Raw genomic sequence first — 89,369 nt, forward strand, 5'->3', positions numbered from 1 at the left:
AAATTTTAACGAAAACTACTTGTGATGAAAGTAACAATGTATGAAAATCATTTATTCTAAGTTTTATGCAACACTAGTGATATTAAATGAATCAATACAAAAAACCACCCAAACTGTTTCAGTTGGATGGTCGAATCTTATTTTTCTCTGAAAAAGGTATAAAAGGTGTCTTGGCGCTTATACGCTCTTTATTTGATTATATTAGAAAACAAGTGAGTTCTCCTGTAGAATAATAGTCGACGAAAACATCACCTAAGGAGGAACTCACTTGCCTACTTCAAATGATATGCAAAAAGTGCTCGATATTCAAGATAGTAATATAATATTTAAAAATAATTGTGTTACCTACGGTACTTTCAAGGGTAGAAAGTGTAAATACATTGATTGCACTCTAAGTTATACACCTGAGAAATGCAGAAAATGCCAAATAGAGAATAAGAATTATATTGTTTATAAAAACGGAACCCAAACGTCCCGTATTACTTTCCCACTGAGTGGGATTATACCGACCTTCTTAAGATTGAAAAAACAATTTTTATGTGCAAAGCTTGTAAAGAATCGTTTACTGCTCAAACCCCTGTAGTTAAAACCAACTGTTTTATTTCGACGTATATCAAAGCCCATATTTTAACTAAATCAGCTGAAGCCTCTTCCATCAAAGACATCGCTAAAGAGACTAACGTCTCTGAAACAACGGTTCAAAGGGTCATTACTAAAGAAGCCAAGCGCTATCGACCGCACAATCATTTCCTACCGAAACACCTATCTTTTGACGAATTTAAATACGCCAGTGGGCGGATGGCCTTTGAATACATCAATGCCCAAACGGGAGATATTCTTGATATTTTGCCAGCTAAAGATAGTCGCTTTGTCAAAAATCATTTCACTTCCAATTATAGTTTGAAACAAAGAAAATCAGTTAAGACGGTCACGGTCGATATGAATGCTAGTTATGTCAGCTTTATTCCAGACATCTTTCCAAAAGCGCATATCATTATTGATCGCTTCCATATCGTCCAATTAGTCAACCGGTCAATGAATAAAACGAGAGTCAAAGTAATGAATCAATTTAATACCTCCAATAAAGAAGACCAGAAAAAATATAGGCGTTTAAAACACTATTGGAAGAAACTACTTAAGAAAGAATCTGAGTTATCCTATACAACTTATAAATCATATAAGTTATTTGGTCAACGGCTAGAGTCAGCTATCGTGTCCGATATGTTAGATTATGACGAAGAGTTACGAGACACTTATAGAGTCTATCAATCGATTATTAAAGCAGTTAAGGACAATGATCATCAGCAACTTACGGTTATTTTGGAGAAGAGCTATCCCTCGACTCTGTCCTCTTATATGAGAACCAGTTTGAACACGTTAAGAAAGCATTTGACGTTTATTAAGAACACCTTTAAGTACCCTTATAACAACGGCAGGATAGAAGGCATTAACAATAAAATAAAGGTCCTCAATCGGGTAGCCTACGGCTATCGCAATTTCCTTAACTATAAAAACCGAATCATTCTCCACGTTAACCTAAAGCCAGCAAAAGCTAGCACAAATCAAAAGAAAAAAGTGAATACCAAGGCAGCATAAGCCCAGTGGTATTCACTCTCATATTTATTGATTATTATTCTTAACCAACGTTATTTGACGTAGAACCGCTTATACTCATAAAGAGCAAATAAGCCAATAAATAATATATAAATCAGTAGTGTGACGACATATGCCAATAGTGTAAATAATCTAAAACCTGTACCGATCATCACAATCTCGACAAGCATACTTAAAAACATAGGAATACTAATCCGTATGGTATCTAGTTTGAACTCATTCATCAAATCTTTGGAGGAACGCTCTTCTTCCTCTTCTTCAGCTACGTCACTACAGAAATAGTCTGAGATGACTTCTCCCAGTTCCCAAGCTCCGTAAGCCAATAGTATAAAAGCGAACAATCCATCATCATTTACCTTTGTAAAGAGAGAAACCACACCGGCTAGGAACAATGCCATTCCTGTCATCAATGTTTTTTTCGTTTCTCTTGTCATAAAAATCCTTCTCCTTTATTTCTTTAACTCTATAAACTATACTAAAGTATAGAGTCACTCTATAGTCAAGGGAGAAGATAACATTGAATAAAAAACCTGCTTATTTAACGACTGGTAAATTCGCAAATTTGGTTGGGGTATCAAAACACACGCTGTTTTTCTACGATCAAAAGGGGATTTTTAGTCCAGCTTTCAAAAAAGACAATGGTTACAGATACTATTCCATTGGGCAGGCTGAAACCTTTGCGGTTATTTCTGCTCTGAGAGAAATCGGCATGCCTCTGGATGAGATTCAGAGCTACCTGTCTTCTCGATCTCCTGAAAAATTTGTCCACTTATTAGAAGAAGAAACGAAACGATTAAAAACAAAAATCGTTAAGTTACAAGGTCTGCATGACATGATGGAAGAAAAAAAGAATAGTACTCGACAAGCGTTAACTGTCGACTTCTCACGCTATCATATTGAAAAGCAGATAGAGAAGAATCTATTAATGACTAAAGTGGAAAATGTGTTGGATAGTCGTCGCTATTATTATGCTTTTCAGAGACATTACGCCAAACTAGATGAATTAGGGAAACGATCCTCTTGGTTGGAAGGCTTGATGGTCCCTGTTTCAGAAGTTGAAACCATGTCGACCAGTTACATGGGTTACCTTTATACCGTTGTACAAAATCCTACTATAAGCAACATCACGATTCCAAAAGCCAACTATCTAGTCGGTTATTTCCAGGGGGATGACCAAGCTATTCAAAGCGGCCACCAGCAATTACTGCGTTACGCATCAGAAAACCAGTATGCGGTGGGTGATTTTGTCTTTGAGGATATCATTTTAGATGAGTTATCGACCGGTTCTTATGATCGTTACGTTTATAAACTCTCTCTGCAAATAAAGATGTAAAAGATTAGCCTATTGATTATAAAAAAACAGTTTGGTCGGTCGATACTCACGAAGTCGCAGACGAGTTCAAATCGGTTAAAGAAACCTGTTTTCCTAACACCCCACTCATTATTGACCGGTTTCATATTATCCAACGCTATTTGACATAAAGTCAAAAAAGGCCCTCGATTCTCTTATGTGTCCAAGAGATCGAAGGCATGTTTTTCTTATTCTTATTGCGTATTCATAAAGCGCTCTAAGAAATCTTTCAATCGTTCAGATTGTGGGTTGTACAGAATGTCAGATGGTGGTCCGTCTTCCACAATTTTTCCTCCGTCAAAGAAGGCAATGCGATCAGCCACTTCTTTTGCAAAATCCATTTCATGAGTAATTAAGAGCATGGATGCTTCACCTTCGTCGGCAATCGATTTAATCACTTCTAATACCTCACCGACTAGTTCAGGGTCCAGTGCCGAAGTGGGTTCATCGAAAATCAAGACTTTAGGCTGCATAACTAAAGCTCTAGCGATAGCAACCCGTTGTTTTTGCCCACCAGACAATTGAGCTGGGTAAGCATCGGCTTTATCCAATAGACCTACTTTATCTAGCATATCTTTGCCTGCTTTAGTCGCTTCTTTTTTATCTCTTCCTTGAACAGTGACTGGCGCTTCAATAATATTTTGAAGCACAGTCATATGAGGAAACAGATGGAAGTGTTGAAAGACCATGCCAATATTTGAACGGACTTTCCGTTGATGCTCACTTGATGCAGGTTTTAAATTACCTTTGTCATCTTTTTCGTGCCAAAGGTACTCACCTTCCACCTCAATTGTGCCATCTGTGATTTCTTCTAACATCATTAGTAAACGGGCAAAGGTTGTTTTACCCGAGCCACTGGGGCCAATTAAGGCAACTTTTTCACCTGGTTGAATTTCAAAATCAATTTCATCCAGTACTTGAAGGTCATCAAAATACTTCGTTACTTTATTATATTTTACAATGGGTTCAGCCATAGTTATTCTCCTCTCTTAATACCGTTCAGCTATTTTCAGTTCTAGACGACGAATCAATAATGATGCCGGGTAACTCAATACAAGGAATAATACACCAACAATCGTTAAGGGTTCCGTATAACGGAAGGTGCTGGCTCCTATATTTTGAGCGGTCTGTAGAATTTCTACTAATGTAATAGCCGACAGTAAAGGTGTCTCTTTAAACATTGTGATGAAATAATTTCCGATAACAGGAATAACCGGAGGAATCGCCTGCGGTAAAATAATTCGTGTCCACGTTTTTCGTTTGGTAAAGTTTAAAGCCGTCGCCACTTCCCATTGACCCGGTCCAACCGATTCAATCCCACTTCTAAAGACTTCTGATAAGTAGGTACTGTAGTGAACTCCTAAACCAATTACACCAGCAGTAAAGGGATCAAGGGCAATACCGATTGACGGAAAGACGTAAAAGATGAAATACAACTGTACTAATAAAGGGGTGTTACGTATAAAACGGACAATGCCATTAGCTACATGGTGGACGATTTTATTTGTTGACCTAATAAGCAGCGTCCAAATGAGGCCCAAAACAAGTGCCAAAATAAAACCGACGACGGTTGCCGATATGGTGACACTTAAGGCAGAGGCGATTTCGGGTAATATATCAAATGCATAACTCCAATCCCATACCATCTCTTACATCCTCCCTTCTGTTAATTTACGCTCCAAAATTTGAATACCCTTGGTTAAAGGCCATGCAATGAGGAAATACAACACCAATAAAGCGGTATAAATCTCTGTTGTTTGCAGTGTTGAGGCATTTAACACGTTCGCTTGATATGTTAAATCAGTCAACGTGATTAACGCCACTAAAGACGTACTTTTAAATAATTCGATTAACTGATTTCCCAAGTTTGGTAACATAATAATAAATGCTTGTGGAATAATAATACGTCGCATGCGCTGAGCAGGGGTGAAGTTCAGTGCAATACTTGCTTCTGTCTGCCCTTTATCTACTGATTGAATCCCACTTCTCACAACTTCTGATGTATAGGCACCGTAGTTTAAGCCAATAGCTAAAACAGCTGCAGTTAATGCCGACATGGTTATCCCAAACATGGGTAGAACAAAATAAATCCAAAACAATTGGACCAATAAAGAGGTCCCTCTAAACACTTCAACATAAATCGCTACAATAAAACGAACGAATCGATTGTTCGACAGCCTCATCAGACCGCCAGCAAAACCAAGTACGAGAGCTAAAATAGCTGCTAATATGGTTGTCACAATGGTGGTGAATAGTCCTTGGCCAAGCATTGAGACAATGATTTCCCAAAATGTCATTCCTTATCCCACTCCTTCTTTTTCTGCCCGCCTATAAAGCATCCTCAACCGTTGCATCTCCTGGCAACTCTTCTTCGGTAAAGCCAAACTCTTCAATAATTTCCAGCAATTCACCAGACTCTTTTAAGTTCTCAAGTTCCTGATTAAAGGCATCAATAAAATCTTGATCGGCTTCCCGAAACACAGTCGCACCGTAATTGATCACTTCTTCGCCGTCTATAACTGGCTGACTAAAGTCCTGAACACGTTCGAGTGACTCATCACCCGCCGTATCCAAAACTGATTGAAGTGATGGAGCTGTAGCTGTTATGACGTCTGCTCGGCCTGCCTGTAGTGCTGCAATGGCTGAAGGCATATCCGGAACAGTGATGATACGGTCTTGTGGTACACCAACTTCCAGTAAGAAGTCATATTCAACCGTTCCTGAGGGGACAGCGACAATCGCTTCATCATTTTCAGCAATGTCTTCGTAAGAATGCAAGTCAAGCGGGTTGCCTGCTTCTACTGCAATAGCCTGCCCTATCGTGTATTCAGGGTTGGCAAACTGGATATGATCCGCCTCTGCTCGACTAGGGGTAATAAACATTCCGGCTGTCACCATATCAAAGCGTTCATCTTGAAGACCTGGAATGAGAGACGCAAAGTCCGTCAATACCCCATCCATCTCTGTAACGCCCAAATTCTCCATAATACGTCTAGCCACTTCGACGGCTGAACCGGTTAATTCCCCATCTACATTTTGATAAGCATAAGGCTGTTCATTAGCAAAGCCTACAGTCACTACTCCTTCTCTTTGGACACGTTCAAGGGTCGTTTCGTCATTGTCAGATCCAAATAGCTGACAACCACTTAATACAACTAAAGCTACAGTGAAAATAGCCAGTAACCCTTTCCTTGATTGTCTGTTCATGTTTACCTTCCTTCCATTTAATTCATAAAGGTATAATCCTCCATATGTGCCATCGTCCTTATTTATCAATTAATAAACAAATAAGTAGCTGCTTTTACACACTTTGATTTTTAATCCTAACAAACCTGTTTTTTTAATGTCAAACAAAGCGCACAAGGGACTTCACTTTTATCCATTGACTTTTTTAAAAATTCTTAGTGAATTCTTAGAATACCGTCATAACAAATGGCGTAACCGGTAACAAATTGATTTTCAGTCTTTAAAATTGCCTAAACATTTTACACCTCCCCTTTATTTTGTTAGGGTAGTAGATGTGCTTAAAAAGCTACCACGATAAGTTTTCACTTATTTTCAAATAAGGAGAACAGAGTAATTAATTGATATAGTAACTGTATTTTAAGGAGGGAATTTATTTTTGACTACTAAAGTAGAAGTACAAAATCTAGTGAAAGTGTTTGGTAAGAAAGAACGCCAAGCAATGGAATTAGTTCGAAAAGGTCATAGCAAAAATGACATTTTGGAAAAAACTGGTGCGACCGTTGGGGTTAACCAAGCCAGCTTTAAAGTAAATCAAGGTGAGATTTTCGTTATTATGGGTCTATCCGGAAGTGGGAAATCAACATTAGTTCGTTTGTTGAATCGTTTAATCGAACCAACTGAAGGACATATTCTAATAGATGGCGAAGACATTTCAGACATGGATAAAGAGGCGTTGCGCCGTGTACGTCGAGAAAAAATATCGATGGTGTTTCAAAACTTCGGTCTGTTTCCACACCGTACTATTTTAGAAAACACTGAGTATGGATTGGAAGTACAAGGCGTCGCTAAAGAAGAGAGACAGAAAAAAGCAGAAATTGCGTTAGAAAACGCTGGCTTGCTTCCTTATAAAGATCAATACCCGAATCAATTGTCGGGCGGGATGCAGCAACGTGTTGGTTTAGCTCGTGCATTGGCAAATGACCCTGAAATTTTGCTGATGGATGAATCATTCTCAGCACTAGACCCACTGATTCGTCGCGATATGCAAGACGAGTTACTTCAAATGCAAGAAACAATGAACAAAACGATTATCTTTATCACTCACGACTTAAACGAGTCTCTTCGTATAGGCGACCGCATTGCTATTATGAAAGATGGAGAAGTCGTTCAAATCGGAACAGGTGAAGATATTTTAACTAATCCGGCAAACGAGTACGTCGAGCGCTTTGTTGAAGACGTTGACCGATCGAAAGTCTTAACTGCGGAAAACATTATGATGCGTCCACAATTCCTAAGAGAAGGTAAAAGTGGCCCACGTGTTGCTTTACAGCGTATGAGAGCAGAAGGCTTATCAAGTATGTTGGTCATTAATGATCAACAAATTTTAAAAGGGTACGTGACTGATAAAGAAATCTTAGAAGCGGTTCAAAACGGGAAAACCGATTTTGAAGGCATCCTTCACACCGATATTCCTAAAGTATCAAAAGGGACATTAGTCAATGAGTTATACGACGTGATTCAAGATTCTCAAACGCCAGTGGCTGTTGTTGACAAAAACGACAAGCTGGAAGGGATTATTATCCGTAGCTTAATTATCGGTGCTTTAGCAAAAGACAGAGAGGAGGAATCGATTGATGTACGCTAGTATTTTAGACAACATTCCCCGCCTTCCTGTTTCCCAATGGATGACTAACTTCATTAACTGGTTAACTCAAAATTTATCTTGGTTATTCGGGTCGATTCGTGAGGGTGGATCTTGGATCATGGATGGGTTGTCAGATTTTCTGGCAATAATCCCTCCTGTGTTATTCATCATTATTCTTGTCGCTTTAGCTTTTTATGCGAGTGGCAAAAAATGGGGACTGCCTACTTTTTCATTAGTTGGTCTGCTATACATTTATAACCAAGGCTTATGGGAGCCGTTAATGTATACCTTGTCCCTAGTGATTGTAGCCAGCTTGTTATCCATTATTATAGGAGTGCCTCTGGGCATATGGATGGCAAAAAGCAAGTTCGCAAACATTGTATTGTCTCCCGCTTTAGACTTTATGCAGACAATGCCTGCTTTCGTCTACCTGATACCAGCCGTTGCCTTCTTTGGAATCGGTATGGTTCCGGGCGTCTTATCGGCAGTTATATTCGCTCTACCACCTACTGTTCGGTTTACTAACTTAGGGATTCGCCAAGTTCCTGAAGAAATGGTTGAAGCGTCTGAGTCATTTGGTAGTACCAGTTCTCAGAAACTATTTAAAGTGGAACTGCCTTTAGCCAAATCAACCATTATGGCAGGCATTAACCAAACTGTACTATTAGCCTTATCTATGGTTGTTATTGCATCAATGATCGGTGCACCTGGTTTAGGTGAGAACGTCATTAGTGCTTTACAACGAGCCGCTATTGGACCTGGTTTCGTATCCGGCTTTGCTCTAGTTATTTTGGCGATTATTTTAGACAGAATTTTGCAAGGATTTAACAAAAATTAATTTAAAAGAGGAGAGATTTATTTTGACAATGAATTGGAAAAAATTAGGACTAACCGCAGCATCTGCTTCAGCATTATTTTTAGCAGCATGTGGAACGGACGACAACGCTGCAGACACGGGTGATACGGACTCTGAACAAATCGCTAGCGGCGAAGTGACTCTGTCATACGTGGCATGGGATTCAGAAATTGCTTCAACATATGTGGTTGCTGCTGTTCTTGAAGACATTGGTTATGACGTAACAACTACTCAACTAGATAATGCGATTATGTGGGAAGCTGTTGCTTCAGGCGAAGCAGACGCTATGGTTTCTGCTTGGTTACCAAATACGCATGACGCTCAGCTAGAGTCTTACGGTGACAGAATGGACCACCTTGGTGTGAACCTTGAAGGAGCCGAAGTTGGCTTAGTTGTTCCAGCATACATGGACGTTGATTCTATTGCCGATTTATCTGATGAAGCTGGACAAGTGGTTACTGGGATTGAACCTGGTGCTGGTGTTGTTGCAGCGACAGAAAATGCACTCGAGACTTACGATAATCTAAGTGACTGGGATATTCAAACATCTTCTTCTGGTGCGATGACGACTCAACTGACTCAAGCTATTCAAAATGAAGATGAGATTGTTATTACAGGTTGGTCTCCTCACTGGAAATTCCAGTCATACGACTTGAAATATTTAGAAGATACTGAAGGCATTTACGGTGAAGCTGAAACAATCAACACATTTGCTCGTAAAGGTCTAGCAGACGATTTACCAGAAGCTTATCATGTTTTAGAAAACTTCTACTGGGAAACAGACCACATGGAAGAAATCATGTTAGCTGTTAATGAAGGTACCGATCCTAAAGAAGCTGCCCGCAATTGGGTTGACGAGAATCAAGACATTGTCTCTGAATGGACAGATGGATTAACTGAATAATTATCATTAAACGAATAAGAGGCCGGGACTTTTTTGTCCTAGCCTCTTTTTTTATTTTCTAATGTGTGGTCCCGCCCGTTTCTTTGAGATCGCCTTTTCCGTCGTATTCAACAATCGCTTCTATACAAGCTTCAAGACCCGTCGTGATATCGTTTAGACTCATGGACGGGTAATTCCCTTTGTCTAAGACTTGTTCTGGAATGAAAGGCACATGAATAAATCCGCCTGTTTTTTCAGGAAAATCATTTTCTATCATATAAAGGAGTTGATACATCAAGTGATTACAGACATAGGTTCCTGCTGTATTGGATATGCTGGAAGGGATACCTTTTTCCTTCATTCGTTTCACCATCGCTTTAATCGGTAGTGAACTGAAATAAGCAGCTGGCCCATCTGGCTGAATAGCTTCATCTATTGGGTTATGACCCTCATTATCTGCTATACGAGCATCGTCAACGTTAATAGCGACGCGTTCGGGTGTGATGCCAAATCGACCACCTGCCTGGCCCACGCATACAATCACATCTGGATTTTCTTTATTTATTAATTCGTTCAACCACTCCGCTGATTTATGAAAAACGGTTGGTACTTCAGCTGTCACAATAGATGCGCCGTCAATCTTATCTCTTAACCCTTTTGTCGCTTCAAAAGCTGGGTTCACATTCTCTCCTCCAAAAGGATCAAAGCCCGTTACAAGTACCTTCATCTTCTGTCTCCTTTCAATCTACTGAATACTTTCTTCATTATAACTGACTAGTGCGACATCGCACTAGTCGCACATGTTCTTTCTGGCTTCTATTATAAGGTGGATTACCCTTTTATTGTTTGACTTCGTTGAATTCGCTCTCTATTGTACGACAAACAGCTCGTTTAATCTCTGTCTTCGTCGAATCAACCCTGAATAAGCTATAAAAAATACGGACCAGTTTGAGATGGCCCGTAAATAAAAACTAGTTAATAGCTTGATCGATTATCTTCCGTGACTCGCTTCCATTTCACGTCTGATTCCATCGTTTCTAATTCAACTACTTGAGTACAGTGATACGTTTTATACCACGATTTAATATTAGGAGTGACACTGTTAATAATCTTCTCGTAGTTAGCTCCTTTTGGCGTATTCCAAGAATCTGGAAATGATAAGTTAATGACTGCTTTTCCTCGTTGATAGACAACGTTGTATTTCCCTATCAACGAACCCGCTTCACCAGACGGTCGAATCTCAAATTCACCATAGAATGGTCTCGCCTCCATCACTTCCTTATGATTCGGGAAAGCTGGGGAGAAAGTAATATCCACTGGATGCTTCTCATGCTCAACAGTGATGCGTTTTAAGTGATGTAAGTCATTTGAATATTCATAAAAATAAGTCATATCGCCCACTTGAGCAATACCTTTCTCATCTATATCAACTTTCATCAATTGTCTTCTGCCTGATGGATTAAAGCTTAATACAACGGATTCGTTCGAGAACTCGACATAGTGACGAGATTTAAAGTCTTTAGGGAAGGCAAATGGATCGACTTGTCTTTCCTCTCCATCTATAGACAGATGAATATCTGTGTTTCTTTTTCGTGCAAAATCAAAATCATATAAGAAAAACAGTGGCAGTGAATGAGGGTGTTCAATCCGGTTCCCAACGGATGGGAGCCACGTCAATGATTTACTATTCTGCTCTATTTTCTCATCCACTTCCAGTACAATGCGTCGGTTTAATTTATCTGTAAAGGTAAATCCGGCTGTTAACCCGCCATCGTCTTGATCGAAATAAACTGTCTCAAATTCAACGGTGTGTCGCTCTTTTAAGCCTTTACCGCCAACAGTTAGCACTTGTTCGTCTTCTGGAAAGTTAAGGGACTGTTGAATGTATGAATCTCTATAACCATCTGTTCTCCATGCTAATACCCGATACCCTTCGCCGTATGGTTCTCCATTGATATAATGAAATTCCAAAGCCTCGTATTCTGTATCCGGGTGTTTATGAAAATGAATCATCGCCATCTTTTTTATAGGGGACAAATTGACATTAAATGGGACGTATGCCGTTCCTTTCTTCATTAGCTCACCTTCTTCTAGTTTAATAAATTGACTACTTTTTTTAATGATACACTATTTTTAAGTATCTGTAAGCTTTTATGTTTGATTCCTTTTAATTTTTGTAACGGTTCTCAAAAATAAACCTTAAAAAACACCCCGCGATGTTTGTATCATCACGGAGTGCAAAAGTAGTTAGTTTGAAAAAGTTTCTACAGTATAACTCGTATCTGCCAATGCATTTTCTACTTGGTCTTGAGTGATAGCTTGATTAGATTGCATAACTGCTTCTTTATCATCTAAGCGAACCTCTACTTGTGTGATGCCTTCCATTTTAGATAAGGCTGCTTTCACTGAATTAGCGCAACCGTTACAGCTCATTCCGTTTACTTTTACTACATATTCCATCCTTTAACACTCCTCATTTTAGTATGCTTGTTCTATTGCAATGTTTTTATCGGCAACATCTTTAGCCGATGATGGAGAAAACCCTTTTAGTCTAAGCGCATTTGCTAATACAGACACAGAGCTGAAACTCATAGCCGCTGCAGCAAAGACAGGACTTAAGAGTGGTCCGCCAAAGATATAAAGTAAGCCCATCGCAATCGGAATACCAACGATATTATAGGCAAAGGCCCAGAACAAGTTTTGTTTTATATTTTTCAGCGTGTCTTCACTTAATTCGATAGCTGTTAATACTTCTTTGACGTCATCTCTCATTAACACCACGTCAGCTGACTCAACAGCGACATCTGTACCGGATCCGATAGCAATCCCAATATCCGCTTGAGCAAGAGCCGGCGCATCATTAATCCCATCACCGACCATCGCTACTTTTTTACCTTCTTCTTGCAATTTTTTTACTTCATTGGCCTTGTCTTCTGGTAAAACGTCACTTAATACACGGTCTATTCCGGCTAATTTTGCAACAGCTTGTGCGGTTCGTTCATTGTCACCAGTAATCATCGCTACTTGAATACCGCGAGCCTGTAAAGCTTGAATCGTTGCCACACTATTGTCTTTTAAAGTATCTGCAACAGCGATAACAGCTTCAGCTTTTCCGTCAATCGCTAAATACATCGGCGTCTTGCCTTCATCCGCCAAGCGGTCTGCTTGCTTGGGTAATTGCCCTGTTGGAATGGCTTGTTCAGACATTAATTGTTTATTTCCAAAATAAACCGTCTGACCGTCTACGACTGCTTTCAATCCACGTCCTGGAATAGCCTCAAAGTCTAGTGCATCAACCGTTTCAATCGATTGGTCTTTCGCCTCTTTAACAATAGCTTCCCCAAGTGGGTGCTCACTTCCTGTTTCAGCAGAAGCCGCTAGCTTAAGAATCATGTCTTCATTATAAGTGGACTCTTCATTCAAAACAATATCTGTAACAACGGGTTTACCTTCAGTTAACGTCCCCGTTTTATCAAATACAATGGTATCTACACTGTGAATTGTCTCCAACGCCCCACCACTTTTAATAAGGACACCGTGTTCGGCACCTTTACCAGTTCCTACCATAATGGCTGTTGGCGTCGCTAGTCCAAGCGCACACGGACAAGCGATAACCAGGATAGAAATAGCGATGGTTAATGAGAAAACAAAGCCTTGTCCGACAAAGAACCAAACTAGCCCTGATAACAAAGCCAAGGCCATGACGACAGGAACAAAGTAGCCTGTAATAATATCAGCTAATTTAGCAATCGGTGCTTTTGATCCTTGAGCCTCTTCAACGAGCTTAATGATTTGAGAGAGCGTCGTGTCTTTACCCACTTTCGTTGCTCGGTAATCAATTGACCCGTTTTTATTCATGCTGGCACCAATAATCGTATCGCCTTCTGCTTTTTCAACTGGCATACTTTCACCTGTCAGCATCGACTCATCGACTGCTGTTCGACCGGTCATAATAACCCCATCGACTGGCATCTTTTCACCCGGACGCACTCTGATAATATCCCCAGGAGAGACTTGCTCGACGTCGACTTCTTCTTCCTCACCATTATGAATGACTCGCGCAGTTTTAGGCGCTAAGTCCATTAATTTCTGAATGGCTTCAGACATTCTTCCCTTAGATCGTTCTTCCAAGTATTTCCCTAAAGTATGAAAAGCGAGGATAACCGCTGATGTTTCGTAATATAGCATCATCGCCAAATCTGCGCCATTAAAAAGAATAGCGTAAGTCGCTGCTAAACTATAAACAAAAGCAGCCCATACACCTAAAGAAATCAATGAGTTCATATTAGGGTGCCCTTTTGATAAGGTTTTAAAGCCTTGCTTGAAGTACTCTCGTCCTGACCAAACAACCGGAATGGTCAAGATTAACTGCAATAAAGCAAACAGAGCGGGATTGTGCATGTGATCAACGATTGCAGGCAATGGTAAGCCGATCATTGGACCCATGGACACATACATCAAAGGAATGGTGAATAAAGCAGAGAGTATTGTTCGTTTTTTTAGGACCTCTTCTTTTGATTCTGTTTCTACTTCATCAGGAGAGGTGACTTCCTCTTGCTCTTCATTTTGAGGTATCGCTTTGTAACCTGATTTATTTACTGCATCGGTGATTTCTCTAACGGATAACTGAACGGGATTATACGAAACAGTCATTTTTTCTGCAGCTAGGTTCACTGAAGCCATTTCCACACCTTCTAGCCTGCCAGTTACTTTTTCCACCGTCGCAGAACAAGATGCACATGTCATCCCTTCTATATAAAAGGTTTTTTTAACGAATTGAGGCATGACGACCGTATACCCACTCGCATCGATTTGTCTTTGCAATACGTCAGGATCAAAGCCCGTTTCCACTTCAAGATTTAATTTTTCCGAAGCCAAGTTGACTGAAGCTTCTAATACACCAGATACTTTTCTGGCTGTTTTTTCAACCGTGGAAGCACACGCCGCACACGTCATGCCTTCAATTGGATAAGTTTTGGTAGTCACATGTATTCCTCCTCATAGACAGGTAATGTCTCTTAAATTATAGTATTTATTTTCCTTGCAATCTCAAGGTCATCGCATTAATCGCAACAATCACTGTGGAAAGAGACATAAGAATTGCACCGACAGCGGGGCTCAAGGTAATGCCAATAGGTGCTAACACGCCTGCAGCAATAGGTATAGCGAGAAAGTTATATCCCGCTCCCCAAGCTAGGTTTTGTTTCATTTTACTGGTTGTTTTATTGGCTAATTCAATAAAGGATTCAATGTCGCCCGGATCAGATTGGGTTAAAATGACATCCGCTGAATCAAGAGCGACTTGAGTGCCTGCACCAATTGCTACACCAACGTCCGCCAAAGCAAGGGATGGTGCATCATTTACACCATCACCAACCATAATAACTGTTTTCCCTTCATTTTTCAGTGATTCAACAAGGTCGTACTTATCTTGCGGTGATTGGTTTGCAACGTATTTAACACCCAATTCTTCTGCGACACTTTGCGCAGCTTTCTCGTTATCTCCCGTTGCCATAATGGGTTCTATTCCATTTGCTTTGAGTACATCCATTAAACCTTTACTTGTTTCTTTCAATTCATCACCTAAAGCAACGGCTCCAATAGCTTCTCCTTCTTCAACAAGAAAACTAACGGTTGCTCCAACTGGACTATCATAATCAACTGGTTTACCGAATGCTTTTTGACTAATTAATTCATAGTGATGCCCATTTGCTTCACCTTTAACCCCAGCACCAGATACGACCTCAATGGAATTGAAACGGACTGGTTTCACACCTTTTTGATCAGCATAACCTATAATCGATTGAGCAATAGGGTGACTTGATCCACCTTCAATGCCAGCCATTAAAGCAAGCACCTCGTTTTTGCTGTACTCACTACTTAAACTGTCTCCGTTTAATACTTTAAACTCCCCTGTAGTCAATGTGCCTGTTTTATCTAAAATCATCACATCTGCTTTTGTTGCTAATTCCAAAGCTTCACGGTCTTTGACTAACAGTCCTCGACTTGCACCTAAGCTGGTACTGCGTGCGACAACAAGAGGAATAGCCAACCCTAATGCATGTGGACAAGCGATAACTAATGTTGTAACTGCAAAAATAACAGCAGTTGGGACATCGACTGAGATTATCCATACAATAAAGGCTAGTAGCGCTGAAATGATTGCAATGTAAAACAAGGCGCTCGCTACTTTGTGTGCAAGATTTTCCGCTCGAGAGGGTTGACCTTGTGCTTGGCTAATCAATGTTTGCACTTGTGAGATAAAGGATGAATCACCGGTTTCTTTTACTTCAATGTATAAGACACCCTCGTTATTTGTTGATCCACCAATGACTTGATCCCCAACGGTCTTCTCAACTGGCTTTGATTCTCCAGTCAAAAGAGATTCGTTTACTCTTGACTGCCCTCTTTGAATCACGCCGTCAGCCGAAATGTTTTCTCCAGCTTGCACGCGTATAATATCGCCGACTTGTAAATCGGAAACCGGACGAGAGTCAATGGTATCATCATCCAAGACAACATCAGCGTCTTTAGGGACTAATTCAGCTAAAGATTTCTGTGCATCTCCCGCTTCGCCGACTGCTTTCATTTCAATCCAGTGACCCAAAAGCATGATTAATATTAGAGAACCGAACTCAAAGAAGAAGTCCATCACGTGTTCACCAGTCGTATACCTTGCAATGACTGCATACACACTATAAAAATAAGAAACAGAGATACCTAGAGTGACTAAGGCCATCATACCTGGGGCCTTTTCTTTAAACTCATTGATAGCTCCCATGTAAAAGGGTTTTCCACCGTATATAAACAAGATACTCGATAAGATAACTACCAAGATATCAGAATACATAAAGGTAAATTGAAAGGGCAAATCGATACCCATCATTGGCGATAGCAATAAAATAATAATCCCTAGCGGTAAGGATTTCAAAAATATCTCTTTGAAGTTTCCATGATGATGGTGATCATGATCCCCATGCCCACCGTGATGATGAGCATGGTCGTGTGTGCCTTCTTCTATTTGTTCGTCATGATAATTATGACCGACATGGTGCTCATGACTGGCTTCTTCCATCTTATGATGGGTGTGATGTCCATTTTCTTGTGGGTGATGGTTATGGGGTGAATGCTTGTCTTTACTCATTTCTTCATTCCTCCTTACTATTCACACGTACACTGACCGATTACACAATCGCAGGCAACAACCTTTGGCGCCGTCTGCTTTTTCTTTTGGATTAATCGCTCAAGGGCTTTGAGATCATCCACACTTACCGTACTGTCTTCAAGCATCATGTAGATGGTTTCGCCAACTTTTTTAGTGCATATTTGATTCAACAAATCATTGGAAGACTCTTTAATAGTTTCTTCTTCTGTGACTGCTGGCGAGTATTCAAACCGTCTACCCACTGCTTCCGTTGTGAGCACACCTTTTTTTACTAGGCGTCCAATTAATGTTTTCGTTGTCGCCATTTTCCACTCCGTTTTATCTTTTAGTACTTCAAAAATATCTTTGCTTGTGATAGGATGCGTCGACCAAACCACACGCATCACCTCTCGCTCGGCCGGAGATATGTGTTTGTCGTTCATAAATTGTAGACCTCCTTGTCGTTTACACCTGTAAACATTACTTCTATTTAAAGTTTACACTTGTAATCATCAAATGTCAAGTCGTATCTTTCTTTTTATCAAAAAAACTGAACATGGTAGCTAATGCTCCTCGTTCAGCTTAAATTTTATTGATAGGTCATACTCAATTCCGTCTTTATCGTTTTGTCAAATAGTCTGCAGCAATTTGCATAGGATCAATGAAAGGAACGGATAGATCTTCGGGTTTGAGAGCTAGTTCGACTTCCGTACAGCCTACGACGATTAACTCACAACCTTGCTCCTCAATTAAAATCCCAGCAACTTCTTTCAACAATTCTTTCGTACGGCCATCAGTATGACCTTGTTTGATGCCATCTTCTCCAAAAATAGCAGCCATGACTTTATTTTCTTGGCTGTCATCATCAGGAAATACGACTCTATTCGTTTTCAATGCCTTTTGAAATAAGCCTGATTCTCTCGTTGCTGTTGTTGACAAGACGCCTACTTTTTTACTATTAGGGTAATAGGTATCAATGTAGTCACGAACGCCTTTTAATACGTGAAAGATGGGAATGCCGATGGATGCTTGAATCTCCTCATAAAAATAATGAGCAGTGATACAAGGCATAACCATAATCGTCGCACCCGCTCGTTCTAAATTTTGTGCTGTCCGGATCATCTCGTCCACCGGAGAGGGGCCACCATACAAAATGGCTTGAGTTCTATCGGGAATTTTTGAATTACTGTCTATAATGGTATGGAAATGGTCTTGGTCCTTACTTGCTTCTGTCGCCGATATAATTTTCAAATACAGCGATGCGGTCGCTTCGGGACCCATTCCGCCTAGAATACCTATAACATGCTCTTTTTCCAAATACATTCCCTCCGTTTGTTCACAGTTAGGTTACCACGTTGCCTGTTTGCCTCTACTCTTTCAATAATTAAGGTGAATAGGGAGTAGTCAGTCGAATTTATCTGACTCCTAGTTATGATTCTACTGACAACACAAGCGGTAAATCGCTTCAGCGTAGATATCCATAGCATTATAAAAATCTGTTAAGGTGATGTGTTCATTTTCCATATGGGCTAGGCTTTTGCTATTGGGGAAATGGGCGCCAAATGCTACCATATTGGGCATCGCTCGAGCATAGGTTGCTCCACCAGTAATTTTGGGTTCTGTTGAGTCTTCTGTTTTATCACGGTACACTTTCCACAAGGTTTGAACAAGTGGGCTTTCAATAGGAACGTGAAGGGCTGGCAAATAGTCAAAAACCTGGCAATCAAAGCCATATACGGCTGCCGCTTCTTTCAATGTGCCCATCAATTCATCTTTATCGTGAGTGACTGGGATACGAATATCCAATACAATTTCTGAAAAACTAGGTTTGATTTCCAGTTTTCCTACGTTTAATGTCAGCTTCCCTGAACGGTCTTCAATGACTTCTCCAAATAAACTTTCTCCATTAGTTTCAAAGCCTATTTTTTCAGCAATAAACGATACCGCTGGATGGGGCTGCAGCCCGACTAAGCCTTTTGCTAAAAGAGCAATAGCATTTTTCCCATCGCCTGCTACACTCGAGTGGGCACTTTTGCCGTGAACGATAATCTTATCTTCCTTTACTGTGTGTGGAATAGATAAGGCTTTAAAGCGTGCTGACAATTCTGTTATGTCTCCAGCTCCACAGTATTCTGCAGTATCAGGAACGACGTTAGGTGATTCTCCACAGTGTGCTTCTACTTTAGTCGCACCAGGGCCTGTCATTTTGATTTGTAGCAAGCCTTTTTCGGCATAAACTAGAGGAAACACTCCATCCGGAACAAAGCCAATATCGGGAAGTTTTTCGTGACTTTTGTACATGTCCATGCAGCGCCACAAGGTTTCTTCGTCTGTTCCAAAAATGAAGCGGATTTTTTTACCAAATGTTTCTCCTGCATCAGCGACCGCTTTAAAGGCATAAAGAGCAGCGATAGTCGGCCCTTTATCATCTTGCGTGCCTCTGCCGTAGACCGCCCCGTCTCGTTCTGTTGCAGTAAAGGGGTCAGATTTCCACTTTTCTCTGTCTCCTTCAGGAACCACATCCAAATGGCATAAGACCCCGACCATTTCATCTCCTTCTCCGTAATCAGCGTAACCATAGTAGCCTTCCGGATCATAAAACGTGTCCATCCCTAGTTTATCACATATACTCAGCATTTCTTTTAATGCAGAATCTATCCCTTTACCAAAAGGTGGGAACGCTCGCTCGTCTTCTTTCGTTGAGTTAATAGAAGGAATGTTGACGATTTTCTTTAACGCTTTAAGACTGTCACTTTTAATTGTGTCTGTTATGTAACGGTTCATTGTGGTCACCTATCTTTCATAATATGCAATTGTGCCTAGTCGCTTTCTTTATTACGTTACTAGAAAGAGCATAAAAGTCAAGCTTTATCTCCTTTATGTTACGCCTCATTCGCCCGTTTATTCTCTTGCATCTTTTAAATACAACTCCCGTCAGATGAATAGGTAGACCGATGCGCTGATCATTATGAACCGCCTGAATTTTTTTTATATAAAATGAGTTTCTTCTATTGTATTTAAATTATTTATGTTTATAATAACTTGGTATCGATTGCTTTCTAATAAAATGTAAGCTCACTATTTAAATGAAACGTCTAAAAAGACACTCTGAACGATTGTCATACTGTACGGGTGTAGGAGGAAGATGACATGAAAAAAGATATGACCCAAGGAAGCCCAATTAAATTAATTCTCGGCTTTACCATTCCCTTATTAATAGGAAACTTGTTTCAACAATTATACCAGATGGCTGACGCTTTTATTGTCAGTCAGACCATCGGCTTGCGTGCGTTCTCAGCCATTGGTTCCACAAACAGTCTTCAATTTTTAATTTTAGGACTCGCTATTGGGATTACGGCTGGTCTGTCCGTTATTACCGCCCAACGGTTTGGTGGGAAAGACGAGGAAGCCTTACGCAAGAGTTTAGCTACCGGCTTAATCATTACGGTTATCGTTGCTTCGTTATTGACTTTTATTACGACAACCTTTACCCATGAAATTTTAACTATCATGCAAACACCTGATGAAACGTATCAATATGCGTATGATTATATTAGCGTCATTTTCAGAGGGATTGGTGCTGTTATATTATTTAACTACTTGGCCAATGTCCTAAGAGCCTTGGGTGACAGTAAAACGCCTCTTTACTTTTTGATCGTGACCTCTATTTTAAATATCACTTTAGATTATGTTTTTATCTTAGGGTTTGATATGGGTATTCAAGGCGCTGCTTACGCAACGATTGCGTCTCAAGTTACGTCTAGTATATTATGTTTGTGGTTTATATGGAAGAAAGTGCCTATGATTCGCATTTATAAAGACGATTGGAAACTGAACGCTGCTGAATTTAAAGAGCATTTGCGTATTGGCTTGCCGTACGGCTTTCAGTATTCCATTATCGCCATCGGATCGGTTGCCATTACTATTACGTTGAACCGATTAGGCGCAACTGCTGTCGCTGCTTACACTGCCTCACAAAAAATTGATTCGATTGCTATGCTTCCTTTACAGTCATTTGGTGTGACGATGTCTACCTATGCTGCTCAAAACTACGGCGCTCGTAAATTAAATCGTGTCTGGTATGGTGTGAATCAAGCCTTGAAAATGAGTGTCGCTTACAGCCTTGTAATTGGAGTCATTTTAATTTTCTTTGGAAGAACCTTTGCAACTTTCTTTGTTGGAGCCGATGCGTCTCCAGAAGTCTTCCAAATGATTCAACATTACTTCTTAACTAATTCGTCCTTGTATGCCATCTTGGCTGTTCTCTTTGTGGTTAGACATACCTTACAAGGTCTTGGAAACAGTTTGGCGCCAACGGTTGCTGGTATTGGTGAATTACTCGCTCGAGTCGGTGCGGCTTTATTCTTGGCTTCACGAATAGGTTTTTTAGGTGCAGTTATCGCTAACCCACTCGCCTGGTTTGCTGCTTTTGTTCCTCTAGTGATCGCTTACCGTTCGACTAAACGTAGCTTGTCCGGAAGAATGCAAGTCACTATCGACGAAGAAGATAATCCATCTACCTTGGAACCTTCTACTATTAAACTAAAATAATTTTTTTGAAGCTCCTGCCTTATTCAGTTAAGGTCAGGGGCTTTTTTTGTCTCATCAGTATGAGACAGGTGTGTTCACTTTTTATTAACAACTATGGCTGTCAAAGGACTTTTTAAAGCAAACCGAGCACTGCAATCGCATTCGTTCTTCCTCCTTCTCGATGTTCAAATATTTGTCATAAAGAATCACAATAAGTCCTTGCATTATATTCTGTGAGGCCTATACTATTCAAAGGCTCAAAAGTTGAAAACCACTGAAAACATATAAAACCAAGACATTTATGAAAATTAAACAGATGAAAGAAATATGGAGGAATATATTTATGAATCAAGATATGACAAAAGGTAGTCCACTAAAACTTATTACACTCTTTACCCTTCCTTTAGTACTAGGAAACTTATTACAGCAATTATATTTGATGGCAGATACGTATATTATCAGTCAGACAATCGGCGTCGATGCTTTTGCAGCAGTCGGCTCAACAAACAGTATCAACGTGTTGATTTTAGGATTAGCCATCGGGTTAACATCCGGCCTAGCCGTAATCACTGCTCAGCGTTTCGGTAAAAAAGATGAACAAGCCATTCGAGAAAACCTAGCAGCCAGTGTGATCATTGCTGGTACTGTCAGTCTTATCTTAACTGTCCTTGCTGTTGCCTTTGCTGGCCACATCTTAAGATTTATGAACACACCTGTTGAATTATATGACTATGCTTACCAATATTTAGTTGTTTCCTTTATGGGTATGAGCGGTGTGGTTTTATTTAACTTAGTATCGAACTTATTAAGAGCAATCGGTAATACCCGTGCTCCCCTTGTTTTCTTAGCTATCGCCTCCGTTTTGAACGTTATTTTGGACTTGGTGTTTATCTTAGTCTTTGATTGGGGTGTAGGCGGAGCAGCTTTTGCAACCATTATTGCACAAGTCATTTCAGGTCTGATTGGTGTGTACTATATTAAGAAAAATGTACCGCTATTTCGTATTCACAAAGAAGATTGGTCAGCTGGCTTCAAACAAATTAAAGAACACTCAGCTATTGCGTTTCCAATGGGCTTCCAGACCTCTCTTATTGCGATTGGTATGATTGCTGTAACCATGGCCTTGAATACTCTTGGACCAGATGCTGTTGCAGCAACGACAGCCGCTCAAAAAATCGATGCATTAGCAACTAAACCATTGATGGCTTTGGGTGTGACTATGGCCACTTATTCAGCACAAAACTTTGGCGCTGGTAAGATGGACCGTGTATGGGAAGGCGTTCAAAAAGTAATGAAAGTCTCTCTTGTTTACAGTATTGTAGTCGGTGCTATTCTTGTCCTCTTTGGACGTCAGTTAACGATGTTGTTCGTTGGTGCAGATAATCCTGAGATTCTAGAAATGGCTCGTTTGTATTTCTTAACTAACTCGACATTTTATATCTTCTTATCTACACTGATTGTCCACCGTTATACGCTTCAAGGACTAGGAAAAAGCACGGCTCCTACAATGGCTGGACTGTTTGAATTAGTCGCTCGTGTTGGCGCAGTTCTTCTGTTATCCCGTTCACTTGGCTTTGTTGGTGTTGGTTTGTCTAACCCACTGGCTTGGGTAGCCGCCCTTATTCCACTCTTAGGTTCTTATTACAGCTTTAAACGTCAATTAGTCACTGGTCAAAAACAAAGAAAAGTCTTTTCTAGAGTTGCTGGTGTATTTAAATAATTCGTTAACTTGATCGTTTTCATGTCTACTTTTACAGTAGCATGAAGACGATTTTTTTATTTTCAAAAAGTGTTGACACTATAGTGTACTAGCTATATAATACAGCTATCAAGTGTATGAAGTAGTTAGTACACATTTTTTTATAGAAGGTGTACTAAGTGTCTGATACAGTTTTGCACTAAAATTTAGAAAGGAATGAATCCTTTGGCCCTTATTTTTAATAAAAGAGACCCTATATACATGCAGGTCATGCATCACTTCAGACGTTTAATTGTTTCAGGAGAATTGAAACCCGGTGAAGAAATGCCTTCGAGAAGACAGTTGGCCAACCAGATGAAAATTAACCCAAATACCGTTCAACGAGCCTATAGTGAAATGGAGGAACAGAGATTGATTTACACAGAAGCAAATACACCCAGTAAAGTAACTGAAGATCCAGATATAGTAAAGCAACTAAAAAAAGAATGGCTTGATCAGGCGCTAACGCACTTTGTTTCCGCCATTGATCCTGTAGATATTTCTTTGGATGAATTAATGACCATGATTGAAGAAAAACTAGCCAATAGAAAGAAGGGTAACTGATGATAGAGGTCAACAATATTTATAAATCCTTCGGGAAGAAGAAAGTGCTGAACGGCGTGTCTTTCACAGCTGTAAAAGGTGAAATCACTTGTTTGGTCGGTGTCAACGGTGTAGGTAAAACCACTATATTGAATGCAATCATGAACTTAACTCCTTTAAAAAAAGGAAGTATATTAATTGACGGTAAGCCTTTATCCGTTGATTCTTATAATCACATTGCTTTTATCCCTGACGCCGCTATTATGCTGCCGAATATGACTGTCCAAGAAGCGATGGATTTCATGAAAGATTACTACAAAACTTGGAATGGCAATCGAGCTAAAGAGATTGTTAAGTTTTTCCGATTAAACCCTTCTGATAGAATTTCTAATTTATCAAAAGGGAATCAAGCTAAAGTCAACTTGCTGATGGGCTTAGCTTTAGATGTCGAATACATTCTGATGGATGAACCTTTTTCTGGGATCGACATTTTCACTCGTGAACAAATTACAGAAGTATTCAGCAGCCGCTTGGTTGAAGACCGCGGTGTATTGATTACCACGCATGAAATTCAAGACATCGAGCATTTGATTGATCGCGTCATTTTACTGGATAACGGTGTGGTTTATAAAGACTTTAATGCAGAAGACATGCGTGAAACGGAAGGAAAATCTGTCGTTGACGTCATGAGGGAGGTATATAACGGATGAGTCATTCAGTTAAATCGTTTATTAAGCTTACATCATTCGAATTAGAACGTATATCTAAAGTATTTTTTGGTTTAATTGGTTTTACTCTTATAAGTAACTTGATTGGCTATATTTTTCCTATATTGAGATTTAATCAAGACATTGAAGAGTACATGATTTCTCAAAACATCTCAGTAGAAATGGCTCACGATGCTTTAGGTCCTTTCTCCTTTGACCGTGTACTCAATTCTGGTTGGATAGCTTTCCCAATCGTTATAGGGGTAACAAGTATAGGTCTATACGCTCTCTTTACTTGGTACAGAGAATGGTTTGGAAAAAACACATTCGCTTATCGTTTGTTTATGCTCCCTGTGCCTAGAACGCAAGTCTTTTTCTCTAAACTAGTGACCATTTATATCGGTATTTACAGTTTAATTGCTGTGCAAATGCTCTCTGTCTTCGGTGGATATCAACTCACAAACTGGTTAATCGCCGATGCTGTCATGGATCCCAATCCATTAATTAGTTTAATTCATTCTAACTTTTTATTTGCTTATCTCTTTCCAGTTGACACCGGCCTCTATTTCACCATTAACTTAATCGGGTTGACCGGAATACTAGTTGTTTTCACTATTATTTTACTTGAGCGTTCTTATGCCTTAAAAGGATTTGGCTTAGGCTTGATGTATGCCGGCTTTGTTATTGTCCTTGGCATTTTGCCTCATTTTATAGGTGAGTTTGCAGGCAACCGTTACCTTCTCTTTTATTCAGAGTTGATGATCATCACTTATATCTTGTTAGCTTTAGCCAGTATAGGATCCATTATCTGGAGCCGTCATTTGATAAATCGTAAGATTACAATATAGAAAGGATGTCTGTTAATGAATAAACAGTATAAACTCATCGGCTTTGTTGCATTTATCTTGATTGTTTTTATTGGATTTAAAGTATATGACGTGTCCGCTTCTCCCGAGCAAATGAACTTGACTGTCTCTACAGAACTAGGCGAAGCCGATCAAATGGAAGATATCCAATTTATTGCGCACACGTTCAATTATACCAACTATCAACAAAGTCCGAATTTTGAATTCAGAGACGGCTCGTTTCAAAATCTCAATAATCAATCTATGTTTGAAGCTATGGATTACCACTTCTCACCTTCAGTCAATAGCTTAATTGATAGGTATCGCTCCTTTGTAAGAGGGAAAAGTCAGTCCCCTAACCATTTTACAGAAACCGATAACCACGTTATTTACACCGCTTTTATGTCAGATGTGGACTGGAATGTGAGAGGCTCTGATAAACTGCTTATCTCTTCATTAAACAAGTCGACTGAAGAAGAAAAAGACTTTGAAGTCAATTTACAGATTCCCGATGGCTCATCTTCCTATTACTATAGCGTGGTTGATACCTATGTTAACTACTCTGAATTGACTATCATTGTTAACACGTATAACTCCACTAATGAAGAAGAACTGACCTTAATTTATGAATTTGATATCGAGAACCCAACAGATACATTGACCCCTGTCGCTCATTTAGAAAGTGAATTAGGTCAAGGTGGAAAAGTTCAAGTGTCAACCAACGTTAATCCTGCTAATCGTTATATTCCGCTCCGTCATCTTTATGACATTGAAGAAACCATGTACGGTGAAATGATTTATTCAAGCGTTGATTTTTATGTGTATGATCGCCAGACACAGGAACTCACTGCCATTCCTTCTTTTGAAGACTCTGCTACTATGGTAGATGGCGACGATTCATCTGATAACTCTCAGTCTGACACGGCTAATGAAAATAATGGTACGTCTGATGACTACTCGCCAGACGAAATGATTGTGTTAACAGAAAACGAAAGTGTTTATGTTGCTCAAAATAAAGGAGAGTCTGTAGAATGGTATACGTTTAATGTTGAGTCTGCTGATTTACAACAGGTCGGTACTCTTGATATGGCAAATGAGTCAATTGGCCGGGAGTTTGTCGATTATTACCAAACAACGTTTAACAACACGATGCATGTAAGTGACGGAAAGCTTTATGCTTCAGGCGTTGACTTTAATCAAGAAATCGGTGCTCCTGTTTTCCAAGTGAGTGATCTCGCTAGTTTAGAGATTCTTTTTTACGGAGCCATTCAAACAGATGACCCTGAACTCAACGAAGTGTTAGAAATCAGTGTTTACGAGTATGAAATTATACCTGATGGCTTGGAATCCAATGACTAACAAACTGGTTTAATTCGTTTCTTCTTATATAAATGATGTGCTTAAATCCAAAAAAACAGCTTGTTCTCCTAGTATCTCAAGAGAACAAGCTGTTTTTAATCGAGTATTTTGACATAGACGGTTTCTCCATCAACGACGCCTTCTTTTTTGAAATCTAGCGATTCATATAGGCTGATAGCTACATCATTATCTGGTTCAACACCGATGCGGATGTCCTTTACTTCAGTGGATTGTTTAAATTCTTCTAAGAATAACAGCAATGCTTGTCTGCCTATGCCTTTTCCTTGCCAGACTTTATCAATCATTAACCGTTCGACCCACCAAGAGTCAACGGGATACGCTTCGTCGGCTGGGTAGTAGCTGCATAGGATAAACCCAACGACTTCACTATCATTATAGATAGCAAAAGGGTTTTTGTCTTCTTCGTAAATGGCTTCCAGTAAGGACTGCCAGTTAGGAGAAACGAAATTTTCTTGATGGGGATGAAGCTTTAAATTCACGACGTTCAAATAATTGGATGCATCGACTGGTTTAAATGTAATCATCTTCGTTCCTTCTTTCGACAATTAATTAGAAATAATTGATTCCCATTGCATCTTTCACTTCTTTAAGAGTTTGAGCAGCAACGGCTTCTGCTTTTTCACTGCCTTCTTTCAGCATCTCTAAAATAGCCCCGCGGTCCTGTTCTAGCTCTTCTCTTCGTTCACGAATCGGCAGTAACGTGGCTTGCAAAACCTCGTTTAAGTAACGCTTAATTTTCACGTCACCTAAACCTCCGCGTTGATAGTGCTCTTTTAATTCTTGAACTTTCTCTTTATCCTCGTCGAACACGTCTAAATAGGTAAAGACAACGTTGCCTTCAACTTGACCTGGATCGTCCACGCGAATATGGTTAGGGTCAGTGTACATGCTCATGACTTTTTTCTGAATCATATCGGCACTGTCTGACAAATAAATACCGTTATTCAAAGATTTACTCATCTTCCCTTTGCCATCGATACCAACCAATCGGCCTTGACCTTTAGGAGGCAGAATGATATCCGGCTCTACCAATACATCTGAACGATACGTTCGGTTGAAATCGCGAACGACTTCACGGGTCTGTTCAAGCATCGGTTTTTGATCTTCTCCTACCGGTACATGCGTCGCCTTAAAAGCTGTAATGTCGGCCGCTTGGCTCACTGGGTAAACGAGAAAACCTGCGGGAATACTTTCATTGAAGCCTTTTTCTTGAATTTCAGATTTCACTGTTGGGTTTCGATTTAATCTCGCTACCGATACCAAGTTTAAATAATACATCGTTAGTTCTGGCAATTGAGGAATTTGAGATTGAACAAAAATCGTTGACTTCAACGGATTTATGCCAACTGCCAAATAATCCAATGCCACTTCGACTAGACTTTGCTGAACTTTTTCAGGATTATCTGCATTATCCGTCAAGGCTTGCTGGTCTGCTATCATAATGTAGACTTTTGTGTTGTCTTCTTCTTGCAACTGGACACGACTCTTTAAAGATCCGACATAGTGTCCCAGATGCAACTTCCCTGTTGGGCGGTCACCCGTCAATATTACACGTTCCATTTTATTATCTCCTTATTTATCACTTGATTCATCTACTTAATTGTAACTTACTTCTTACTCAAACAAAAGTTAAACTGATACCGCTTTGGTGTTCTTTTTGTTTGAAAAACGGTTGGTCATCCACCAGACATTTATCCCAACTAACAGTACAGCTATGATCCATTCAGATGTCGGGAATACATTTTGCAAAAGAACCATTACAACAGAGACGATAAAAACTGGGAAAAAGAAGAAAAGACTTGCCATACAGCCTTGGTTTGCTTCTGATGCCGCAAACTTCCTTGTAAAAGGCAGGGTTTTATTAGCTCGTTTACTTTCAATATATAAAATAGTCGACATCAATAGGAGCCCATTAATTAGTTGCAAGGCGTAACTCATTCCAACCATATATAGAACCAATACACTGATGATACCGTAAATTGGGATAATGTATTTGACTAATAAGACCTTGGTTACGGCTTTTACAAAAGGTCCTCTTGACTGATTCGGTGCCATTTCAAAGACCCAGCGACCTTTATAGTCATTCGAGAATTGTACGGAAACGGCCATCATTGGGATAGACAAAATCAAAAAGTAAGGAAGTATTAAATAAATATAAGGCGTCTGCATCCCTTCCATTGAATCAGCCGTTAGATTTTGAAAAAACAAGACAGCTGGGAAAACAATGGCTCCCGCAAGTGACGGATACAACCGTGTTTTAAATTCTCTTTCTTGTTTTGTCAATTGCCAAGAAAAGTGGAAATAGGCTTTCTCAAGGGAACCGAAACAAAGGAGCTTGGCGCTCAGTCGCTCAATTGCAGAGCGTGTATTCGGTTTAGGATCTGAGCTGTTTATTTTCTGCAAATGTGTTTCGATTCGGTCACTGTTATTCATATAGAGATAAGCAATGACAAGCGTCCCAGCAATCAGCAAGCCGGTATAAATAGCATATACAAGGGTAAAGCCTTCTTGAAGCATGCCAAATGGAGCGACAAACCACATAGGAAACAATAGAATATGGCCTAACTGAAGATTCATTTCGACCAAAAGGGTTTCCGGATTAACAATTTGGAAAATTTGGCCCATCATATAGTAGCCGACGACCATAATAACAGAAACAGCAATTTGACTATAGGCAATGATGTTTCTTAAGCGTTCTCCATCAAAACGTTTTAAGACAGTTCCATACATAATCATCGTTAAACTAAGGCACCAAAAAGCAGCTAATAAGGTAAGCAGAGCAACTAGAATGCCTGCCGCTATCCCATTAAAGTAAAAGGTCGATAAGGTAACGGGTGCACCAATCGCAACGGAGAAAGACAAGAGATAGATAGCAATGTGCGTCGCTTTGGCCGCACCCAATGTTTTCTTAGAGACAGGTTTCGTTCCGATGACGGTCGAATCTGCCGTATCCAAGAGAATACCAGAGAAATTGGCCAGCATAGTAGAAAAAATCATGATAAAGATAAAGCTGAAGTAGGTGGTGTATTGAAAAACCCAATTATCATAAGCAAACAAAATAAGTAAAAAACTGCTGAGCAGCGTATACACCCATAAGCTTGAAAAGAATTGGTTTTTTTCCTCACCCTCTATTCTCTTTTTAGTCGACTGGGCCCCTTGAATCAGATTTTCTCTCCGGCTGTCTATGACCATCTTTGTTTGCAAAATGGTACGCATTTGAGAGTAATCAACACCTTGGCGGGTATACAAGCCAGCCAGTTTGTCGACGACAGTTAAATAAAAGGGGGTCTTCTCTTTCTTGCCTGATCCGAATATATTATTCATCATAAGGCATATCTCCCTCCATGCTACGAACCAACTGCTCAGCTAAAGCAGCGTGCTGATCGAAGCCTGTTAAGGTGTTAAACAATTGTTCTAGTGTCCCTTCTGCTTCTTCTTTTAATTCGTCAAACGGACCGTCAGCGACAACTAATCCATCGTGTAAAATAATAATGCGGTCACTTAACTTTTCAACCGTATCCATTACATGCGAGGAATAGAAAATCGTTTTTCCAGCTTTTTTCAAATGAAGCAAGACTTCTTTGATAATCTGCACACTATTAGCATCCAAACCACTTAAAGGCTCATCCCAAAATAAGATATCCGGGTTATGTAGTAAGCTGGAAATAATAAGAACTTTTTGTCTCATTCCTTTTGAGAAGGACGATAATCTACCATTAAATGCATCCTTAATTCCCAATGCATCCATCATCTCAATACTTTTTCGAATAATGTCTTCTTCTTTTAAACCGTATAATTCCCCAACAAATAACAAATACTCCTTAGCCGTCAAGGTTTCGTAAAGCTCTGCATTTTCAGGTACATAACCGATTCGTGACTTGTAAGAGATATCTCCATTAGTTAACGGTTCATTGAATAGACGAATCTCCCCTTCGTCTTTATCAAGCATCCCTAAAAGAATTTTAACCGTCGTACTCTTACCAGCACCATTGGGTCCAATATAGCCAATGATTTCACCAGGCATGACCGAAAACGTCACACCTTTTAACACTTCTTTTTCATCAAACCGTTTTTTCAGATCAATGAGTTCCAATATAGGTTCCATCTGTTTGCCACTTCTTTCTTCATTCTTTAAGAGTAGTGTATCATAAAAAGCCCATTTAAATAGATGAAAGTTCTAGTCTTTTACATGTAACTATGCTAGTCTTTAAAGAAATACATAAGGAAAGAAGTGATGATATGTACGATGAAACTTTTAAAGATGCCTCTATTTGGGCTGTATTTTGGCGATCCATTCTGGCTGTCATTGGTATTCTTTTTTTAACTGCCATGCTCTCAGTTATTTTTCAATTTAACCATCTTACCTTTCTTGGCATTATCAGTGATGGGCTGCTTTACTTTGCTTTTTATAAAATTACGCTATCGCAAATGAGAAAACAATCTTTAAGCATCGAGGCGTTGTCCCAGCCTAGACCTAAAGGGTTCCGCACACTTTTACAACTGAGTGGCGTGACTGTTCTCGTTGCAATAGCTGCCACATTGTTCATTTATTTTGCCTTGACCGTCTTAACATTTATACCGGCATTATTTGATACTATTGTTAATTACCTCATCTCTATTTCAATAGGAGAACCACTCTCCCCTATTTACATTCTTTTGACAGCAGTGGTCTTCGCGCCTATTGTGGAAGAAATAGTCTTTAGAGGGTATATCTTAAATAAGTGGGTAGATAAATATGGCATCTCAAAAGGGATTTGGTTCAGCTCTTTAGCCTTTATGATTTTACATATCCAATCGTTTTTTGTACCGCAACTGCTTTTAGGCTTGTTTTGTGGAATTATTTACACCAAATATAAAAATCTGTTCTACCCTATTTTTATTCATGCTCTTTATAACTTTATTGTGATTGCGCCCAGTCTCTTTGTTCAGACAGATCCAATGGATGAGTATGCATTCATTACAGAGATCACCTCACTTAAACATGTGTTGCCAACAGAGTATGTTGTGTATTCAGTTATCTTTGTGGTGTTAATTGGTGTTCTGACTGTTATTTTCAAAAAAGTAACTCAGTCCATTCCTCATACCCGTAGTCCTTACGCTGAAAACTTAAATGATCTACAAGCTTAAAGAAGGGGGCTGGGAAAAAAGTCACCTTTTAGTAATAATTTATAAATCTGAGTAATTAAAAACACCTTCAAATCAAGGATCATTTTTCCTAGATTTGAAGGTGTCTTCTAATTCAGCTAGTTATTTCCCAGCCCCCTTTTTTATTCACTCCACTCGGTGAAGAAGTGGGTAAGGAAATCTTCCATAAAACGGTGTCGGTCTTCCGCCATCTCTTTAGCCGCATCAGTATTCATTAAGTCTTTTAGTTTTAATAATTTCTCGTAAAAATGGTGAATCGCGCTTGATTTACCCTCACGGTATTCTTTTTCCGATAGGTCTTCACGCACAGATAAAGTGGGATCAAACAATAATTGTCCCTTACTTCCACTATAAGCAAAACAACGGGCAATCCCAATAGCTCCAATCGCATCCAGCCGGTCAGCATCTTGAACAATCTGTCCTTCCAGAGTTAAGTGGTGTGACTGGCTGCCTCCTTTAAAAGAAATGGATTGAATAATCTCCATGATGCGCTCACTCTCTTTTTGAGCTACGCCTGCTCCTTCAAGCCAGTACTCCACCTCACTGGTTGCGTGATCCGTATCTTGGACTAATTTATCGTCAATCAAATCATGAAGCAGGGCCGCCATCTCGACAATAAATCGGTTGGCTTTCTCTCGTTCGGCTAATTTCAGTGCCGTCTTCCAGACTCGTTCAATATGATACCAATCATGTCCACTGCCATCTGACTTCATCTTTTCTTTCACCATTTCAGCTGTATCGCTGACTATGTGCTCTCTGTTCATCTAAACGTTCCTCCGCTCTTTTTCAAACTGTACCACAATTTAAAGGTATTCGAAACCTACCTGTATATAAAATAAAGAGCCGCTCCAACTAACCTGGGCGGCTCCTTTAACCTGTTAAACTTTAAATTAATTGACTACTTCACCTGATTGAGCATCAATTTTTTGGTCGTCTCCACCTTCGACATCAACATCATAGATGGTCACGCCGTCTTCAAGTTCCAATTCCCATTCTTCTACATAGCCTGATCCAGAAGCGGAAAGAGCTGCATCCATAGCTTCTTGAGGTGTGATAATATTATCCAATTGCAAGGCATCTTCGTCTGTATCTGTATCCTCATCTTGTTCTTGCTGAACGATTTCGCCCGTTTCTGCATCGATATCTAATTCGTAATCGTACTGATCATCCCAACCTTCAAATTCATATATGAAGCGGTCGTCATCACGATCTAAATGGATACTTTCGATAGAAATGTCTTCACTTCCAAAGGTCTCGTGAAACGTATTGATGGCATCATCCAAGCTCACTTGAAAATCCATGCTTTCTAACCCTTGACCACCGTCTGTTGTCGTATCGTCGGTCGTGGTGTCATCAGTTGTGTCCGTTCCCTCATCCATGGTGCTACCATCTGTATCTGTGTCTGTATCAGTATTAGTATCAGTGTCCGTTGTTGCGTCATCAGTCGTTGTATCATCAGCTGGGGTAGTTTCTTCTACAGGGCTCGTGTTCATTGTGTCGTCAGTATCACAAGCTGCCAAGAAAAGGCCGGCGGATAGTGACAATACACCCAACTTGATTCCTTTCGATTTATACATCATTATCCTCTCCTACTCTAATTTGATTCATTTTACTACTAAAACATCATATCAAGTATCACTGTTTTTTTCATTTAAAACGCCTTAATAAAAAAAATGACTAGGTTGCTTCTCCGTTAATTAGTGATACTCTTTTCCAATTATTTTCACTTTTTTGGTATACAATAGAATCAAAGACTCTTTAAAGAAAGGATTGAATGCATTTGAAACGATTAAATAAAGCTAAACAGTGGAGCTTGGTTGGGGCGTTAAGTCTGTCTGCGAGCGCTTTGGCATATGCGGGGACTTACTTTTATTCCAAAGCAGTTGCCATTAACAAAAAAGACTTCACGGAAGATGAATACAATATGCAAGACGTCTACCCCGATGATCCTTGGACGGCTGAAAAAGAGTGGTATCAAGCCGTGAAGCATGACGTGATGACGATTGAATCGGATGATGGATTGACTCTTTCCAGTTTATTTATTCCAGCGGCCAAAGAAACCAATCGCGTCGCTATTATTGCACATGGCTACAGCGGGAGTAACAAAAACATGGCACCTTGGTCAAAACTGTTTCATGACTTAGGCTTCAACTTACTTATACCCGACGCTAGAGGACACGGTGAAAGCGATGGGGACTATATTGGTTTCGGTTGGCACGAGCGTGTGGATTACTTGCGGTGGATTGATAACATGATTGAGCGCTTTGGATCAGAATCTGAATTAATTTTATACGGCTTAAGTATGGGTGGCGCAACCGTCATGAATGTCAGCGGTGAGACTCTCCCTTCAAATGTTAAAGCGATTATTGAAGACTGCGGCTACAGTTCAGTGACGAAAGAGTTGGCCCACCAGATGAAGAGAATGTATAAGTTGCCACAGTTCCCCTTCATCCCTTTAGCAAGCTTTGTTACTAAAATGAAAGCTGGTTACTGGTTTGGGGAAGCGAATCCTGAAAAGCAGGTCAAAAACAGTCAAACCCCTCTATTCTTTATTCACGGGGAAGAAGACCATTTTGTGCCAACTCATATGGTTTATGATGTCTATCATGCGGCTAATTGCCCCAAAGATTTATATGTTGTTCCAGGTGCAGCCCACGCTTACGGTTATGTTACCGATAAAGAAGAATACCGATTCCGTATCAAACGTTTTTTAGATAAATATTTGGATGAAGAGACGCAATCGATATAAGATAATTAAGCTGTTTACTGTCTACTGTCTTCAAACCTAAAAAAAAGCTGACAAGAACCTCCTACGGTTTTGTCAGCTTTTTTTCTAAGATTTAATTGATCCCGTCATGCCAGCTACAAAGTGACGTTGCATAAATAAGAATAAAAGCAGCGTCGGAATCGTTCCGATAACAATAGCCACCATCTGGATGCCGTAATCTGCCACATAAGATGAGGTGGTCAAACTGGAAATGAGTAAAGTGATGGTGTATTGGTTTTCCGTTTGCAGGGCAATCAATGGAAGAATAAAGCTATTCCAAGAATTCATAAAGGAATAAATCGCAGCTGCCGCAAAGGTTGACTTCATCATTGGGAAAACGATTTTAAAGAAAATCGTATAGTTTCCAGCCCCTTCCATTCTAGCTGAATCTAGCACAGCATCAGGAAAGGATTTAAAGTTTTGCCGGAATGAAAAAAGACGGTAGCCGCCATTAAAGGACACTGCCGTCTTTTATCGTCCATTTATTGTTCTCCTACTTGTCTCAAGTAGTAATCTTCAGCTTCAGCAATCATCTCATCCAGTGTCATGTTACCGTCCAAATACCCTTGCATCACAGCTCGGAAAGCTTCAACCGCTGTGGTAGTATGAACACCATAATTCACACTCGGAATATTATTTCCCACTCAGCAAAATCACTATAGATGGGTTCATTGTTAAAGAATGGATCCTCATACTCATAAGCATCCCCTTCTTGAGCAGGGATATACGTTCCAACTGCCCCATTTTCAACAAGGATCTCTTGATAAAACTCTTCATTACCGGCAAATTGAGTGTTCAATAACTCAATTGCTGCTTCTTTATTTGGTGAGTCTTCTAATACATACCAACTTGCTCCGCCAAGGTTCGAATACGGCGTCGCGTTCTCTACTGTTTCGAGCTGAGGTAAATTAGCATACGCCCACAAGCCTTCTTGATCTTCAGCTGAACGAATCGTTGCTGAATACCAAATCGCTGAGTTAACCGCCGCTACTTCTCCACCCGTCACAACACCGACTGCTTCAGCTGAGAAATAATCCACAGGCATCGCTAAGTCATGTTCTTCGATTTCTTTTAATATTTCTGCCATTTCACGAATAGCTGGGTTGTCAAAGTTCGGATCCCCATTTTCATCAAAGTACCACAAGCCCGCTGATTGCATCGCTAATTGCATATAATGGGTCCCAAGTCCAGGAATGAATACTAAAAACCATTGGCCGGTTGCCTCTTTGACATCTTTTCCAATCTCCACAAATTCTGACCACGTGATATCCTGCATGTCTTCCTCTGAATAGCCTGCTTCTTCTAGATAATCTATTCGGTAATAAAGTCCGGCTGATCCTGAGTCAAAAGGCACCGCACAAACGCCATCGTTATAAGACACAATATCCACTTTGTAATCAGCAAACTGACTCATGTCAATATCCCCAGATAATTCCGCAAACATGCCATCATAACTCATCAGCATATTTTGTGCGTCATAATCGTCCATTAACACAATATCAGGTAAACCTTCCGAAACACCTGATGTAAAGCCAGATATCAAACGCTGCATCACATCGTCATTAGACATTTCAGTGACTTCAACGGTAGCGGATTCATTCACATCTGACGTGTAATAGTCTCCCGCTCGTTCCATAATAGGAATATTGAAGTTTGCATCCCAAGCCCAGACATTTACAGTGGCTTAATCCCCACTACCTGCTCCTTCAGACTCTCCTTCTGGCTGAGTCCCATCAGTGCCACATGCTGCCAGCGTGGCCGTAAGCCCCAAACTCATCAGCCATAATAATTTTCTTTTATTCATGCCAACGTCTCCCCCTTATTTCCCCTGACATTTTGTGCTTTCATCATATCATGGGACCGATAATTTAAAGGAGTAGAAGCACTCCATACTAGTTAGGCCACTCTTGCTCTTCACTGATTACCACACCTAACAATTGTCTCCTTCTTTTGCTAATGCTTTTCAGCTTTTCTTTAAACTCATCTTCTGACACAATGGGTACATCTAACTCTTTTAAATGGGTTATATTTGGTATAGGAGGAAGTTCTTCTGATTCATAACCATATTCATCTGTGACCGTATCTAAATAGGTTCCTATACTGGATTGGGCTGCTGCCATAATGGTCGTATTTATTAACCGTTTATCTTTTAATCCGAAATCTATCAGTGTTAATGCCTCATCCAGTACAGCTATCGTTACGGCAGATGATTTTTCTGGCATATCCGTATAATAATAATTCAGTAGAGGAAAAGCATGGTTTTGTTGATTCAATTGAGTGATAGTCGATGACATATCATTTAGCATGATATCCAACTGATGGAAATCTTCACCGTTCCAAACGCATTGGAGGAAATCTGAACTGGTTTTACCTATACCTGAAATGGTTCGGCTTAACGCTCTTTTTTGAACAATAGCGCTAATGATAGAGATAACGTATGAGGCACTTAAGGTTAAATGGAGCATCCCGACGCCTGATACAAAAGCCGTCATCACTTGCCAAAAGCCTGCTTGTGGCGAATAATCGCCTAATCCTAAGGTGAAAATAGTATAGCCTGAAAAATAGAGGAATTCATACCACACAGCGGGGCCTTCAGATGATTGGTGGCTAATTGAGTACGGGTTTCCACTGAAAAATAGAGCGACACCTATCCATAATAAAAACACCCAGCTCATTAAAGTGAGCATCAAGGTAATCGGTCCTACTATGCCAAATATTTTCTTGTGTACTCTACTTAGCTTCCTAGTCGTTACCCACGACAACTTTGCTACCGTTGAAGATACAGGGCCTGCGCCTCCATCAATCCATAAAGTCGTCCATAAGATATCGATTAAGACAAGCAAAGTGAGTAGTGCGCCTAAAGAATAATTAATCATGTGCCTGATCTCCTTTTTACACCTCGTCAAGATTACATACACATTTATCATAAATCACAGCAGTCTTTTAAAGCAACTAAAGAGAATTTAACGTGTTGTTTGAATAAATATAAAGAACTGGAGAAGTAACGATTATTAGAATCTCTCTACCTTCACAATGACGGTCGTATGATTCAATTATTTTTAATAATCACTTATATTTTATAAAAAAGACACTTATGGCCTTTACTTTTGCTAAATTGTGCCGATAATAATGAAGAGAGCTATCTTTGCTTATATTTCCAATTCGAAGTAGTACTGGATAGAGACTTTTATTAAATTGTATCAAGGAGACTGAAAATGGAGAGTCGTTTAAAAAATAGATTTTGGCTCATCGGTATTATCATTTATATTACTTGCTATTATGCTTGGTTGGCTTTTATCCCAGCTGATTCTGCCTTGCTATATTTGGGCGGTAGCTTCTTCTCTTTTGTCGGTACAGTTGTAGCCGGCATATGGTTATTGCAAGCTTCTACGAGAAGTAAACAGTCAGATAAAACCTATTGGCGCTTGTTGGCTTTTGCTGCTTTTAGTTATTCAATAGCTGAAATTGTTTGGTTTGTATTTGAAAGCCCTTTAGGATTAAATGCCCTCTATGCAGGGTATTCAGATCCTTTTTATATTTTGAATAAGGTATTTTATTTTTTAGCTTTCGGTTACATATTATTTATCAATAAACGTAAGTTGATACTCGTTCGATTCTTTTTTGATGTTTTAATTGTCATGACCGTCTTTACTACGTTTATAGGGTATTATATCATTAGTCCTATTATCCTAACGACTATGGGTACATCATGGGAAGTCTTTCTCGCTACCCTTTCTCCCCTTATGGACTTGGCTCTTTTATTGTGCGTCGTTACTCTTTCTTTTGCAGGGCAACGTCTCTTTTCACCAAAAATGTTAGCATTCATTTTTATGGGTTTAATCACTCAAATTGCTGCAGATACCTTTTATGCCTTCCAAGTGACCAATTCAACGTATCAATCAGGTAGTTGGATTGATCCCTTATTCATTTTGGCTGTTCTTTTACTTGGTTACACAGGTCTCTTGCAAAAAGAAGAAACTGAGACCAACACTCGAACGAGCCGTGCTGAAAAGCCTTTGTTATTCTTTCAATTTCTCTTTCCTTATATTGCTGTGACGGCCCTCATTCTTTTAAATCTATTCAGTCTTCCTGAACTAAATATTATTCTTTTAGGCATTGGAGCGACTATTTTTCTCATTATGATCCGACAATCTATTACGATGTACGATAATCACCGTCTAATTGAGCAATTTTACAGTAATGCAAATCAATTGAACTTAAGTGAACAACGCTACCGTTCCCTTTTTGAAAATCACCCTGAACCTACTTTGTCAATGGATATGGAGGGGAATGTAAAGGGAATGAATCTATCGGCAGAGCATATTCTTGGATTGAAAGCTGAACAGGTTATTGAAAATCCTTTGTTAGAATTTATTCAGCTGGAGTTTCTGGAAGCAGCCGAAGCTATATACTCTTCGGTCACTGCGGGCAACTACCATGATCACGACTTTCCTTTTTACAATCACAAGGGACAGTTTTACCATATGAGTGTGACACCCATTCCAATTATAGTGAACAATGACTTAACTGGCATGTATATCATCGGACGGGATATGACTGAACTCAAGAAACAACAGGATAAGATTAGCTATTTGGCCTATCATGATTCCATGACTGATTTGAGTAACCGTATCTACTTCGAGGGTCTCTTAAACAAACAAATCGCACAAGCAAAAGAAGACAACAGTATTTTCGCCATTTTATTTATGGATTTGAACAACTTCAAGTATATCAACGATACGTACGGTCATGCTTTTGGAGATGATTTGCTGGCAGCAATAGCAAAACGCTTAAAACGATTTGTCTCTCAATCAGACTATGTCGCTCGTTTAGGCGGCGATGAATTCACTCTATTGATTGATTCTGTTTCATCGTATGAAGATGCAGTCAAACAAGTGAACCAGCTGCGAGCTAAATTAAGCGCTCCTTACGTCATTCAACAGGAGGAAGTTAACTGCTGGCCAAGTCTAGGCATCGCCTGTTTCCCGGAGGATGGCACTACCTCTCAAGAACTTTTAAACAAAGCAGATAGAGAAATGTACGCAAATAAACGCCTTATTAAAGAACTGAGTTGAAAAACAGCACCGATCCTTTTTTAAATAGAGGATCGGTGCTGTTTTACATTACTTTGAAGTGCTTAAATACCTGTACAGAGTCGTCTCAATAGGCTGAGCAAATTTTAAGTGCATGTCTACCACACTTCTTGTCGTCCCGTCTTTTATAGGTTTTTCAACCTGTTGAATCGTATCTGCTATGGGCTTCACCTCGCCAAGGTAATAAAAGTCACTGCCTTCATCGTCAGACTTTTTGGCGAAAACTCGAATGGTCCATTTATCTGCTTCCTGCAACTTCTTAACTTCTGGGGACTCTAATGTTCTAGGTGCTTTAGTGAACCACTTCATTGTAGAGGCATCGAGCAGTTCATCTTCGTAAGCCATTTGTGCGCCGGCAAAATCCTCACCCTTTTCAAGGGTAACAAATATAACGAACTCCCCATCAGCCGCAGTATAGCCGCCAATATTTTGATCAATTAATTGTTCTTTCCAACCGAGTAATCTCACGACATCTTTACGTTTGTATTTTTGATAACGGGTTAAGCGATTTAGATGGTCAAAACCGCTTGATTTTAATAGTCCCGTTTCCAAAATATCCTTTAGCAAATAAACAAAGTAATCGTTAGTTAATGCTCTTTGGAAAGCAGCGCTAACTCTTATTTCTTCACCTTTAACTTCTATAAAAGGGTGATTGCCGTATAATTTGGCTTGACTCCCTCGATAAAAGCTAGCATCCAACGTTTTTAGTACTGATCTGAGAGTCTCGTCATCAGTTAGTAAATGGTCATTTTCAAATAAAATCTTCATATCATCAATTGCTAGTGAGACTCCATGGTTCGCTATCAACCAGTTCAAGACAAGCAGTTCGTGTTTTCTCATGCCTGGGAGAAACTCTCTAGATGCAAAAAGCAAATAGGGACTATCTTCCTCTGATATGCTTCCTTCATTTTTCTTTAAAGAAACTAGCAAGTCATAATACGTTTTCTTTTTATTTGCCATGATGAAAGGATCCATCGTCTGCTGTTCTTGATAATCCTTTAAATAGGGCACTCGCCCTAAGCGATTAGACAAGACATCAAACGCTCTTTTAATCTCTCCCATCGAATCTAACTTAGCGTTGTTAATGGATGAGAATACTTGCTCTTTAGCGATTTCTTCAAAGTTAATGGTCGATAGACCTGAGATATAATCCGTGTCGTACGTGTCTTTTCTGAGTCTGTTCTTGTTTCTAGAAACGTCTCCTGAAAGTGCCATAGGGATCATATAGTTATTTTTGTAGTTTCCTATAAAATCAATCACTGTGACAAAATCTTTGGAAGGGTCTTTTCTTAATCCACGTCCCAGTTGCTGAACAAAAATAATATTCGACTGGGTGCTACGAAGCATAACCACTTGATTAATTTTAGGTATATCTATTCCCTCATTAAAAATATCAACAGTAAAGATATAGTTAATACTGCCGTTTTCCAGACGAGTCACTTCGGCTTCTCTTTTGTCTAAACTATCTTCACCTGATAAATAAGTACTCTTAACGCCTCGAGAATTAAACAAATTGGCTAGCCGTTTAGCTTCTTCCTTTCGGCTGCAAAAGATTAACCCTTTAGGCACATTCCCCGAGCAGCCATAATAGTTCAATTTATCCAGCAAATAATCGACTCGCTCCTCATCGACCAATTGGTTTAAATCAGTCGTTTCTGAGATTAATTCGCCGTTCAACTCGTAATCGGTTACGCCAAAATAATGGAAGGGACAAAGCATGTCTTCTTCCAAAGCTTCTTGCAAGCGAATCTCATAGGCAATGTTGTAATCGAACAGCTCAAAAATATTGAAGTTGTCTGTACGTTCAGGAGTTGCTGTCATTCCTAGCAGAAATTCAGGCCTGAAATAATCTAAAACAGTCAAGTAAGACTGTGCACCTGCTTTATGTACTTCATCGACGAGTATATAATCAAACTCTGTTGTATCGAATTGATTTAGTACATACGGTCGGGATAAAGACTGAATGGTTGCGAATACATATTTGGCATTCACTTCTTTTTTGTTTCCTGACACTATCCCGTAGTCCTCATCATGTCCACCCAGTATCCGTTGGTAGTCGGCTTTCGCTTTGTTTAAGATTTGTTCACGGTGGACAATAAATAACACTCTTTCCGGTTCGGCCTGCATGACATCAAAAGCAGATAAAAATGTCTTTCCTGTCCCTGTGGCTGAAATAATTAACCCTCTTTCTGCACCCGTTTCTCTTAAGTCGCTCAATCGTTTCAATGCTTCTTTTTGCATACTATTAGGCGTGATATAAGTGGGACTGTTCTCAACAAGTTCATCCGACTTTGCGTAGTCAGACTCTTTCAAACGAATCATTGGTCGGTAATTCTTTTGATAATCAGCAATCCATTCATGCGTGAGTGGATCTGCCTCATGCCATTCACTTTCCATATGGTCTTTAACGTCGTGAAGCAATTGCCCATGACTATGAGAACTTAAGCGAATGTTCCACTCATAATTGGTTTTCAAAGCTGACATCGTCAAATTAGAACTGCCAATAATTAAAGAATAATAATCTGACTGCTTAAATAAATAGCCTTTTGAATGAAAGCCTTCTTTTTTGGACAAACGGACCTTTAGATTCGGTATATTAAGTAAGTCTTTAAAGACGTCGGGTTGATTAAAGGCTAAGTAAACTGAGGTGAGTAGTCTTCCTGTCACCCCTCGTTTGTTTAAGTCCGACAACTGGGCTTTTAAACCTGCCAAGCCGTCTTGTGTAATGAATGCAACGGAGAAAAAGAAGCTGTCGCATGTCGTTAACTCGTCATGCAGATCACTTAACATATACTGCTTTTCTTTGGCATCATTAATGATTAATTTCGGATCATAATGAGAGCCCACGGTGGTGTGATTAATAAAAGCTTTTTCTAAAGAACGTCTCAATAAATCAGTCACTGCTCTACCCTTCCTATCATGAGCTTCTCAACTGCCGGAATATCTGCAGGCGCCCACTTTACTTGATCCAGTTCATGTGGATACAACCATTTTATTTGATGGTGTTCAGTTAATTGTGGTTTCCCTTCAATTAAGTTGCAAATGAAGGTCGTTAAATGAACTCGTCCAAAATCATATGTGTAAACGGTGGTTTCAAATGCTTCCCTTTCTACTTCCACTTCTATTTTCAATTCTTCCTGTAACTCCCGAATGAGAGCCTCCTGGGGTGTTTCATCTTGTTCAATCTTGCCCCCTGGAAACTCCCACAGATTAGGAAGTGCTTTTTCATTCCCGCGCTGGGCACAAAGTATTTGCTTGTTCTTTATAATGATCGCTCCAACAACATGTATCTCTTTCACTTTATCACCTCTTACTAAAAAACTAAATATGCATTCGCTTGCCGAGTTCTTTTCTAATCTCTTTGCCGTACTTGATTAATACGGCCAGAAACATGACGAAACTAAATAATACGGACAGGCTACTTGGAAGCGGGTGTCTAGCCCAACCCATCAATAAGAATAACAGTGGAATTAGTCCCACGATAGCCGCTAATTGTAAATATAACACGTAATCTCCTGCTTTAATCTGGATGATTTGAATGGCTAAAAACATGGCCAATAAAGCGGCTATACAGACAATAGGTATGGCAAACGTCACCGACCAACCTCGCCAACCGTCTACATAATCTAAATATAAGCTTAACAATGACAGAATAAAGAGTAAATAGGTAATGCCTTTTACTATATTTCTTCTTTTTCGTATCAATACCAACACCATCAACCAAGAGCTCATCAGTCCAAATAGCACATACTCCAAGCCAAAGAAGCGGAAATTCCAAATCATGTAAGCAAGGAGATAGAGAACAATAATGACAATCGAGGCTACCATGAATGCTTGCTTTACTCTCTTACGAGTAAACCGTAAAGGGACTGATAAAAAGGCAGATGGCTCTGACTCACCAGTGTCTTTTTGCGTCAAATCTTGCTGGCATAACGGACAAAATGACCATTCTCCTTCAACACTTACTTCACAGTGGTTACAATATAGCATCAATCATCCAACTCCTCTCTAGTGACTTTGTTGGCGTCCACACTCACCGGTAAGCCTTTATCTGTTAATAGGCGAATCATCTCTCTTTGAATATCGGTTTCAACAAAAGGGCTGGTAAAAGTTAATGTCAGGCGGCCAGCATAACTAATCATGCAAAACTGAGGACGAATGACTGACGTATAAAAATAAATATCTTCTATATATTTCTCTATTTCCTCAGGAAAAGTTAGGCGACCGAGATTAGACATGGCCAATGTAATGTTTCGATTCGTTGCTTTATTAACTAGTTTCAGAGCAAAGTCTTTTAGCGGGCGAATAACCACTCGAATAAATGGATTAAATTCAAAATCGATGAATCGTTTCAATCGACTTTCTAAAGCGTCTTTTTCCAGCTGCTTTTTAAATTGTTTATCAATCGTTTGGCAAATATCTTGGATAGTCGGTTCGACTCCCGCTTTAAAAGTATAAAACACCGTTGTCGTACTGAAGAAGTTTCTCATAGATAAAGAGGGATAAAACTGCCTCAAGTTAATCGGAATTGACGTCGTGATAGTGGTCTCTTCATTTTTATTTTCTTTTGCCAAGTAAGCCGCCAACATATAAAGAGCTGTTGTGTACATAGTCAAAGAAACATTCATCTCTTTAGCCAATCCCAATACTGGTTTAACAGGCATCGTCACGTTAATAACACGCGGGCGATGGTCTGGCGTGTATTCTCCTTTAATCTGGTAAACTTTTTTGTTCTTTAATTCATCTTCATTATCGAGATTGGGACGTTCCGCTGAGTCTTGCTCCTTGTAAATCTCTTCTAGCGGTTCGTTGGATACAACAGGTTTCACATGCTTCTTTTTCTTTCTAAAATAGCGTTTGAAGCTATCTTCTAAATCTGCTTTTTCACGCTTCGGTATGTCTCTGTCGGCCGTTTCATCATCAGAATATTTCAATCGGACATACTCCGTTAGCAAATCTTCAAAAAACCAGATGGCTCCCGTTCCATCCGTCAAGGCATGAAAAGTCTCTAAATGAATCCGATTTTCCATATAAAGAATACGGAATAAAAACTCTTTTCTGTCATAGTGATAGATTTGTTCACAAGGAGGCGTGCTTTCTTTTTCAACATGTGGAGGCTCATCTTGTTCTTCCAAATAATACCAAAAGACGCCTCTTCTTAACGTGTTTTGAAAGAGTGGGTATTCTTTATAGACATAAAGCAGTGCTTTTTGAAGAAGGTCAGGATCAACGGTTTCATTCATTTCAGCTGTAAAACGAAAGACTTTCGTATCAATATCATTTCGAGCAGCAAGAAAAATATTTGATGCATTATCCAATTTTGCCCATTTTTTCTTTTCCATAGCTGTTCCTTCTTTTCTATTATCAGTCACCTAATCAAACTCTTTCTTCTTGTTTGTCTAAAAATGATCTCATCGCTTTATACGCTTGGTCAAGGGGTTCTGCGAATGGTGGATAAGTAATAAAGCCGTGAACACTATTTAATACGCGGTGAATAACCACTTCATTTCCAGCTTCCCCAAGAGCTTTCCCATATGCTTCTCCCTCATCTCTTAAAGGATCAAATTCGGCAGTAATAATTAAGGTATCCGGTTGATTAGTCAAGTCGGGAGCCATTAAGGGAGATATAAAGCGTTCTTTGCGCATCTCTTCATCCGGGACGTATAATTCCATATACTCTTGTATTTTTTTGATTGTCAAGCCATAGTCATGGCCGTTCGTTCGAATGGATTCAAAGGGCGACGCTTCGGTATGATCCCAATAAGTCACCGGGTATAAAAGCACTTGTTTTTTTGGAAGCCTTCTATTTTCTTCTTTCATTCTTAACGAAACAGCTGCTGCCAAATTGGCTCCTGCAGAGTCTCCCATTAAAATCCATTCTCTTTCTTCATCCCCTTCAACAGGTGTCAGCAACACTTCCACTGCACGAAGGCAATCGTTTAAGCCAGCCGGATAAGGGTATTCAGGAGCGAGACGGTAATCAATGGAGTAAACAATTCTTCCCATCTGGTCCGCTAAATTACGGCATGCACGAGTATAGGTATCAATGTCTCCTATGACCCACCCTCCACCGTGAATGTAAATAATAGACTCATCATAACGTTTTTCTTTTGGATAAAACATACGAACAGGAATTTCATGTTGTTGCTTTTGATTCTCATCCAATGCATATATTTTATTATCCAAATACCGGAAGACAGCTGGTGTCGTTTTAGATAAAATCTTTTGTACTCGGCGTATCCAGACATAATCCTCCTGGATATCAATTTTTGGCGAAGAGGCGATGCGTAATATAAATTTGAATAGTGGATTCATTCATTTTTCCCTCATTAATTTCAGACTTTTCTTAATTTTAGCATATTAGACAAGCCAGCGTGGAAGAAAGTACCTGCTTCTATTTATCTACTCTTTTCCTTTCACCTGATGAACACATTTTTCATATAGCTGATTGATGAATTAATCGATTAGCTATACTCAGATTATCTTTTTGTTTGAGTATATAGATAACTAGCCTATATCTCCATACTCAGACTGATTTTCTATCTGAGTATATAGATAACTAGTCTATATCTCCATACTCAGACTATATTGATCAGTGAGTCTGTCTAATAGATTGAAAGCATGTGACTCTATAGAAAAAAGCCTTCAAAGATGGCAGTCTTTGAGGGCTTCTCTATTTATATCGATTAATTAAGGCTTTGCCGGTATGAATATAAACGGTTCTCCGTTTTTTAAATTATCTAGTAACGGCAAGTACTCTTTAGCTAATTGTCCAATGACGTTAACACGCTCGTCGGCCGGGTAATCGTGTCTCATGACTTGAACCTCGCCTGAATAACGTTTGTATCGTTCGTTATCCATCGTGATGGTTCCTCTCGGTCGGCTTGTCGTATCAGTTGGAGCAATGTGTTTTCCAGGCTGAGCGTACTGTCTGGACTCTTGTACACGAATCAATCCTTTTGGTGAATCAACTCGGACAGTAAACGGTTTGTTTAATAAGGTTTTGTTTGCTTCTGTAAAGTCTACGGGCAACCGAATGATGCCGTCATCTAAATAAGTTAGAATTAATTCAAGCTGGTATGGGGAGATCAGACTATCCCCCACAAATATTGAGTCCAACTTGTAAGTCTTCACTAAATCGATAAATTGGGCATACGGTGCCACATAACGATGAGCCTCAAGCGTAGGAAGGCCTTCGTTGAGAGGTCCCCTCTTCATCTCATCTCCGGAGATAAAGGCAAGGGTTTGACCGCCCGCTTCTTTTACTTGTGTGTTCAATTGATTAAATAAGTCTGCATCGAGTCCTGTTTCAGGACGAGGATAGAAGTTATGCATGTATAATGCGCCACATTGCTGAGGCATCTCTGACCCGATTGTTGATGCATTATATGTGACATCGATGTCTTCTAAATTTATTAAGTCCTTTTCCTGAAAGCCGAAATCCAAACGCAGATTATCTATATGGAGCCGCTTGACCAAAGAGGCCAAAGACGGTTCATTAAATCGGTCTAATGTCAGTGGCGATACATCAGCAATGATATAAAATTCGTTACGGTGAAGCCACTGACACATCTCTTCTACTTCTTTAACGTAACTTTCCGTCACTTCTTCTCCAATATGAAGGGAGGTGAAGATTGGAATCTGCTGTCCTTTTAATGTGTCAAGCAGTCGGCGCTGCTGTTTGAACGCCGAAACGTAAACAGACAGGCCAAATGGTTTAGACATTTGCTAGATCACTCTCTCTAATAACTAATCGAGTAATCAAGAATCCAGCAATATAGGAAATGATTAATCCAATGGCGTAGTGAAGCATGCCTGATTGCATCAATGGAAGAGCGACCCAGCCGGATGGTCCCCATGCGTTAGCTGCAACGCCCATTAACATAACATACGCTCCACCGAATCCAGCTCCTAAACCAGCTGTAATAAATGGTTTACCTAAAGGCAATGTTACACCATAAATCAGTGGTTCACCAATTCCTAAAACACCTGCAGGGAGAGCTCCGGAAATAATACCTTTCATTCTTTCGTCGCCAGCTTTTTTAGCAATCATGTAAATCGCAATAGCAGCACCGACTTGTCCTGCACCAGCCATAGCCAATACTGGGAACAATGTTACGCCTCCAAATGCTTCAAGTTGGATAGCATAGATCGGAATCAATCCATGGTGTAGACCCAACAGAACCATTGGTAAGAAGACGGCTGCTAAAATATAACCAGACAAGACACTGACAATTGTATTGTCTGAACCGATGATGTAGCTTAGGCCTGTAACCAACCAATCGGATAAGAATCCAGACAGCGGCATAATGACTAAAGCCATAATCAATACAGTAATAAGTAAAGTGATAACAGGCGTAACCATAATATCCAGGACATCTGGCATACGTTTACGAACGGCTTTTTCAATTTTTGCCAAAATCCATACCCCTATGATAACCCCGATAATTCCACCTTTACCGGTAGTTAAAATAGAATCCAACGGTTGTTCAGCGTCATACCAGCCAATCAAAGTGGATAATTCGACAAGTGGTGCAGCAATGGATGCAGCCCCAATCATTCCACCTAGTGCTTCAGTCGCTCCAAAGACTTTAGCCGAATTAATCCCTGTGTAAATAGCAAAGTAACCTAAGAAACTGTTCCCGATCAAGGCAAAGACAATTCGCATACCTTCCCAGAAGTCCCCTGTTATCGTTTCTTGACCAATCATCGTACCGATTAAACTACTAAACCCTTGGAAGATACCGGCAGCAATAATAGCTGGAATCATTGGAATGAAGATATTTGCAATCGTTTCTAAGGCTTTTTTACCTTTTCCTCTGTTTTGATTATCTTTCACTGCTTGCTTATTGTCTTGCCAGTTGCTATTCGTTGTAGCATCTGAGTCTTGTGGCACTTTGTATTCGCTCATCATGATGTCCGCTAACTTTTTAGCTTTTCCTGGTCCAACAACAATTTGTAAGGTTTCAGCGTCGACAACACCCATAACGCCTTCAAGATTTTTTAGGGCTTCTTGATCCACTTGGCTGTCATCTTTAATACGAATACGCAAACGTGTCATACAGTTTGTAGCGGAATTAATATTATTAACGCCGCCGACGTGGTCAACTATTTCTTTAATTAATGTATCATTATCTTTTGGCATGTACGATTCTTCCTTTCTTATTTTAACCCACTCTTATTTTTAAAGCGCCTTTCTAATGTGCCCTTCAGACTCTTGTAGTTTGTTAACGGCAGTCTCTTTATCCGTATTTAATAAAATCATAATAATGGCGACTTTGACTTCTCCGTTACTTTCTTTAAGTGTCTGTCTAGCTGTTTCTTGATCTGCACCGGTTGCTTTCATGACAATGCTTTCGGCACGTGCCACTAGCTTCTCGTTAGTTTGTTGAACGTCGACCATCAGGTTTTGGTATACTTTTCCGATACCAACCATAGATAATGTAGACAACATGTTCAGAATCATTTTTTGTGTTGATCCCGCTTTCAAACGAGTTGAACCCGTTAACACTTCCGGACCAGGTGCTGCTTCAATGGCAATTGATGCCACCGCTCCAATTTCACTGTTTTTGTTACAAGCAATCGCGACTGTTGGTGCACCCACTTCATTTGCGTATTCAAGTGCGCCAATGACATACGGTGTTCGACCACTTGCGGCCAGTCCGACAACAACGTCTTTGTCAGATAATTGGATGTTTTCCAAGTCTTTCTGTCCCATCTCCACACTGTCTTCTGATCCTTCAATGGCTTCAGTAAAGGCTCTTTCCCCACCAGCAATTAATGCCACAACTTGCTCTTTTGGAGTGCCAAAAGTTGGAGGACACTCGGCTGCATCCAGTACACCTAAACGCCCGCTCGTTCCGGCTCCGGTGTAAACAATTCTCCCTCCTTTTTTTAGTTGTTTAATGATAACGTGGATGGCTTCTTCAATTTCAGGAATCACCTCCTCAATTGCTTCAGCTACTTTCTTATCCTCGTTATTCATAACTGTTAAGGCTTCTTTCACACTCATTTCGTCCAAATTCATTGTATTTGGATTTTGTTGTTCTGTTCCCATTTTGGTTAAGTCGACCAAAACGCTCACTCCTTCTTGATTTGTGTCTTCTCCAGCAATTCATATGACTCATCGTACATCGTATTCACGTAACCGGAATATAAAATATCGATGATATTCAACTGGGCAATACGGGACGACATGGCACCACTTCTGAAACTAAACTCATTTGACGCGACATACAAAGAGTAATCCGCCAATCGATTAATCGGTGAGTCGGTTACCTTTGTAATGGAAATAATCGTTGCACCATTTGCTTTAGCTGCCTGTGCACACGTTATCATTTCTTCAGTCTGACCTGAATAGGAAATCACCAAGGCCACATCCCGCTCGCTCATATTTCTGGCATGTAAGAGTTGCGTATGCCAGTCTTCGCTCACGTGTGACATCTTATTAATGCGCGTAAACTTTAGTTGCGCATCTTTTGCCACGATCAGTGACGCGCCCATGCCAAATATAACCAATCGATCACAGTCATATATTGTTTTCACACAGGCTTTAATGACTTCATAGTCCAATAGCTTTTCTGTTTCTTCCAAAGAGAGGATGTTTTTATGAGTCACTTTTGCGACAATGTCTTCAATGTCATCCGATCGGCTCAAATCTGATATAGACGCTTCCTTGTAATTTGTACGAATAGCCTGCTCGTAAATCAATTCTTTTGTGAAATCCTTGTAACCCGTGTAGCCATTTTTCTTGCACAAACGGATAATAGACGACGGTGACGTGAATGTTTTTTCTGCTAATTTATAAATAGTCAACTGACTCGTCTCTTCAGGATTCCTTAGAATATAGTTAATAATAGCTTTTTCTGTCGGGCTGGCATCTTTTTCATACTCTTTCAATTTAATTGTTGCTATAGCCATCATCAAAACTCCTTCTTCATCTTTATCATATCACTATAAAACTTAGCGTCAATAAACCGCTTTCTATATGGAACATTGTACCACATTGTGGTTGTTTAGACCTTATTATTTGCGATTTTGTGAAACTAACGTAGCGCTTTAATTCGTTCGTCGCTTGTTTAAAAGGGGTAAGTTGGGTACGATAAGAATAACAAAAAAATGCTTTTAAAGGAGGCTAATGATGAGAACAGCACAAGACTGGATTGACCACTTAAACTTGGAGCCACATCCAGAAGGCGGGTACTATAAGCAAACAGAGGTATCGCCCCTAACGCATGAGGCTAGTGGGAAAGTTTTACCTTTATATACCTCTATTTATTTTTTACTCACACCTGACTCTCCTTCTCATTTTCACCGGTTAACGTCTGACGAGATGTGGTTTTTCCATGCCGGAAGCCCGCTGACAGTTCACTCTCTCACACCAAGTGGGAACTATGAAGCAATTAAATTGGGCCTTGATTTTTCAGCCGGCCAACACGTGCACCATACCGTTTCAGCAGGAACTATTTTTGGCTCAACGGTCGAACAAGATTACGCCTTGGTCAGTTGCACTGTCGTTCCTGGTTTTGATTTTTCAGAATTTGAACTGTTTACTAAACAAGACTTACTTCATTCTTATCCGGAGCACGAATCCATTATCGATCAGTTGGCTTATGACACGTTGCCAGACTAAAATAGACGTAAAAGAGCAAGTGACAGGGGGCCCCCAGCATTTGCTCTTTTTAAATAAAGCCTTCAATTATGTCATTCACTCGGTCCGCTTCTTCCAAATGAACCCAGTGAGTCGCCTGTTCGAAAAAGACGAGGCGCCCTTCTTCTATATACCGACTGCTTATATGAGCAAGGTCTTGCCCTAAAAATTGATCCTTTGCTCCCCATATGAAAAGCATGGGAATAGTGACTTGTTTTGGTAAATCCGAATGCGCCATAGCTTTTACGTTGGCACGGTACCAATTTATCATGGCTGTCATGGCCCCTGGTTTTGACCAGGCTTCACGGTAGTGTTTTAAATCTTCTTTTGTAAAAGCTCCCGGTTGACTGGTGGCTTCGAGCATTTCTGTACCCATTTTCCAGTTGTTTTGGCTAATGAGCCTTTCCGGTAAGCCTCTTACTTGGAAAAATGCCGCATAAGAACTTCTGATGAGTTGAGTCGGGTGTTTCACCAGTTGCTTTTGCATCGCCGCTTCGTGAGGTGCATTTAATATAACCACTTTATCTATTAATTGTGGGTATTCTCTAGCCATGCGCCAAGTCACGATGCCGCCCCAGTCATGGCCGATAATGGTGACACGTTTGTGAGGTGATTGTTCGATTAAGCCGGCAATGTCTTTCGTTAATTGACTTATATGGTAATCCTTAATCCTTTTTGGTTTATCACTTAAGTTATAACCGCGTTGATCGGGTGCCCAAACTCGGTACCCTCTTTCTGCAAAATAAGCCATCTGTTTATGCCAGCCATACCAAAACTCAGGAAAGCCGTGCAAAAACAGGAGTAACTTCCCCTCCTTAGGACCTTGCTGAGCCACATGAAGGGTAATGCCATTGGTTTTTACATAATGGTGTTCGACAGCGTGCATAGTTGCCCTCTCCTTTTGCTTTTCATCTTGCATTTATCATAGCACTCTCATTTTAAACCATTAAGGGATATGGCTTGCATCGGCTAAAGGAACGGCCTATAATCATCAGATACTTTAGGAATAGGAGAGATTGATTATGAAATCTGTGATGCCTCGCTTTGTTTACTTGTTAAGTGTCCCTGTCTTATTTGTTCTTTATATCGGCCTATTTATTAGTGCTATTATCGCGGTCGTGTTTGGGTTCTTAAGAGCATTCGGTTTCGAAGGGATTGATATGAGCCTCTTTCCTCAAACAAGTCTTCCCGTCGTTTTAAGTATCCCCGTGTCATTTCTAACCGGCTTTTTATTGGTTATGGTGGCCCTTTACATCAAACGGGTAATGAACCTGTCTCTTGTAAGATTACGAGAGTGAGCGGGCTCTAGTATCTAAAATCAAACAAAAAGCATGCGGTTTGCGCTTAACCTATGCGCATCGCATGCTTTTCATACTTATTGAAGCTTAAAAGTCATCCCGTGCTTGTCTAAAGCCGATGAAGTCTTCAAGAGTCTCCGCTCTTAAAAAGAGATTGATTTCTTTTTCTTTTCCGATGTTTGATGGTAAGGTTGGTTGGTTTTCAATAAGTCTCTCATCCGCTTCTTTCAACGCTTCTTCTAAAATGGCATTGGACGGTTCAATTTCATTCGCGAATCTGAGGTTAGTTTGCGTGTATTCATGAGCCGCGTAAACTAATACTTTGTCATCTAGCGCTTTGTATTTTTGCAATGCATCAAATTGTGCTTGGTAATCTCCTGTGAAAACTCGACCGCATCCACCAGAGAACAAGGCATCGCCGCAAAACAGAGCCTCACCCATAAGGTAGCTAATATGACCATGAGTGTGTCCTGCTGTTAATAATACCTCAAACTGCTCTCCTAACAAATCGAACGTGTCCCCATCTTCTACAAGATGATTCGCAACGTCTTCTGTTTCTTTTGGCCCATAAACCGGCGTTCCAGGGAACTCTGACACTATTTTTTTCACCCCACCTGTGTGGTCATGGTGATTATGAGTTAAAATGATAGCTTCCAGAGTTAATGCATTGTCTTTCAGATCCTGAAGCACACCGTCTGCTTCACCTGGGTCGACGACAATGACTCGTGATTCTTTTTCAATTAACCAAATGTAGTTATCTGACAATGCTTTTATTGGACGAATAGTCATACGATCACTCCTTATCACTTTTATTATCGTGTGTACTTATTTTGCTCAACAGTATAATGATCCACTGCGTATTTAAATGATTCGGTAAAAAAAGACAAGGCTTCTTGGCTGATGTCCGCCTTTGGATGAATGATATCAAAACCATGAAAGCCGCCTTTAAGTTGTTTAAAATCGACTGGGACCTCAGCATCTTTGAGTTGATTGATATAGTAAATAGTCTCGTCTCTAAATGGTTCGATGTCACCAACAAAGGTAACCGTTGGTGGCAAATGACGAAAGTCTGTCGCTCTGGCAGGCGCTGCATAAATGGGCACATCATCACCAGTTACCTCTCCCAAATAAAGTTCCCAAGCCCATTTGTTAACCTCAGTATTCCATATCGGCGCATCGTTGTCTATTGCTGATTCAGTATTATTCCTGTCATCTAGCATGGGATACAATGGCATCTGAAAGGCTATATTGACTTCTCCTTTATCCCTAGCGTATAAAGTTAAAGCAGCGGTCAATCCGCCACCCGCACTTTCTCCGCCGACCATCAATTGATTGTCTTTTATACCCAGTGCTTTTGCCTGATGTTTAATCCATACTAGTGTATCATAGGCATCTTCTAAAGCTGCTGGATAAGGCGCTTCAACGGATAAGCGGTAATCTGGTGCGACGACAATGCAGTCTCTCGCTTCAATGAGTCTAGTGAAGCGTCCTGAGTATAATTCCGGCAGCCCTTGAGAATAGCCACCTCCGTGTAGCCACAATACACCAGGTACATTCCCTTTCACGTTCTTTGGCTTGTAAACGCGAACGCGAAGGGTGGTCCCGTCTTTTCTAGGAATCCATTCTTCATGAGACTCTAACCCTCTTGCCCCTATCCCTTTTAAAGGCTGGGTCAATTTATTTACTCGCTTAACGTAGCGTAAGTAGTTTTCTTTACTGGATTTATTAACTAATCGGTCGAAAAGTAGTCCTCTTAAACGGAGTTGCTTGTCAATCATGTTATCCGTCACCTTCAACATGGTCCCTCCTTTGCTTGACTGCTTACGTCTAAATTATACCTTATTTCTGCCTGCCACACACTCAGTTACTTGATTTGTCCTTGAAATCACGTATAGTTAGTATTGAAAAAACAATAGCCACACGAAGGATGGTCCCATGCGAATAAATAAATTTATTAGTGAAGCAGGCGCAGCCTCTAGACGAGGAGCTGACAGATTAGTTGAAAGTGGAAAAGTCACCATCAATGGCAAAAAAGCCAAAATTGGTGCTCAGGTCGAACCCGGAGATGACGTTCGAATCAACGGCAATCAGATTTACATCCCACGAAACACCGTTTATATTGCATTAAATAAACCCGTAGGCATTACCAGTACTACTGAAAAAGATGTCAAAGGCAATGTGGTCGATATGGTTAACCAACCCTTTAGAGTCTTTCACATTGGACGTTTGGACAAGGATTCAGAAGGCTTGATTTTACTTACGAATGATGGAGACATCGTCAATGAAATCTTACGTTCAGAAGGCAAGCACGAAAAAGAGTACATCGTTTCTGTCGATCGACCAATCAATGACGAGTTTTTGAAACAAATGTCTGAAGGTGTCGAAATATTGGGAACGACAACCCTTCCCGCAAAAACTGAACAGTTATCAAAATACGACTTCAAACTTATTCTAACACAAGGGTTAAACCGCCAGATTAGACGGATGTGTGAAGCTTTAGGCTATAACGTTTTAAGACTTCAGCGCATCCGCATCATGAACATCGAGCTAGGCAATATGCCCGCTGGACAGTGGCGTTATTTATCCAAAAAAGAGAAAAACCAATTATTCAGAGATTTGGATTACGACCCAAAAGAATGGTAATCTGATAATAGTATAGACGATGGAGTAGAAAAAATGGTTAGAAAAACAGTGACCGCTGATAACGTTCAAGCATCTGGACCGTATTCACATGCAGTCGATGCGGGTGATTATGTCTTCTTTTCAGGACAGACTGCCAAGAACGCAGCCCATGCTTCTGAAGAAACTCAGGACATCGCAACTCAAACAGAGATTTGTTTCGATAATTTATTTAAAGTCATGGAAAAAGCTCACGTGACCTCTGATAATGTGGTGAAAGTGAACGTGTACTTGACTAGCATGAAGCATTTTGAAGCCATGAATGACGCGTATCAAACTAAGTTTAGTGATCCTTACCCAGCACGCACTTGCGTGGCTGTATTAGAATTGCCTTTAGGTGCCGATGTAGAAATTGAACTCATTGCTAAACGTAAAAAAGTAGACTAACCAATAAAAATGACCACTTGATTAGATAACAACTAATCAAGTGGTCATTTTTGATGTTCCTAACTTTCCCACCGGCACTCTTTAATAGCAACGTGTTGATCATCTCTCATCAAAACCCCTTCTGCTTCTAAGAGTTCTTTTTGTTCACGAAAGCCTGGGGCGAGTCTTCCAGCATGATTCACCACTCGGTGACAAGGGTAGCGCCCATAAAATTCTGCCATACTCAATACCCTACCGACTAGCCGAGCATTTTTCTCTCTCCCAATCAGTCGAGCGATTTGACCATAAGTTGCCACTTTCCCTGTAGGAATTTCCTCCACCACTGCTAATATTTCGTAAATGAGCTGATCATTCAATACACCTTTTGATCTCATTTTCCTTAACCTCTCGTCTAAGTCCGCTCCGCCAGTGTATTGAAGTGGGTCACTTGATTCCGACCGTTATGTTTAGACGCATACAGTGCATCATCTGCTTCTTTCAAAATCGACAACTGATCATCGCCTTCCCCACTTGTTGATAGCCCAATACTAATGGTCAGGCCACTAACTTCATCCCAATTCGTTTCCTGAACGGCCACTCGTAACTGTTCAGCGAATTGAACCGCTAAGTCTTCAGATGCACCTGGTAGCAGAATGATGAATTCTTCTCCCCCGTAACGAGCAGCTGTGTACTCATGTTGAGCTTGTTTTTTTAGTATAGCAGCCAACTTTACTAGCACTTGATCGCCGACTGGATGACCATATGTATCATTCACGCGTTTAAAATAATCAATATCAAGAATCAGAAGGCTGAAAATCTCTCCCGTCTTCCAGAAATTGTAGACCAATCGAACCAATGTCTCTTGCATATGCTTCCGGTTAGAAATTCCAGTCAGCGTATCTAAATTCGAAGCGAGAATTAAGTTGTTATTTATCTCTGTCAACCGTAATTGTTTTGTTTGAATCTCATCATTAATCTTTTGTAACTCAGTCAACACCGCTTCTTGCTCATCAAGTAATTGTTGCAATGTATCTTTCGCTTGACGCAGTTCTTGCTCGTATTCCAATCGGCGAGTCATCGGTAGGGTTACAATATCTATACGGAACAGGTCTTCTGATTGATAACGGCGCCCGTTCAATAAGAACGGCACGTCATGCCCATCTGAATGGCTAAATTTAACTAAAAATTCTTTCACATGCCCATATAAATTAATCGTCGGATAAAAATAAGAATGAAACATTATCTTCCCTGACGTCCCGCATAGGTATTCTAAATGATTACCAACTAGACTGTCTTTTTCATAACCCAATTCGTTCAAAAAGGTGTCGTTCACATCAACAATATAGCCTTCATGGTCAAGAGCGATTAAGCCACCCGGCGCTAAACGCAAGCGTTCTTCCATGCCGTATCCCTCCTATGATCGTGCCAGATAGTCTTTAATTATTGCAGCAGTCTGTTCTGGCTGACTTATATGCGGATAGTGTCCTTTGGCATCTAACACATGCAACTCACTGTTTTCCATCGCTTGATGCAAGTACTCCCCCACTTCTACCGGTACAATACTGTCATGAGCACATTGTAGAATTAAGGTCTTTACTTTTGCTTCATGTAACGTCTCTCTATAGTCAGATAAAAAGGTGACTTCCGCAAATTGACGAGCAATACGTGGGGCATTGGATACAAAGGTCTGTTCTAAGTCTTGGACTTCTTTCGTCTCTTTCGGCTGCTCCATTGCCATTGGAGCCATATAGCTTGCCCAGCCGGTAAAGTTCATTTCCATCATGTCCAATAAATCTCGTATATCAGACTCTTCAAAGCCGCCCTTATAGCCATCTTCTTTATTCAAGTAACACGGTGATGGGCCAATCATCACCAATGCATCAAATAATTCTGGTCGTTTAAGAGACGCTAACATACCTATCATTGAACTAACCGAATGCCCGACAAATATAACATCTTTTAAATCTAAAGCTTCAATCACATCGATAACATCTTCTGCATAACCATGCAATTGACTGTATTTATCTGGGTCATAGGCAGATAAATCTGACCTGCCAGATCCGACATAGTCAAATAGAACCAGCTGATACTCCTCTTCAAAAGCCGGAGCCATGTATTGCCACATCCCTTGCTCACAGCCAAACCCATGTGCCATCACTATGGTTTTAGAACCTTTCCCAAACACATTGATATGATTTCGTTCTCTTATCTCTTTACTCATTATTTAATCTCCTTACCCATTTTTGAGCAATTACGTCCTCTATTGCTTCTCAGTAAACAATCCTTCATTGTTATGATAACAGTATTTATTAAGCTTTACACTGATAAAAACTAATAATATAGACAAGAAAGAAGCATAATTGGGTTAAATTTGCTTGTGTTTTGAAGATCTATTAACTAGTCAATTCAATCGATTTAAATTTTATACAATTATTTTTCAACTTAATTAGCCTAATTCACGTTTTTAACATTCATTAATTTTGAATATAAGAGTTAATTAGGTGTTTGAATTGATTTATGGCATTATAGGAGTAAGCAAACATCGCTCATCAATACGTAATATGTCAATTTCTTAAGACGAGTGTCACAATTTAAAATAAAGAGGGATAATATGAGAAATATCAAAATGACGATTGAATATGATGGCGGACGCTATTTAGGCTGGCAACGACTGGGTGACTCCGACAAGTCGATTCAAGGTAAAATTGAACACATCTTAACTCAACTGACGGGAAGTCCAACGGAAATTATCGGCTCAGGGCGCACAGACGCCGGAACACATGCCAGAGGACAGATTGCTAACTTCAAAACAGAATCTGGTATGGATCTAAACACTATGCAAGAGATTCTGATTCGCAACTTACCCCAAGACATTATTGTCAAAGAGTTAAAAGAAGTTCACGAGAGGTTCCATTCCCGCTATAACGCCAAAGGCAAACAATACAGTTATCATGTCTGGAACCACGTGATTCCATCCGCCTTTGAACGCAACTATAGTTTTCACTATCCAGAGAAACTAAACATTGAAAACATGCAAAAAGCCTGCCATAAATTGACAGGCACACACGACTTTATTGGTTTTTCAGCCCTTAAAAAAACAAAGAAATCAACCGTTCGAACTATAGACAAGATTACGATTGAAAAAAAAGGCAACCTCATTCACTTCACCTTTGTCGGCAACGGCTTCTTGCATAAAATGGTCAGAATCATCACAGGGACTCTACTTGAAATAGGTGCCGGTACGTTAGAACCAGAAGCCATCGACGATATCTTTGAAAGTGGCGTTCGAAGCGACGCTGGAATAACCGTTCCGTCACAAGGTTTGTTTTTGGATGAGGTTTTTTACGAAAAGTAACTAGTATTTAAATGGAATCAATGACCCTATCCAAAATGATATTAGAAATGATAATGTAAATGTTAATCATAATGAAGAATCGTAGACTACGATTCGTGGTAATTTTTCTTCTATAATAGTGTCTATTCTAAATTTATTTACACAAAAAGCGCCGATCACATCAGCGCTTTTTTGTTTATTTTTTTTGCTTTGTTATTGAATAGTTAACACGCCACCTGATAATTCTGTGACACGGTCTCCTAGTTTCGCTGTTGGGTTTAAGGCGTATCTTCCAGCTGGGAGTGGTGCCCCATCAATGGTCATATCCCATAAGAAGAAATGATCACCACGAGGAACATCGTATTCAACTCGACAATCACAGTTACCAATTCATTTGAAAGGACATCCGCCTCTAAATGTAACCCTTTGTCTCCAGTAGACTCCTCTGCTTTGTTAGCAAATACTTGACCTCCCGGTAATACAGCAGATAAACCGACAGTAAGAGCGAATGATGCCTTTACCCATTTTCTTAACGATTTGGACATTCTTATCTTCTCCTCTTTCTTTTCTAGTTAGTGACTTTAAGTGTTTTATTATAATATAGCCTGCTTCTCTTATCACTCCTTCATGTTTCTTATTCTTTATAGGGTTGTCATGACTAAGTTAATCGCTCTTATATACATTTCTATGGTTATATTAATTATAAAAAAGAGGCTACCTCATCATTGAGATATCCTCTTTCATCATAGCTTTTAAATATTTACAGACGATTTAACGCATTTTAACGATTAAATTAATCGCTTCTTGAATGGATTCTTCTTTTGTTTGCCCTTCTTGCGGTTCAAGGATACATTGAGCTAAGTTTTCAGCGACAATCAATCCAATCGCTTTATCGATGCTAGAGCGTATCGCTGATAATTGAGTGACAACGTCCCGACAATCTTTTTCTTCTTCCATCATCTTTAAGACACCACGAATTTGTCCTTCTGATCGTTTCATGCGGTTGATAACCTTTTTATCATATAAGGAACTCATTCCGTATCCCCTTTCCAGGCAGACATGCCACCCATAACGTTCACGACATCATACCCATTGTTAGCTAGATATTGACAAGCGGTTGTTGAACGACCGCCACTTTGACAAATAACATAATAGGTTTTTTCTTTATCTAGTTCAACGGGGAACTCACTTAAAGGCATATTTTTAGCTATTGGGATATGGCCACTTTCGTATTCATCGACTTCACGTACATCGATGAGATTGATAGTATCATTTTTGCGGTAGTATTCATCAAATTCTGGCATTGACATAGAGTTAAACATATTAATCATCCTTTTATTTCATTATTTTTTCAGGTTTCACCATAGAATAAAGAGCAAATGCACCATCTAAGTTTTTCGTTTTGAATCCGGACTGAGTCAAGATTCTCTCAGCAATGTAACTGCGTTGGCCACTGTGACAACTTAACAAGTAGGGTTGCTCTTTGTCTAGTTCATTCAAGCGATCACGTAAGTCATTCAATGGAATGTTAATGGCATCTGGCATCCCACCATTAACCTTAATTTCATTTTCCTCACGTACATCCAACAGTATCCAACCGTTTGCTTGTAACTCTTCTACGTCATACCATTGAGCCGTTTCTGAGAGTCCTTCCACTACATTCAGGGCAGCGTATCCAGCCATGTTGACTAAGTCTTTTGCAGATCCAAATGGTGGTGCGTAAGTTAATTCCAACTCAGGTAAATCTTCAACAGTTAGGCTTCCTTTGATCGCTGTCGCAATCACATCAATACGTTTATCAACGCCCGCTTTTCCGATAGCTTGTGCCCCATAAATGACACCCGTTTGAGGATTGAACAAAAGTTTGAGTACGACCGTTTCCGCTCCTGGGTAATAGCCGGCATGGTGTTTTCCTTGAATATGAATAGCTTGGTAATCCATCTCTGCTTGTTTTAGTTGACGTTCATTCAGACCGGTTGAAGCTGCAGCTAGGTCAAAGACTCTAACAATGGCTGTTCCAATACTGCCTTTGTTCTTTCTCCCTCGTCCTGCAATGATATCAGCCACTTGTCGACCTTGGCGGTTTGCTGGTGAAGCCAAAGCAATCATGGTATCTTCGCCTGTAATCTGCTGTTTAACGATAATCGCATCACCAATAGCGTAAATGTCTTTTTGGCTCGTTTCATATTGGTCGTCTACCAAAATACCACCACGCATACCGGTTTCTATCCCTGCTGTTTCAGCTAGTACAGACTCTGGACGAACGCCCACAGACATCATTGTTATATCACTATCTAAGCGCTCTCCGTTATCTAAAACAATCGTACGGCCTTCGTCTTCAAAAGCTTTTGCAGCTATACCAGTAAATAAAGTCACGCCTTTGTCTTTCAGCTCTTTCGTGATATAGGTTGCCATTTCCTCATCGAAAGTTGGTAAGACATGAGGGGCCATTTCGACTACTGTGACGTCTAGCCCACGGTGATGTAGGTTTTCTGCCATTTCAAGTCCAATAAAACCTGCACCGATAACCGTTGCTTTTTTCGGCTGGTGCTTCTGGATATAAGAATCAATAGCATCCACATCAGGAACATTACGCAAAGTGTAGACGTTAGTTGCTTCACTTAAGCCCTCTGTTGACGGAACAAATGGTTTAGCTCCCGGAGACAGAATTAATTTATCATACTCTAGGGGGTATGTTCCTTCTGCGTTTTGGACAGTGATGGTTTTACTGTTTGAGTCAATGTCTATTGCTTCGCTGTTCACGCGAACGTCTAATTTGAAACGAGCCAGTAATTTCTCTGGAGTCTGCACCATGAGTTTGTCACGATCTGTGATTTCTTCCCCTATATAATAAGGAAGTCCACAGTTTGCGAAAGAAACATACGGCCCTTTCTCTAAAATAATAATTTCAGCTGATTCATCTAGTCTTCTTAAGCGAGTTGCCGCAGACATACCGCCTGCTACTCCTCCAACAATAACAACTTTCATTAATAATTTCCTCCTTTAACTGGTCCTTGCCAACGACTCATGCCACCTGTTACATTCGTGGCTTCGTATCCATTTGCTTTCAATAATTTCGCTGCACGTTTACTGCGCATACCACTGGCACAAATCACATAACAACTGCCTTTGGGTTCAAATTGCTCAATCTTTTGTAAAGGAACGTTTTTCGCTCCTGGAATATGACCGCCTTTAAACTCAGCAGACGATCGAACATCTATAATTAGGGGTTTGTCTTTCAGTTTTCCTTCTAGTTCTTTAGTTGAAATGGAAGGGATTCTTATGAAGAACATAAACACTCTCCTTCTTTTTTTACTTCTCACTAACGTTAGTATACCCCCTTGGGTATATTTTGTAAAGGGTGTTACTCATTTTTTTAACTGGATGGATTATATAAACCAGAACTATTCATAGTTCTGGTTTATATAACTACTCAATGCGTGTTTTCATTATATCAAAGCTATGTTTATTTTGTATAAACAAATAAGATCCGCTGAAAATCTCAAGTAGACTTTCAGGGGATCCCATTTTTTTTACGGACTTTTTTGCAGCCCTAGATTCCATCTTTTTAGACGGAATCAACAGGAGTCTTATTTGATTAAACTATTCCTGCTCTTACCATATAAGGTTGTACCAGATCTGGATAGAAGTGCCTAAAATGAGCATAGCTAAAATCCATTGCAGCACCTGGGTATTTGTCCGCTGACCAATTTTAGCTCCGATAGGTGAAGCAATCAAGCTCGCAATAATCATAACCGCTGCCGGCATAAAGAGCACTTGATTGGTTGCTACTTTTCCTACTGTAGAACCAATAGACGATAAAAAGGTAACGGCAAGTGAGGTTGCTATAGTGACTCGTGTCGGTAGCTTCAAAACGGTGAGCATAATAGGTATCAACAGAAATGATCCAGCTGCACCAACAATCCCCGAAGCAATTCCAACGACAAAAGAAAGGCCCGAAGCAAGTGGTTTGTTGAAAGAAATTAAATGCGCGGGCTGATCAGGAATTTGCTTTTTAGGCATCAAAATCATGACGACTGCAATTGTTGCCAGTATTGCATAGACCAAATTGACAGCAGTTTCCTCAAAAAATCCCGAAGCAAAAGCTCCGATGAAACTTCCCAGCAAGATACTACTTCCCATATACATAACTAGCTTCCTGTGTAAATACCCTGTGCCTTTGTATGCCCACACACCTGCGATTGTTGCGAAAAAGACCTGTACGGCACTGATACCAGATACTTCATGAGCTGTTAGCGCACTAAACCCTAACATAGGGGGGATAAACAGAAGCATCGGGTACTTGATAATCGATCCGCCCACTCCTACCATACCGGATACAAACGAACCAATAAATCCAATAAGAAAAATTGTAACTATATATGAGATATCCATAAAATCCTCCTATACAACTGACTAAGGAAAGGAGAGACTATTTTTGTCTCTCCAAATTTAATCAGCTATTCCCCTTTTTTAATATGGAATGTCAAGACATCATTTGTTTCATTGGTATCTAACAATTCATGTCCGGAAGATTTTGCCCATGCTTGGAAATCTTTCAAAGCCCCTTTATCCGTTGCCTGAACTTCTAAAATTTCACCTGTGTTCATCGATTTAATTTCTTTTCTTGTTTTAACAATTGGCATTGGGCAAGCTAATCCTTTTACATCTAAAACTTTGTGTACGTTCATATTATTGTCTCCTTCAAAATTATACTTAAATTATATATATTTAACTTATCTAACTGCACAACGGTTTGGTCCGATTTCCATTTCACGTTGCTCATCTTTATCTGGATCTAATTTCCCCATATTAGTTTGCCTAATATTCTGATAAGCATTTGGCTGTGGAGGAAGGTTTTTTGTTACAGTAGAACGAAATTCTTCTTCACTCTCAATATTCAAACCATGATTATTTTCAAATAGAACGCCAAGTTTCTCAGCAACACTGCCGTCATCATTCAATTCGTCAACGATTATGAAATGTGCTGGAAGAACAGTTAATTCTTTAGGCAATTTTTTATAGGTATTATAAAGTGAGGATCTCAAGTCGCCGACCCAGTCCTCAGCCTTACCAGCCAAGTCTGGACGTCCGATTGAATCTACAAACAAGATATCACCTGACAGTAAATAAGCCTCGTCAATTATAAACGATGTTGAACCAATTGTGTGACCTGGTGTATACAAGGCATTCACATTAATTCTGGACTCGCCGACTTTTATAGAAGTACCTTCTTCGAGCGGGTTGAACTCAAAGGCAGCTTCTTCTATATCCTTAGGAGGCAGCCAGTATGCGGCACCTGTTTTGCGAGCAATTTCACGTCCGCCTGAAATATGGTCAGCATGAAGATGTGTATCTAGCACATTTGTAATGGTTGCCCCATTATCCTCTGCGAGTTTCAAGTAGGGATCTATCATTCGAGCTGAGTCTATCACTACTGCTTCAGTTCCAGACAAGACCATATAAGACAAGCATCCTTTACCAAGTCGAACAAATTGGTACAATTCGCCTCCCTCTTTCAAGTCGTCTATTTTTACTGGCTCCAAGTATTCACTCCATGCTTTCATTCCACCTGAAAGATAAGAGGCAGATACACCTTCTTCAACGAGCATCTCAGCAACCATCACCGATGAACCCTCTTTTGCACAAACCACCAGTAATTCCTTATCTGAAGGAAGCTGAGTCAGAACATCTTCAACTCCATCCAGTAAGTCGAAATATGGGATATTTAAATACTCAAAGTTAACTCCATCAACTTTCCAGTCTTCAAAAGCATTTTCGTTTCTTACATCCAGTATAAAAAGATCTTCTTTCGAAATGACTTTCTGTGCCAGTTCTTTTGCTGTTAAAGCAGATAGAGTCACGTTTACTTTCTCATTATTCCATTCACTCATGCCCGGTTTGACGTTTACAACGTCTCTGTACCCATTTTCGGCTAAAAGACTTGCAGCCATGTCACTTCTATTACCCGTCCGGCACACAACATAAATAGGTTTATCGTCAGACAGTTCACTCATTCTGTCTTTTAAATCCCCTAGTGGAATAGAGGTAGCTCCCGGAATATGAAACTCTTCGTATTCTTCCGGTTCTCGGACATCAAGGACCGTCAACTGTTTTTCAGTTTGAAGTAGCTTGTTCAGTTCATCATTGGAGGTCAAATTCGGATAAGGTGACGTGTTTTTCCCTTCACCTGACGATCGGAGGTAATGCTTCAGCACACCTTCACTGTCGACCGTTCCAAGGTAGTCATGTCCGGTCTTTTCTGCCCATGCTTTCAAGTCTGCTGTTGATCCCTTATCAGTCGCTTGAACTTGTACTATTAGTCCAGATTTTATATCTTTCAATGCCTTTTTCGTTCGGACTATCGGCATCGGACAAGCTAAACCTTTCGCATCAACTAATAAGTCATGTGCTATTTCTTTCACTCTTTCCATCTCCTTTAGGTTGAAATTTATTTTTTTAGTTACGTTGGCTTAAATAAACATATTGACTGCGCCGTCTTCAGCTTCAGCCAAGTATGCTGCAACACCAGCATATTCAGTTGACTCTCTTAATTCGATTTTATCCAGACCAAGCAAATCCATTGTCATCGTACATGCAATCAAATTTATTTCCTGTTCCTCAGCCATTTCAATTAAATCGGACAGTGGCATTGCATTGTGTTTTTTCATAACTTTTTTTATCAGTTTTGGTCCAATTCCCATAAAATTCATGTTAGATAGTCCCATTTTTTCTGGACCTCTCGGCATGATTTTTCCGAATGCTTTTTCAAGCAGGTTCTTTTTAACCTGAATTGGTTCGTCTTTACGTAAGGCATTCAACCCCCAAAACGTATGGAAAATCGTCACTTCATGATCATACGCAGCTGCTCCGTTTGCAATAATATAAGCTGCCATAGCCTTATCATAGTCTCCACTAAATAAGATAATATTGGTTTTTTTCTGTTCGCTCATTAAGCATCCCTCACTTATTTTTCCCAATTGGGTATCTATTATATAGATCAAGCAGATTGTAATCTGTTGTTTGATCTATACTAGTCAATGTCACAAACTCATAATATACCCTATACGGTATTATTGTCAAGTTGCTTATTCGTATTTGTCATTGTTTACTCAACTCGATCTCACTATAATCCCTTTATAAAGGCGTTTGTGTCTTTTAAAAAAATCTATTAATCTCTAGTTTGTGAATTTTTACCGTAGTCAAGCTTCTACCATAAAAACAAGAAGATATTATTTATCTATACATATATATGTCTTTTCCCAGCATAACTTCTAATAATAAGCAAAATAATCGAAATTTTATGTGCTTTTTTTATAAAAAGTAAAAGTCTATCAGCATTGTAGTCTATTTATATTGAGTATACTAATTTTTTATACCCACATAGGGTATTTCATACTCTATCAATTCACTACCACAAAATTTAACCGGCAACTAAAGTCAGTTTTCTATTTTGCAGTCGCTTGGTGAAAACTTCTATATGGACTCCCAATTATTTCACAGTCGTTTCATTAATGAATTAACTAAATTAAAGTTTGGTATTTTACTTATACAGGAGTTTTGTGCTTGAATCTGTCAATCATCAAAACGGTTAGCTGTAAATTGTTTACAATGGTGATTAGGTTGTAAACAAGTATACTAATGCGAGAAACATCAGCACTATGATTCTGGGTACTGGCAAAGCCTGTTAAAAAAATATATATCCAGCTACTTATTTTTAAGCCACCTCCTACCTTCCTGTCACTATATAAGCATAACCTTTCAATCATAATCTGCAGGTTCATCAATGTGCGTTTCTCTCAGCCGCCTTTTTCTGCTATTATATTTCTATAATAAGTTTTGGGGGTAAGAACAATGAAATTCAAGCAGAATATCCGGGGGAATGTCGCCTTAGGGGTCAATCCACTAGGGTGCTGGCAAGAAGTATTGAACCAGATCGAGTATGTGAAGAGTAAAGGGCACTACGATGCACCTAAAAAGGTCCTGATCATCGGTGCTTCTTCAAGCTACGGACTGGCTACCCGAATCAGTCTGGCATTTGGAGCAGGCGCAGATACAATCGGTATTTCTTTTGAAAAGGGACCAAAAAGCGAACGGAATCTGGGAACAGCCGGTTGGTACAACAATATTGCCTTTAAAGAAGCAGCAGAAAAAGAAGGTCTCATCGCCAAGAACTTTGTACAGGACGCGTTCAGTCATGAAACCAAACAAGAGGTCATCGATTACATTAAACAGGAATTTGGAGGAAAAATTGACTTGGTTGTTTATAGCCTAGCGAGTGGGGTACGTAAAGACCCTGACACGGGAGAGCTGTACAAGTCATCGATTAAAGCCATCGGGGAGAAAGTTGTCGGCCCTCACATCAATATGCAAAATGAGGACTACTATACTGAAACGCTGGATCCTGCATCAGAACAGGAAATTGCTGATACTGTTAAAGTTATGGGTGGAGAAGACTGGGAGCTTTGGATGAAAGCTCTGAAAGAAGCCGACGTGTTGACCGAAGGCGTCTTAACGACCAACTATTCCTATTTAGGATCGGAATTGAACTACCCTTATTATGGTCACGGCACACTGGGGCAAGCGAAAGCTGATTGTGATGTTAAAGCGAAGAACATCAATGAGATGCTGGAAGATATTAACGGGAAGGCTCAAATTGTCGTTGCCACAGCCGTCACCACTAAAGCCAGTTCGGTGATTCCCTTCTTCCCCGTTTACTGCATCGGCCTTTACAAAGTGATGTCCGAAAAAGGCACCCACGAAACGCCGATTATGCACATTGACCGCATTTACCGGGAGATGGTTTACGGGGACAAGCCCGAGTATGACGAAGCAGGCCGACTAAGACCCGACAGCTGGGAGCTGGACAGCGAAACACAAGCGCAAACGAAGGCACTCATTGAAGAAGTGAACGCAGATAATTTCAATACAGATTTCACTGCTTACGATCTTTTCTACAAAGAATTTTCTAACTTGAGCGGCTTCATGGTTGATAACTATGTTGAACAAGACGTCACTATCGACGAGTTAAAAGCGTTGGAATACTGATTTTAATTAAACTTTAAAGTATCTCAAAAAGGTTACGGCATACAGAGGCCCTAACCTTTTTTCTGTTTATATTTCTTTAATTAATAAATGTATGTCTTTATAGTCTGTTTAACGACCCTTTAATGTATTTTGTCTTATTTCTTCAAATCATTATTCTCTATGAATTGGTCAAAGTCATCGCTAGTTTGCTGATTTATCCGGTGTTGATTAAAGGATTCATACTGCTGTATCGCTATTTCGCTGGCCACTGCTTTGGATACTTTTCCAGCATCTCTCAATATCTCTCTTTCATTGAACTGTAAAAATGCGTTCAATTTTTCAATCCAATCCTTCATATACATCGTTTGTTGTCTTTCAGCTTGATCTTCAGCATAGTCTAAATACATAGTAACGATTCGATTAAGAGCTTTCACTTCATTTTCAGCTAAATAATTCTTAGCAACTGTCACATCTTTTTTACGAACTTTGTGGCCCTTCCATGAAGTTAGACCCATATTCTCCTTACTTGAGTCTGCTCTCTCTCTAATTAGTTCTGCAGCGGTGTGACCGTGAATAGCAAAGTGCAGTTTATTTTGAACAGTCGCAAAAAACGTCTGCGTAATCTCCGCTTTTGAATCGTAATCAACAGATGTTACATAGATGTCTGTGATTTTTTGGTAAAACCGTTTCTCCGAAGCCCTTATATCACGAATGCGTTCCAATAACTCATCGAAATAATCTTGTCCAAAGTTACGCATATCTTTCAATCGTTCGTCATCCATCGTAAAGCCTTTAACAAGATAGTCATTCAATCTTGCAGTGGCCCACTGACGAAACTGGGTACCCCGATGCGAGCGTACACGGTATCCTACAGCAAGAATAACTTCAAGGTTGTAATAAGATATTTCCCTTTCAACTTTTCTATTTCCTTCAGTTTGAACTATTCGGGTTTTCCGAATAGTTGCTGATTCTATAAGTTCTTCCTCTCTGTAAATATTTTTTATGTGTTCGTTAATTGTACTAACTCCTTTTTGATACAACTCTGAAATTGCTCTTTGAGTCATCCATACCGTCTCGTTTTCGAGTCGTACATCTATTTTTGTATTGCCGTCTTCTGTTTGATAAATCAAAATGTCGGATTCAGTTGGCATCTTTGTCACTCTCCGCTCCTCTAAAGTTAAGTTTATTATACCAGTTTAAGCAGAACAATAACATGTTAAGAGAACATAAGTTCTTTTCTTTGGGCATAAATTAAAATCTCTTAGACTTTGATTAGCTCTAAGAGATTTTGTATAACACCTTATTTGTAGTGGTTTCAATATGCTTTTGTATTTGTGGTAGGTTTTAACTATAACGGATTATTAAGTCTAATTTATCTCGTTTTGTATTACTTACATCCCATATTTATCGGATGCGTCCTTATCATACCAATGGGGGATTATGCGAGTCATATCGTCGTACCATTCCAGCACCAAAGCGGCCTTCTCTCTCATCGTGAGGACTTCTTTATCCGAAAAATTCAGTGCCCACGGTAATGCACTTAAGGTATTAGTCGATAGGTACAAACGTAAGAGCTTGAAAAACTCTAGAGGTGGTTGACCGGAAAAGTACCCATCCAGTTGACCTGTAGCAAAGAGTGGACTTAGCTGCGCAGTAAAATCAATCCGGTTAAACTCTTCCCAAGGATCCCCATAATCCCATCGATTGAAGTCAATGATTGAAAGCTTATTCTCCTTAGACAAAATCATATTCCCTATGTGATAGTCCCCATGTTGAAAGGTAGACGGGCGTCCTTTAATGAGGTGCCTATTCTCTTTCACACACTTTGCAAACAAGTCTCCCTTTTCATACGTTAATGAACAGTCTAGGTAGCCTTGAATTTTTTGATTGATTTTACGGGCATACTGACTTTCCCATTTCTCTATATCATCCGGCGCTTTTATCGTGTGAATTTGTTTAAGTATCTTTCCCGACTCCACTCCCAATCGGTACTGCTCTTCTATACTCAGTTGAGGCAAGACCTCTTCTACGTCTTCCCCTTCAATCCACGTAAACAAGGTAACCACGCCTTCTTTTGCCTCTTTAATATCAAGAGGTTCAGAAATAGATAAACCCATTGAAAACAGCTCTTTCATGTAATTAAATTCATTGACTTTTCGATTAGAGTCAGCGAGAGGTGAAAGTCGTAATAAGCGGGCCGGTCCACTCTTGTCTTCGATGTAATATTTCTTGTCCATCGACCAGCCTTTTTTTATTTCTTTAGCATCTGTGAACGTTAAATTATCGACTAGTTTCATTAGCTGTCACCTCTCTCATCCTCTTGATTCAGTACCCTTTATTTACGAGCTTTCCGAACTTTCAAGGTTTTCCCCTTTACAGTACGGTCTTGCATCTGTGAAATAACATACGGTCCTTTACCGTTCATGATTTCAACGTAGGTCACATTCTCTTGAATCGTAATAATCCCAATGTCTTCGGCTATGACATCTTTGATGCTCGTCAATGTACCGACGAAATCAACGGCACGCAGCTTTTTCTTTTTACCGCCGTTGAAGTAAACTTTGGTGATGTCTTTGTTTAACTCTTTATTGCGGGCAATTTTTGGTGCGACTCGTGCGTTTAGTTTCTTTTCAAAAGCTGCTTTAGAGCGGGTAACTAATCGTTCGCTGGGCGCAAAGACTTCCGTTAACTCCTGACTGTCTTCAAAAGCGTACTCTCGGACTTCCTGCCAGCGTCTGTGGTCCTTTACGCTGACCATCGTTAAGGCGAGTCCGGTTTTACCAGCTCGACCGGTTCGACCTGTTCGGTGGGTATAGCTCTCATTTTCAAAAGGCACGTCATAGTTGATGACGTGAGTGATATTATCAATATCAATGCCGCGAGCAGCCACATCTGTCGCTACTAAATAGCGGAGTTTCCCAGAGCGAAACTCATCCATAACAGCCAATCGATCGTCTTGATCCATGCCGCCGTGTAACTTATCGACAGGTAAACCTGCTTTATTTAAAAAGGTGTCTACAGCATCCACTACATCTTTCGTGTTGCAAAAGATAATACAGGCATCTGGATTCTCAATGGTCAATAAGTCTAACAGATGCTTTTCCTTAGCCATGTCTTCTACATTTATATAAGAATGTAAAATTTTAGGCCTGTTTTCAACTGATGATTCCATTTTGACAAATTTTCGGTCCGGACTCATGTAAAAGCTGGCTAAACGCTCAATCTCTGGCTGCATCGTCGCAGAAAACAGCATCGTTTGGCGCTCTTTTGGCAAGTAATCGATAATGTCTTCAACTTGTTCGATGAAGCCCATATTCAGCATTTCATCTGCTTCATCCAAAACAAGGCTACTCACTTTATCGACGATCAACGTGCCTTCTTTCAAATGTTCCAACACGCGACCTGGTGTCCCCACCACAATGTGGCTCTTTTGTTTAAGTTCAGATTTCTGCGTTTTAAAAGACGACTTGCCAAATACCGCAGTCGCTTTTATTCGCTTCAACCGACCAATATTCATGAGATCGTCTTTGACTTGTAAGGCTAATTCTCGAGTCGGGACCAAGATTAAAGCTTGCGGTTTATTCTCTTCCCACCCGGCTTGTTCACATAAAGGAATACCAAAGGCTACGGTTTTGCCACTCCCTGTTTGAGACTCCACCATAATATCTTGTTTCTCTAAAGCTAGTGGAATAACGCTCTCCTGTACCGCTGTCGGATGGAAGTAACGCAAACTCGTCAATGCTTTAACTATTTCGGGACTGATTCCAAATGTTTCAAATGATTGCTTATTCATAATTTCCTGCTTTCTTTATTTCCCATTTATCACTGTCTTTAGTGTAACAGATGCTTTCTCCTTAATCTTCCTAAATTGTGTCACTATCAAATGTTTATATGTACGCCTTCGCACCTTTTCGTATATAATTATTAAACAGTTGCAAAAAGTATACATAACCAGTGTAGTAACGGTTAATAAAGGAGAGCAACATGGTTAAAACTCATCCAATGTGGAACACCTTCCCTACCATTCAGGCCCTTTTACTAGAATGCCTTGAATTGATTATAGAAAAAACAAGCATTGATAATGATGACATCGAAAAAACGGTCATTAACATGATAGATAGCCAAGGAAAATTACTTAGGCCTGCCTATTTTTTCCTTTTTTCACGATTAGGCAATGCCACTAAAGAAACACATAATCAGATTATAGCCGCCGCTGCCTCTACCGAGGCTCTTCATCTGGCGACCCTCATTCATGACGACATCATAGACGAGGCGAGCATGCGTCGCGGTAGTGAAACTGTCCAATCCAAGCACGGTAAAGACGTGGCTGTTTATACAGGCGATTTATTGATTTCGGTCTATTTTGATTTACTAGCAGATGCGACGGACTCCGTCGATATCATCAAATTAAATACGCAATCAATGAAACGTGTCTTACTGGGTGAAATAAATCAAATGACCAATGCCTACAATACGGCTATCACCTACGAAGACTATTTGAAAAGCATTAAAGGAAAGACCGCCCAATTGTTTGAATTAAGTTGTTACGAGGGCGCCTACTTTGGCCAATGCAGCCCGGATATTCTGGAAAAAAGTCGATCGATTGGTCAAAATATAGGCATCGCTTTTCAAATGCTAGATGATATTTTGGATTACACACAAACACCTGAAATCCTGTCAAAGCCTGTTCTTAACGATGTGAAACAAGGGATTTATACCCTTCCACTTATTTTAGGTATGGAGGCAGACGAGTCCTTCCTGCCTCTTTTAAAAAAGGGAGAAGACTTGTCAGATAGTGACTTGACTGAACTCGTTTCGTTACTACACGATAACGACTGTATAAATCGGGCACGCGCTATTGCAAAAACATACAGTGATCAAGCTTTAGCAACCATTGAGTCGCTTCCTCATCACCCTGAAAAAGAGATCTTACATGCATTGACTAAAACACTACTGACGAGAGAATGTTAAAAAGGAGATCATCATGACTATCAAACAATACTTCTTACTTGCTCAAATGGAATCCACTACGACTAGTTTCTTTCCTGCTTTTATTGGCATCTTATATGCTTGGTACAATTATGACTCGTTTCGATTGGGCTTTTCACTCTTAGGCTTACTTACGGCCGTCCTCTTTCACTTGGCTGTCAATATCCGAGATAACTATTTGGATTACTATATCGCAGATAATAAACAGGCGGATTACGCCCAAGACATGGTGGTGGGCAAAGAAAAGATTCCTCTAAAAAATGTTAAATTAGCCTATATTATTTCAGGTGCTGTCGCTTTAGTCATTGGTTTATTCTTAGTTCTTCAAACGTCTCTCTTCTTGTTGTTTATCGGATTCGGAGGGATGTTGATTGGTGCCCTTTATACTATGGGCCCACGTCCCATCTCAAGTACACCAACCGGTGAATTTTTCGTTGGTCTGGCAATGGGCTTTGGCATCTTTACAGCTATGGTTTATGTTAATGCCTTTGATGTTATTCAATTTGATTGGATCACTAGTATTCAGATTATTGTTGCATCCATCCCCACATCCATTACGGTCATGGCTATCTCATTAGCCAATAACATTTGTGATTTAGAAGAAGATATTGAAGATAACCGGTTTACACTTCCTTATCATATCGGCGTAGATAAAGCGCTAATCGTCTTCAAATACTTTTATTATGCTGGTTACATTGCCATTATCTTATCCATCGTGTTTGGGACTTTCCCAAGGCTTGTGACGTTGTCATTACTAACGTTTCCATACGTCTTAAAAAATATTCAGATCTTCATGAACAAACAAGACAAAAAGACAACCTTTATGACGTCCATTATTAACTCAGCCGTCATTCCAGTCCCTCTCATCATTACCTTCTTTATAGGGGCTTGGTTGAATAATTAGTTACCCCTTTTACAATATCTGGCTATTTTTAAATGAAGCCATTAAAAAATCAGTGATGATCTGAAAGGTTTCTCCTTCAGTCCTCATCACTGATTTTTTTGATTATAAGCATGAAATAGCCGAGCTTTAGACTAAGCAACAGCTAACAGATGATACCCCTGTTCCTTTCAATGGCTAGTTCTTAGATTTTAAATTAAGAAACAGATAATCAAAGAACGTGATGCCAAAAGATAAACCAATATTTACAGAAATGATTTTTAATACATCAATGGATTCTCGTTTGAATAGGTAGTTAAAACCATAGTTTATAAAACTCAACACCACAAAATAGATGACGAATCTAACAATACTCCTTCTTATCTCTTGCCATTCGAACAATTTTAAATTGATAATAGTCACTATTGGAGTGTACAGCAGTAAGAAAAAGGTGAAAAAGATATAACCTAAAACAAACTTAAAGAATAATGGGTGTTCTAAATCCATGTACGCTATAACAAGCGAAAGAACAGTTGCAATTAAATAAACAGCATATAAAGTTTCTGTCACTGGTAATCGTTTTTTTCTCATAATGTACCCCATAAATTCATTTTTCTTCTTGCTTGTATTATAATCTTTTTCGTACAAACAACCTAGTAGTATAAAGAATATAGTGAAAAAAATGCCGTTCTTATTTATTCATGCTAGAATAGAGATAAGAACTTTTTTGGAGGATGATAGTATGAACCAAGTACTTGTTGAGATTTGCCTACGTGTCAGAGATATTGACGCTACATTAGACTTCTATACGAATCTATTCGATTTTGAAGTGGCTAGCCGAAGAGAATTCCCAGAAAATAAATTTGATTTAATTTATTTGAATTCACCCGGATCCTCTGTACAAATCGAACTCACTTACAATTACGACGCAGAGCCATATGAAGTCGGAAATGGCTTTAGTCATTTAGGCGTGAGTGTCAATGACTTAGAAAAAATGCACGAGATTTGTAAAGCATCAGCTTACGAAACAGGAGAGTTAAAAGGACTCTCAGGCGGCACACCTAGCTATTTCTTTGTAACCGATCCAGATGGTTACCGCATCGAAGTCAAACGTGCAAAATAAGTATTAGAGTATATTAAAAGTAAGCATAACGGTTGAGGCAGCTATGCTTACTTTTTTTGTAAAATTAGTTCAAGGTTCAATTCATGAGATTTTCTTCTTAGATTAACCACAGAATATTTCTTGCTGGATATTTTATATGCTCAATAACTCTTTCACTAGTACTCCAACAAGAAAGATAAAAGTATCTTTGAGTATAAGTATAACTCACTAAATAATAATACGAAAATAACTATCGAGTGTGTTATCTTCCTGTTATAACTATAAATTTAATTGTCAATTAAACTCAATCTTTTCTACAAAAGATGAAGGGATAGTTATCGTTCCACCTAAAGTAGATTCGTAAGATATTGTACCAATTGAATACCCGTAAATAGTTAAGTAATCATCTTCTAAAACTCTTTGATCTACTATATCAGGAGAATATCCTACATATATGATTTGATCATAGTCATCGTTCACAGCAAATCGTAGTTGAATTTCATCAGTACCTTCAATAAGTTGAACGACCTTACCACTAAATTTAATTTTTTCTCCTATATAATCATCCGGCGTCCTTGCTAACTGCTCATATGTTATTCCCGTTTTGTATCCTTTAGCAATTTTTTCTTGTTCTGCTTTTTCTGCCGCTTCTTTCTCTGCTTTTTCTTTTGCCTCTTGTTCTTCTTGCTCTTTTTCTTTTTCTTCTTTAGCTGCTTGCTTAGCCGCTTCTTCTTCAGCTCGCTTTTTTTCTTCGGCTGCTTTTTGTTCAGCTGCTATTTTATCTGCTTCTATTTTTCTAGCTTGTGCCTCTGCTTCTTCTAAATCTTCATAAGGTTCCATACGGTCTTTGTAGTCATCATATGTTTGTTGTAACTCATCTTTTTCTCTTAGAAGTTCCGCTATTTCTGTTTCTAATCCATCTTTTTCTTCATTTGAAGAAGTAAGATTGGTGGTTAATTCTTGAACTTCTTTTTCTAGTGTAGAGATATTCGTTTCGTACCCCTCAACCTCAGTACATCCAGTAATAAGTACAAGCATTCCAAATAATAAAAGGATTGTCTTCATTGTTTTTACCTCCTACCTCCTCAATTTGTAATCGTTTTCATTATAACGCAGAAGACTCTCCCTTAGCTATATAGGTTAGTCCATTATTTAAAATTATCATAGAAACTAGCGAAATAAAGAACTAGCCCTTATTTGGCCACATAGCATCTTAAATTGGATGAGTTTTCATAATGCTCATCTCTTCTAAATTCTTTTACAATAAAATTCGCGAATTCAGCACGAGGAATAGATTTCGCTTTGTCCGGGATTGGAACATAAGCATAAAACGACTACGTCATGCCTAGCAATTGATTTGCGACATCTTCTGAGTTGAAAGCATCCTCTTGAATAATCTGTAGCTGCTCATCTTTTAACGTTAACTTAGATGGCGTGGATACAAAGGCGATTACTTCAATACCTTCTCTTATCGTTTATATCGATATCTCTTTTGTTTACTCACTACACTTCTTTAATTATATACTTCAAAGGAGGCACTCAATTTAAATTATTAAAGATTCCGTACTATGCTAAGCTGTAGTTACACGAAAAAAAGCTGGATTTTATAATGAAGTTAGCCACTTAAGCTAACACAAAAAACGCCATGTGAATTTCATGTTATATTGAAGTTACCACTAACTCTCAATAGACAGGATGAATTCACATGACGCACTCTAACGATAACACATTAAGATGCAAGGGAAAACACTTATCTTATTCAGAACGGGCTCAAATTGCTATTTTGAAGAAAAAAACTACTCCAATAGACAAATTGCCAAAGTGATTGGTTGCGTTCCTCAAACAATCAATAATGAAATACATCGCGGAACCATCACTCAACTTAAGCGTCAAAAACAAAAGGGCAAGACGTACGATTACTATATCGAACGATATGATGCCGATGCCGGACAAGCAGCGTATGATAGATACCGATTGAACTCTGGCCGTCGGCCAAAATGGGCTGATACGAGTGCATTTGTCGACTGGGCTGATGAGAAAATGCTAAACGATAAATGGTCACCGGATGTGGTTGTCGGATTTGCTAAAAAACATGACTTGTTCGATCCCTCTATTATTCCTTGTACAACCACCCTTTATGGTTGGATAGACAGAGGAATCATGCGTACAAAGAATATGGACTTGTTAGAAAAACTGTCTCGCAAATCGAAGGTTTCCACACAAGTTAAACGATCACATAAACGCGTTCTTGGCCAGTCGATTGATAAGCGTCCAGCTGAGGTTGACAGCCGGCAAACCTTTGGGCATTGGAAATCGATACTGTCGTAGGAAATAAAGAAAAATCGGACACCGTGTTGCTTACATTGGTTGAACGACAGACACGTTTTGAAATCATTTTGAAGGTGAACGGTAAAAATCAAGCGTCTGTTAATCAGGCGGTACAGTCTCTTCAAGCACGCTCAGGTGATGCCTTTTCTACTTTATTTAAGACGATAACATCTGACAATGGTTCAGAGTTTGCGGGGCTTCATGACGCTCTGAAGGACTCGCTGGATGTCTATTTCAGTCACCCCTATGCCTCATTTGAACGAGGCACGAGTGAGAATCAACACAAATTTATTCGACGGTTCATTCCTAAAGGGAAGCCCATCAGCCAAATCGCGGACGTTCAGTGCTTACGTATACAACAATGGATGAACGATTATCCAAGAAAAATACTAGGCTACAGAACACCACATGACTGTTTCGTTCATGCGCTAAGGTCAGAACGGCAAGCGGCTTAACCCGTGAGGGCTTGACAACGAGCCTCCTTCGACATGACTTGAAAGCTGGGAAGCTGGCCTAGGCCAGCTTGTCAAAAGACTATCATGTCTCAGCTCATTATCAAGCCCTCACTATCTAGGCGAAACGACTAACAATTTCACAAGGAATTAATTAATATCAAGTGGCTAACTTAAACTTGAAATTTACATTTAAATTCATACGAATACTTTTTTGACATAAAAATAACCCCCATAAAGTTAGAATTTTCACTCTAACTTTTGGGGGTCACCTCAAAAGTCTCTAATTAAGGGCTTTTTTCGTCGTCATTCACAAGCAATTACTATTCAGTTTTTATTTATGATTAATTATACAGCATTTCAAGGTGATAATATTTGTGTTTACTGAGGGCAAGGTATAAACTTACAGTAGAGATAGGAAATCGTAATTCGTAGATTAATCCATCTTTATGTTCACAATCTTTTCTCAGATTTGTGAACGCCATAACGACTAAGAGGTGGTCCGGATAAAAAGACTAATCATTCACATAGTGCATTTTGATTCTCTGAATCCCCCAATACTTACCTCCCAATTAAATGAAAAAGACTTACGCCTTTGATTACTGGAAAAATTCTCTTTTCCGAGCAGAGGCCTTTTTCATGTCTTCCCTGCTTTTAATCTACCCTGGACCACTTATAAAAAGATTTATAAAAATCAACTGCTTCTATTTGACTAATCTTTGAATCTTTATTATACTAATCTCAACAAATGAATAAGCTTACTAAAAATTATTCAACCTCTTAAATCAACATGACCCCAAAGTTATCGGCTGATCCCCTCTTATATCAGCCATAATCCCTGCGTTCTTCACTTCACTTTCATACTAGACTTCTACTACCCTCAGCATCAGCACAAACGATCCCATATCTTACAATAATAACCCTCTTACGTTTCAAACACCTTATATAAACTATCGTCCACACCTTTTTCTACATCTTTCTTTCCAATCCTTGCATGATTCCCCTATCAAACAACTCACACAGGACCCTTTAAGGAGGTGGCGCCTTTGACAGAAACCTATATGCCGCTCAAGTTTCATACTTAACATCAGTAATCGGAGGTGTGTTAGATGTGACAACTCAACGCAAACCGTTGCACACACACGTCATAACGCTGCTGTTCGTTCTGTTTCAGTTCATTCAGTTCCTTCCCTCGAGTTTAGTTTCATCCCTCACAGCATCCGCTGAGACCAGTAATTCAGTCACACTGTTTTCGGACGATAAAGGATCCGGAAATGCCAAATGGTCTTTAAGCGAGGACGGAAAACTCATTACCTGGGATATCACTGTTACCCAAAATGAATCCGAAGCAGAAGCCGCACCAAGCGTGGAAGTGGTCGTACCAGCAAACGTCGGTGCACCACAAGTCGTGTCGGCAACACCAACTGGCGTATTCTCACCATCAGGTACTAGCCATACCTTTACAGCCCCTTACTCAACCACCGCACAAACCCTCAATCTCAAATTCACGACCGCAGTCAATGATCTTACCTCACCAAACCTAGCCTTCAAGATCGGCGCTTCGATACAGCAGAAAGACAGTCCAGCAGCAGCATCCCTTCAATCCGTCTCGATCCCGAATAAGCTTGCTCAGCTAGAAGCTGAAAGGATCGCGGCAGAAAAAGCAGAGGCAGAACGGATCGCAGCCGAAGAGAAAGCTGCTCAGGAAGAAGCAGACAGACTAGCTGCTGAAAAAGCCGCTCAGGAAGAAGCCGAAAAACTGGCTGAAGAACAGCGCTTAGCTGACGAAAAAGCTGAAGAAGAACGTTTGGCAGCGGAAGAAGCCGCGGAAGAACAGCGACTCGCCGAAGAAGAAGCTAAACAAGAAGTCGCAGAATTAGAAGCTGAGAAAAAAGCTGAAGAAGATCAAGCGGCCCAAGAAGAGGCCGATAAAAAAGCCGAATCAGAAGAAACTGAAGAAGTAGTGGAAGAAGAGGCTCAGGAAGACGCTGTTTCTGAAAATGATACAGACGGTGAAATCGAGCCAGAAGTAAAAGCAGTTGTCGAAGAAAAAACCAACGAAGAAACACTTTCAGCAATGAAAGTTAAAGAAGAAATCGTTGAAGAAGACGTTGATGCAGCAGCCGAACCTGGTGACATCACTATCTTATCCGGCGGCAGCTACTCGATCGATTTTTCTGCTTATGATACAGATTTTTATGACTTTAGTCTCCCTCTTGACTATCCAACTCCCCCTACTGGACGTGCTGCAGACCCAATGAGTACGCCTGCTTCTGATACAGTGGAATCACTACAACCCGAAAATTTAGCCTTGGGGCAAATCGTTCCATTTGAAGCTAAAATTTCAGTGACCGGAACAACTTCTCCTGAAGATGGCATGATGCAATTTACTGCGGGATGGGAAACAGTAACTACAAATGGTTCGAATTTCGGTTTCGATCCTAATTATATGGTCTTTGCCGGTTTTGTAGACACAGTTGATTCAACTGATCCCGGAAATGACGCGACCGTTTATGATATAGATGCTTCACTTGTAGGTACAGAAATACAAGGAACTTTCTATCTTTCCGGTATGGATACAGGTGATACCATCATTGTAGAAATGTGGGTCGTTTTGAAAGATACTCTTCCGGAAAAAGTGGGAAATACTGTTCAGACCCGTCTGATCAGTGCAAAAACTGCTACCGGTGATAAAATCAATACCGGTAACCAGACTGTTCCATTAAATCAGACAAGCACCTTTACTTCTGTTGAGGCAGACGTCAGTATCATAAAATCGGATGAACCAGATCCATTGTATGTAAACGAGACGCTTACCTACACCATTACAGTGACTAATAACTCAATGGATACAGTTGCTAACGGCATCGTTGTCGAAGATACTTTGGACCCTAACGTGACCTTCGTCAGTGCCAGTGATGGCGGTACACATTCCGGAGATCCAAGTGGTGGAACGGTGACCTGGCCGGCATTTGCGTTAGAACCATTAGACACAAGAGAATTTACAGTAACCGTAACGGTTAACGAAGACGCACCGACAGATAATTTCCTAGGAACGACTTCAGATAATAACGGATCAGCTACTGCAATACCTTTAGCATCCGCAGATCTGATAAACTTTGTTGTCATTGCTTCAATGATCACTGATGATCCAACTCCGGGTAATAATATGTGGTATGAACCAACCAACGTTCTACCACGCATGTCAGTCGAAGCCAGAAAAGACTGGGTCGGTGGACGCGATGAAGACCATGTTGCAGTTGAGTTGATACTCAGCCGTTCCATTGATGACGTGAATTATGAGATCGTTGATATCGATCCAATGATCTCACCTGCATCTGGAACAAGCGATTCCTTCGACTATATCTGGACTAACCTCCCTCAGTACGATCCACAGGGGAATGAATACTCCTATATAGTCACAGAAGAACTTGATATCCCTAACTACAATTCAGAAATCATATATGATGAAGAATTAGGTATCTGGATCGTCACCAACACGTTTGAAAGTCCGCTCATTGATATTGAAGCTGCTAAAATTTGGGATGGCGGACCTGACGCCGATCATGTCGAAGTTGATTTGACGCTCAGACGTTCCATCGATGGTGAAACGTTTGAAACTGTCGAAGTCGATCCTGTAGTTACACCGGATACTGGTACAAGCAGTCGATTCGACTACACTTGGAGTGACTTGCCTCAATACGATATGGAAGGCAATGAATATATTTACGAAGTCATAGAAGAACTGGTCCTGGATAACTATAATTCAGAAGTCACCTATGACGAAGAACTGGGTATCTGGATCGTTACCAACACGTTTGAAAGTCCGCTCATCGATATTTATGCTGCTAAAATCTGGGATGGCGGACCTCTAGCTGACCATGTCGCTGTCGATTTGATCCTCAGTCGTTCCATTGACGGAGAATCTTATGACATCGTCGACCTTGATCCAATGATCACCCCAGGTTCAGGAACAAGCAGCCGTTTTGATTATATTTGGAGCGATCTTCCTCAATACGATTTCAACGGTAATGAATACCTTTATAGAGTAACAGAAGAACTAGACCTTGATAACTATACGTCAGATATCGAATTTATAGACGGCGTCTGGATCGTGACCAACACGTATGAAAGTCCGCTGATCACTATCGTCGGTGAGAAAATCTGGTCAAACGATACACCAGAACACAGACCAGAAACCCTGACTATTTCACTCTACCGCATGATAGAAGGCGGCGAGCCTGAATATGTCACTGAAACAACCACTTCAGCTCTAGACGAATGGTTCTATGATTTCGGTGAACAGGATGAAACGGATAATGACGGCAACGTCTACACTTACTCTATCGAAGAGACTGTTCCTCCGAACTATAACGAGGAATATGCTGAAATGATCTTTGATGAAGAAGGAGTCCTGCATCTAGATGTCAAAAATACACTAATTATGGGTAATCTCTATATTCTTAAAACAGATATGGATGGCAACCCTATTCTAGATAACCCTGCAGAATTCATGTTGACACGCATAGAGCCTGAAGTTGCAGATCCGTTCACAGAAACTTTATCGACAGATGCTGAAGGTAAACTGGTCTTCACAGACTTGCTTGCCGGAACCTATCGCTTAGAAGAAACAAAAGCACCGCTCGGTTTCAACCTTTATCCTGATGACTTTATTATCACCATCTCAAAAGGAGAAAATGGTGAAACGATCGTCAGTGTAGAAGAAGTTCAAATCACTGAAGGGAACCCATTAATGATCAAAAACCGACCATCACAGTCTCTGCCAGACACAGGAAGCATGGGAACCACCATCTTTACTGTTCTTGGTATCGCCTTGATGGGAGGAGCTGTATACGGCCTTAACAAAAAGAAATCAAAACAGTCATGAAGAATGACTAAAAAGGAGTGTAAAAGCAAATGACCAAAAGAATAAGAACAATTGCCGGTTTCTTAATGGGGCTGTTCATGGTTCTTTCCATTATGGCACCATCCATGGCAAACGCAGCAACCGCAAGACCTGCGACAGGAAATTTGTCTATTCACAAAGTTCAAACAAACTACTATCCTTTTAATGATGAACTGATCGATAACGATGGTTTGACAAAAGATCTTCCAGCCGATTCGACATTCTTGGAAGGTGCAGAATTTACTATTTATTCAGTATCTGATGATGTTACAGATCCGGATGACGTTGACGAATCGTCATTAACTGAATATTTATCCGGTTTTACTGGTACAGATGGTATCCTTACTTTCAATGACCTACCTGCAGGTCGCTACTACGTTAAAGAAACATTTACACCTAAAGGGGTCGAAGAATTCAGCGGTCCATTCTTAGTGGATGTGCCAATGATGCACCCTGACGGTGACAGCTGGAATTCAGACGTTCACGTTTATCCTAAGAACCAATTGATCTTAGGTGCCGTTGAATTGATGAAATTTGGTGAAGATGGTATAAAGGGATTAGATGGTGCAACTTTCAGCCTTTATAAAGAAATGGGTGAAACCGACGAGCTGATTGAATCAGGCTTAGTAACTGATTCAGATGGTAACATTTTCGTTGGTGACTTAGTCGTTGGCAGCTATTATTTCGTTGAAACGGCTGCGCCTGAAGGATATGGTTTGAACGAAACACCAATCACTTTTGAAGTCACAAAAAATGACCATGCCTATGGTGTGGGTAACAATTTAGGAAACTTGATCGATAGTAAAGTCATCAGAGAGAACGTTGAACTGATGAACTACGACTTGCCTGATATCGAAAAATTCGTTACAACGATCGATAATAAGGTTGAGACAGCTGACTTTGGTGAAGATATCCTCTGGATCATCCGTCCTGAAGTCCCTGGCGACATTGCCACGTATGACTCTTTCATTGTCATCGATACGTTTGGTCCTGAAATGGACTACACTAACAACTTAGCAGTTTATGCTGATAATACAGAAATCACATCTTATAACGATTCATACGCTAATGGTGAACTGAGAATTGAGTTTACTTCATTAGAAGATTTAGCCGGTGTACAAGAGCTTAGAATAGAATTCACGACAGCCTTCAATGACACAGCCATCATGGGCATGGACTACTATAACAGTGTAGACCTTGAATTCAATAATGGCTATGATGATTACGACGCAACTGAAGAAGATGAACCTTATGCTCACACTGGTGGTAAACCATTTATGAAAGAGGATAATAACAATAATCCTCTAAATGGTGCAGAATTTGTCATCTACAATAAAGCTGGTCTCTACTTGCAGTCTGACTATAGCTGGGGAGATAAATCATCTGCATGGGTATTCATTTCAGGTGACGGTGAAGATACTCCAGACGGCTACTTCGAAATCAAAGGTCTAGCTTACGGTGACTACTACTTGGAAGAAACAAAAGCTCCCCTAGTAGACGGTGTTCAGTACAGACTGCTTGACAACGACAAAATGTTTACTGTTGATGCCAGCAGCTACTATACGAATCCTACTGTAATTGAGTCACCAGATGCAGATCCAACAGCTGCTCCCGCAATAATCGAGAACAGCCCTGAAATCACTCTTCCTCAAACAGGTGGTGTGGGTACTTTAGTCTTCAGCATCATCGGACTTGGCTTGATGGGATCTTCAATCAAACTCTATAAAAAATCAGAAAAATAATCAGCGTTGACCTAAAACTGACCGATACCTGACACCTCCGGGATGGGACATCACCTGTCTCATCCCTTTCTACATACTCCTCTATCCTACTCTCATCATTGAAAGGAGGGAGTCCCCCCATGAAAAAACCATTGCGTTCATTCAAAAAACCTTCTAAATCCACTCTTTTGTTCGTCCTTGCCTTTATTATTGGATTGAGCATCTTTCTATACCCCATCGTTATGCAGATTTATTCCAGCATGACCCAGACCCGTGTCATCGATACGTATCAGGATTCCCTGGATCAGCTTTCCCAAGAAGAAATCGATGCTTATAAGAATCAGATAGCTGAGTACAACCAAAATCTTTCCGGCAGCGATATTGAGCAGGACTATGAGGACCCTTTTTCTGATGAACCATCCAACGAAGTCTCTGCTGAAGGTGATCGCTCTTCCTTCAATGTATTTACGGATCGCCTAGGTGATGTTCTTGGACATATAGATATCCCTGATATCAATGGTAACTTCCCGATCTATTCAGGTACAAGTGATGCTGTACTCCAAAAAGGTATTGGATATATGGAAAATACGTCCTTTCCTTTGGGCGGGGAGAGTACCCACGCTGTCTTGACTGGACATCGCGGTTTACCCACATCTAAACTATTCACGGACCTTCCCGACGTAGAAATCGGCAGTGTCTTTTACTTGAATGTATTGGATGAAACCTTAGCTTACCAAGTCACTGAAATCAATACCGTTCTGCCTTACGAAACAGATCTTATAGCCATCCAAGAAGGACGAGATCTCGTTACCCTGATCACTTGTACGCCATACATGATCAACACCCACCGGCTACTGGTCATGGGCGAACGGATCCCTTACTCTCCCGAAGAACCGGTCGCTGCTACGATCACCCCAGACGGAGTGCCCAATGATAATTCATATCTCCTTCCGATCATCCTTGCTTCATTAACCGGACTCCTAGTCATCGCTTTTATCATCTATAAGAAGAAAACGCGAGAGGAGAATAGACAATGAAGAAAAAACTAATCCCCTTTCTGCTGTTTCTTGTCGGTCTACTCTTTTTTACCTATCCTCACATTGCTCACTACATCAATGATCACGCCATGCAGCAGCAAATCGAAGAGTTCGAAATCGTTTCTGCCCAGCCCGATTCAGAAGAAGACACTGACGCTTTGTGGGAAGAAATGCTGACATACAATGAAGAGCTTCAAAATAATCCAGATCAGACGATCGAAGATGCGTTTACAGATGAGGTGATGGCTTCGAATGCCTTTTACTCAAGTGATCAAGCTGACCCTGAAAACGATGGTAGTCTCGTCGATAATTCTCACATTGAGATGGAAGATGTCAGTGCCTCTTCTCTATCCTCTCGTTCATTTTATTCGATCATCCGTATCCCTAAAATCAATATTGAACTTCCTATTTACCTAGGAGCCTCGGATGCCAACTTGATGAAAGGTGCCGCACATATCACAGGTACATCGCTTCCTGTTGGAGGCAAAGGCAACCATTCTGTTATAGCCGGTCATCGCGGGACCTTAAGACATAATATGTTCCTGCATGTCAATGACTTGAATGCTGGCGATACGTTTGAAGTCCAGACCTTAAATAAAATCATGACGTACCGAGTGACAGGATCAAAAGTCGTCTTGCCTAGCGAAGTCGATACATTAAGTATTCAAGAAGACAAGGATCTCGTGACCCTCGTCACCTGTCTTAAGTACCCCATGAATTACAAGCGTCTTCTCGTTTATGGTGAACGGGTAGACTAATACGCTAGCCTAGTTAAAAAGCTCGCCAGAGACGAAATAGGGACTCTGGCGAGCTTTTATGTCTGGTTCGGTTCATATGAGTAAAGTAAGGACAGTGGATGAGCCGAAGTTATCGATCTTTGGCTCATCCATCAGTTTGTATGACACTGAAAGAACCGAACAACGACTTGCTTCAGTTTGTTCAGCTTGAACGCTTTGTTGAATAAGCCAAAGACTTTCAGGTTCGGCTTATTCACGAGGTTCCTAAGCCTGCTACGAGCTAAATAATTCCTACCTTCGGCTTATTCAGTTTTACTCACTTCTGGTTGAACCGAACTAGCAGCTGTTCGGTGCATTCAGCTAGTTTTATACGATAATCAAGCTGAACCACACCCAACTTCGGCTCAGACTAGCCGCAAACAACTTGGAATAAACCGAACCACACTCAAAACGGCCTGTCCCATCGTCAGTCACTCTTCGACAAACCGAAAACTGCTCTAAAAGCTCAATAAATTATGACAGAGTCGGCCCAAGCCGACTCTTAACCTCTTTAAAAGTAAAAAAGCTCGGCTACGCCTCCCCCTTTTGGAGATTGTGCGTAGCCGTTATTTTTATGACTCTCTGTTATCGTAGATGACACCGTTAAGACTCTCATAATAAACCGGCACCATTTCACCAGAGCACTGTTTACACGAAAACCGGGGAGGATCCATCGGATCCCCACCATCAAGAGCGTCAAACTGTTCCACCACTCCTCTAGGAATCGCTTCTGTTTCCTTGCACGCTTGACAGATAAAGCTGACGGTCTCTTTCCCTGATATCTTTTTCGATTTTATCCCAGTTGGTCCGATGTTTCTCAATAGCTTTTCTCGTTGCTTCTTTTTTCTGATATTCATACGTTTTCGACTCCATGCGATCGATCTCCCGATTAATATAGTTTTTAGCTTCTTCATTGTTCGCAAACTGTACATGCAGGCGGTTATTTTTGCGCACAGCTATCCCTCTGAATACCATCACATTGCCACATTCCGAACATTTCAACGGATCTTTATCAAACGACTTTTTGATTCGCTCTCTCCACCCTTTTGGCTTGATCATTTCTCTAGCGTTGATCAACACTTTCTTCGCTTCTCTTTGAAAGGTTTTAACGACTTTTTTCATGATCGTTTTGATCCGACGCGAGTACAGACCGTAATGGCGAATCATCTTGAACTGTTTATCCGGAATATGCCGGACGAGTCGACCGATAAATGTATCGACAGGTAAAGTCTCTGCCTTCCATTCGCCGTCTCGCTTGTCCTGATAGGAAAAAGTAACGACTTCTTCGTCGAACATGATAATCCGGTGAAGAGCGATCGGCCCACGTTTCATATAACGCCCGATGTAAGCAAGCAGTCCTTTGACGTCTGTGTGACTTCTTTTTGGTGCATTAACGTAAAAGCCATCCGGATTATTGGCATAAGCCTCTTGAAGGAGGGGCTGGACTATCTTTTTTGCCCGAGTGGACAATGTGCGCCGGATGAGTTTTAATACAACCGTTTGCCACTGCTTGCGTAGTCTGGAATAGGGAAAATAGTCGTACGTTTTCCACTTCCCATCCGGCGTCACCCCACCCATGGTAACGAGCATATGAATATGTGGATTAAATTCCAGCCTTGATCCAAGGGTATGAAGGGCAACCACTATGCCCGGTGTCATACCTTAACAAAAGTATAGACCTTACATTGAACTTTTTCATATTATAGTTCCCTTAATATACTATTTCTTACATATTTTAAGCCAGTTTCTTATTCTCTTAGTATATAGAATGAATACAGGATACACCCTTTCAAGGTTATCAAATATTCCGTCTTCTCTCTCAATAATATTAGTAAACTAAGGTGTCCATAAAGTATAAGTACTAATCATCGGTCACTATTTTTTTCAGTCATACTAATTACCTCTATTTTATCACTTGAACTCTTGCATAACTAAACATTATTTATAGAAAGTTTAAAATTAACGTGTTTGTACTTTGCGCTGGTTAAAGAACTTTATTTATGATACGGCTCCCCGTATCAGTTATCACTGCTGTTTTTTATATCAGTAGTTATGTTACGGACTTCACAACACTTGTGATTTCTGTGGTAAGCTTCATTTCTCTCTAAATTAGTAAAAAACCACTACAATCTGTTTTTATTTCTTATAACAAAAGTAACTTGCAGTCGCTGACTTTTAAGATTACTTTAATTTGAATTAGATTTTAAATCATGAATATCTTTTATAGACAAGACGACACCACTCTTACTATTGTCTATGAAAAATTGCTTTGGTGAATCGGTTACCTGAGATAAAAAATCTAGATTGAGATATAGATTATATTGCTCAGCAAGTTCATCTCTGACTTCAGAACCTGTTCTTACATTATTATCATCCAATAGTTTCATTGCTTGTCTAATTGCAACTGGTTTATTCACTTTAGTTTCCTTGTCGAATGGTTCTACTTTTCTATAACCTCTATAGCTCATGTGTTTAAAGAGACTTTGTTTTTTCTCATTATCAATTAAGCCTAGTTGGTAACTTCTCATGATCATACTCGAGATAGATACATTCCACCTTTTTTTAAGAACTAAAAAACTTTCGAAGTGGGTGCCTGTATTCTGAACATCTCTAGCAAACCTTTCAGCTGGCATAAGTAAGCACGAAACAAAATTGTTAGCATCCTGCTCCATAAGCCTATACTCATCTTTCTCAAGTTCTTGTGGATCCATACCTTCATGTAAAATCCAATGTCCAATCTCATGTGCAATACTAAATTGCTGTCTAAAAAATGTTCCTTCTGCTGGAATAGAAACCACGAAGTAATTCTTACTTCCTATAGAATATCTACTACTCACCTACAATCTTCTTAATGTGTTCTGGTACGAGTATGTCTTCTTCTAACCAATCCAGTACAAATTTTTCTGCTTTATACGTTTGAAGGTATTTTTATGATTCCCTCCATTTTTTGGACAAGTGACCCTCTTGACTAACACCTTTCTTTTTTAAAATTTAATCTTAGTCTGTCAAATCGATCCACTATATAACACTATTTCTCGGATTACCCAATTCAAAGGATTCCACGGAAGTATTCTAAACGTAAACTAGTAGAACCTTACAGATTCGCAATTTATTTTGACCTTAATTTATCTAATGTCTCTTTGTACAACTCAATCATTTCCTTAATGCTAATTTTTTCTTCATTCTTCTTATACCAATAAACAGATTGAATCGTTACACCCATAATAATTTGTCCTTTGTATTCATTCACGAAAGATTGAAGTTTATTCTTACTTTCTCCTCCATTTACATGCGTTCGCAACATTTTTTGTCCATACTTGTTTATGGCAATATAAAAGTAGATAGTATTGCAACGAAAATCTTAGAAGCTTGAACAAACAAAAAAGGCTTGCCAGCC

The 89,369-nt window shown here is 40.0% G+C and carries 80 protein-coding genes and 2 pseudogenes; 27 read left to right on the forward strand and 55 right to left on the reverse strand.

The features are described 5' to 3' along the window. The first annotated feature begins 537 nt into the window (after window positions 1-537). Window positions 538-1,596, forward strand: a complete 1,059-nt coding sequence (locus tag C3945_RS03955) for an ISL3 family transposase (RefSeq protein WP_237585466.1) — start codon at window positions 538-540, stop codon at window positions 1,594-1,596. A 50-nt stretch (window positions 1,597-1,646) separates the two neighbouring features. On the opposite strand, the gene C3945_RS03960 is transcribed toward C3945_RS03955, so the two are convergent. Next, the gene (locus C3945_RS03960; RefSeq protein ID WP_161878397.1) at window positions 1,647-2,048 is read right to left on the reverse strand and encodes a hypothetical protein; all 402 of its coding nucleotides are present in this window, start codon (window positions 2,046-2,048) and stop codon (window positions 1,647-1,649) included. An 83-nt stretch (window positions 2,049-2,131) separates the two neighbouring features. On the opposite strand from C3945_RS03960, the gene C3945_RS03965 reads away from it, so the two are divergent. After that, entirely contained in the window at window positions 2,132-2,947 is an 816-nt protein-coding gene (locus C3945_RS03965; RefSeq protein ID WP_161878398.1) for a MerR family transcriptional regulator, read from the forward strand. Between the two features lie 212 nt (window positions 2,948-3,159). Here the strand turns inward: C3945_RS03965 and ehuA are convergent, their stop codons facing one another. The 4 genes from ehuA to ehuB are packed head-to-tail and all read right to left on the reverse strand — an operon-like array spanning window position 3,160 to window position 6,172. After that, the gene (gene ehuA / locus C3945_RS03975; protein ID WP_161878399.1) at window positions 3,160-3,939 is read right to left on the reverse strand and encodes an ectoine/hydroxyectoine ABC transporter ATP-binding protein EhuA; all 780 of its coding nucleotides are present in this window, start codon (window positions 3,937-3,939) and stop codon (window positions 3,160-3,162) included. A gap of 15 nt (window positions 3,940-3,954) precedes the next feature. Then, window positions 3,955-4,611 (reverse strand): ectoine/hydroxyectoine ABC transporter permease subunit EhuD, encoded by a 657-nt coding sequence (gene ehuD, locus C3945_RS03980; protein WP_161878400.1) that lies wholly within the window; start codon window positions 4,609-4,611, stop codon window positions 3,955-3,957. A 3-nt stretch (window positions 4,612-4,614) separates the two neighbouring features. Beyond that, a complete protein-coding gene (ehuC, locus tag C3945_RS03985; RefSeq protein ID WP_161878401.1) occupies window positions 4,615-5,262 on the reverse strand; it encodes an ectoine/hydroxyectoine ABC transporter permease subunit EhuC in 648 nt (215 codons plus the stop codon). A gap of 31 nt (window positions 5,263-5,293) precedes the next feature. After that, complete coding sequence (gene ehuB / locus C3945_RS03990) at window positions 5,294-6,172, reverse strand: ectoine/hydroxyectoine ABC transporter substrate-binding protein EhuB (protein ID WP_161878402.1); 879 nt, start codon at window positions 6,170-6,172, stop codon at window positions 5,294-5,296. A 478-nt stretch (window positions 6,173-6,650) separates the two neighbouring features. Here ehuB and C3945_RS03995 point away from each other — a divergent pair, with 478 nt between their 5' ends. Together C3945_RS03995 and C3945_RS11930 are read left to right on the forward strand one after the other, a co-directional pair. Further along, window positions 6,651-7,796, forward strand: coding sequence for a quaternary amine ABC transporter ATP-binding protein (locus tag C3945_RS03995; protein WP_161878472.1), 1,146 nt, complete (start codon window positions 6,651-6,653; stop codon window positions 7,794-7,796). Continuing rightward, window positions 7,786-9,556, forward strand: a pseudogene (locus tag C3945_RS11930) (ABC transporter permease/substrate binding protein). The gene C3945_RS03995 and the pseudogene C3945_RS11930 overlap by 11 nt, the downstream one beginning before the upstream one ends. Before the next feature lie 58 nt (window positions 9,557-9,614). Here the strand turns inward: C3945_RS11930 and pcp are convergent. The 8 genes from pcp to C3945_RS04045 all read right to left on the reverse strand — a co-directional run bounded on the left by pcp (window position 9,615) and on the right by C3945_RS04045 (window position 19,463). Further along, on the reverse strand, window positions 9,615-10,262 hold the full coding sequence (gene pcp, locus C3945_RS04010; RefSeq protein ID WP_161878403.1) for a pyroglutamyl-peptidase I: 648 nt from the start codon (window positions 10,260-10,262) through the stop codon (window positions 9,615-9,617). A gap of 248 nt (window positions 10,263-10,510) precedes the next feature. Continuing rightward, window positions 10,511-11,611, reverse strand: coding sequence for a hypothetical protein (locus C3945_RS04015; RefSeq protein ID WP_161878404.1), 1,101 nt, complete (start codon window positions 11,609-11,611; stop codon window positions 10,511-10,513). Window positions 11,612-11,782: 171 nt separating this feature from the next. Beyond that, window positions 11,783-11,995 (reverse strand): heavy-metal-associated domain-containing protein, encoded by a 213-nt coding sequence (locus tag C3945_RS04020; RefSeq protein WP_161878405.1) that lies wholly within the window; start codon window positions 11,993-11,995, stop codon window positions 11,783-11,785. A gap of 18 nt (window positions 11,996-12,013) precedes the next feature. Then, on the reverse strand, window positions 12,014-14,521 hold the full coding sequence (locus C3945_RS04025; protein WP_161878406.1) for a heavy metal translocating P-type ATPase: 2,508 nt from the start codon (window positions 14,519-14,521) through the stop codon (window positions 12,014-12,016). Between the two features lie 46 nt (window positions 14,522-14,567). After that, a complete protein-coding gene (locus tag C3945_RS04030; protein ID WP_161878407.1) occupies window positions 14,568-16,679 on the reverse strand; it encodes a heavy metal translocating P-type ATPase in 2,112 nt (703 codons plus the stop codon). A 17-nt stretch (window positions 16,680-16,696) separates the two neighbouring features. After that, the gene (locus tag C3945_RS04035; RefSeq protein ID WP_161878408.1) at window positions 16,697-17,122 is read right to left on the reverse strand and encodes a CopY/TcrY family copper transport repressor; all 426 of its coding nucleotides are present in this window, start codon (window positions 17,120-17,122) and stop codon (window positions 16,697-16,699) included. A gap of 175 nt (window positions 17,123-17,297) precedes the next feature. Further along, window positions 17,298-17,996 carry an aspartate/glutamate racemase family protein gene (locus tag C3945_RS04040; RefSeq protein WP_202623287.1) on the reverse strand — a complete coding sequence of 233 codons (699 nt, stop codon included), beginning with the start codon at window positions 17,994-17,996 and terminating at the stop codon, window positions 17,298-17,300. A 120-nt stretch (window positions 17,997-18,116) separates the two neighbouring features. Next, complete coding sequence (locus C3945_RS04045) at window positions 18,117-19,463, reverse strand: Sapep family Mn(2+)-dependent dipeptidase (RefSeq protein ID WP_161878410.1); 1,347 nt, start codon at window positions 19,461-19,463, stop codon at window positions 18,117-18,119. Between the two features lie 366 nt (window positions 19,464-19,829). On the opposite strand from C3945_RS04045, the gene C3945_RS04050 reads away from it, so the two are divergent. From C3945_RS04050 to C3945_RS04075, 6 genes are all read left to right on the forward strand, one after another. Continuing rightward, entirely contained in the window at window positions 19,830-21,230 is a 1,401-nt protein-coding gene (locus tag C3945_RS04050; RefSeq protein WP_161878411.1) for an MATE family efflux transporter, read from the forward strand. Between the two features lie 322 nt (window positions 21,231-21,552). After that, window positions 21,553-22,929, forward strand: coding sequence for an MATE family efflux transporter (locus tag C3945_RS04055; RefSeq protein ID WP_161878412.1), 1,377 nt, complete (start codon window positions 21,553-21,555; stop codon window positions 22,927-22,929). Between the two features lie 240 nt (window positions 22,930-23,169). Beyond that, entirely contained in the window at window positions 23,170-23,511 is a 342-nt protein-coding gene (locus C3945_RS04060) for a GntR family transcriptional regulator (protein WP_237585467.1), read from the forward strand. Further along, window positions 23,511-24,200 (forward strand): ABC transporter ATP-binding protein, encoded by a 690-nt coding sequence (locus C3945_RS04065; protein ID WP_161878414.1) that lies wholly within the window; start codon window positions 23,511-23,513, stop codon window positions 24,198-24,200. The genes C3945_RS04060 and C3945_RS04065 overlap by 1 nt, the downstream gene beginning before the upstream one ends. Next, window positions 24,197-25,045 (forward strand): hypothetical protein, encoded by an 849-nt coding sequence (locus C3945_RS04070; protein WP_161878415.1) that lies wholly within the window; start codon window positions 24,197-24,199, stop codon window positions 25,043-25,045. The genes C3945_RS04065 and C3945_RS04070 overlap by 4 nt, the downstream gene beginning before the upstream one ends. A 15-nt stretch (window positions 25,046-25,060) precedes the next feature. Next, window positions 25,061-26,401 carry a hypothetical protein gene (locus tag C3945_RS04075; protein ID WP_161878416.1) on the forward strand — a complete coding sequence of 447 codons (1,341 nt, stop codon included), beginning with the start codon at window positions 25,061-25,063 and terminating at the stop codon, window positions 26,399-26,401. 95 nt (window positions 26,402-26,496) lie between these two features. On the opposite strand, the gene C3945_RS04080 is transcribed toward C3945_RS04075, so the two are convergent. The 4 genes from C3945_RS04080 to C3945_RS04095 form a co-directional block, all read right to left on the reverse strand. Beyond that, window positions 26,497-26,946 carry a GNAT family N-acetyltransferase gene (locus tag C3945_RS04080; RefSeq protein ID WP_161878417.1) on the reverse strand — a complete coding sequence of 150 codons (450 nt, stop codon included), beginning with the start codon at window positions 26,944-26,946 and terminating at the stop codon, window positions 26,497-26,499. Between the two features lie 25 nt (window positions 26,947-26,971). Next, entirely contained in the window at window positions 26,972-27,982 is a 1,011-nt protein-coding gene (gene trpS / locus C3945_RS04085) for a tryptophan--tRNA ligase (protein ID WP_161878418.1), read from the reverse strand. Window positions 27,983-28,051: 69 nt separating this feature from the next. Continuing rightward, a complete protein-coding gene (locus C3945_RS04090; protein ID WP_161878419.1) occupies window positions 28,052-29,749 on the reverse strand; it encodes a hypothetical protein in 1,698 nt (565 codons plus the stop codon). Next, window positions 29,739-30,527 carry an ABC transporter ATP-binding protein gene (locus C3945_RS04095; protein WP_161878420.1) on the reverse strand — a complete coding sequence of 263 codons (789 nt, stop codon included), beginning with the start codon at window positions 30,525-30,527 and terminating at the stop codon, window positions 29,739-29,741. Before C3945_RS04095 ends, C3945_RS04090 begins: the two co-directional genes overlap by 11 nt. Window positions 30,528-30,661: 134 nt before the next feature. On the opposite strand from C3945_RS04095, the gene C3945_RS04100 reads away from it, so the two are divergent. Next, the gene (locus tag C3945_RS04100) at window positions 30,662-31,549 is read left to right on the forward strand and encodes a CPBP family intramembrane glutamic endopeptidase (protein ID WP_161878421.1); all 888 of its coding nucleotides are present in this window, start codon (window positions 30,662-30,664) and stop codon (window positions 31,547-31,549) included. Window positions 31,550-31,689: 140 nt separating this feature from the next. Here the strand turns inward: C3945_RS04100 and C3945_RS04105 are convergent, their stop codons facing one another. Beyond that, a complete protein-coding gene (locus C3945_RS04105) occupies window positions 31,690-32,331 on the reverse strand; it encodes an HD domain-containing protein (RefSeq protein WP_161878422.1) in 642 nt (213 codons plus the stop codon). Window positions 32,332-32,457: 126 nt separating this feature from the next. Further along, on the reverse strand, window positions 32,458-33,147 hold the full coding sequence (locus C3945_RS04110) for a PepSY domain-containing protein (RefSeq protein ID WP_161878423.1): 690 nt from the start codon (window positions 33,145-33,147) through the stop codon (window positions 32,458-32,460). 200 nt (window positions 33,148-33,347) lie between these two features. On the opposite strand from C3945_RS04110, the gene C3945_RS04115 reads away from it, so the two are divergent. Then, window positions 33,348-34,316 carry an alpha/beta hydrolase gene (locus tag C3945_RS04115; protein WP_237585468.1) on the forward strand — a complete coding sequence of 323 codons (969 nt, stop codon included), beginning with the start codon at window positions 33,348-33,350 and terminating at the stop codon, window positions 34,314-34,316. Window positions 34,317-34,400: 84 nt separating this feature from the next. On the opposite strand, the gene C3945_RS04120 is transcribed toward C3945_RS04115, so the two are convergent. The 4 genes from C3945_RS04120 to C3945_RS04130 form a co-directional block, all read right to left on the reverse strand. Further along, complete coding sequence (locus C3945_RS04120; RefSeq protein WP_161878425.1) at window positions 34,401-34,796, reverse strand: carbohydrate ABC transporter permease; 396 nt, start codon at window positions 34,794-34,796, stop codon at window positions 34,401-34,403. A 20-nt stretch (window positions 34,797-34,816) separates the two neighbouring features. Further along, window positions 34,817-34,978 carry a hypothetical protein gene (locus C3945_RS11935; RefSeq protein WP_237585469.1) on the reverse strand — a complete coding sequence of 54 codons (162 nt, stop codon included), beginning with the start codon at window positions 34,976-34,978 and terminating at the stop codon, window positions 34,817-34,819. Next, complete coding sequence (locus tag C3945_RS04125) at window positions 34,954-35,970, reverse strand: ABC transporter substrate-binding protein (RefSeq protein WP_237585470.1); 1,017 nt, start codon at window positions 35,968-35,970, stop codon at window positions 34,954-34,956. The genes C3945_RS11935 and C3945_RS04125 overlap by 25 nt, the downstream gene beginning before the upstream one ends. Before the next feature lie 256 nt (window positions 35,971-36,226). Next, window positions 36,227-37,210: an ion channel gene (locus C3945_RS04130; RefSeq protein WP_161878426.1), complete on the reverse strand. Its 984-nt coding sequence runs from the start codon at window positions 37,208-37,210 to the stop codon at window positions 36,227-36,229. 339 nt (window positions 37,211-37,549) lie between these two features. Between C3945_RS04130 and C3945_RS04135 the strand changes: the two genes are divergently transcribed. Next, a complete protein-coding gene (locus C3945_RS04135; protein ID WP_161878427.1) occupies window positions 37,550-39,409 on the forward strand; it encodes a diguanylate cyclase domain-containing protein in 1,860 nt (619 codons plus the stop codon). Window positions 39,410-39,457: 48 nt separating this feature from the next. On the opposite strand, the gene C3945_RS04140 is transcribed toward C3945_RS04135, so the two are convergent. The 9 genes from C3945_RS04140 to C3945_RS04180 form a co-directional block, all read right to left on the reverse strand. Then, window positions 39,458-42,328, reverse strand: coding sequence for a DUF3427 domain-containing protein (locus C3945_RS04140; protein ID WP_161878428.1), 2,871 nt, complete (start codon window positions 42,326-42,328; stop codon window positions 39,458-39,460). Beyond that, window positions 42,325-42,726, reverse strand: coding sequence for a (deoxy)nucleoside triphosphate pyrophosphohydrolase (locus C3945_RS04145; protein ID WP_161878429.1), 402 nt, complete (start codon window positions 42,724-42,726; stop codon window positions 42,325-42,327). The genes C3945_RS04140 and C3945_RS04145 overlap by 4 nt, the downstream gene beginning before the upstream one ends. A gap of 22 nt (window positions 42,727-42,748) precedes the next feature. Continuing rightward, complete coding sequence (locus C3945_RS04150; RefSeq protein WP_237585473.1) at window positions 42,749-43,417, reverse strand: DUF6320 domain-containing protein; 669 nt, start codon at window positions 43,415-43,417, stop codon at window positions 42,749-42,751. Then, on the reverse strand, window positions 43,417-44,799 hold the full coding sequence (locus C3945_RS04155; protein WP_161878431.1) for an alcohol acetyltransferase: 1,383 nt from the start codon (window positions 44,797-44,799) through the stop codon (window positions 43,417-43,419). Before C3945_RS04155 ends, C3945_RS04150 begins: the two co-directional genes overlap by 1 nt. A 4-nt stretch (window positions 44,800-44,803) precedes the next feature. Further along, window positions 44,804-45,742, reverse strand: a complete 939-nt coding sequence (locus C3945_RS04160) for an alpha/beta hydrolase (RefSeq protein ID WP_161878432.1) — start codon at window positions 45,740-45,742, stop codon at window positions 44,804-44,806. A gap of 375 nt (window positions 45,743-46,117) precedes the next feature. Next, the gene (locus C3945_RS04165) at window positions 46,118-47,152 is read right to left on the reverse strand and encodes a MupG family TIM beta-alpha barrel fold protein (protein ID WP_161878433.1); all 1,035 of its coding nucleotides are present in this window, start codon (window positions 47,150-47,152) and stop codon (window positions 46,118-46,120) included. Next, the gene (locus tag C3945_RS04170) at window positions 47,145-48,572 is read right to left on the reverse strand and encodes a PTS transporter subunit EIIC (protein WP_161878434.1); all 1,428 of its coding nucleotides are present in this window, start codon (window positions 48,570-48,572) and stop codon (window positions 47,145-47,147) included. The genes C3945_RS04165 and C3945_RS04170 overlap by 8 nt, the downstream gene beginning before the upstream one ends. A 39-nt stretch (window positions 48,573-48,611) precedes the next feature. Beyond that, entirely contained in the window at window positions 48,612-49,502 is an 891-nt protein-coding gene (murQ, locus tag C3945_RS04175) for an N-acetylmuramic acid 6-phosphate etherase (protein WP_161878435.1), read from the reverse strand. Between the two features lie 5 nt (window positions 49,503-49,507). Beyond that, window positions 49,508-50,347, reverse strand: coding sequence for a MurR/RpiR family transcriptional regulator (locus C3945_RS04180; protein ID WP_161878436.1), 840 nt, complete (start codon window positions 50,345-50,347; stop codon window positions 49,508-49,510). A gap of 217 nt (window positions 50,348-50,564) precedes the next feature. On the opposite strand from C3945_RS04180, the gene C3945_RS04185 reads away from it, so the two are divergent. Continuing rightward, entirely contained in the window at window positions 50,565-51,059 is a 495-nt protein-coding gene (locus C3945_RS04185) for a cupin domain-containing protein (protein WP_202623289.1), read from the forward strand. A 49-nt stretch (window positions 51,060-51,108) separates the two neighbouring features. Here the strand turns inward: C3945_RS04185 and C3945_RS04190 are convergent, their stop codons facing one another. Then, window positions 51,109-51,963 (reverse strand): alpha/beta fold hydrolase, encoded by an 855-nt coding sequence (locus C3945_RS04190; protein ID WP_161878438.1) that lies wholly within the window; start codon window positions 51,961-51,963, stop codon window positions 51,109-51,111. 136 nt (window positions 51,964-52,099) lie between these two features. Here C3945_RS04190 and C3945_RS04195 point away from each other — a divergent pair, with 136 nt between their 5' ends. Next, the gene (locus C3945_RS04195; protein WP_161878439.1) at window positions 52,100-52,375 is read left to right on the forward strand and encodes a hypothetical protein; all 276 of its coding nucleotides are present in this window, start codon (window positions 52,100-52,102) and stop codon (window positions 52,373-52,375) included. Window positions 52,376-52,462: 87 nt separating this feature from the next. Here C3945_RS04195 and gloB read toward each other — a convergent pair whose 3' ends face one another. Next, window positions 52,463-53,164 carry a hydroxyacylglutathione hydrolase gene (gene gloB / locus C3945_RS04200; protein WP_161878440.1) on the reverse strand — a complete coding sequence of 234 codons (702 nt, stop codon included), beginning with the start codon at window positions 53,162-53,164 and terminating at the stop codon, window positions 52,463-52,465. A gap of 23 nt (window positions 53,165-53,187) precedes the next feature. Beyond that, on the reverse strand, window positions 53,188-54,174 hold the full coding sequence (locus C3945_RS04205; protein WP_161878441.1) for an alpha/beta hydrolase: 987 nt from the start codon (window positions 54,172-54,174) through the stop codon (window positions 53,188-53,190). A gap of 136 nt (window positions 54,175-54,310) precedes the next feature. On the opposite strand from C3945_RS04205, the gene C3945_RS04210 reads away from it, so the two are divergent. Both C3945_RS04210 and C3945_RS04215 read left to right on the forward strand, forming a co-directional pair. Next, on the forward strand, window positions 54,311-55,018 hold the full coding sequence (locus C3945_RS04210; protein WP_161878442.1) for a pseudouridine synthase: 708 nt from the start codon (window positions 54,311-54,313) through the stop codon (window positions 55,016-55,018). A 33-nt stretch (window positions 55,019-55,051) separates the two neighbouring features. Further along, a complete protein-coding gene (locus tag C3945_RS04215) occupies window positions 55,052-55,441 on the forward strand; it encodes a RidA family protein (protein ID WP_161878443.1) in 390 nt (129 codons plus the stop codon). A 59-nt stretch (window positions 55,442-55,500) separates the two neighbouring features. Here C3945_RS04215 and C3945_RS04220 read toward each other — a convergent pair whose 3' ends face one another. From C3945_RS04220 to C3945_RS04230, 3 genes are read right to left on the reverse strand one after another with little or no spacing between them, the layout of a single operon-like run. Then, entirely contained in the window at window positions 55,501-55,815 is a 315-nt protein-coding gene (locus C3945_RS04220; protein ID WP_161878444.1) for an MGMT family protein, read from the reverse strand. A gap of 17 nt (window positions 55,816-55,832) precedes the next feature. Beyond that, window positions 55,833-56,822: a sensor domain-containing diguanylate cyclase gene (locus C3945_RS04225; protein WP_161878445.1), complete on the reverse strand. Its 990-nt coding sequence runs from the start codon at window positions 56,820-56,822 to the stop codon at window positions 55,833-55,835. Between the two features lie 12 nt (window positions 56,823-56,834). Beyond that, a complete protein-coding gene (locus tag C3945_RS04230; RefSeq protein ID WP_161878446.1) occupies window positions 56,835-57,641 on the reverse strand; it encodes an alpha/beta fold hydrolase in 807 nt (268 codons plus the stop codon). A gap of 390 nt (window positions 57,642-58,031) precedes the next feature. Here C3945_RS04230 and truA point away from each other — a divergent pair, with 390 nt between their 5' ends. Then, a complete protein-coding gene (gene truA, locus C3945_RS04235; protein ID WP_161878447.1) occupies window positions 58,032-58,775 on the forward strand; it encodes a tRNA pseudouridine(38-40) synthase TruA in 744 nt (247 codons plus the stop codon). A gap of 299 nt (window positions 58,776-59,074) precedes the next feature. Here truA and C3945_RS04240 read toward each other — a convergent pair whose 3' ends face one another. From C3945_RS04240 to C3945_RS04280, 9 genes are all read right to left on the reverse strand, one after another. Continuing rightward, window positions 59,075-59,299: a hypothetical protein gene (locus C3945_RS04240; protein WP_161878448.1), complete on the reverse strand. Its 225-nt coding sequence runs from the start codon at window positions 59,297-59,299 to the stop codon at window positions 59,075-59,077. Window positions 59,300-59,525: 226 nt separating this feature from the next. Next, a complete protein-coding gene (locus C3945_RS04245) occupies window positions 59,526-59,789 on the reverse strand; it encodes a metal-sensitive transcriptional regulator (protein ID WP_161878449.1) in 264 nt (87 codons plus the stop codon). Beyond that, the gene (locus C3945_RS04250) at window positions 59,786-60,076 is read right to left on the reverse strand and encodes a rhodanese-like domain-containing protein (RefSeq protein WP_161878450.1); all 291 of its coding nucleotides are present in this window, start codon (window positions 60,074-60,076) and stop codon (window positions 59,786-59,788) included. Before C3945_RS04250 ends, C3945_RS04245 begins: the two co-directional genes overlap by 4 nt. 13 nt (window positions 60,077-60,089) lie before the next feature. Continuing rightward, window positions 60,090-61,742, reverse strand: coding sequence for an FAD-dependent oxidoreductase (locus C3945_RS04255; protein WP_161878451.1), 1,653 nt, complete (start codon window positions 61,740-61,742; stop codon window positions 60,090-60,092). Further along, window positions 61,742-62,047 carry a rhodanese-like domain-containing protein gene (locus C3945_RS04260; RefSeq protein ID WP_161878452.1) on the reverse strand — a complete coding sequence of 102 codons (306 nt, stop codon included), beginning with the start codon at window positions 62,045-62,047 and terminating at the stop codon, window positions 61,742-61,744. Before C3945_RS04260 ends, C3945_RS04255 begins: the two co-directional genes overlap by 1 nt. A 322-nt stretch (window positions 62,048-62,369) precedes the next feature. Further along, window positions 62,370-63,149 carry a sulfite exporter TauE/SafE family protein gene (locus C3945_RS04265; protein ID WP_161878453.1) on the reverse strand — a complete coding sequence of 260 codons (780 nt, stop codon included), beginning with the start codon at window positions 63,147-63,149 and terminating at the stop codon, window positions 62,370-62,372. Window positions 63,150-63,214: 65 nt separating this feature from the next. After that, window positions 63,215-63,445 carry a sulfurtransferase TusA family protein gene (locus C3945_RS04270; protein WP_161878454.1) on the reverse strand — a complete coding sequence of 77 codons (231 nt, stop codon included), beginning with the start codon at window positions 63,443-63,445 and terminating at the stop codon, window positions 63,215-63,217. A 45-nt stretch (window positions 63,446-63,490) separates the two neighbouring features. Beyond that, window positions 63,491-65,179, reverse strand: coding sequence for a rhodanese-like domain-containing protein (locus tag C3945_RS04275; RefSeq protein WP_161878455.1), 1,689 nt, complete (start codon window positions 65,177-65,179; stop codon window positions 63,491-63,493). A gap of 48 nt (window positions 65,180-65,227) precedes the next feature. Further along, complete coding sequence (locus C3945_RS04280; RefSeq protein WP_091266931.1) at window positions 65,228-65,707, reverse strand: DsrE/DsrF/DrsH-like family protein; 480 nt, start codon at window positions 65,705-65,707, stop codon at window positions 65,228-65,230. A 901-nt stretch (window positions 65,708-66,608) separates the two neighbouring features. On the opposite strand from C3945_RS04280, the gene fabV reads away from it, so the two are divergent. Next, window positions 66,609-67,802: an enoyl-ACP reductase FabV gene (gene fabV / locus C3945_RS04285; RefSeq protein WP_161878456.1), complete on the forward strand. Its 1,194-nt coding sequence runs from the start codon at window positions 66,609-66,611 to the stop codon at window positions 67,800-67,802. A gap of 134 nt (window positions 67,803-67,936) precedes the next feature. Here fabV and C3945_RS04290 read toward each other — a convergent pair whose 3' ends face one another. From C3945_RS04290 to C3945_RS04300, 3 genes are all read right to left on the reverse strand, one after another. Next, window positions 67,937-68,932 carry a virulence RhuM family protein gene (locus C3945_RS04290; protein ID WP_161878475.1) on the reverse strand — a complete coding sequence of 332 codons (996 nt, stop codon included), beginning with the start codon at window positions 68,930-68,932 and terminating at the stop codon, window positions 67,937-67,939. A gap of 240 nt (window positions 68,933-69,172) precedes the next feature. Continuing rightward, on the reverse strand, window positions 69,173-70,078 hold the full coding sequence (locus C3945_RS04295) for an aminoglycoside phosphotransferase family protein (RefSeq protein ID WP_161878457.1): 906 nt from the start codon (window positions 70,076-70,078) through the stop codon (window positions 69,173-69,175). Between the two features lie 38 nt (window positions 70,079-70,116). After that, on the reverse strand, window positions 70,117-71,574 hold the full coding sequence (locus C3945_RS04300; RefSeq protein ID WP_161878458.1) for a DEAD/DEAH box helicase: 1,458 nt from the start codon (window positions 71,572-71,574) through the stop codon (window positions 70,117-70,119). 191 nt (window positions 71,575-71,765) lie between these two features. Between C3945_RS04300 and C3945_RS04305 the strand changes: the two genes are divergently transcribed. Both C3945_RS04305 and C3945_RS04310 read left to right on the forward strand, forming a co-directional pair. Further along, window positions 71,766-72,752, forward strand: a complete 987-nt coding sequence (locus tag C3945_RS04305; RefSeq protein WP_161878459.1) for a polyprenyl synthetase family protein — start codon at window positions 71,766-71,768, stop codon at window positions 72,750-72,752. A 13-nt stretch (window positions 72,753-72,765) separates the two neighbouring features. Further along, on the forward strand, window positions 72,766-73,674 hold the full coding sequence (locus tag C3945_RS04310) for a prenyltransferase (protein WP_161878460.1): 909 nt from the start codon (window positions 72,766-72,768) through the stop codon (window positions 73,672-73,674). 174 nt (window positions 73,675-73,848) lie between these two features. On the opposite strand, the gene C3945_RS04315 is transcribed toward C3945_RS04310, so the two are convergent. After that, window positions 73,849-74,241, reverse strand: coding sequence for a hypothetical protein (locus C3945_RS04315; RefSeq protein ID WP_161878461.1), 393 nt, complete (start codon window positions 74,239-74,241; stop codon window positions 73,849-73,851). Between the two features lie 151 nt (window positions 74,242-74,392). Between C3945_RS04315 and gloA the strand changes: the two genes are divergently transcribed. Then, window positions 74,393-74,773, forward strand: a complete 381-nt coding sequence (gene gloA / locus C3945_RS04320; RefSeq protein WP_161878462.1) for a lactoylglutathione lyase — start codon at window positions 74,393-74,395, stop codon at window positions 74,771-74,773. Between the two features lie 273 nt (window positions 74,774-75,046). On the opposite strand, the gene C3945_RS04325 is transcribed toward gloA, so the two are convergent. Continuing rightward, complete coding sequence (locus C3945_RS04325; RefSeq protein WP_161878463.1) at window positions 75,047-75,817, reverse strand: hypothetical protein; 771 nt, start codon at window positions 75,815-75,817, stop codon at window positions 75,047-75,049. A gap of 640 nt (window positions 75,818-76,457) precedes the next feature. On the opposite strand from C3945_RS04325, the pseudogene C3945_RS12115 reads away from it, so the two are divergent. From C3945_RS12115 to C3945_RS04350, 5 genes and pseudogenes are all read left to right on the forward strand, one after another. After that, a pseudogene (locus C3945_RS12115) lies at window positions 76,458-77,535 on the forward strand (IS30 family transposase). Window positions 77,536-78,643: 1,108 nt separating this feature from the next. Next, complete coding sequence (locus C3945_RS04335) at window positions 78,644-82,420, forward strand: Cna B-type domain-containing protein (RefSeq protein ID WP_161878464.1); 3,777 nt, start codon at window positions 78,644-78,646, stop codon at window positions 82,418-82,420. A 29-nt stretch (window positions 82,421-82,449) separates the two neighbouring features. Then, entirely contained in the window at window positions 82,450-84,180 is a 1,731-nt protein-coding gene (locus C3945_RS04340) for a SpaA isopeptide-forming pilin-related protein (protein ID WP_161878465.1), read from the forward strand. Between the two features lie 119 nt (window positions 84,181-84,299). After that, window positions 84,300-85,196, forward strand: a complete 897-nt coding sequence (locus tag C3945_RS04345; protein WP_161878466.1) for a class C sortase — start codon at window positions 84,300-84,302, stop codon at window positions 85,194-85,196. Then, window positions 85,193-85,954: a class C sortase gene (locus C3945_RS04350; RefSeq protein WP_161878467.1), complete on the forward strand. Its 762-nt coding sequence runs from the start codon at window positions 85,193-85,195 to the stop codon at window positions 85,952-85,954. The genes C3945_RS04345 and C3945_RS04350 overlap by 4 nt, the downstream gene beginning before the upstream one ends. Before the next feature lie 735 nt (window positions 85,955-86,689). Here the strand turns inward: C3945_RS04350 and C3945_RS04355 are convergent. From C3945_RS04355 to C3945_RS04365, 3 genes are all read right to left on the reverse strand, one after another. Next, window positions 86,690-87,631, reverse strand: a complete 942-nt coding sequence (locus C3945_RS04355; RefSeq protein ID WP_161878468.1) for an IS91 family transposase — start codon at window positions 87,629-87,631, stop codon at window positions 86,690-86,692. Between the two features lie 527 nt (window positions 87,632-88,158). Beyond that, window positions 88,159-88,770 carry an ImmA/IrrE family metallo-endopeptidase gene (locus C3945_RS04360; protein WP_161878469.1) on the reverse strand — a complete coding sequence of 204 codons (612 nt, stop codon included), beginning with the start codon at window positions 88,768-88,770 and terminating at the stop codon, window positions 88,159-88,161. Between the two features lie 311 nt (window positions 88,771-89,081). Continuing rightward, the gene (locus C3945_RS04365) at window positions 89,082-89,276 is read right to left on the reverse strand and encodes a hypothetical protein (RefSeq protein WP_161878470.1); all 195 of its coding nucleotides are present in this window, start codon (window positions 89,274-89,276) and stop codon (window positions 89,082-89,084) included. Between the last annotated feature and the right edge of the window lie 93 nt (window positions 89,277-89,369).

The sequence above is a fragment of the Alkalibacterium sp. MB6 genome (assembly GCF_009935905.1).
Classification (GTDB): Bacteria; Bacillota; Bacilli; order Lactobacillales; family Carnobacteriaceae_A; genus Alkalibacterium.

Excerpts from the sequence above, each read along its gene's own strand:
- C3945_RS03955 (WP_237585466.1), top strand. The coding sequence starts at position 538 with ATGTGCAAAGCTTGTAAAGAATCGTTTACTGCTCAAACCCCTGTAGTT.
- C3945_RS03960 (WP_161878397.1), bottom strand. The coding sequence starts at position 2,048 with ATGACAAGAGAAACGAAAAAAACATTGATGACAGGAATGGCATTGTTC.
- ehuA (WP_161878399.1), bottom strand. The coding sequence starts at position 3,939 with ATGGCTGAACCCATTGTAAAATATAATAAAGTAACGAAGTATTTTGAT.
- ehuD (WP_161878400.1), bottom strand. The coding sequence starts at position 4,611 with ATGGTATGGGATTGGAGTTATGCATTTGATATATTACCCGAAATCGCC.
- ehuC (WP_161878401.1), bottom strand. The coding sequence starts at position 5,262 with ATGACATTTTGGGAAATCATTGTCTCAATGCTTGGCCAAGGACTATTC.
- ehuB (WP_161878402.1), bottom strand. The coding sequence starts at position 6,172 with ATGAACAGACAATCAAGGAAAGGGTTACTGGCTATTTTCACTGTAGCT.
- C3945_RS03995 (WP_161878472.1), top strand. The coding sequence starts at position 6,651 with ATGGAATTAGTTCGAAAAGGTCATAGCAAAAATGACATTTTGGAAAAA.
- pcp (WP_161878403.1), bottom strand. The coding sequence starts at position 10,262 with ATGAAGGTACTTGTAACGGGCTTTGATCCTTTTGGAGGAGAGAATGTG.
- C3945_RS04015 (WP_161878404.1), bottom strand. The coding sequence starts at position 11,611 with ATGAAGAAAGGAACGGCATACGTCCCATTTAATGTCAATTTGTCCCCT.
- C3945_RS04020 (WP_161878405.1), bottom strand. The coding sequence starts at position 11,995 with ATGGAATATGTAGTAAAAGTAAACGGAATGAGCTGTAACGGTTGCGCT.
- C3945_RS04030 (WP_161878407.1), bottom strand. The coding sequence starts at position 16,679 with ATGAGTAAAGACAAGCATTCACCCCATAACCATCACCCACAAGAAAAT.
- C3945_RS04035 (WP_161878408.1), bottom strand. The coding sequence starts at position 17,122 with ATGAACGACAAACACATATCTCCGGCCGAGCGAGAGGTGATGCGTGTG.
- C3945_RS04045 (WP_161878410.1), bottom strand. The coding sequence starts at position 19,463 with ATGAACCGTTACATAACAGACACAATTAAAAGTGACAGTCTTAAAGCG.
- C3945_RS04050 (WP_161878411.1), top strand. The coding sequence starts at position 19,830 with ATGAAAAAAGATATGACCCAAGGAAGCCCAATTAAATTAATTCTCGGC.
- C3945_RS04055 (WP_161878412.1), top strand. The coding sequence starts at position 21,553 with ATGAATCAAGATATGACAAAAGGTAGTCCACTAAAACTTATTACACTC.
- C3945_RS04060 (WP_237585467.1), top strand. The coding sequence starts at position 23,170 with ATGCAGGTCATGCATCACTTCAGACGTTTAATTGTTTCAGGAGAATTG.
- C3945_RS04065 (WP_161878414.1), top strand. The coding sequence starts at position 23,511 with ATGATAGAGGTCAACAATATTTATAAATCCTTCGGGAAGAAGAAAGTG.
- C3945_RS04070 (WP_161878415.1), top strand. The coding sequence starts at position 24,197 with ATGAGTCATTCAGTTAAATCGTTTATTAAGCTTACATCATTCGAATTA.
- C3945_RS04075 (WP_161878416.1), top strand. The coding sequence starts at position 25,061 with ATGAATAAACAGTATAAACTCATCGGCTTTGTTGCATTTATCTTGATT.
- C3945_RS04080 (WP_161878417.1), bottom strand. The coding sequence starts at position 26,946 with ATGATTACATTTAAACCAGTCGATGCATCCAATTATTTGAACGTCGTG.
- trpS (WP_161878418.1), bottom strand. The coding sequence starts at position 27,982 with ATGGAACGTGTAATATTGACGGGTGACCGCCCAACAGGGAAGTTGCAT.
- C3945_RS04090 (WP_161878419.1), bottom strand. The coding sequence starts at position 29,749 with ATGATGAATAATATATTCGGATCAGGCAAGAAAGAGAAGACCCCCTTT.
- C3945_RS04095 (WP_161878420.1), bottom strand. The coding sequence starts at position 30,527 with ATGGAACCTATATTGGAACTCATTGATCTGAAAAAACGGTTTGATGAA.
- C3945_RS04100 (WP_161878421.1), top strand. The coding sequence starts at position 30,662 with ATGTACGATGAAACTTTTAAAGATGCCTCTATTTGGGCTGTATTTTGG.
- C3945_RS04105 (WP_161878422.1), bottom strand. The coding sequence starts at position 32,331 with ATGAACAGAGAGCACATAGTCAGCGATACAGCTGAAATGGTGAAAGAA.
- C3945_RS04110 (WP_161878423.1), bottom strand. The coding sequence starts at position 33,147 with ATGATGTATAAATCGAAAGGAATCAAGTTGGGTGTATTGTCACTATCC.
- C3945_RS04125 (WP_237585470.1), bottom strand. The coding sequence starts at position 35,970 with ATGGAACGAGCGGGAGACTATTACACGTCAGATGTGAATGAATCCGCT.
- C3945_RS04130 (WP_161878426.1), bottom strand. The coding sequence starts at position 37,210 with ATGATTAATTATTCTTTAGGCGCACTACTCACTTTGCTTGTCTTAATC.
- C3945_RS04135 (WP_161878427.1), top strand. The coding sequence starts at position 37,550 with ATGGAGAGTCGTTTAAAAAATAGATTTTGGCTCATCGGTATTATCATT.
- C3945_RS04150 (WP_237585473.1), bottom strand. The coding sequence starts at position 43,417 with ATGCTATATTGTAACCACTGTGAAGTAAGTGTTGAAGGAGAATGGTCA.
- C3945_RS04160 (WP_161878432.1), bottom strand. The coding sequence starts at position 45,742 with ATGAATCCACTATTCAAATTTATATTACGCATCGCCTCTTCGCCAAAA.
- C3945_RS04165 (WP_161878433.1), bottom strand. The coding sequence starts at position 47,152 with ATGTCTAAACCATTTGGCCTGTCTGTTTACGTTTCGGCGTTCAAACAG.
- C3945_RS04170 (WP_161878434.1), bottom strand. The coding sequence starts at position 48,572 with ATGCCAAAAGATAATGATACATTAATTAAAGAAATAGTTGACCACGTC.
- C3945_RS04180 (WP_161878436.1), bottom strand. The coding sequence starts at position 50,347 with ATGGCTATAGCAACAATTAAATTGAAAGAGTATGAAAAAGATGCCAGC.
- C3945_RS04185 (WP_202623289.1), top strand. The coding sequence starts at position 50,565 with ATGATGAGAACAGCACAAGACTGGATTGACCACTTAAACTTGGAGCCA.
- C3945_RS04190 (WP_161878438.1), bottom strand. The coding sequence starts at position 51,963 with ATGCACGCTGTCGAACACCATTATGTAAAAACCAATGGCATTACCCTT.
- C3945_RS04195 (WP_161878439.1), top strand. The coding sequence starts at position 52,100 with ATGAAATCTGTGATGCCTCGCTTTGTTTACTTGTTAAGTGTCCCTGTC.
- gloB (WP_161878440.1), bottom strand. The coding sequence starts at position 53,164 with ATGACTATTCGTCCAATAAAAGCATTGTCAGATAACTACATTTGGTTA.
- C3945_RS04205 (WP_161878441.1), bottom strand. The coding sequence starts at position 54,174 with ATGTTGAAGGTGACGGATAACATGATTGACAAGCAACTCCGTTTAAGA.
- C3945_RS04210 (WP_161878442.1), top strand. The coding sequence starts at position 54,311 with ATGCGAATAAATAAATTTATTAGTGAAGCAGGCGCAGCCTCTAGACGA.
- C3945_RS04215 (WP_161878443.1), top strand. The coding sequence starts at position 55,052 with ATGGTTAGAAAAACAGTGACCGCTGATAACGTTCAAGCATCTGGACCG.
- C3945_RS04220 (WP_161878444.1), bottom strand. The coding sequence starts at position 55,815 with ATGAGATCAAAAGGTGTATTGAATGATCAGCTCATTTACGAAATATTA.
- C3945_RS04225 (WP_161878445.1), bottom strand. The coding sequence starts at position 56,822 with ATGGAAGAACGCTTGCGTTTAGCGCCGGGTGGCTTAATCGCTCTTGAC.
- C3945_RS04230 (WP_161878446.1), bottom strand. The coding sequence starts at position 57,641 with ATGAGTAAAGAGATAAGAGAACGAAATCATATCAATGTGTTTGGGAAA.
- truA (WP_161878447.1), top strand. The coding sequence starts at position 58,032 with ATGAGAAATATCAAAATGACGATTGAATATGATGGCGGACGCTATTTA.
- C3945_RS04240 (WP_161878448.1), bottom strand. The coding sequence starts at position 59,299 with ATGTCCAAATCGTTAAGAAAATGGGTAAAGGCATCATTCGCTCTTACT.
- C3945_RS04245 (WP_161878449.1), bottom strand. The coding sequence starts at position 59,789 with ATGAGTTCCTTATATGATAAAAAGGTTATCAACCGCATGAAACGATCA.
- C3945_RS04250 (WP_161878450.1), bottom strand. The coding sequence starts at position 60,076 with ATGTTTAACTCTATGTCAATGCCAGAATTTGATGAATACTACCGCAAA.
- C3945_RS04255 (WP_161878451.1), bottom strand. The coding sequence starts at position 61,742 with ATGAAAGTTGTTATTGTTGGAGGAGTAGCAGGCGGTATGTCTGCGGCA.
- C3945_RS04260 (WP_161878452.1), bottom strand. The coding sequence starts at position 62,047 with ATGTTCTTCATAAGAATCCCTTCCATTTCAACTAAAGAACTAGAAGGA.
- C3945_RS04265 (WP_161878453.1), bottom strand. The coding sequence starts at position 63,149 with ATGGATATCTCATATATAGTTACAATTTTTCTTATTGGATTTATTGGT.
- C3945_RS04270 (WP_161878454.1), bottom strand. The coding sequence starts at position 63,445 with ATGAACGTACACAAAGTTTTAGATGTAAAAGGATTAGCTTGCCCAATG.
- C3945_RS04280 (WP_091266931.1), bottom strand. The coding sequence starts at position 65,707 with ATGAGCGAACAGAAAAAAACCAATATTATCTTATTTAGTGGAGACTAT.
- fabV (WP_161878456.1), top strand. The coding sequence starts at position 66,609 with ATGAAATTCAAGCAGAATATCCGGGGGAATGTCGCCTTAGGGGTCAAT.
- C3945_RS04290 (WP_161878475.1), bottom strand. The coding sequence starts at position 68,932 with ATGCCAACTGAATCCGACATTTTGATTTATCAAACAGAAGACGGCAAT.
- C3945_RS04295 (WP_161878457.1), bottom strand. The coding sequence starts at position 70,078 with ATGAAACTAGTCGATAATTTAACGTTCACAGATGCTAAAGAAATAAAA.
- C3945_RS04300 (WP_161878458.1), bottom strand. The coding sequence starts at position 71,574 with ATGAATAAGCAATCATTTGAAACATTTGGAATCAGTCCCGAAATAGTT.
- C3945_RS04305 (WP_161878459.1), top strand. The coding sequence starts at position 71,766 with ATGGTTAAAACTCATCCAATGTGGAACACCTTCCCTACCATTCAGGCC.
- C3945_RS04310 (WP_161878460.1), top strand. The coding sequence starts at position 72,766 with ATGACTATCAAACAATACTTCTTACTTGCTCAAATGGAATCCACTACG.
- C3945_RS04315 (WP_161878461.1), bottom strand. The coding sequence starts at position 74,241 with ATGAGAAAAAAACGATTACCAGTGACAGAAACTTTATATGCTGTTTAT.
- gloA (WP_161878462.1), top strand. The coding sequence starts at position 74,393 with ATGAACCAAGTACTTGTTGAGATTTGCCTACGTGTCAGAGATATTGAC.
- C3945_RS04325 (WP_161878463.1), bottom strand. The coding sequence starts at position 75,817 with ATGAAGACAATCCTTTTATTATTTGGAATGCTTGTACTTATTACTGGA.
- C3945_RS04340 (WP_161878465.1), top strand. The coding sequence starts at position 82,450 with ATGACCAAAAGAATAAGAACAATTGCCGGTTTCTTAATGGGGCTGTTC.
- C3945_RS04345 (WP_161878466.1), top strand. The coding sequence starts at position 84,300 with ATGAAAAAACCATTGCGTTCATTCAAAAAACCTTCTAAATCCACTCTT.
- C3945_RS04350 (WP_161878467.1), top strand. The coding sequence starts at position 85,193 with ATGAAGAAAAAACTAATCCCCTTTCTGCTGTTTCTTGTCGGTCTACTC.
- C3945_RS04355 (WP_161878468.1), bottom strand. The coding sequence starts at position 87,631 with ATGACACCGGGCATAGTGGTTGCCCTTCATACCCTTGGATCAAGGCTG.
- C3945_RS04365 (WP_161878470.1), bottom strand. The coding sequence starts at position 89,276 with ATGTTGCGAACGCATGTAAATGGAGGAGAAAGTAAGAATAAACTTCAA.